This window comes from Ancalomicrobiaceae bacterium S20 (assembly GCA_040269895.1).
Lineage (GTDB): Bacteria > Pseudomonadota > Alphaproteobacteria > Rhizobiales > Ancalomicrobiaceae > Methyloraptor > Methyloraptor flagellatus.
In genome coordinates, this window is sequence record CP158568.1 from 3433993 (window position 1) to 3547249 (window position 113257).

Genomic DNA, 113257 nt, shown 5'->3' on the forward strand with positions numbered 1-113257 from the left:
TGCTGGTCGCGGCCGAGCGCGGCCGCGCCGTCACCGCGCTGCTGTCGATCGACCGGTTTGGCGTCGGACTCGCGGTCGCACAGTTCATCTGCGCGGCGGCGACCATCGCCTCGCTCTACTACACGACCGTCGCCGACAACGCCGTGCTCTATGCGACCGCGCCGTTCTGGACGGCGGCGCTCGCCCTCGTGGTGCTCGGCGAGCGCGTGAAGGTCCGCACGATGGTCGCCGGCGTCGTCTCGCTCGTCGGCATCACGATCATCGTCAATGCCTCGCTCGGGCAGGGCCGCCTGTTCGGCGACCTGCTCGGCGTGGTCATGGTCGTCGCCTTCGCGGTGTCGATCGTGATGATGCGCATGCGGCCGACGGTGGCGATCCTGCCGCCGTCGATCCTGAACGCGGGGCTGAACTGCCTGTTCGCCCTGCCCTTCGCCTCGCTCGGCAGCGTGTCGGGGCGCGACCTCGCGCTGCTGGCCTGCTTCGGCTTCACCAACTACGGGCTCGCCTTCGTGATGTTCATGGCCGGGTCGCGGCTGATCCCGGCGGCGCAGGCGGCGCTGATCGCGACGCTCGACCTCGCCATCGCGCCGCTGATCGTCTGGGCCACCCATGGCGAGGATCCGGGGCTCTCCGGCATCGTCGGCGGGTCGATCGTGTTCGTCGCCGTCGTCGGCCATATCGTCGCCGGTCAGGTGGCGGCCCGGCGCGGCTGACGGCCACCTTCCAGGAAGCATCCGCCGAGAATCAGAAGGGGCGCCTCGCGGCGCCCCTTGTTTCGATCGGCAAGCGGCGCAGAGCGCTCACTTCTTGCCGCAGGCGTCCTTCTTCACGTCCTTCTCGTCGATCGTGAAGATATCGCCTTCGACCACCTTCACGCCCTTGACGATGCAGGAGCGGCCGCGCACGTCGGTGAACTTGGCGTCGTAGGTGCCGGTCTTCACGTTCTTGATCTTGAGCCGCTCGTCGTGGTCGACGGTCTTGTCATTGTCGTTGAGCGCCTGGTTCTCGCCCCAGTTGGTCGTGCCGGCCGGCGCGAGCCAGAAGCCGTCGACCGTGTTCGAGGTCAGGTTCCAGAACTTGGTCTGCGCCGCGGCATGGGCACTGCCGACAGCGGCAGCACCGACGAGCAGGGTCGCGGCGAACATGACAGAAAGCTTGCGCATCAAAGGGCCCTCCCAAGGCTTGCACATTCCCTTGTCGCTGTTCTCCCGCGGCGAGGAATGCGTTCGGCAAGATTGGTAACGACCCGGATCGCGCCGCGCAAGAGCTTTCGCCGCACGAATACGCAACGTGCGACATCCGGACCAGCGATCTACTTTTTCAAGGAAACAGTAATAAGCCAAATCTAAGAACGAAGACATTACCGGAGTCGAGAGCAGCGTCTCTCATTCTTCGTGGAATTTCGCTTCGACCAGATAGGCGATCGCGGCCATGGCCTCGGCGGCCTGCCGGCCGCGCACCGCGACGCGGATGGTGGTGCCGGGGCTCGCGGCGAGCATCATCAGCCCCATGATCGAGGTGCCGCCGACCGTCTGGTTGTCCTTGGTCACTTCGACCTCCGCGTCGAAGGTCTCCACCGTCTGGACGAACTTGGCCGAGGCGCGCGCGTGAAGGCCACGCTTGTTGGTGATCAGGAGATCGCGAACCAGCCCGTCGACCGTGGCACTCTCATTCATCCGAACCGTCTCCCCTTCTCCCCAGAGCGAACGCATTCCTGCGGGAACGACGCGCCGACCGGACATTCGCAAGAATGTCCCCGGACTTGTGTCAAAAAAGCGTTTCAGACGCTGCGAAACCGCGAGGGCGGGGCATTAAATGGTCAAAGGGATCGGACTGTCGACAAAAAACCACGTCCGAGCGCGGCATGGCACGGTTGGCGTTGAGCGCTCCACCGCGCCGCAACGCGCATGACGCGGCGACGGCAGGCGATGGTACGAGGCATGGACGCGCGACGGCGGCACGAGGCGTGAGCCCCATCGGAGCCCGGACCGGGCGGCGGCCCTCGGCCGCCGCAACGCCGCTCACTGCCCCTGCAGCACCTGGCTCGCGACGTTGATGTATTTGCGGCCGGCCTCCTTGGCCTCGACCACCGCGGTCAGGATCGGCCGTTCGGCACGCACCTTGGCGAGCTTGACCAGGAGCGGCAGGTTGACACCGGCCACGACCTCGATGCTGCCGCCGTTCATCACCGAAATGGCGAGATTGGACGGCGTGCCGCCGAACATGTCGGTCAGAATGACCACGCCGGCCCCGTCATCGACGCGCGCAACCGCATCCAGGATATCCTGGCGCCGCCGCTCCATGTCGTCCTCGGGGCCGATGCAGATCGTTTCGATCTGCCGCTGCGGCCCGACGACGTGTTCGAGCGCCTTGACGAATTCCTTGGCGAGATCCCCGTGCGTGACGAGGACGAGACCGATCATCGGCTCAGCTCCTTGGGCCGCGCGGCCCGCGACCGTTTCCGGTCCGGGCCCGAGACTCTTCGTCCCGCCCCTCTGCGCAGCGCCGAAACATGGTCGGGTCCGGATCGAAGTTCAAGAGCCAAGCGCCGCCCCAGCCGCGAATTGTCCACGATCACGTGATGCTCGAATTTCGATTCGCGAGCAAGTGCATAACGATATCCGCGTTGCCCGGGTCGCGTTCCGGAAGCGTCAGTTTCGGAACCGAAACACCGCACAGCGCCGCCGTCAAGTCGGATGGCGCCGGCATGCGCTCGACGTCGCCGGCAACGAGGTCGATGACCAGCCGGATGACTGCCGCCGCCTCGTGCGGCAGCCGCAGGATACCATAGCCGCGCCGCTCGACGAGCCCCGCGATCGTCTCCGGCACCTCCGCGACCAGCCGGTCGCCGCTCGCCCTGAGCCGGACGCGATCATCGGCGACCAGCGTAGCGAAAAGGCCGGCCTGCGTCGCCCGGCCGATCAGGTCGAGCGCCAGTCGCGACTTGCCGGCCCCCGAGGCGCCGCGGATCAGCACACCGTCGGCGCCGACGAGCACCACGCTGGCATGGACGGCCGCCGGTGCGGGTCCAGACCCTGTGTCCGATCCGGGCGGGGCGGCGCTCATTCGGCCGGCAGGCGCACGACGAAGCGGGCGCCGAGAATCGCGGGTTCCGGCCCGTCGCTCATACGGTTCATCGCCTCGATCGAGCCGCGATGCGCCTCGACGATCTGGCGCGTGATCGCCAGACCGAGGCCGGAGTTGTTGCCGAAGCTCTCGCCGTCGGGGCGGTCGGTGTAGAAGCGCTCGAAGATGCGCTCGATCTTCTCGGCGCGGATGCCCGGACCGTCGTCGTCGACCACGATCTCGACCTCGGGGCCGTCGCGCTGCATCAGCACACGCACCTCGCCGCCGTCGGCCGAGAACGAGCGGGCGTTGTCGACCAGGTTGGTCAGCACCTGGCCGAGACGGCTGTCGTGGCCGTTGACCCGGTAGGCGGCACGGCCGGCCGGGTCCGGCGCGATGGTGGTCACCACGCGCTGATCGCGCTTGGAGGCGAGATCGTTCTGCATGGCGCCGACCGCCTCGACCAGCCGCACCAGATCGACCGGCTCGGCATCGAGGCGCGCCAGTTCGGCATCGAGGCGCGAGGCGTCGGAGATGTCGGAGATCAGCCGATCGAGCCGGCGAACGTCGTGCTGGATGATCTCGAGCAGGCGGCCGCGCGAATTGTCGGATTTGGCGAGCGGCAGCGTCTCGACCGCGCTGCGGAGCGAGGTCAGCGGGTTCTTCAGCTCGTGGGCGACGTCGGCCGCGAAGTTCTCGATCGCCTCCATGCGCATGTAGAGCGCCTTGGTCATGTCGCGCAGCGCGCGCGACAAGTGGCCGATCTCGTCCTCGCGGGCGGAGAAGTCCGGGATCTCCTCGCGCGCCTTGGCCGAGCGGCGGACCCGGTCGGCGGCGGCTGCGAGCCGGCGCAGCGGCGCGGCGATCGTGCCGGCGAGCAGCACCGAGAGCAGGATCGTCACCATGGCGGCGACCAGGAACACCCGGATCATCGCCATGCGTTCGGCGCGCACGATCGCGTCGATGTCGCCGCCCTGGGTGGAGAGCAGCAGCGCGCCCTGGACGTTGCGGCTCTTCAGGACCGGCACCGAGACCGAAACGATCAGTTCGCCCTTCTGCGTCACGCGCACGATCGAAGCCGGCGCGCCGCCGAGCGCCTGGGCGACTTCGGGGTAGTCCTTGCCGCTGGCGATGCCGAGTTCCTTGTAGACCGGCCAGTCGGTGCCGCGCAGCAGCCGCGAGGCATATTCGATGGCCCGATCGATCAGCGTCGGCGTGTGGACGGTCTCCTCGGGCGGATCCGTCGGCGGCGAGAAGTCGCCGCGGCGGTAGAGCGCGCGGCTGTCGATGACCAGGAAGCCGTCGCGATCGTAGATGCGAGCGCGCGTGCGGGTCGGCGAGATCAGCTTGCGCAGCACCGGCACGACCCGTTCGGGATTGATCGGGAACTCGAGCGACTGCAGCCCCTCGTCGATCGCCGGCTCCTTGCCGGAGCGCTCGCGCGTCATCTCGTCCCGGAGCAGCTGGTCCGGATCGAGCGTCATCGTGTTGTCGGTCTCGACCGTGGCGGAGGCGGCGACCGCGGCGGCGATGATCTCGCCCTGGGTCATCAGGCTCTCGACGCGGGCATCGATCAGGCCGGCGCGGAACTGGTTCAGGTAGAGAATGCCCGACAGGAGCACGATCAGCCCGAACAGGTTAAGGAACACGATCCGGCGCGTCAGGCTCGAGAACACCGCCGTGCCGAGGCCGCGGCCGGTGCGGGCGGCGGCGAGGCGCAGCGAGCGGATGCGCCAGGGCACGCTCCGCCGACCGCCCGTTCGCGAGGAGACGGGGCGCGTCACCGCGGGACGGGCACCGGCCTCGTCGGCCGGCCCGTCCGTCGCATCCGAGCGGAATGCCATGTCTCGGCCCTCGGGCCTCCCTCAGATCCCAAGCCGGCCCTCAGGCCTCCTTGAAGCGATAGCCGACGCCGTAGAGAGTCTCGATCATCTCGAAGTCGTCGTCGACCACCTTGAACTTCTTCCTGAGCCGCTTGATGTGGCTGTCGATGGTGCGATCGTCGACATAGACCTGATCGTCGTAGGCCGCATCCATCAGCGCGTTGCGGCTCTTCACCACGCCCGGGCGCTGCGCGAGCGCGTAGAGGATCAGGAACTCGGTGACGGTCAGCGTCACCGGCTCGCCCTTCCAGGTGCAGGTATGGCGCTCCTGGTCCATGACCAGGAGACCGCGCTCCAGAATGCGCGCCTGATCGGTCGGCTTGGCGCCGGCCTCGCCGCGCGGCGAGGCCCGGCGCAGCACCGCCTTGACGCGCTCGACCAGCAGGCGCTGCGAGAACGGCTTCCGGATGAAGTCGTCGGCGCCCATCTTGAGGCCGAACAGCTCGTCGATCTCGTCGTCCTTGGAGGTCAGGAAGATGACCGGCAGCTCGGACTTCTGGCGCAGGCGGCGCAACAGCTCCATGCCGTCCATGCGCGGCATCTTGATGTCGAAGATCGCCAGATCCGGCGGGTTCGCCTTGAGGCCGTCGAGGGCCGACGCGCCGTCCGTGTAGGTCTGGACGCGATAGCCTTCGGATTCGAGCGCGATCGAAACGGAGGTCAGAATGTTGCGATCGTCATCGACAAGGGCGATTGTCGGCATTCGGTGATCATTCCCCGTTGAAGCGCATCCGAGGTCCGCCCCGGGTGCGCGTTGACAAGCGTCGTCCTGGCTGTCCCGTCGCCGCGGCGCCCCGTTCGACACGGGAGGCGCCGGCGCCGGTCTTGCGAAATCTCGCCGCCCGCGACGGCGGCGGCGCTCACGAACGCCACGAATGCGCACGAACTATGGCGTTCCAAGGATAGACGACCCGAGCCGCTTCGCCAAACAGGACCGTTTTCGCGGCAGCGGGACCGATGCCGGATCGGTGCCGAGACGGGTTGTTCCGCGCCGTGGACGGGGCCAGAGTCGCGGGCAGCCGCCGAATGCGCCCTCATCTCATACGGATCGGGCGCGCGCCCCACGCGGCTCAAGAGGACCGAATGACCGCAGAGCCCCCCTTTCGCCCCTCGCCGCCGCGCGCCGGCTGATTCGCCAGGCCCGCACCGCCGCGCTCGCCACGCTGACGCCCGGAACCGGCGCGCCCTTCGTCTCGTTGGTCACGGTGGCGACGGAGCCGGACGGACACACGCTGATGCTGCTCTCGGAACTCGCGGTGCACACGCGCAACCTCAAGGCCGATCCGCGCGCTTCGCTCCTGTTCGAGGAACGCGACGCCGGCGACCCGCTCGCCGGGGCGCGCGTCACGGTCACCGGCACGATCGGAAAGATCGAGGCCTCGGAGACCGTCCGGCGCCGTTTCCTCGCCCGCCAGCCCGAGGCGGAGGTCTATGCCGGGTTCCGCGACTTCGCCTTCTACCGGCTCGAGCCCGGCGTTTCGCATCTCGTCGCCGGCTTCGGCCGCATCGTCGACGTCGCGGCGTCCGACCTGCTGCTCGATCTCGCGCCCGCTCGCGAGATCGTCGCGGCCGAGGCGGAGATCGTCGCGCATATGAATGCCGAACACACCGACGCCGTGGCGCTCTATGCGAGCCGGCTCATCGGGGCACCCGAGGCGTCCTGGCGGGTCATCGGCGCGGATCCGGAAGGCCTCGACCTCGCCGCGGAGATCGGGGGGACGATGACAGTCCGGCGACTGGTATATCCGGCGGAAGTACGGCAACCGGGGCAACTCCGTGCAACCTTGAAAGCACTTGCAGACAAAGCCCGTGGACCATGAATTCCTAAACCGATTTAGCGTAAAAACTTGCTCACATTGACTTTGGTCGGCCTTGTTCAACTTCATTCGGTCGACTAGCGTCCGCGGATTGCTGGGAGCAGACGGACGAGTGCTCGTCTCGCAGCCGCGAAAACGACTTTCAAGGCGGCGCGGGCGACTACGATCAAATCCGGATGCTTCGTGAAAACACGGCGAGCAGAGTGAGCAAGGGAGTAACCCCGTGACCGAGACCGGCACCCGCAATACCGCGCATGGCCTGGATACCGTCGGACTGAAGAACTTCGCTTCGGCGAAGTGGAACCTCTCGGAGCCCGAGCTCTATGAAGAGGCGATCCGCCGTGGCGAAGCGCGGGTCGCCGCCGGCGGTGCGCTGGTCGTCGAGACAGGACAGCACACCGGCCGCTCGCCGCAGGACAAGTTCGTCGTCAAGGACGCGCTGACCACCGGCACGGTCTGGTGGGACAACAACAAGCCGATGAGCCCGGTGCATTTCGAGACGCTCTACGCCGACTTCCAGAAGCACGTCGAGGGCAAGGAGCTCTACGTGCAGGATCTCGTCGGCGGCGCCGACGACACCTACAAGCTGCCCACCCGCGTCGTCACCGAGCTCGCCTGGCAGTCGCTGTTCATCCGCAACCTGCTGATCCGCCCGGCGCGCGAGGCCCTCGGCCATTTCGTGCCCGAGTTCACGATCATCGACCTGCCGTCGTTCAAGGCGGACAAGGAGCGCCACGGCGCCCGCACCGAGACGATCATCGCCTGCGACTTCTCGCGGCGCATCGTCCTGATCGGCGGCACCTCCTATGCCGGCGAGATCAAGAAATCGGTCTTCACGCTCCTGAACTTCCTGCTGCCGGCGCAGAACGTCATGCCGATGCACTGCTCGGCCAACGTCGGCCCGGCCGGCGACGTCGCGGTGTTCTTCGGCCTGTCCGGCACCGGCAAGACCACGCTGTCGGCGGATGCCTCGCGCACGCTGATCGGCGACGACGAGCACGGCTGGGGCAAGGACGGCGTCTTCAACTTCGAAGGCGGCTGCTACGCCAAGACCATCCGTCTGTCGCGCGAAGCCGAGCCGGAGATCTTCGCGACCACCGAGCGGTTCGGCACGGTGCTCGAGAACGTCGTGCTCGACCCGTCGACCCGGGTGCCGAACTTCGACGACGACTCGAAGACCGAGAACACCCGCGCCGCCTACCCGCTGCACTACATCCCGAACGCCTCGGCGACGGGCAAGGCCGGCCAGCCGAAAAACATCATCATGCTGACGGCGGATGCCTTCGGCGTGATGCCGCCGATCGCCAAGCTCACGCCCGAGCAGGCCATGTACCACTTCCTGTCCGGCTACACCGCCAAGGTCGCCGGCACCGAGAAGGGCGTGACCGAGCCGCAGGCAACGTTCTCGACCTGCTTCGGCGCGCCGTTCATGCCGCGGCATCCGTCGGAGTACGGCGAGCTGCTGAAGCGCCTGATCGCCGAGCACGGCGTCGACTGCTGGCTGGTCAACACCGGCTGGACCGGCGGCGCCTACGGCACCGGCCGTCGCATGCCGATCAAGATCACCCGCCGGCTGCTCGCCGCGGTGCTCGACGGCTCGCTGAAGAACGCCAAGTTCTACACGGACCGTCATTTCGGCTTCCAGGTGCCGACCGACGTCGAAGGCGTCGAGCCGCACGTGCTGCATCCGCGCAAGACCTGGGCCGACAAGCTCGGCTTCGACGCGCAGGCGGCCAAGCTGGTCGGCATGTTCCAGAAGAACTTCGAGAAGTTCGAGGCGGCTGTCGACGGCGCCGTCCGCGACGCCGCCCCGCAGATCCGCGCCGCCGCGGAGTGAGCCTCCGGCCGGCAACGCTCCGGCCCATCGGTTCGAGGAAACGAAGTCCCCAAGGAAAAGAACGCCCGGTCGCAAGACCGGGCGTTCTCATTTGTGAGAAAGCGCGCCGCCGCGCCGACCGTTCAGGCCCTGACCTCGCGCTGAAAGATCTCCAGCGCCTTGGCCTTGGCGGCGACGAAGCGCGGGTCGGCCATCGATTCCGGCGTGCGCGGCCGGGGCATGTCGAAGGTCATGTATTCGGCGATGCGGGTCGGCCGGCGCGTCAGGAGCAGGATGCGGTCGGAGAGATAGACCGCGTCCTCGAGGTCGTGGCTGACGATGACCATGGTCACGCCGGTCTTCAGGTAGACGTCCTGCAGCTTCTCGCGGATGAACAGCGTCATCTCGTAGTCGAGCGCCGAGAACGGCTCGTCGAGGAACAGCACCTCGGGCTTCGGCGCCAGCGCGCGCATGATGCAGACGGTCTGCTGCTGGCCGCCGGAAAGCTCATAGGGGTAGCGATTGAGGTCGAAGCGGATCTCGAATTCCGAGACGAGTTCCTCGACCCGTGCCTTGACCTGCGCCTTGCCGAGGCCGGCGCGGCGCAGCGGATAGGCGATGTTGTCGATCGCCCGCATCCACGGGAACAGCGCTTCCCGATACTGCTGGAACACGTAGCCGATCACGGTCTGCTTCAGCGTCTTGCCGTCGAACAGGATCTTGCCCGCATCGACCGGGATCAGGCCGGCGATCATGTTCATGAGGGTCGACTTGCCGCAGCCGTTCGGGCCGAAGATCGAGACGATCCGGCCTTCGGGCAGGTCGAGATCGAAGTTCTGATAGAGGGCTGAGCCCTGGAACGCCTTCGACAGGCCGCGAACCGTGATGTGGGTGCGCTCGCGCTGGAGCTGGACCGGCAGCGCCGGCGAAGACACGGGGGCCGTCATTTGCCGCTCCAATGGATGAAGCGCTTCTCGATCAGGAGGAACGCGAGGTTGAGCAGATAGCCGAGCGCGCCGGTCACCAGGATCGAGGCGTACATGTCCTTGACGTTGAGGACCTGCTGGGCGTCGATGATGCGGTGGCCGAGGCCGGTCTCCGAGCCGATGAACATCTCCGCGACGATGACGATGACAAGCGCCATGGAGACGCCGGTCCGGAGCCCCACGAAGGTTTGCGAGAGGCTGTCCCAGATCAGCACGTCCTTGAAGATCTGGAAGGCGTTGGCGCCCATGACGCGCGCGGCGAGGATGCGGGTCTTGCGGGCGTTCATGACGCCGTAGGCCGAATTGAACAGGATCACCAGCACGGCGGCGAAGGCCGCGATGGCGATCTTGTTGGCGTCGGTGATGCCGAAGATCAGCAGGAACAGCGGGATCAGCGCGCTCGACGGCGTCGAGCGAAAGAAGTCGATGAGGAATTCGACGCTGCGATAGACCGGCTCGGCGGCGCCGAGCGCGATGCCGAGCGGCACGCCGATCGCGGCGGCGATCACGAAGGCGAGCCCGGTGCGGAACAGCGTCGCGCCGAGATCGACCAGGATGGCGCCGTTGCCGATCGACTGGCCCAGATGCGCGAGCGTCTCGAACGGCGACGGGAACAGCACCTTGTTGACGAGGCCGAAGGCGACCGCACCCCACCAGACGGCGAAGAACAGAAGCGGGCCGATCAGCGGCAGCAGGCGTTTGGTGTCGATCCTCTCCATGGCCGTCATGCCTTGTAGAGCATGGCCGACACGTCGACCTTGCGGCTGAAGATGCCACGCGCGGCGAAGACGTCGAAGAAGTCCTGGAACGCCTTGACGTCGGTCGGCGAGAAATCGCTGGCGAGCTTGAAGCCGGGCAACGGCACCTCGCCGACGAGGTCCTCCTCGATGCTGGTGTAACCCTTCAGGTACTTGCGGACCTCGGCCGGCTTCGTCGACACCATGGCGACCGCCTCCGAATAGGCGGCGACGAAGCTGGTGGCGAGCGCCGGCTGGGCGGCGAGGAAGGCGCTGGTCAGCGAGGCGCTGCCGCCGAACCAGGGCAGGTTCTCGTCGCCGAGCACATATTTCGAGATCACGCCGTATTCGAGCACGCGCGCGGCCTTCTTCATCCGGCCGATCGTGCCGGTGGGCTCGAGCGTGTAGACGGCGTCGACCTGGCCGGCCGCGAGCGCCGGCACATGCTGGCCGATCGGCAGTTCGATCACCTTGGGATCCTTGATGCCGTTCTTCTCCAGGATCACCTTGGCGAGCGTGACGTTCTGGATGCCCGGGCCGGAGGCGACGCGCTTGCCGGCGAGCTCGGCGATCGACTGGATCGGGCTGCCCTCGGCGACGATCATCTCGTCGAGCCAGTAGGTCTTGTTGCTCGGGTTGGAGCAGAAGATCTTGGCGAGACCCGGCGACGTGATCTCGCCGAGGCCGATCGCGGCCGAGGCGGTGCCGTTGGCCGAGCCCTCGATGCGGCCGGCGATCATCGCCTCGACCACCTGGGTGGCGCTGGCGAATTTCACCGCCTCGACATCGAGGCCCGCCTTCTTGAAGAGGCCGGTCTCGACGCCGGTATAGAGCGGCAGGCCGCCGGCGATCGGCCAGAAGCCGATCCGGATCTTCGGCGTCTCGGCGCGCAGTATGGCCGGGCGCGCCAGGGTCGCCGCCGCCGCGACACCGGCGGCGAGAACGTGACGGCGAGTCGGAAGGATCGAACGGCGATCTGCCATGACGCGGGGCTCCTGCTGTCGCGTGGATCTGCCAAGCTTCAGCAAGCCATGTGCCAGCGGCGAGAGAAGAGGCGACGCACGGTCGCGGGCGACTGGCCGCCGAGATCCTCTCCCACTTTTCAATGGGTTATCGTTCTGCCCCGCTTGTCGGCCCCGGCTCGCGCCGGGACGGACGATCGGCCATTTTGCATGCAACTGGCTTTTTGCTTATTTTTTGCCCATTAATCCTCTATTGCATACAAATTCATGCGCCACTCGGAGTTCTCGGTCGGCGCACGCCGCGACCGAGCCATGCGATCGGTCGCGGCCCTGTTTCGCGGATCGGTGCGGGCCTATATTCTTCCCGACAGTTCACGGGAGGCCGCCATGGATACTGGGACCGATATCTCGACCAAGGACGTGCTCGGCACCGCCGAGGCTTGGCGGCGCGAGGGCCGCGCCGTGGCGCTTGCGACCGTGGTCGAGACCTGGGGATCGGCGCCGCGGCCGGTCGGTAGCCATCTGGTCATCGACGCGGACGGCAATTTCGAAGGCTCGGTCTCCGGCGGCTGCGTCGAGGGCGCGGTCGTCGCGGAGGCGACCGAGGTGATCGAGGACGGGGCGCCGCGCATGCTCGAGTTCGGCGTCGCCGACGAGACCGCCTGGCGCGTCGGCCTGTCCTGTGGCGGCCGCATCGCCGTCTGGGTCGAGCGCGTCAACTAAGGCTCAGATCGGCCGGGTTGCCCGGCCGGTTCCAACCCGCTTCCCCTCCTCCGATCGGACCTCCCATGGATCTCGCGCTTCTCGCCGCCCTCAACGAAGAACGCCGCGCGCGGCGCGCGGCCATCGTCGTCACGGATCTCGGGACCGGCGCGGCGCGGCTCGTTCGCGAGGCCGAGTTCGCCGGTGCCGATCCGCTCGCCGGCGAGCTGGCGGCCCGGTTCCGCACGGCGAAATCGGGCACGATCGAAACGCCCGACGGGCGGTTCTTCCTGACCGTGCAGGTGCCGCCGCCGCGGCTCGTGATCATCGGCGCGGTGCACATCTCGCAGGCGCTCGGCCCGATGGCGCGCATGGCCGGCTTCGACGTCACTGTGATCGATCCGCGCACTGCCTTCGCGACGCCGGAGCGCTTCGAAGGCACCAATCTCCTTGCCGAATGGCCGCAGGACGTGATCCCGTCTCGTCTCGCCTTCGACGGCTACACGGCCCTCGCCGCCGTCACCCATGACCCGAAGATCGATGACTTCCCGCTCGCCGAGGCGCTGAAGGCAGGCTCGTTCTACGTCGGCGCGCTCGGCAGCCGGAAGACCCACGCCAAACGGGTCGAGCGGCTGACGGCACTTGGGCTCGATCCGGCCACGATCGGGCGCATCGCCGCGCCGATCGGGCTCGACATCGGCGCGCAGTCGCCGGCCGAGATCGCCGTCGCGGTGCTGGCGCAAGTGATCGAGGCGCTCCGCAAGCGGCCCGAGGCGGCCGCGACCCGGACACGGGACGTCGCGGCATGAAATTCGGCCCCGTCGCGGTCGAGGCGGCACTCGGCGCGCTCGTCGCCCATGCGGTGAAGCTGCCCGACCGGACCTTGCGCAAGGGCCATGTCGTCGACCGCGCCGACATCGCCGATCTCGCCGCGGCCGGCATCGCGACCATCGTCGCGGCGCGGGTCGAGCCGGACGATCTGACCGAGGACGAGGCCGCCGGACTGATCGCGGCCGCGCTCGCCGGACCGGGCGTCGCGATCGAGGCGCCGGCGACCGGGCGCTCGAACCTGCATGCCGAGGCGGCCGGTGTGCTGGTCGTCGATCGCGCCGGCATCGACGCGCTCAACGGCGCCGATCCGGGCATCACCTTCGCGACCCTGCCGGCCTTTGCGGTCGCCGAGCCCGGCCGCATGGTCGCGACGGTGAAGATCATCCCCTTCGCCCTGCCGCGCGCGACCGTCGAGACCGCCGTCGCCGCGATCCGGGCGCGCGGGCCGCTGGTGCGGATCGCACCGTTCCGGCCGCGCAAGGTCGGCGTGGTCTCGTCGCTGCTGCCGAGCCTGAAGCCGTCGGTGATCGACAAGACCTTGACCATTCTCGCCGATCGGCTGGCACCCTCGGGCTCGGCGATCGTCGGCGACCGGCGGGTCGCCCATGACGAGGCGGCGGTCGCCGACGCGATCCGCGCAACGATTGAGGAAGATGGTGCGGATCTCGTCGTGGTGTTCGGCGCGTCCGCCGTGGTCGACCGCCACGACGTGATCCCGGCCGCGGTCGACCGCGCCGGTGGCGTCGTGCACCATTTCGGCATGCCGGTCGATCCGGGCAATCTGCTCATGCTCGGCGATGTCGATGGCGTCGCCGTGCTCGGCGCGCCCGGCTGCGCGCGCAGCCCGAAGGAGAACGGCTTCGACTGGGTGCTGTCGCGCCTGATCGCCGACCTGCCGGTCAGGCCGGCCGAGATCACCTCACTCGGTGTCGGCGGTCTCCTGATGGATATCGTCTCGCGCCCGGCGCCGCGCGGCGGCACGGTCGAGGCACATGAACCGTCCAAGCGCCGGATCGCCGCGATCGTGCTGGCGGCCGGCCGGTCGTCGCGCATGGGCGGGCCGAACAAGCTCCTCGCCGAGATCGACGGCAAACCGCTGGTCCGCCGCGCCGCCGAAGCGGCCCTCGGCAGCCGCGCCGCCTCGGTGACGGTCGTCACCGGTCACATGGAACCGACGGTGCGCGCCGCGCTGGCCGATCTGCCGATCGCCTTCGTCTCGAATCCGGCCTTCGCGCAGGGGCTGTCGACCTCGATGAAGGCGGGGCTCGGCGCCGTGCCGGAGGACGCCGAGGCCGCCATCGTCTGTCTCGGCGACATGCCGGCGATCGAGAGCGCAACGATCGACAAGCTCATCGAGGCCTATGCGCCCGAGCGGGGGCAGCTGATCGTGGTGCCGACCCACGGCGGCAAGCGCGGCAATCCGGTCGTGATCGCGCGGCGCTTCTTCGACGATCTCGCACGCGTCGAGGGCGACATCGGCGCGCGGCAGGTGATCCAGGGCTATCCGGAGGCGGTCGTCGAGGTCGAAATCGGCGCGGCGGTGGCGCTCGATCTCGATACGCCCGAAGCGCTGGCGGCCGCCGGCGGGGTCGTCCGGACCTGACCGTCCCACAAAAGCCGGTGCAGCGTGTCGCATGGTGCCCGGCGCCCCATCAGGACACGCGCACCGTCCTCAAATGAAAACGCGACGGATCATGCCGATCCGTCGCGTTCTCTCGTCCTCGCCCCTGCGATCAGGCGGCCGCGACGGCGCGGCGGGCCATGACCACGATCAGGTTGGCGCGATAGGCCGACGAGCCGTGAATGTCGCTCAGGATGCCGTCCGGCGACACCGCGGCATTGGCGAGCGCATCGGCCGAGAAGTTGGCCGACAGCGCGTTCTCCAGCTCCGCATAGCGGGTCACGCCGCCTTCGCTGACGCCGGTCGCCGCGACCCGCACCGAGCCGTCCTTGCCCTTCGCCACGAACACGCCCGCGAGCGCATAGCGCGAGGCCGGGTTCGGGAACTTGGCATAGGCCGCGCGCGCCGGAATCGGGAACGACACCGCCTTGATGATCTCGCCGTCTTCCAGGGCGGTGGTGAACATGCCCTGGAAATAGTCCTCGGCCGGGATCGAGCGGCGATCGGTGATCACGGTCGCGCCGAGGCCGAGCACGGCGGCCGGGTAGTCGGCGGCCGGGTCGTTGTTGGCGATCGAGCCGCCGATCGTGCCCATGTAGCGCACCTGCGGATCGCCGATGCCCGAGGCGAGCTTGGCGAGCGCGGGGATGGCGTTCTTCACCGCGGCCGAATTGGCGACGTCGAAGTGCTTGGTCGCGGCCCCGATGACGACGGCGTCGGCGGTGACGGTGATGCCGGCGAGATCCGGGATCTTCGTCACGTCGATGACGTCGGTCGGCGCGGCGAGCCGCTGCTTCATGGTCGGGATCAGGGTCTGGCCGCCGGCGAGATACTTGCCGTCGGACGCGCCCGTCAGCAGGCTCGCCGCCTCCGAGAGGCTCGACGGACGGTGGTAGGTCGTGGAGTACATCTCTTCCTCCGGTTCGATGTCCGGGTGACGCTCGTCCGGCTCACCCGATGAGAACGAAGAGCAGGACGGCGCGCGATCCGCGCCGTCCTGCGCTGGATCACTCGGCCGCCTGGCGCATGTTGATGGCGGCCCAGACCTTCTCCGGCGTCGCCGGCATGGCGATGTCGCGAATGCCGAGCGCATCGGTGATCGCGTTGATCACCGCCGGCGGCGAACCGATCGCGCCGGCCTCGCCGCAGCCCTTCATGCCGAGCGGGTTGCCCGGGCAAAGGGTCGTGGTGTGCTCGAGCTTGTAGGACGGCAGGTCGTCCGCGCGCGGCATGCAGTAGTCCATGTAGGACGCGGTCACCAGCTGGCCGTTCTCGTCATAGACGGTGCCTTCGAGCAGCGCCTGACCGATGCCCTGCGCCAGACCGCCATGGACCTGACCCTCGACGATCATCGGATTGATCATCCGGCCGAAGTCGTCGGCGGCGACGAAGTTCACCACCTCGGTCTTGCCGGTATCCGGATCGATCTCGACCTCGCAGACATAGGTGCCCGACGGGAAGGTGAAGTTGGTCGGATCGTAGAAGGCGCCTTCCTTGAGGCCCGGCTCCATGCCGTCCGGCAGATTGTGGCCGGTGTAGGCGTTGAGCGCGACCATGGCGAAGGCGATCTTCTTGTCGGTGCCGGCGACCTTCAGCTCGCCGTTCTCGATCACGATGTCGCCTTCGGCGGCCTCGAGCAGATGCGCGGCGATCTTCTTGGCCTTGGCCTCGACCTTGTCGAGCGCCTTGGAGATCGCCGACATGCCGACCGCGCCCGAGCGCGAGCCGTAGGTGCCCATGCCGAACTGCACCTTGTCGGTGTCGCCGTGCACGATCGACACCTGATCGACCGGGATGCCGAGCCGCTCGGAGACGAGCTGGGCGAAGGTGGTCTCGTGGCCCTGACCATGGCTGTGCGAGCCGGTCAGGATCTCGACCGTGCCGACCGGGTTCACGCGCACCTCGGCCGATTCCCACAGGCCGACACCGGCGCCGAGCGAGCCGACCGCCTTCGACGGCGCGATGCCGCAGGCCTCGATGTAGCAGGAGAAGCCGATGCCGCGCAGCTTGCCCCGCGCCTTGGCCTCGGCCTTGCGCGCCGGGAAGCCGGCATAGTCGATCGCCTTCAACGCCGCGTCGAGACAGGCGTTATAGTCGCCGGCGTCGTAGGTCATGATGACCGGCGTCTGGTACGGGAACGAGGTGATGAAGTTCTTCCGGCGCAGCGCGGTCGGATCCTCGCCGAGCTCGCGCGCGGCGGTCTCCATCATGCGCTCGACCAGATAGGTCGCCTCCGGGCGGCCGGCGCCGCGGTAGGCGTCGACCGGCACGGTGTTGGTGTAGACACCGTCGACCTCGGCATAGATCGCCGGGATCACGTACTGGCCGGACAGCAGCGTCGCATAGAGGTAGGTCGGCACCGACGACGAGAACAGCGACATGTAGGCGCCGAAGTTCGCGTAGGTGTGGACGCGCAGGCCGAGGATCTTGTGATCCGCCGTGAAGGCCATTTCGGCCTTGGTCACGTGATCGCGGCCATGGGCGTCGGTCAGGAACGCCTCGGTGCGATCCGACGTCCACTTGATCGGCCGGCCGACCTTCTTGGAGGCCCAGAGCGCGACGATCTCTTCCGGATAGATGTAGATCTTCGAGCCGAAGCCGCCGCCGACGTCGGGGGCGATCACCCGCAGCTTGTTCTCCGGCGCGACATTGTAGAAGGCCGAGAGCACGAGACGGGCGACGTGCGGGTTCTGCGAGGTCGTCCAGAGCGTGAAGTGGTCCTCGGCCTCGTCATAGTTGGCCACCGCCGAGCGCGGCTCCATCGGGTTCGGCACGAGGCGGTTGTTGGTGATGTCCATCGACACGACCTTGGCGGCCTTGGCGAAGGCATCGTCGGTCGCGGCCTTGTCGCCGATCGACCAGTCGTACACGCGGTTGCCCGGCGCTTCGGGGTGAAGCTGCGGGGCGCCCGGCGCGATCGCGTCCTGGACCTGCACGACGGCCGGCAGTTCCTCGTAGTCGACAACCACGGCCTCGGCGGCGTCGCGGGCCTGGTTCTTGGTCTCGGCGATCACCACCGCGACGGCCTGGCCGACCCAGCGCACGGTCTCCGGCGCCATCGCCGGCCACGCGCCCATGCGCATCGGGCTACCGTCCTTGGAGTGGATCATCCAGCCGCAGATGATGTTGCCGATCTTGTCGCCGACGAGCTGCGTTCCGGTCAGCACGCCGATCACACCCGGCATGGCTTCCGCCGCCGAGGTGTCGATCGACTTGACCCGCGCATGAGCATGCGGGCTGCGCACGAAATGCGCATGCGTCATGCCCTGCAGCTTGATGTCGTCGGTGTACTTGCCCTTGCCGGTGATGAAGCGCTTGTCCTCCTTGCGGAGCACGCGCTGTCCGATCCCTTCAGTACCCATCGTCTTCCTCCCGAGAAGATCGAGTGTCGCGTTCCGGCGATTGGTTCGCCGGTGTTTGCCGGGGTTCGCGCGTCCTTGCGCCGCCCCCCTTGTCGTCCGTCCTGGCCTCGTACCTCGTTTGCCCCCTTGGGAGCTGACGTCCGTTGCGCGCGGGGCCTCTCGGTCCCGTGTCGCCCGATCGATGCGCGATGCACCCACCGGACGCCGATACCCGAGACGCCATCGGCCTCACGCCTCTCGATGCTCGCCGCCCTCCCCGGCGGGCATCCGCGGGCCGACCACGTGCGCCTGTCGTCCTATGCGCTCGTCGTCACGCGACCGCCGTCACTCGGCGGCGGTGGCGACCTGCATCTTCGAGGCGGCGTCGAGCACGGCCTTGACGATGTTGTGATAGCCGGTGCAACGGCAGATGTTGCCCTCGAGCTCGTGGCGCACCGTCGCCTCGTCGAGGCTCGCGCCGTGACGATTGATGATGTCGACCGAGGTCATGATCATGCCGGGCGTGCAGAAGCCGCACTGCAGGCCATGGTTCTCCTTGAAGGCGACCTGCACCGGATGCAGTTCGTCGCCCTTCGAGAGACCTTCGATCGTGACGACCGAAGCGCCCGAGACCTGCGCCGCGAGCACCGTGCAGGACTTGACCGCCCGGCCGTCGATGTGGACGACGCAGGCGCCGCACTGCGAGGTGTCGCAGCCGACGTGGGTGCCGGTGAGCCCGAGATGATCGCGCAGCAGATGGACGAGCAGCGTCCGGTCCTCGACTTCGGCCGAGACCGGCTTGCCGTTCACCGTGAGTTTTACGAGTGCCATACCTTCCTCCCTTGGAAGTGCCTTCCGCGTCTGTCGGTCGGAGCGCGGGTGAGGTTCGCGAGTGGGTTTCGCGCCGCCCGGATCGAATGCCGGCGGCAAAACGGCGGCGCGGCGCCTCCAACACAAGGTCGAGGCGTCGCGGCCGAAAGGTTCGGATCAGAACAGGGCCTTGGCCAGAATCAGCGCGACCACGACGGCGCCGGCGATCCAGACCCATTGCGGCAGGCCCGAGCCGCCGGAGCCCGCGGTCTGCGGGGCGGACGACTGGGCGGCGGACGACCGGGACGCGGCCGGTGCGATCACCGGCGTCGACGTCGACGCGGGGATCGCCGCGGCGGCGGGCGCGCCCGCGTCCGACACCGGCAGCACCGGCTCGGCCGAGGCTTCGCCCGCCGGAGCAGACGCCGCCGCTTCGGCCGCGGCCGCCTGACCGACCATCGCCGAGAAATTGCCGAAGAACTGATCGGCCATCATCTTGGCGGTGGAATCGATCAGCCGCGCGCCGAGCTGGGCGAGCTTGCCGCCGATCTGGGCCTTGGCGTGATAGGCGAGGATCGTGCCGTCGCCGTCCGGGGTCAGCTTGACGTCCGCGCCGCCCTTGGCGAAGCCGGCGACACCGCCCTGGCCTTCGCCCGAGATCGTGTAGCCCTCGGGCGGATTCATGTTCTCGAGCTTGACCTTGCCGGCGAAGGTCGCCTTCACCGGACCGATCTTGGCGACCACCTTGGCCGCCATGTCGGTCGGGGTCTCCATCGTCAGTTCCTGGCATCCGGGGATGCAGGCCTTCAGGATCTCCGGATCGTTGAGGGCCGCCCACACCCGCTCGCGCGGGGCCGGGATCCGGTACTCGCCCGACATCTCCATATTCGAACTTCCTCCCTCGAAGTCGTTGCCGCCGATCGTCTGCCGGCCGAAACATCCTCGGCGTCCGTCGCGCGGACATGACGGCTCGTGCGGCGCTCTCCCTTCGCCACCGGCCGTCTGCACAGTTCCCCTGTAGCGGCGGACAGTTGATCGCCCGCGGCGGCGCTTGGCAACCCCCGGGCAGCGCATGTCGCCATATAAATTAGAACAAGTCGAAGCCGAGCGGCCACGCTCACGCGTTGTTGTCGAACCATTGACCCAGCGCCGGGGATCGGCCAACTGTCGCGCATGAAGACCCGCCGTCCCCCGTCCGGGCGCAAGCCCGCTGACCCCGCCTCCGCCAAATCCGCCTCGACGGGCCCGCGCAAGCCGACCGGACCCGATGCGCGCCGGCCGGCGGCGCCGGATGCTACGCAAAAATCCGGAAGGACTTTTGCCACACCGGAAAAGCCGCCTCGGCCCTTGCCTGGTCGCGACACTCCGGTCGCGGAGATCCTCGCGCCGATCCTGCGGCCCGCCGCGCCGGCCGGTCCGATCCTGCCCGCGATCCTGGAAACCGCCGGCTGGGACGACTATGCGCTCATCGACAGCGGCCACGGCCGCAAGCTCGAAGCGCTATGGCGGCATGCGCGTCGTGCGGCCGGAGGAACAGGCGCTGTGGTCGCCGCGCCTGCCCATGCGCGAGTGGGACGCCGCCGACGCCGTCTTCACCGGCGATGTCGAAGAGGAGGGCCCCGGCCGCTGGCGCTTCGCCCGCGCGCTGCCCGAGAGCTGGACCATGCGGTTCGGCCCGGCGCGGTTCTCCTGCCGGTTCACGTCGTTCCGCCATGTCGGCGTGTTTCCGGAACAGGCCGCGCATTGGAGCGCCATGCGCGCCGACATCGCCGCCCGCGTCGCCGCGCTCCCTTCCGCCGAGGGACGCCGGCCGCGACTGCTCAACCTGTTCGGCTACACCGGCCTCGCCTCGATCCTGGCGGCCGAGGCCGGCGCCGAGGTCACCCATGTCGACGCCTCAAAGAAGGCGATCCAGTGGGCGCGCGAGAATCAGGCGCTGTCCGGGCTCGACCATCTGCCGATCCGTTGGATCTGCGAGGACGCCGGCCGGTTCGTCGCCCGCGAGGTCCGCCGCGGCGGCCGCTACGACGCGATCATCCTCGATCCGCCCAAGTACGGGCGCGGGCCGAACGGCGAGGTCTGGCAGCTGTTCGAGCACCTGCCCGGCATGCTCGACGCGGTCAAGGCGCTGGTCTCGGACGACCCGCTGTTCGTGATCCTGACCGTCTATGCGATGCGGGCGAGCTTCGTGTCGTTCCATGAGCTGATGCACGAGATCTTCGCCCCGCTCGGCGGCCGCTGCCGGTCGGGCGAGCTCTTGCTCGTCGAGGAAGGCGAAGGCCGTCGGCTGGCGACTTCGCTGTTCACGCGCTGGGAGCCGGAGGGCGGACGATGAGCAAGGCACCGACGGGGCTCTATCGTCGCTCCAAGGGCGGCGGCGGACCGCGGCCCGGCCCGAATGCCGGCGCAAAGCCCGGCGCGGGGGCGCCGCATGACGGGCGCGGAGCCGACGCTCCGGCGCGCTCCGCTCGGCCGGACGCCGGTCCTGCGCCGGCCAAGGAGGTCACCAGCCTCTCCAATCCGCTGGTCAAGGACCTGCGCGGGCTGCACTCCAAGAAGGAACGCGCCGAGACCGGGCTGTTCCTCGCCGAGGGACTGAAACTGGTCGCCGACGCGATCGAGCAGAACTGGCCGATCCGCACGCTGGTGCATGCGGTCAAGGTGCGCGAGCAACCGATGGTCCGGCGCATCGCGGACGCCGCGCGTGCCTGCGGCGCGCTGGTCGTGGAAGTCTCGGACGACGTGCTGGTGAAGATCTCCCGGCGCGACAATCCGCAGATGGTCGTCGCAGCGTTCGAACAGCGGCTCCTGTCTCTCGATGACATCGATCCCAGCGGCACCACGGTCTGGGTCGCGCTCGAGGGCATCAAGGACCCGGGCAACCTCGGCACCATCCTGCGCACCGTCGACAGCGTCGGCGCGACCGGCGCGATCCTGATCGGCGACACGACCGATCCGTTCGCGCTCGAAGCCGTCCGCGCCACGATGGGCTCGATCTTCCATGTCCCGCTGGCCGCCGGCACCATGGCCGAGTTCGCCGCCTGGAAGGCCAAGCATCGGGTGCCGGTGGTCGGCACCCACCTGAAGGGCGCGGTCGACTACCGGTCGATCGCCTATCCCGAGCCGGTGGTGCTGCTGATGGGCAACGAGCAGTCGGGGCTGCCGGACGCCTATGTCGAGCTCTGCGACCATGTCGTGAAGATCCCGATGGCGGGCCGGGCCGACAGCCTCAATCTCGCGATCGCGACCGCCGTCATGCTCTACGAGATCCGCCGGCCGCGGCTGGGACTCTGATCCGGCCGCAAGAAGGACGCCTCCGCGTCGGTCCAAACCGGACGCCTCCGCGTCAGTCCGTGCCGCGCAGGTCGGCCATCGACGGCAGGCGCGTCGCCGCCGCGAGCGCGTTGCGGTCGATCGCCCACATCCGGAGCCGACCGGTCGAGGGCAGTTCGCGCGCCCAGGCAGGGGCCTGCCCGGCCATGAGCATCGACAGGAACGCGTCGGGGCGGTCCCGGCGGAGCAGCACCGCGGGCGAGTCCGTCTTGCAGATGAAGATGTAATCGATGCCGCGGCGCGCGATCACGCGGGCGGCGTCGGCGTCCTGACCCTTCATCGCGTGATCGACGTCGAGAATGCCGGCCGCATCGCGATGATAGGGGCCGGCGACCGTCGCGTGGCGCGTGTAGGCGAGGACCGAAGGCCCGAGATTCGACAAGGTCAGCGCGATTCCCGGTGGCAAGGTGGTCGCCGGCGCCATCGTGCCGGAGGCGAGGCAGGCGAGCATTTCGGACCGGGCGACCGTGGCATCCGAGAGGTCCGGTTCGCCCGACGCACCCGCATCGGGGCGGCCGCTCCCCGTCGCCGCCGCGCCGGCCGGGCTCGGCTTCGGCTCGTTCAGGAACGCCAGTGTCGCCGGATCGAGCGCGCGGGCGTGGAAGGCCTGGTTCGGCACCAGATAGGCGGCGACGAGACCGAGCAGGGTCGGGATGGGCTTCAGCCCTTCGAGCCGCTGACGCACATGCACGACGATCGCGGCGCAGACCGGCGCGGCGAGCAGCGCGGCGAAGGTCGAGCCGCGCAGCTGCTGGGCCGCGACCAGGATCGCGCCGCCGAGCAGCACCGCGATCATCGTCCAGGCGAAGCGCCGCTCTGGCGCGACCTGTTTGCGCACGATCACCGCGATGCCGAAGGCGAGCGCCGGGGTCAGGAACGAGACGAAGGCCTGGCGCGGCTCGTCCATCACCAGTCGGGCGAGGCTCTGCGCCTCTTCGACATGGTCGAGCCAGATCGGCACGATGCGTGGATCGACCTCGGCATAGGGACCGGCGAGACAACGCGGCGCCACCAGCGCCACAGCGCCGGCTGCAGCCACCGCGAGGCCGCCGAGCCCGGCGAAGCGCTGCCAGCGCCGCTGCGGGTCACTGGCCGCAAGCGCCGCGAGGCCGAAACCGCCGATCGCGGCGATCGCCAGATAGGGCGCGGAGGCGACGTCGCAGGCGGTCGACAGCCACAGCGACGGTGCCGTCGTCACCATGCGGATCGCGCCGAGCGCGAGCGGCAGCGTGAGCCCAAAGCGGATCGCCGCCAGCCGGAAGCGCCCCGGGTCGTCGATCCAGGCGACCGCGAGCGTCGCCGAGGCGAGCGCGACCATCGGCAACCCCTCGAGCCCGACGCTCAACATGGCCGCGGCGAACAGGCCGGCGAGCGCGGCGCGCGCCGGCGCCGTCTCGCTGTCGATCAGCGTCACCACCATCCAGGCGGTCAGCACCAGCTGGGCATTGTGGTGATCGATGTCGCCGGGCGTGAAGGTCGCGAAGACCGGCACGGCGAAGATCGCGAAGGCCAGGCCCGGCAGCGCCGCATGCGGGCCGGCGAGCCGGCGGGCGAGATCGGAGACAGCGAAGAGATAGGGGCCGAGCAGGAGCAGGGGCCAGGCGATCATGGCGAGCGTCTCGGCCGTCGCCCGCGACGCGAAGCCGGAGAAGACCAGGATGAGCCCGGCGATCGGCAGATCGATCAGGCGCGACCAGTGCATGGGCAGCCCGTCGGGGGCGTTCATCCGCCATTGCGTCATGTCGAACCAGCTCTGGCCGGCGAGCAGGTCGCGGACCTCGGCGAGGCGCATCATCGCGTCGGTGTCCTGCGGACCGTCGGCGATCAGGCCGGGGGCGACCGACAGCGCGAGCACCAACGCCACGATCGCCCAAGTGATCGCGACGAGGCCGCGGTCCGAGAGGACCGGGCGCGCCGTCGCCTTGTCGAGGAGGTCGAGACTGGACATCCGAGCCGATACGCGCTCCAGCGGCCACGCCCGACCACGACGGATTGCCGGGTCGATTGGGCCGCACAAACAATGGGCCAGCGGTGCGGACAGACGAGGACGGACGCTGGCGCATCCACCGCGATCGGGCCACGCGCGGGGCGGCCGATACTCGGGCCGCGGAACCGCCACACTGATGAACCAAGGAAACCCGAACAGGGTGAATGCTCGGTAAATCCGAGCCGCCCGTCGTGAAATCCCGCGCGTTCGTGACCGGCGTGCCGCAGTCGCCGAGTTGGCCCGTGTCGGAGGGCCTGCTAAGGAGGGCCGCCCACGCCGAGGCTCCGCCATCCAGCGCGGTTCTTCACGGCGCCCTTGCGCGTTTCCTCCTGCCAGCCGGCCTCCCCGATGACCCCTACGACCGCCGCCCCCGCCAACGACTGGACCGCGCGCCTCAAGCGATACGCGAGCTTCGCGATCAGCGGCGGGGTCGGTTTCACCGTCGATGTCGGCATGCTGAACGTGCTCGCGGTCGGCTTCGGGATGAACGCCTATTTCGCCCGTGTCATCGCGATCGGCTGCGCGATGATGGCGACCTGGCAGATCAACCGGCGCGTCACGTTCCGCGACCGGGTCAAGCGCGGCTCCGCCCGCGACCTCGCCAGCGAAGGTGGCCGGTATATCGCCGTCGCGCTCGTCTCGGCGGTGGTCAACTGGGGCGTCTATGCCGCGACCATCCGTGCGGTCCCGGTCGCCGCGCCCTGGCTCGGCAACGCGCTCGGCGAATTGCTGCCGACTTTCGGCGCCGTGGTCGGCTCGGGCGTGGCGATGCTCGTTTCTTATTACGGATACTCGCGTTTCGCCTTCCGCCCGCACTGATCCGGCACGCCGGCGTCGCCGCAATCCACAGCGTCGAGGATCAGAAAGCCCCGCAAAAGCCGAGGTCGCGCTAACGGGCGAGAAACAAATCCTCCTTAAGCTCCCTGCAGAGATCAACGGCCAGCGGAGAGCGGAAGACATGTTCGGGAAGCGCTTGCCCGCAAGTCCCAATGTCGCGGTGCGGCTCGATCCGCTCACGCAGATGCGGGCGGAGCTGACCGCGTGGGGCCGCGCCGAGCATTGCGTCTTCATCGGAACGCGAACCTCCGGCGCGCTCGAAATCATCTGCGTGACCGCGCCGACCAAGATGCGCCGCGCCGTGCAGGAAGCCCGCGCGGCGGCGAGCCGCAACGGCATTGCCGCAACCGTTCTGGAACGCGGCGATATGCCGGCCGAACTTCTCACCCACCTCGGCAAGAACGGCTGGGTCGCCGGCGACCGCCGCGGCCGTCGCCGCTGACCGCGGGCCGATCCCCGAGGACCGATCCCCGCGAGGGACCGCCGCGTCATCATGCAGCCCATTCAAAAGCAAGAAGCCCGCTCCGGTCGGAGCGGGCTTCTTGCGTCATGCCGCCGGCGCAAGCGGCCGCGGTCCTGACCGACGCGTGTGCCGTCAGTCCTCGACCTTCAGCACCTGGATGAAGGCCTCCTGCGGGATCTCGACCTTTCCGAACTGCCGCATGCGCTTCTTGCCTTCCTTCTGCTTTTCCAGAAGCTTGCGCTTGCGGGTGGCGTCGCCGCCGTAGCACTTGGCCGTCACGTCCTTGCGCAGCGCGCGGATGGTCTCGCGCGCGATGATCCGGCCGCCGATCGCGGCCTGGACCGGGATCTGGAACATGTGCGGCGGGATCACGTCCTTGAGCTTCTCGCAGATGGCACGGCCGCGGCTCTCGGCGCGGGTCCGGTGCACCAGCATCGACAGCGCGTCGACCGGCTCGCCGTTGACCAGGATCTGCATCTTCACGAGATCGGAGACCTTATAGTCGGTCATCTCGTAGTCGAACGAAGCATAGCCCTTCGAGACCGACTTCAGCCGGTCGTAGAAGTCGAACACCACTTCGTTCAGCGGCAGGTCGTAGACGACCATCGCGCGCGAGCCGGCATAGGACAGGTCGGCCTGGACGCCGCGCTTGTCCTGGCAGAGCTTCAGGACCGAGCCGAGATATTCGTCGGGCGTCATGATCGTCGCCCGGATCCACGGCTCCTTGATCTCCTCGATCTTGGTCACTTCCGGCATGTCGACCGGATTGTGCATCTCGATGTCGGAGCCGTCGGTCAGGTGCATCTGATAGACGACCGACGGCGCGGTCGCGATCAGATCGAGGTTGAACTCGCGTTCGAGCCGCTCCTGGATGATCTCCAGATGCAGCAGGCCGAGGAAGCCGCAGCGGAAGCCGAAGCCGAGCGCCGCGGAGGTCTCCATCTCGTAGGTGAAGCTCGCGTCGTTGAGACGCAGCTTGCCGACGGCGGCGCGCAGGTCTTCGAAGTCCGCCGCATCGACCGGGAACAGGCCGCAGAACACCACCGGCTGCGCCGGCTTGAAGCCCGGCAGCATCTCCTCGGTCGGGCGGCGATCGTCGGTGATCGTATCGCCGACGCGGGTGTCGGCGACTTCCTTGATCGAGGCGGTGATCGCGCCGACCTCGCCGGGGCCGAGCTCGCCGACATCCTTGAGCTTCGGCGTGAACACGCCGACCCGCTCCACCTCGTAGGTGGCGCCGGTGCCCATCATGCGGATCTTCTGGCCCTTCTTCAGGATGCCGTCGACCACGCGCACGAGCACGACGACGCCGAGGTAGGTGTCGTACCAGCTGTCGACCAGCATGGCCTTGAGCGGCTTGGTCTCGTCGCCCTTGGGCGGCGGCAGGCGCGTCACGATCGCCTCGAGCACGTCCGGGATGCCGAGGCCGGTCTTGGCCGAGATCGGCACCGCATCCGACGCGTCGATGCCGATCACCTCCTCGATCTGCGCCTTGACGCGGTCGACGTCGGCGGCCGGCAGATCGACCTTGTTCAGGATCGGCACGATCTCGTGATTGGCTTCCATCGCCTTGTAGACGTTGGCGAGCGTCTGCGCCTCGACGCCCTGCGAGGCGTCGACCACCAGCAGCGAGCCCTCGCAGGCGGCGAGCGACCGCGACACCTCGTAGGCGAAGTCGACGTGGCCGGGCGTGTCCATCAGATTGAGGACATAGGTCTTGCCGTCGTTGGCGGTGTAGTTCAGCCGGACGGTCTGCGCCTTGATGGTGATGCCGCGCTCGCGCTCGATGTCCATGTTGTCGAGCACCTGCTCCACCATCTCGCGGCTCTGCAGACCGCCGGTGTGCTGGATCAGGCGATCGGCGAGCGTCGACTTGCCGTGGTCGATGTGGGCCACGATGGAGAAGTTGCGAATGGTGTCGAGCGGCGTGGTCATATCGGTCCGATCACGGGAAATGTCGCGCGCTCATAACACCACGCGCGCCGCCGCGAAAGCTCGCGAAGCACGGGCGTGGTGCCGATGAGGCGTTGGGAGAGATCAAAAACAGCCGGAACGGCCCGTCCGGCCGGCGGCCGCACGACGAGAGTATCGGATCGGCACGGCTTGATTCGCGCACCACCTGCCGAAGCGAGGCGCGCCGACACTGCACACGAAAACCACCGCACCCGGGAAACCGCCTCGCCGACGATCACGTCGCCGGGATGCAGCCGCCGGCTTGCGCCTCACTGGCGCTTGCGGCGCACCCGGACCAGCACGTCGACGCGCACGATCTCCATCCCCTCGGGCGGGGTCGGCAGCAGATCGATGGCGACGGCGTCGGCGGGGATGTCCATCATCGCGTTCTCGCCTTCGACGAAGAAGTGATGATGGTCGGACACGTTGGTGTCGAAATAGGACTTGGCGCCGTCGACCGCGAGCTCGCGCAGGAGGCCGGCTTCGGTGAACTGGTGCAGCGTGTTGTAGATGGTCGCCAGCGACACCGGCACCTTGGCGAGCACCGCCTCCTCGAACAGCGCCTCGGCCGAAACGTGGCGATGGCCGCGATTGTAGAGCAGCGCGGCGAGCGCGATGCGCTGACGGGTCGGGCGCAAACCGGCACGCCGCAACAGGCTCGTCACGCACGGCCCCTTGGTCGCCACACGCGCCTCTTCCGCCGTTTTCCGCATCTCCGCCATGGTCCGTGCGCTTCCTTGTCCATCGTTCGGGGCTCCGGTCGCCGGACGCCCTCGGTTCGAACCCGGGCGTACCGTCACGTCCGTGCCCGGTCAGAAGACCTGATAATAGGAAGCAACAGCGCATCTCGCAACTGCGGCCAATGGCGGACGAGCCCTGCGTCGCGCGGCGTCACCGTTCCGCGCCGGCGTGAACCGCCGCGACTGCGGACCGAATTGGAGGAAGACAGGCAAGCACGTGGCCGCTATAACTCGCCGCGACGATCCGATCAGTCTGCCCCGCGCTGCCGCAAGGTCCGCCGGACCGGCGGCGGGCGGATGAAAAACCGAATGATGCCGTCACTTTATATTGTCTATAAACCTCGCCATCGGTCCGACATCGTTGCCGCCCAGGATGTCGGCCGACGGACTGCTTCCCCACCCGGTTCGAGCGCTTCCCGCTCGCGCGATTTCATGACACCCTGACCGCGGGCGTTCCGAGGAGACTTTCGATGACCGAGCCCAAAGTCCTGATGGTCTTTCCGCGCTTCGTCCAGAATTCGTTCTGGAGCATGCAGGCGACGGTCGACCTGTGGGGTGCGAAATGCACCGCGCCGCCGCTCGGGATGATCACGCTGGCGGCGCTGCTGCCGCGCGAATGGAACATCCGGCTCGTCAATCGCAATGCCGAGACGTTGACCGAGGCGGACCTCGCCTGGGCCGACGTGATCATGACCGGCGGCATGCTGCCGCAGCGCGCCGATACGCTGACGATCATCGATATCGCCAAGCGCGCCGGCAAGCCGGTCGTGGTCGGCGGACCCGATCCGATGTCGTGCCCGGAGGTCTATGAGGCGGCCGATTTCCGCGTGCTCGGCGAGGCGGAAGGTCTGATCGACCAGTTCATCGACGCCTGGCGGCGCGGCGACCGGTCCGGCACCTACACGATCGCGAAATTCTCCGCCGACGTGACCAAGAGCCCGGTGCCGCGCTTCGACCTCCTGAAGCTCGAGCACTATCTCTATGTCGGCGTGCAGTTCTCGCGCGGCTGCCCGTTCAACTGCGAATTCTGCGACATCATCGAGCTCTACGGCCGCGTGCCGCGCTCGAAGACCAACGAGCAGATGCTGGCCGAGCTGCAGGCGATCTACGATCTCGGCTATCGCGGCCATGTCGACTTCGTCGACGACAACCTGATCGGCAACAAGAAGGCGCTGCGCCGGTTCCTGCCGGCGCTCGAGGAATGGCAGCGCGAGCGCGGCTATCCCTTCGCCTTCTCGACCGAGGCGTCGCTGAACCTCGCCGACGACGGCGCGCTGCTCGACATGCTGAAGGCCTGCAATTTCTTCGCGGTCTTCGTCGGCATCGAGAGCCCGGACGAAGCGACGCTGGTCTCGACCCAGAAGAAGCAGAACACGCGCCGCAGCCTTGCGGAGAGCGTGCACCGCATCTATCAGGCCGGCATCTTCGTGATCGCGGGCTTCATCGTCGGTTTCGACACCGAACGCGAAGGCTCGGCCGACGAGATGATCGAGTGCATCCGCGCGACCTCGATTCCGGTCGCGATGGTCGGTCTCCTGACCGCGCTGCCGAACACGCAACTGCGCCGGCGGCTCGAGGCCGAGGGCCGCATGCTGCCGGATCCGGAGGAGATCCCGGCCGACCAGTGCACCGGCGGCCTCAACTTCCTGCCGCTCCGGCCGCGCCGCGAGATTCTGATCGACTACCAGAAGATCCTGCAGGCCGCCTACGAGCCGGAGGCATTCTTCGAGCGCGTGCGCGTCGTCGGCCGCAACCTCGGCCGGCCGACCTACCACATCAAGATCTACCCGCGCCTGCTCCTGCGCGACCTCCGGCTGTTCTGCAAGCTGATCTGGAAGTTCACCGTGACCATGCCGCATCTGCGCAAGCCGTTCTGGCGCGCGCTGATGGACACCGCGCGGCACAACCCGCGCGCGGTCGAGTTCACGGTCATGATCATGGCGATGTACCTCCACCTCGGCCCCTTCGCGCAGACCGTACTCGGCACGCTCGACGAGATGATCGCCGAGATCGACCGCCGGCCCGAGCCGGAGCCGATCCCGCAGCTCGACCCGGATCGGCCGAAGCTCAAGGTGGCGGTGCACTGACCCGCACCGGCCGGTGCCGGAATCGCGGCCGGTGCGGGATTCGCGGGCGGCGCAACGAAGCGGCGGGGTCGCATCCGTCTTTTCCCCGGGCCGAAGATCGTCTTTCGGTACGGCGATCCCTATGTTAGGAAGACGCCGATTTTCGGGGTGGCTTCCGCCCCGTCGTCTTGAGGGTGTCTTCGCCGCCGCGATCGATCGCGGGGCGCCGGGGGATAGCGACAGGAAATGGCAGACCGCCGCTCGAGTTTCGAATACGAAGATCTTCTGGCCTGTGGGCGCGGGGAGCTGTTCGGAATGGGCAATGCCCAGTTGCCGCTGCCCCCGATGCTGATGTTCGACCGCATTTCCGAGATTTCGGAGACGGGCGGAGAGCACGGCAAGGGCTGTGTGCGCGCCGAACTCGCGATCCGGCCGGATCTCTGGTTCTTCCCCTGCCACTTCCAGGGCGACCCCGTGATGCCGGGCTGCCTCGGCCTCGATGCGCTGTGGCAGATGGTCGGTTTCTTCCTCGGCTGGCTCGGCTCGCCGGGCCGCGGCCGGGCGCTGGCAGTCGGCGAGGTGAAGTTCACCGGTCAGGTGCTGCCCACGGTCAAGACGGTCGAATACGGCGTCGACTTCAAGCGCGTCATGCGCTCGAAGCTGGTGCTCGGCATCGCCGACGGCTGGGTGAAGGCCGACGGCGTGGAGATCTATCGCGCGAGCGACCTGAAGGTCGGTCTGTTCCAGACCTGACGCCCCGCGCCCCGCGGCCTGCGGGGTGTGGCACTCGGCGCGGCGCGCGACGGGCGCGATCCGCGTTAAATGATCAGAGGCCGTGGTGGCAGGATCGGGCCGCGGCCGGTCGTCGAAGGGAAGACGCAATGAGACGCGTGGTCGTGACGGGCATGGGGATCGTCTCCTCGATCGGGAACGATACCCAGGAAGTCGTCGCATCGCTCCGGGAAGCGCGGTCGGGCATCGTCCGCGCCGACAAGTACGCCGAGCTCGGTTTCCGCTGTCAGGTGCACGGCGCGCCGACGCTGAATGCCGAGGAGGTCGTCGACCGCCGCGCGATGCGTTTCCACGGCGGCGGCACCGCCTGGAACCACGTCGCGATGGAGCAGGCGATCCGCGATTCGGGCCTCGAGGCGAACGAAATCTCCAACGAGCGCACCGGTATCATCATGGGCTCCGGCGGCCCGTCGACCCGCGCGATCGTCGAGGCGGCCGACATCACCCGCGAGAAGGGCAGCCCGAAGCGCGTGGGTCCCTTCGCGGTGCCGAAGGCCATGTCCTCGACCGCCTCGGCGACGCTCGCGACCTGGTTCAAGATCAAGGGCGTCAACTACTCGATCTCGTCGGCCTGCTCGACCTCGGCGCATTGCATCGGCAATGCGGCCGAGCAGATCATCCTCGGCAAGCAGGATGTCGTGTTCGCCGGCGGCTGCGAGGATCTCGACTGGACGCTGTCGTCGCTGTTCGATGCCATGGGCGCCATGTCGTCGAAGTACAACGACACGCCGGCGACCGCCTCGCGCGCCTATGACAAGAACCGCGACGGCTTCGTCATCGCCGGCGGCGCGGGCGTCCTCGTCATGGAGGAGCTCGAGCACGCCAAGGCGCGCGGCGCGCGCATCTACGGCGAGCTGGTCGGCTACGGCGCGACCTCGGACGGCCACGACATGGTGGCGCCGTCGGGCGAAGGCGCGATGCGCTGCATGCGCCAGGCGCTCGCCACCGTGAAGACGCCGATCGACTATATCAATCCGCATGCCACCGCGACGCCGATCGGCGATCTCAAGGAGATCGAGGCGATCCGTGCCGTATTCGGCGACAAGATTCCGCCGATCTCGGCCACCAAGTCGCTGACCGGCCATTCGCTCGGCGCAGCCGGCGTGCAGGAGGCGATCTATTCGCTGCTGATGCTCGGCAACGACTTCATCTGCGAATCGGCGCACATCCAGGAGCTCGATCCGGACTTCGCCGATATTCCGATCGTGCGGAATCTGGTCGACGGCGCCAAGCTCGAAACGGTTCTGTCGAACTCGTTCGGCTTCGGCGGCACCAATGCGACGCTGGTCTTCCAGCGCTACGCAGCGTAATTCCGCCGAATTTCGTCGATATCGCAGCCTTCGTACGGCCTTCGCACACCAGCGGGACTTGACCCGCCGGTGTTGCGAGGGCCAATGGTATGTCGCCTTGGTGTGAAGGACTGTCACAGGGCGTACAAACGAACGTGAGAGACAGGCGGGATCGTCAACCGACAGCCTCCTCGTCATCCCATGTGGACCGAACGCTACGCCTTTCCCCATCTCAGGCTCGTCGGCGCTGGACAGGAGCGGCCGACAACATCGAGGAGTGACCGCATGTCCGGACTGATGAATGGCAAACGCGGCCTCGTCATGGGTGTCGCCAACGACCATTCGATCGCCTGGGGCATTGCCAAGACACTGTTCGACAACGGCGCCGAACTGGCCTTCACCTACCAGGGCGATGCCTTCGGCAAGCGCGTGAAGCCGCTCGCGGCCTCGGTCGGCTCGAAGCTCCTGCTGCCCTGCGACGTCGAGGATGTCGCTTCGGTCGATGCGGTATTCGAGACGCTGGCGAAGGAGTGGGGCAAGATCGACTTCCTCGTTCACGCCGTCGCCTTCTCGGACAAGAACGAGCTCAAGGGCCGCTACGCCGATACGACCCGCGAAAACTTCGTCCGCACCATGGTGATCTCCTGCTTCTCGTTCACCGAGATCGCCAAGCGCGCCGCCGCGATCATGAACCCGGGCGGCGCCATGGTCACGCTGACCTATGGCGGCGCGACCCGCGTCATGCCGAATTACAATGTGATGGGCGTTGCCAAGGCCGCGCTGGAGTCCTCGGTTCGCTATCTCGCCATGGACTTCGGCCTCGACGACATCCGCGTCAACGCGATCTCGGCCGGACCGGTGCGCACGCTGGCGGGTGCCGGCGTCTCCGACGCGCGGCTGATGTTCAACTATCAGAAGCGCAACTCGCCGCTCGGCCGCACCGTCGGCATCGAGGAGGTCGGCGGCACCGCGCTTTATCTGCTGTCGAACCTGTCCTCGGGCGTGACCGGCGAGATCCACTTCGTCGATTCCGGCTACAACATCGTCTCGATGCCGCGCCTCGAGGAGCTGAAGGTGCAGGAGCGCCGCGAGAGCGAAGAGGCCGCGACCGTGCAGAGCGCCGCCGAGTGAGGCTTGTCGCCTGAAGCGCCGCCGGCCGGCGGCGCGATCGGCCTAATGGCAAACGGCTCCCTCGAGGGGGCCGTTTTCGTTGGTGGATCACGCTCAGGCAGAGGCGGGTATCTCCGTGCCCGCGGGTACGCGCGCCCTGCCCCGCCACAGGCACCAGCCGAACAGCACCGCGACACCGATCGGGCCGGCGACGAAGCTCGGCGCCTCGAAGGAGAGCGTCGCGACCACGGGCGTCGTCGCGATCAGGCCGAGAAGCCAGGGTTCGCCCGGAGCGAACCCGTCGCGCAGGCCCGCGCGCGTCAGGAACGCGATCGCCGGGATCAGCACGAGCAGGTCGTAGACAAGGCAGAACGGCGTCATCATGAGCGTCGCCGCGATCGCCGCCGCGGCCTTCACCTCGTAAGCCGCCTCGGAGCGCCACAGCCGCGCGACCAGCGCCGCCACGACCAGCGCGACGCCGGCCTGCAGCGCATAGGCGCCGCCGACGCCGCTGCCGAAATAGCGCGCGACCGCGAAGACGCTCTGCATCTTGCCGAAGCCGACGACGCTGTTCTCGAGCAGTTGCGCCCTGCTCAGCTCCGAATAGGCGACCCAGGCCCTCCAGGTCTCCGGCCCGAACAGGACGAGCGTCAGGCCGATCGAGATCGCGACGCCGAGCACCGCGCCGGAGAAGGCGCGGGCGCGGCCGGTCGCAAGGAAAATGACCGGGAAGACCAGCCCGAGCTGCGGCTTGATGCAGAGCGCGCCGATGAGGAGCCCGGCGACGAGCGGCGCGCGCGGCAGGACGGCGAGCGCGAGGCCGATGAACCCCGCGGTCAGGAAGGCGTTCTGGCCGAACACGAAGGCACACATGGCCCCCGGATAGGCGAAGGCGAACAGCACCGCCTTCCACGAGCGCAGGATCGTCCAGACCGCGAGGCCGAACACCAAGGCTGTAGCGGCGAGAAAGACATGCAGCGCCACGACATAGGGAAGCGCCGCGAAGGGCGTCACCACGGTCAGGTAGGTCGGCGGATAGCCGAACCAGACGTAGCCGCCCTGCTTCGGCGGCGCGCCGTCGGGCGCAGCGCCCTTCACCTCCAGCGAGACCTGCCGCTGCATCGCCTCGTGGCTCGACCGATCGTAGGTTCGCCAGGGCTCGGACGTCAGGCCGAGGCGGCCGGCTGTGTAGAAGCTCAGGTAGTCCTGGCCGACGATGACCTTGTTGTCCGGTGAGGTCGCTTGCGGCGTCCAGGCGACATAGGCCTGCAGAAAGATGCCGATCAGCACGATCGCGAGCGCGACCGGGCCGACCTCGATCAGCCGGGCCAGACGGGGACCGCGCGGCGCCCGGATCGCATGCGTCATGTCGTGCCGCCTCCGGCCGCGATGAATCTCCGGACTATGGCCGATCGGTCTTTGAAACGGCGTAAACACGGTCTTCATGGGCTCGGCGGGCGCCGATCGCGCGCGCGGCGGGCCCCGGGGCATCGCTGCAATGCAGCGACGATTTTTAGGTCAGCATCATTGACCTTCCGGGCAATGCGCGCATGATCGGCGCCCTGTTCGAGGACGAGTTTCCCATGGTCTCCCAATCCGCCGCCCCCCAGTCCACCTCCGCCCTGGCCGCCGCGCCGTTCGACTGGACCCATGTACTCGCCAGCCGGGCGAGTCGGATGAAGGCGTCCGAGATCCGCGAGCTCCTGAAGCTGCTCGACCAGCCGGACATCATCTCCTTCGCCGGAGGCATCCCGGACCCGAGCCTGTTCCCGGTCGAGGCCGCCAAGGCCGCGACCAATGCCGCGCTCAGCGATCCGGCCAAGGCGGCGCAGGCGCTGCAATATTCGATCAGCGAGGGCTATGTGCCACTCCGGCGCTGGATCGCCGCGCACATGGGCCGGCTCGGGGTGGCCTGCACCATCGACAACATCCTGATCACCAACGGCTCCCAGCAGGCGCTCGACTTCCTCGCCAAGGTGATGATCTCGCCGGGCGACACCGCGCTCGTCACGGCGCCGACCTATCTCGGCGCGCTGCAGGCCTTCAACGGCTACGAGCCGCGCTACGACACGCTGAAGATCGACGGCGGCAACGCGACGCCGGCCTCCTATGCCGAGGCGGCGAAAGCCGCCGGCGGCCGGGTGAAGTTCGCCTATGTCGTGCCGGATTTTGCCAATCCGAGCGGCGAGACGATGGATGTCGCCGCGCGCGACAAGCTGATCGACCTCGCCGAGGATCTCGACGCCGCGATCATCGAGGACACCGCCTATGAGGCGTTGCGCTTCGAGGGCGAGGCGCTGCCGACGATCCTGTCGCTCGACATCGCCCGCCACGGCCATATCGACGCGACCCGCACGATCTATTGCGGCACGTTCTCGAAGACGCTGGCGCCGGGGTACCGGGTCGGCTGGGTCTGCGCCGCGGCGCCGATCATCCAGAAGCTGGTGCTGGTCAAGCAGGCGAGCGACCTGCATTCCTCGACCATCAACCAGATGATCATGCACGGCATCGCCGAGGCCGCCTATGACACGCAGGTCGAGGCCGCCAAGGCGCTCTACAAAGGCCGCCGCGACGCGCTGCTCGCCGCGCTCGCCCGCGAAATGCCGGCCGGCGTCGAGTGGACCAAGCCCGAGGGCGGGTTGTTCGTCTGGGTGACGCTGCCGGAGCATATCGACGGCGCGGAGCTGCTGGCCCGCGCCATCGCCGAGGAACGCGTCGCCTTCGTGCCGGGCGCTGCCTTCTACGCGACGGAGACGCGCAAGAACACGCTGCGCCTCAACTTCTCCTCGCCGACCATCCCGCAGATCGAGACCGGCATCGCGCGGCTGGCGGCGCTGATCCGGCGCATGTGAAGCGCCGGGCACGCCGCATCAGCCGCCCTCGTCCCCGTCAGCCGTCCGCGCCGATCGTGACGACGATCTTGCCGAACGGACCGCGGTCGAGATGCGCGAGCGCGTCCCGCAGCGCCGCCATCGGATAGGTGGCGTCGATCACAGGCGTCAGCGCGGTCTGATCGACGGCGCTGACGAACTCCTCCAGCGCGCGGCGATGCCCGACCGCAATGCCGCGCACGACCGTGTTCTTCATCAGCAGATCGCCGGCCGTGGCCGACACGCCGAAGCCGTCGAGCACGCCGATCAGCGAGACCCGTCCGCCCGGCGCGGCGACGCGGAGCGAACCGGCGAGGTTCGATCCGCCGACCGTCTCGACGATGTGATCGACGCCGCGCCCGCCGGTGACCCGCAGCACCGCAGCGCCCCAGTCCTCGCCCGACCGGTCGATGCCGTGATCGGCGAGGCCGAGGGCGCGGAGCCGGTCGAGCTTTTCGGCCGATCCGGAGACCGCGATCACGATCGCGCCGGCGCGCTTGGCAATCGCCGCGGCGAACAGCGAGACGCCGCCGGTGCCGTGAACGAGCACCGTCTCGCCGGGGCGGAGGCGGTCCTGGTCGGCCAGTGCCGACCAGGCGGTCAGGCCGGCGCAGGGCAAGGTCGACGCCGCCACATCGTCCAGCGTCGCGGGCGCCCGCACGAACCATGCTTCCGGTAGCGCAACGTATTGCGCCAATACGCCCGGATAGGTGCCGCCCAGTGCCCGCGTCCCCGGCGTCGCCGCCGTACCGGGGATCGGTCCGTCGCGCCAGTCGGGAAAGAACGCCGAGATCACACGATCGCCCGACCGCCAGAGCCCCGTGCCAGGACCGGTCGCGACGACGGTGCCGGCGAGATCGGAGCCCGGCGTGAACGGGAACGCGAGCCGCATGCCCATGCCGTTCGCGATGACCATCTTGTCGCGATAGTTGAGCGAGACCGCGCCGACCCGGACCAGCACCTCGCCGGGGCCCGGCTCGGGGAGCGCCACCGCGTCCAGCCTCAGAGCATCGGCGCCGTGCTCGTCCATTCGCCATTGCATCATCGTCGTCATGTCGCATCTCCTCGAAGACAGGAGCGCATGCTATCGTCGCAGTATCGGCGCCAGTGGCGACATTTTTTCCGATCAATGGATCTTAACAGGCACCAATGAGCGTGATCGAGGATCTGACCGATGTGCCCGCCTTCGTCGCGGCGGCCGAGGCGAACGGCTTCGCCGCTGCGGCACGGCGGCTGAACCTGTCGCGCTCGGCTGTCGGCAAGGCGGTGGCGCGGCTGGAAGCGCGGCTCGGCGTTCGGCTGTTTCACCGGACCACCCGCAGCCAGAACCTCACCGAGGAGGGGCAAGCCTTCTACGAAGCTTGCCGGCAGGCCCTCGACGCGCTGCGCCAGGGGCGATTGCAGATCGATGCCGGACGCCGGCATGTCGCGGGGCGCCTGCGCGTCACCATGCCCGCGCTGTTCGGGCGCGTCTGCGTCGCGCCGATCCTGACCGCGCTCGCCGCGCAGCACCCGGATCTCGAACTCGACCTGCAATTCGGGGATCGCGTCGTCGACGTGATCGAGGACCGCTTCGATCTCGCGATCCGCATCGGCACGCTCGACGACGCGAGCGGCCTGAAGGTGCGGCTGCTCGGGCGCCAGCCGATGGCGGTCTGTGCCGCGCCGTCCTACATCGCGGTCCACGGACGGCCGGAGACGCCCGACGACCTGCAAGCTCACCGGACCGTCGTCTACGGCACGCCGAAGCGGGCCTGGCGCGGCTGGGTGTTTCCGCGCCCGGGCGGCGGCCCGCCGCTCGACATCGAACCGCCGAGCCGGCTGCGCTTCGACGACCTCGGCGCCATTGCCGATGCGGCGATCGCCGGGCTCGGCGTGGCATGGCTACCGTGGTGGCTGATCCGGGATCGTGTGCGGGACGGGTCGCTCGTCCATCTGATGGCGGACCGGCCCATGCTCGCCGCCGACTGCTATGCACTCTGGCCCGACACGCCGCGCCCGCCGCTGCGCGTTCGCGCCGCGATCGACGCGCTCGTCCGCGACCTGCCGCTCCGCGCGGGCGGCGAGGCGGCATGATCCCGGCCTCGCCGGTGCCCGGTCGCCTCCACCTTCAGAACTTGGTGCGCGCCCGCATGGCGGCGGACAGCGTGCCGTCGTCCAGATAGTCGAGTTCGCCGCCGACCGGCACGCCGTGGGCAAGGCGCGTCACGGTGATGACCCTGCCCTCGTCGGCGAGATGGCCGAGCTGGTCGGTCACGTAGTGGGCCGTGGTCTGGCCCTCGACGGTCGCGTTGACGGCAAGGATCACCTCGCGGATGTCCTCGGTCCGGCAGCGCTCGACCAGGCTCGCGATATTGAGATCCGACGGCCCGACGCCGTCGAGCGGTGACAGCACGCCGCCGAGCACATGGTATTTGGCCGAGATCGCCGAGGCGCGCTCCAGCGCCCAGAGGTCCGACACGTCCTCGACCACGACCAGCACATGGGGGTCGCGGCGTTCGTCGCGGCAGACCGTGCAAGGGTCGACGGTGTCGACATTGCCGCAGACCGAGCAGACGCCGACCTTCTCGACCGCCTCGTCCATGGCGCGGGCGAGCGGTACGAGCAGCGCCTCCTTCTTCTTGACCAGATGCAGCGCCGCGCGACGGGCCGACCGCGGCCCGAGACCCGGCAGCTTGGCGAGCAGCTGGATCAGGCGTTCGATCTCCGGTCCGGCGATGCGTTTGGCCATGGTGCCCCCGACGGCCCGGCCGTCAGCTCCCCGTCATTCTTTAGAACAATTCCAAAATTTTACGTCGTATTCACGGATCGGGATCCATGCTGACATCGAGGCAGATCGAAGGAGAGCCCCGGTGAGCATCAGCAGCGTTTCGAGCAACGCCCCGGCCTATGCCGCGAAGGCCGCGGAGGCCAAGGAAGCCGGTCCCGACAATGACGGCGACAGCGACGATGCGGGCGCGAAGGCCGCGCCGGTCCAGTCGGCCCCGCCGCCCGGCCTCGGCCAAATCGTCGACAAGACGGCCTGAGTTCGCGGCCGCCTGCGACCGCAGAAGACCGCGCCATCGAAAGCCGCCGCCGACCACCGGCGGCGGCTTTCGTTTGTTGGCTCAGAACGGCAGCTTGAAGCCGGACGGCAGGCCGAGGCCGCCGGTCACTTCGGCCATCTTCTCCGCGATCGCTGCCTCCGCCTTGGCGTGCGCGTCGCGATGGGCGGCGACGATCAGATCCTCGAGGATCTCGCCCTCCTCCGGCTTCAGGAGCGAGGGGTCGATGCGGACGCCTTTCATCTCGCCCTTGCCGGTGATCGTTACCGTAACCAGCCCGGCACCGGCCGCGCCGCTCACCTCGATCTTGGCGAGGTCGTCCTGCAGGCCGGCCATGCGGCTCTGCATGTCCTTCGCCTGTTTCATCATCTTCATGAAGTCCATGGGGGCTCTCGTCCTTCCCTGACAGGTATCGGGTCCGCCGCAAACGGCGAGAGTTTTGTTCCGCCCGATCGCGATGGACCGGGTGCGACAGCGCTCAATCGTCGGGGTTCCAACCCGGATCGTCCGGCTCCTCGGGCGGCATGCCCTCGACGGGGAGACCCGCCTCGGCCGCGCGTTCGGCCGCAATCTCGGCCTCGTCGCGATTGACTCGGATGTCGACGATCGAGGCGCCGGGGAACCGCCGCAGCACGGCGGCGACCAGCGGATCGGAACGCGCATCCGAATAGAGCTGCTCGCGCGCCGCCTGCCGTTCCTCGAAGATGGTGGCGCCGCCTTCCTCGCGCGACACCGCGATCAGCCAACGCTCGCCGGTCCAGTCCTGCAGCTTGCGGCCGAGATCCTGGGTCAGATCCTTCGCCGCGTCGGGCGTGACCTGCACTTCGATACGGCCGGGCTCCAGACGGACCAGCCGCATCTGGCGTTCGATCGCGATCTTGAGCTTGATGTCGCGCTTCTCGGCCGCGAGCGCGGCGACGTCGGCGAGCGACCGGAAGCGCGCGCGCGCCGGCTGCGCTGCCGGTTGGGCCGCCGGTCGCGTCTCGGTCGCCGGCGCCGGCATGGTGCTGGCGACGAGCCGCGGGCCGGCCTGTGCGACCGGATCGGCGCCCCCGCGCGGCAGCGCCATGCGCGCGCCCTCGCCGATCGGCCCGGCCGCGACAGAAGCCGCGCCAACCGCCGCCCGGAGCGCGCCGCTCGCACCGCCGGGGCCGGCCCCATACGACCCGGATCCACCCTGCCCTGCAGCGCCCGATCCGCCACCACTCGCCGCGCCACCGGAGGCGCCGCCCGCACCCGCGCCGTCGCGGAGCAGGCGGATCGCCTCGTCCGGCGTCGGCAGATCGGCGGCGTAGCAGAGCCGGATCAGCAGCATCTCGGCCGCGGCCAGGGGCTTCGCGGCCGTCTTCACCTCGTCGAGCCCCTTGAGCAGGATCTGCCAGGCGCGCCCGAGAATCCGGATCGACAGCGCGGCCGCAAAGGCGCCGCCGCGCGTGACCTCGGCCTCGGTCGCCGCGCTGTCGGACGCCGCCTCGGGCACCACCTTCAGACGCGTGACGAAATGGACGAATTCGGCGAGATCCGCGACCACCACCGCCGGATCGGCGCCGACATCATATTGCGCGCGCAATTCTGCGAGTGCCGCGGCCGCATCGCCCTTCATGACGTGCTCGAACAGATCGATCACGCGGGCGCGGTCGGCGAGGCCGAGCATCTGGCGGACCTGATCGGCCGTGATCGCGCCCTGCCCATGCGCGATCGCCTGATCGAGCAGGGACAGGCTGTCGCGCACCGAGCCCTCGGCCGCGCGCGCGACGAGCTTCAGCGCCTCTTCCTCGATCGTGACGCCTTCGGCCTCGGCGATCCGGCCGAGGTGCTTCAGCAGCACGTCGGCCTCGATGCGGCGCAGGTCGAAGCGCTGGCAGCGCGACAGGATCGTGATCGGAACCTTGCGGATCTCGGTCGTCGCGAAGATGAATTTCACATGCTCGGGCGGCTCCTCGAGCGTCTTCAGCAGGCCGTTGAAGGCCGCCGTCGACAGCATGTGCACCTCGTCGATGATGTAGACCTTGGTGCGCGCCGAGACCGGCTTGTAGCGCACCGCCTCGATGATCTCGCGGATGTCGCCGATGCCCGTGTGCGAGGCGGCGTCCATCTCGATCACGTCGACATGGCGGCCTTCCATGATCGCGCGGCAGTGGCTGCCGAGCCGGTCCATATGGATCGTCGGCCGGTCGATCTCGCCGGGGATCTCGTAGTTGAGCGCGCGCGCCAGGATGCGGGCGGTGGTCGTCTTGCCGACGCCGCGCACGCCGGTCAGCATGTAGCCCTGCGCGATACGGCCGGTGTCGAAGGCGTTCGACAGCGTGCGGACCATCGGCTCCTGGCCGATCAGGTCGTCAAAACTCTGCGGGCGATATTTGCGGGCGAGAACCCGATAGACGCCGGGCTTGGCCTCCGGCGCGCCGGCACCCTCGGGGCCGTCCTTGGGAAAGAGACCGTCCATGCGGCGCTTGCCCTCTCGCCCTGAAGTCGTCTCGCGCAAACCGGCCGGACAACAATCATCGGGCCGGAGAGATCACCGCGCCGGAACGATCATCGGCGGGTGCGGGTGGGAGGCTGGCACACGACCCGTGCCGAATTCGTTGTGGCTGCTTCCTTCCGGATCTGACCAGATTGGCGAGCGGCGACGTCCGCGACCAACCTCCCGGCCCCTCATATCATGGATTGACCGCCGAATGGCAAGGGTGTCCATTCACTGCCCCGCCCTGCATGCGCCCGCGCGATGCATTTTTCCCCTTCCGATTTCGGACCGAGCCTTCCCGTGACCGCCGCGCCCACCTTCGCCCTCGACCCGCGTCTCGCCGCCGATACGCGGGTCGTGACCGACCTGCCGCTCTGCCGCGTGCTCTTGATGCGCGACCGGACCTATCCCTGGACGATCGTGGTGCCGCGCCAAAGCGGGCTCGCCGAGATCCTCGATCTCTCCGCCCATGACCGCGCCTGGCTGTTCGACGAAGTGTCGCAAGTCGCCGAGGCACTCCGGGCCGAGACCGCGCCGACCAAGCTCAACATCGCCGCGCTCGGCAATCAGGTCCGCCAGCTTCATGTGCATGTCATCGCGCGGTTCGATAGCGATCCGGCCTGGCCGGGGCCGGTCTGGGGCAAGGCGCCGCCGGTCGACTATGCCGACGATGCGGCCGAGGCCTTTATTGCCAAGCTGAAGGCGCGGCTCGCCTGACGCTCGCCACGAACGGAGCGTCAATGACGCGAGACCCGCTGCGGTGACGCGGCGGCCGCGGGCCACGACGCGAGGAACGACGGATGCGCTTGATCCTGCCGGAAGACGAACCCTCCACCCGCATCGGCTACACCGGCAACAGGCTCGACCGGCGCGGCGAGACGCGCGGCGACGCGGCCTGGGCCGCGAACCAGCGCGCACGGGCGGATGCGCGCTTCCTGTTGTTCTCGGGCGACAAGGCGATCGTCTCGATGCGCGGCTGCGGCCGGGTCACGGCGGCCTTGTCGCCGACGGCGGCCGCCGCGTTCGGCATCGTCGGCGAGCCGGTGCTGCTCGGCTTCGAGCCTGAAGGCGCGGTACGCCAAGTGCCGTCCGGCCCGGCGCCGTGGTTCGGCGCGGCGGTCGCAGCCGCGCCGGAAGCGATCGAGGCGAGCGGCATCCACAAGCTGTTCGACATGCGCACGGTCGTGCTCTCCGGCGCAATCGACCGCGAGGAGGCCGGCGCGCTGGCGCAGGCGCGCTCGCTGCTGCTCTGGCACGAGAATCACGGCTTCTGCGCCAAGTGCGGCGCGCCGACCGTGATGAGTTCCGCCGGCTACCGGCGCGACTGCCCGGCCTGCGGCGCGCAGCATTTCCCGCGCACCGATCCCGTCGTCATCATGCTGATCACGCGTGGCGACCGCTGCCTGCTCGGCCGGCAGGCGCGGTTCGCGCCCGGCATGTATTCCTGCCTCGCCGGCTTTCTCGAGCCCGGCGAGACGATCGAGGACGCGGTCCGGCGCGAGACCTTCGAGGAAGCCCATATCCGGGTCGGCCGCGTCGGCTATTTCGCCAGCCAGCCATGGCCGTTCCCCTCGACGCTGATGATCGGCATGATCGGCGAGGCGCTCGACGAGGCGATCGTCTGCGACGAGGCCGAGCTCGAGGACTGCCGCTGGTTTTCGCGCGAGGAAGTGCGGCAGATGCACGCCGAGCGCCACCCGGACGGCCTGACCGTGCCGAAGCCGATCGCGATCGCCCACCACCTGACCAAGGCCTTCATCGAAGCCGAGTGAGGCGGCGCATCGGCCACCGCGCGACGTGGCGCGACGGGGTGTGGTTCGACACGGCTTGGTTTGACGTGGCGTGGCTCGACGTGATGCGGCGAAGCACAGCGCGGTTCAGATCCGCCGGGAGAGACCGCGCAAGGCGATTGCCCCGGCGGATGCGATCGGCTATGACACCCCTCGTGGTTCGAAGCCCTGCTTCGACGAGCACCCGTAGCTCAGCTGGATAGAGTGTTGCCCTCCGAAGGCAAAGGTCACAGGTTCGAATCCTGTCGGGTGCGCCAAATTCCGCCAATCGCCTTCCAGCATGTGCCGCCGCTGCACGAACCTGCCCGATACGAGGGGCGGGAACCGGTATCATTGTCGAACGCGAAGAGCGATAGCGACCGCGACACGCCACCGTGCATGGCGCGGACCACCCTTGATCGGCCCTCGCCGTGCCGGACGCGACTTCGATATTTCGCCGTGCCAATAGGCGCTATCGGCGCCGACCCGGTTCACCTTTGGCCTTCGCAAATCGATGCTCTGGCGCCAGAGCAACGATCCGAACGGCCGCCGCTTCATGCTGATGCACCGCCTTCTCGAGACCAGCGCCATGCGCGTGCCCGATCGCATCGCGTTTCGATGGGTCGATCGCGGGCGCACGCTGACCTATGCCGACGCAGTCGCCGCGATGGAGGCCATGGCGGGCGCGCTCGCGAGCCTCGGCGTCGGTCCGGGCGATCGGGTGCTCGTGTTCGCCCACAATGGGCTCGACTATCTCGTGACCATGCTGGGCTCTTGGCGGATCGGCGCGATCTCGGCGCTGGTCAATGTCAAATACGCCGAGGACCTCGCCTATTATGTCGAGGATCACCGGCCGAAGGTGATCGTCTACACGCATGACATGGCCGAGCCAGTCCGGGCCGCGGCGCGCGCGGTCGGCGGGGTCGCGCATCTGATCTGCATGGACGGGCCGCAGGACGGGGCGTTGTCGCTGCCGGAGCTGATGGCGGCGAAGCTCGCCGCGCCCGCGGATCCGGCCCGGGCGGATGCGATCGCACACCTCTCCTACACGTCGGGCACCACCGGCAGGCCCAAGGGGGCCTGCCTCGCGCATGAGCCGACCGTGACCGCGTGCCGTTGCATCGGCGAGCGTCTGCGCATCCGTCAGGACGACCGCTCGTTCGGGCCGACCGCGCTGTCGAGCTCCTATCAGCTCGTCGCCAACCTGTTGCCGCAACTGGCGAGCGGGGCAACGATCAATGTCATGGGCCAGTGGACGCGCGAAACCGGCTGGGATGCGCTCGCCGCCGCCGACGCGACACTGTTCGTCGGCAATCCGGTCGTGCTCACCGAACTCCTCGAAGAATCCGAGCGGCGCGGCCGGCTGCCGTCGCCCTTGCGGTTCGGACTGTCCGGCGGCGGGCCGGTGCCGCCGGCGCTGAAGCAGGCGTTCCGGGATCGGCTCGGGCTGCCGCTCGTGGAGAGTTACGGCCAGAGCGAACTCGGCGGCTTCTTCGCGCTCGGCTTCCCCGAACTCGAGCCGGACGACGCCAAGCTCATGCGGGTCGGCCCCGCGCTGCCGGACAAGGAGGTGGCGATCCTCACCTCCGCCGACACGGTCGCGGCGCTCGGACGCGTCGGCGAGATCTCGCTCAGGGGCGGCTTCATGGCCGGCTACTGGGGCCGGCCGGAACAGACCGCGGCCGCGACGCGAGACGGCTGGCTTCGCTCCGGCGACCTCGGATCGATGGACGCCGACGGCTTCGTCACCATGCGCGGACGGCGCTCCGAGCTGGTGACGGTCGACGGCGTCGACTGGTTCCCGCGCGACATCGAGGAGGCGCTGGCAGCCGAGCCGGGCGTATCTCTTGCCGCGCTGATCGGCATTCCGGGTCCGGAAGGCACCGTTCCGATCGCCTTCGTCACCGCCAAGCCGGGCGAGGCACCGGACCCCACCGCGCTCAAGGCGGCGATAGCAGGCCGCGTGCCCTACGATCTCACCCGCCTCGAAATCCGCATCGCGAAGGAGCTGCCGATGACCCCGACAGGCAAGATCGCCAAGGCGACCCTCGCCGCAAACGCTGCGGTGGCACCATGACCGGCCGGTTCTCCTGGTGGGACCTGACCACCGCCGCCTTCGCGGCGCGTGATCTCTCGAACGCCGTCGTCGTGCTGCCGGTCGGCGCGGTCGAGCAGCATGGACCGCATCTCCCGGTCCGGGTCGACGCCGCGATCAACGCCGGGATCGTTGCCGCCGCCCTGGAACGCCTGCCGCGCGGCTCGGACTTGCTCGTGCTGCCGATGATGCCATTCGGCAAGTCGGACGAGCACCTCGCCTTTCCCGGCACGCTGACGCTCTCGGCCGAGACGCTCGCGGCGGTCTGGTTCGAGCTGGCGGCGAGCGTGGCGCGGGCGGGCGCCCGCAAGATCCTGTTCTTCAACTCGCATGGCGGACAGATGGCGTTGATGGACATCGTCTGCCGGCGGATCCGGATCGAGCTCGGCATGCTCGCGGTCGCCTGCTCCTGGTTCCGCGTCACGCCCGTCGATGATCTCTTCCCGGCGGACGAGCTCGAACACGGCATCCACGGCGGCGATCTCGAAACCAGCGTCATGCTCGCGCTGCACGGCGATCTCGTCGCGATGGACCGGGCGGAGAATTTCGTGCCGCTCACCGTGGAGATCGCCGCTTCGGGGAGCCTGCTCACGGCCGAGGGGCGGGTCGGCTTCGGCTGGCAGGCGCAGGACCTGCATCCGGCGGGCGTGTGCGGCGACGCGTCCGCCGCGACCGTGGTCAAGGGCGATGCGGTGATTGCGCGCGCCGCCGAAACCCTGGTGCGGCTGATCGGCGACGTCGCCGCCTTCGACTGCGCGAGACTGACCGCGGAGACACGCTTTTCGCCCTGAACGGAGCCTTCATGCGATATCCCGTCGCCGATCCGGTCACGATCGAGACCACCATGCGCGACGGCGCCCGGCTCGTGGCCGACGTCTACCGGCCGGTCGGCGCCGGCGCCTGCCCCGTGCTGCTGATGCGCCAGCCCTACGGGCGGCGGATCGCCTCGACGGTCGTGCTCGCGCATCCCGCCTGGTACGCCTCGCACGGTTATGTCGTGATGGTGCAGGACGTGCGTGGCCGCGGCGACAGCGAGGGGCGCTTCGACATTCTCGCGGGCGACGTCGCCGACGGAGCCGAGACCCTGGACGCGGCCGCCGGCCTCGCGGGCGGCGACGGCCGGGTCGCGACCTATGGCTTCAGCTATCAGGGCATGACCCAGTTCATGGCACTCGCCGGCGCGCTGCGGTCCGGCGGCGCGCGGCCCTCGGCCATGGCGATCGCGATGGCGCCCTGGAATGTACGCGATCACTGGGCCTTCGAGGGCGGCGCCTTCCGGCTCGAGGGCAATCAGTACTGGGCCGTGCAGATGGCCGCGGAGCAGGCACGCGTCGCGGGCGACGCGGCGGCCTATCATGCGATCCGTTCGGCCCTGGGGCGGCTCTGCTCGGGCCCGGTCCCGGCGCGCCTCGACGTGCTCGACACCCACCGGCACCTCACCCATTACCACGACTGGCTCGCGGACGACCCCGGCTACTGGGCGGCGCGGTCGCCGCATGCCGTGCTCGCCGGACACGCCTGCGATGTGCCGAGCCTGCACCTCGGCGGATGGCTCGACATCATGATCGACGGCACCTTCGCCGCGCACGAAGCCTTCGCGGCCGGAGGCGCCCGCGCGGAGCTCATGGTCGGGCCATGGCCGCATATCCCGTGGAGCCGGCATGTCGGCGCGCTCGATTGCGGCCCGGAGGCGGCCACCGGCGGCGACGCGGCGATCCTCGGCTTCTTCGACCATGTGCTCAAGGACGCTCCGCCCGTCGCGGAGGCGATCCGGCTGTTCGACCTGGGGCGGCGGACCTATGTGACGCCGGCGGATCTCGGCCCGATCCGTCCGCAGGTTCTCCACCTCGGCTCGACGGGCCGGGCCTGTCCGACCGTCACGGACGGCGTGCTGGCGCCGGAACCGCAGGCGCCGGAGGTCGATCGCCTGGTGCACGACCCCTGGCGCCCGGCACCGGCCCATGGTCTCGCGCTCGGCTCCCCCGGGGGCTATCAGGATCGCTCCGACGTGGACGGACGTGGCGATGTCGCGGTCTATACGAGCGCACCGCTCGCCGAACCGCTGACGCTCGCGGGCAGGGTCGGCGCCGAGGTCCATATCGACTGCGACCGGCCGAGCTTCGACGTGGCGGCGACGCTCTCGATCGTGTCGGAGGATGGTCGCGCCCTCGCCATCGCGGGCGGCTTCCGACGTGTCGCGCAGGCGGCCGGCGGCGCCCTGGTCGGGGTGGGCATGCACCGCGTCGTGATGACCGTGCCGGCGGGTGCGCGGCTGCGTCTGTCGCTCCAGGCCGCGGCCTGGCCGGCCTTCATGGTCAATCCGGGAACCGGACGTCGCCCGGAGGAGGCCAGCCTCGCCTCATGCCTGGTCACGACCCTGGCGATCCGGCACGGAGCCGGATCGCCGTCGCGGCTGATCCTCGAGGTCGCCGGCTGAGCCTCACACCAGCTTCAGCGCCAGACCGTAGCGCGCGGTCAGCTTGCAGGTGTGGTGGTCGACCACATTGGTATCGGCGAGTTCGAGGTTGAAGAAGCTGCGCTCGCCGCCGTCGAACAGCGGCCCGGCGTGCCAGGTGCCCTTGTACAGCATGACGGCCGTATCGCCCGGGATCCGGAACGCGCGGATGTCCTCGATCGCCGGCTCGGCATCGGGAACGTCGAGGTTCTTGGGCGGCGCGACCGCGAGCCACCAGTCGTGGCCGCCGGAGGAGGCCAGCGTCTGCGTCACGCTGCGATGCCGCGTGATCTGCTTGACCAGCAGGCCCCTGCCGGGGATGCGCATGCAATAGAAGCGCGGCGTGCCCTGGGTCAGGTCGAGCTGCGCATCGTGCGGCCCGAATTCGACGCCGTCCTCCATCGGTGGCACGACCGTGCCGAACGGGGCGAAGGCGTCGGAGGTCAGTTCGTTGATCGCGAGGTCCTGCAGGGCGAAGTCGGATGTCGTTGCGATCGTGGCGGCCATGGGCGCGTCCTCCTCTCGTCAGTCGGCGGTGCGGTCTTCGAAGTCGTCCGGGATCGGCAGATCGTCGGACCAGTAGGCGGCGAGATCCGGCAGAACGTCCCGCTCATGGTCGACGAGCAGCCGCCGGGTGACGCCGCGCACGACGCGGGGCAAGGCGTGACGGTGGCCGCTGATCGAGGTCGAGTGCGGCCCGTGGCTGACGACGCTCAGGCCGTTGAAGGCGAAGACACGGCCGACCCAGTCCTCGTCGGTCGCCTTCGGCACGAAACCGTAGCCCTCGTCGAGATATGGCAGCGCCGCGAGCCGCGCGTCTTCCTCGTCCGGTCCGGGTGCGTAGCGGTCCGACCACAGCGCGACCCGGCTCGCCAGGGTCTTCAATTCCGGACGGGCGTCGAGATCGATCACGGCGCCGGTCGCGAGGATCAGGTGGTCGTAGGTCAGCGGACCGTGGGGCGTCTCGACGCGGATCGCCTCGCCCTCGAGCGCGACCGACGTCCAGGGCGTCGCCGGGCGCAGCCTGAATCCGGGCAGCGCGAGCGCCTTGTTGAAGGCGGTCATAGGCGGCGGCTGGTCCTTCTCGCGAAAGAACCGCGCGATGCGCCAGCGGGTCGCGTCGGCCAGGGCGGGAAAGTGGCTCATGAGCCCCGCCGTCTCGATGGCGCGATGCGGATTGACCCGCGGCAGTCTGGCGCGCCGGAACGAGACCTCCGCGCTCGCCGCCCCTGCCCGCAACGCGGTAATCGCATTGTCGAAGGCCGAGGCGCCATGGCCGAGAATGCCGACGCGCTTGCCCTGGAGCCGCGCGAAATCGATCGGGCCGTTGGAGTGGTCGTAGGCGCGGCGCGGCAGGGCGGCGCGGATGAAGTCCGGCGCCCGCCAGGCGCCCGCCCCGTCGAATCCCGTGGCGATGACGACCGTGCGGGCGAAGCGCGCATGCGGCTTGTTGCCGACCAGCGTGTCGACGCGCACGAGATCGCCGGCCTGGGCGATGTCGGTCACCAGCGTCCGGTTCTCGATCCGGACGCCGGTGACGTCCGCATACCAGTCGAGATAGTCCTTCCAGTCGGTGCGCGGAATGCGATCGAGCGCGGCCCAGGCTGCGGCGCCGTAGCGGGTTTCGTACCAGCGCCGGACCGACAGATTGACGATGCCGAATTCGTTGCCGACCGTGGTCTTCGGCGTCCTGAGCTCGCTCATGCGCGCGAAGGTGCGCCATGGCCCCTCCTCGCCCGGTTCGCAGCGATCGAGGACGGCGACGCGTTCGAGCCCTTCGCGCTTCAGATGCGCGGCGATGATGACGCCCGACTGGCCGCCGCCCACGATCAGCACGTCGTCGACCGGTCGGCCGTCCGGACCGTTGCGCGGGCGCAGCCAGGACCGGTCGGGATAGGACAGGGCGTCGAGATCGTCGCGCGCGGCGGCGGCGAGAACCTCCAGGCGCGAGAGGACGCGAGCAGGGGCCATGGTCATGCGTCCACCTCGGCGGTCGGATGGTCGGAGGGCGGCGCCGCGACCGGATCGCCGGCGCGCGCCTCGGCGTCGATGAAACGGGTCATGACGCGGCTCCGACGGGTGCGGTTTCAGGAGCGGTGGCGGCGACGACAGGGCGGCGCCGGATGCGGCGCCGGCGGTAGAGCTCACTGGCGGCGACGATCACCGCGGTCAGCGCGAGCACCGAGACCTGCATCGCATTGAGGTCCGGGCGAAGTTCGCGGCGGAACTCGGAGGCGACGATCAGCGACAGCGGCTGGGTCCGGCCGGCGAGAAACATCGCGATGGTGAGATCGGCGAGCGACAGGATCACGCCGACCGAGAAGGCGCCCGCCAGCGCGCCCTTGATCTGCGGCAGCAGCACGAGCCGGAAGCTCTGCCAGGGCGTCGCACCGAGATCACGCGCCGCTTCGTCGAGCCGCGGATCGATCCGGACCAGCACGGCGGAGAGCATCACGGTCGTGAACGGGATCGCCACGAGCGACTGCGCGAGGATCAGCGCGACGGCACCGCGCTCGAGCCCGACGCGGCTCATGATCATGGCCTGTGCGATCGAGAGCACCGACTTCGGCACCAGGAACGGCAGCAGGATCAAGGCGCCGAACCCGATCCGCCATCGGAGGCCGGGGGCGGTCAGCGCCAGCGCCGCACCGAGCCCGACCAGCATCGCGATCAGCCCGACCGGCTGGGCGATCAGAAAGCTCGTCACGAAGCCCCTGTGGAAGGCCGCATTGCCGGCGAGCTCGGCGTACCACTTGAGGGTGAAGCCCGAGAGCGGGAAGGCCATGAGGTCGCTGTCGTTGAACGAGAAGATCGCGAGCACGACGATCGGCAGATAGAGGAACGCCGTCGCAAGCCCGAGCACCGTGGCCGTGAAGCGGCTCATGCCACGCCTCCGCGCGACAGGACCGCGCGCGCCGGTCCGAGCCGCATCAGGCCGAAGGCGAGCGCCAGCGCGGCGACGAACAGGCTCGCCAGCAGGCCGAGCGCGAAGGCCGACGCCATGGGCCAGTCGAAGGCGGTGCCGAACAGGTTGTCGATCATGGCCATGGCCGTGCCGCCGGACGTGCCGCCGAGCAGGCTCGGGGTCAGCATCTCGCCGGCCGCCAGCGCGAAGACGGCGAAGACGCCGGCGGCGAGACCGGGGATGGTCAGCGGCAGCGTGACCTTGAAGAAGGCGTCGATCGGGCGGGCGCCGAGATCGCGCGCCGCCTCGATGAGCCGGCGATCGATCATCTCGGCCGAAACCCAGATCGCCAGCACCATGAAGGGCAGGTTGTTGTAGGTCAGCACGAGCCCGGTCGTGAACGGCGTGAACAGGAACCATTTCACCGGCGCGGCGACGAGCCCGAGCGCCTTCAGCACCGCATTGAGCAGCCCCTCGGCACCGAGCACGATGCGCCAGGCGTAGATGCGGACGATCTCGCCCGTGTAGAGCGGCGTCAGCAGCACGACGACGCCGACGCTCTTCCAGGCGGTCGGCAGGCCCGCGAGCGCGACCGCGATCGGGTAGCCGAGGATGGCCGTGGACAGCGCGGCGAAGGCGCCCGAGAGGATCGCCTTGCCGATCAGGATCCAGAAGATCGCGGTCGAGAACAGCTCGATCCAGGCCCGCGCCGAGAGGGCCGGCACGAGCACGAAGTCCTCGACCTCGAAAACCGAGAAGACGAACAGCACCAGGAGCGGCGCCACGCAGCCGAGGGTCAGAAGGATCGCGACGGGGATCGCGAGATGGGGGCGGCCGAGCGCGGACAACCAGCTCATGCCGCGACCCTCGTGACGAAACAACGCTCGGATCGCAGGGCGAGGCCGACCGCCGTCCCCGGCGCCGGCGCGTCGTGGCCGGCGTAGCTCAGCCGGACGCCGGCGGCCACGACCTCGACCAGGGTCCGGTCACCCTGGAACACGACATGGGTGACCTCGCCGACGAGGGCGCCGCCCGCTCCGGCCTCGATGCCCTCCGGCCGGACCACCAGCATGGCGCGATCGCCGGGCGCGAGGCCTTCGACCGCGGCGGCACGGACCACCCCGAGCGGCGTGTCGATCGAGGCCTCGCCCGCCGCGGCCTCGAGGATGCGGCCCTCGACCAGCGCGGCGCCGCCGATGAAATCGGCGACGAAACTGTCGGCCGGCCGCGCATAGACGGTGCGCGGATCGGCCTTCTGCACGATCCGGCCCTTGTTCATGACCACGACGACGTCGGACAGCGCGAAGGCCTCCTCCTGGTCGTGGGTCACATAGACGAAGGCGATGCCGAGCCGGCGCTGCAGGTCCTTGAGCTCGATCTGCAGGTGCCCGCGCATCTTGCGATCGAGCGCGGACAGCGGCTCGTCGAGCAGGAGCAGCCGCGGCTCCGCCACGATGGCGCGGGCGACCGCCACGCGCTGCTGCTGGCCACCCGAGAGCTGATGCGGCAGGCGTGCGCCAAATTCAGCCATGTGCACGGCCTCGAGCGCGCGCATCACGCGGTTCTCGAGGTTCGGCATGATCCCCTTGAGACGCAGCGAGAAGGCGACGTTCTCGAACACGGTCAGATGCGGGAACAGCGCATAGGACTGGAACACCGTGTTGACCGGCCGCCGCTCCGGCGGCACCGCCACGATCGACTGGCCATCGAGTTCGAGGCTGCCGGCATCCGGCCGCTCGAAACCCGCGATCATCCGCAGGATCGTGGTCTTGCCGCAACCAGACGGGCCGAGCAGCGTCGTGAAGGCGCGTTCGGGAATGTCGAGATCGACGCCGGCAACGGCCGGCGCCTGCCCGTAGCGCTTGACGAGGCCGCGCGCCGACAGGAGCAGCGGCGTTGCGGCAGGGTCTCGGGGCTGGAAGGCGGTCGAAGCCGGCATCAATCCCTCACGGGTGGCTCTCACGGGTGGTGACGGCGTCGCCCCGAAGCACGGGGCGGGACGCCCCGGCGCGGGCAGCGGCGCCGGGGCCATTCGGGCACGTCGGCCCGGACGGGGACGGACCGGCTCAGGCCGCCTTGACCTCGTTCCAGAGCTTCAGCCACTCGGAGTAGTTCGGCGGCGCGACCGGCCACATGAAGGTCTTCATCACGTCGAGATTGTCGATGAAGATCGCTTCCTGCTTCTCCTTGGAGAGCTTGTCGCGCACCACGCTCGACGACGTCGCATAGTTGCCGATTTCGGCGATGGCGGCGGCGTATTCCGCGCCGAGCAGGTAGTCGCCGAACTTGTAGGCGAGCTCGAGCTTGTCGTCGGCGAGCGAGGCGGGAATGCCGAAACAGTCGCACCAGCCCATGATGCCGGCCTTCGGCTTGGCCATGGCGACTTTCATCTTGTCCTTGAGCGCATCGTAGGGCACGCGCCAGGAGAAGGCCGCGGTCACTTCGCCGGTGGCGAAGAGGTTGGTCAGGTCGCCGATCGTCTGCCAATAGGTGCGCAGCAGCGGCTTCTGCGCGACCAGCACCTTCTTGCATTCGGCGAGCTCGGCGGTCGAGAGCGTGAAGGCCTTCTCGCGCGGAATGCCGAGATGCAGCGCGGCGATCGCGATCGACTCGAGCGCATAGTCGCGCATCGCGAGCTGGCCCTTGTATTTCGGGTCGAACAGCGTCGAATAGGTCGGCTCCGCATCGTACTTGTCGGCGCGGTAGACGATCGGGTTCAGCCCCCACAGATAGGGGATCGCGTAGGTCGTCCCCTTCTCGTCCTTGACCTTGTCGGTGGCCTTGAAGATGTCGTACATCGCCGCCGTGCCCGGCAGCTTCGACAGGTCGAGCGGCTTCAGCACGCCGCCCTTGATGTAACGCCAGGCACCGTTGAGCGACGGATTGACGATATCCCAATCCGAGGCCGAGCCGGTCTTCAACGCCGCGAACTGCGCGTCCTCGCTCGACAGGTAGGAGAGCTTGACCTTCGCCCCGGTCTTCGCCTCGAAGGGCGCCACATATTCGGGATGGCCGTTGGAGTCCCAGGTCGCCCAGACCAGTTCCTTGCCCGCCGCGAGGGCCGGACGGTTGGCGGAGCCGAGCAGCGTCAGCCCGGCGCCTGCGGCGAGGCCGCCCAGCAGCTGGCGACGGTTCATGAAGCCGATGGTCATGCGCGTTACCCCTCAATTCGAAACCTGATGGCTGGATCATCCGCGCAAGGAAGCGGCATGCCTATAAAGCGAGCGTAATAACCCCTATTCGGTCCGCCGAATGGAATCCAAGCCCTTGATCCCGCGATTGTTTTCCAACAAGGCGGCGGCGACTGCCGCCTTGACCTCGCAATCCGCACGGCCGATCCTGAGGCTCCTCGACCATGGAGAGCGCCTTTGGCACCGCCCGATCTCGACCACGCGCATTTTCTCCGCCGCGCCTTCACCGTCGCCGAGGAGACCGCGGCCGAGGGCAGCCATCCCTTCGGCTGCATCCTGGTCGATGGAGCGGGACGGGTCGTGATGGAACAGGGCAACGCCTACCTGCCGCATCGCGACATGACAGGACACGCCGAACGCGTTCTCGCGACCCGGGCGAGCCAGGCCTTCCGGCCGCCGGAACTCATGGACGCGACGCTCTACACCTCGGCCGAACCCTGCGCGATGTGCGCGGGGGCGGCCTATTGGGCGGGCATCGGCCGCATCGTCTACGGTCTTTCCGAGCACCGGCTGAAGCAGATCACCGGCGATCATCCCGAAAATCCCACCCTCGACCTGCCCTGCCGGACGGTGCTGGCGAGCGGCCAGCGCGTGGTCGAGGTGATCGGCCCGATGCTCGAAGACGAGGCGGCCGTCATCCATGAGCGGTTCTGGGCGCAGCGATAGCGGCCCCGCGGCTCACTCGGCCGCGGCGAGGCCGGTCAGTCCGGCGTTCTCCAGCGCCCGGTCTCGCATCTTGAGATCCGCCGCGATGCTCTTGAGCAGCTGCCGCAGCCAGATATGGGCCGCCGAATGGTGCTTGCAGTCGTGCCAGAGCAGATAGAACTCCATGCGCCCGAGTTCAGGCGGCGCATCGAGCAGGCGGAACGGCATGCCGCGCGCGATCTGCTCCGCGAAGGGGGCGCCGGTGGTGAACAGGAGGTCGGAGCCCGCCAGCACGTGCGGCACGATCGCGTATTCGGGCACCGCCGCGGCGATCCGCCGCCGCAGCCCCAGTTCGAGCAGACGTCCGTCGATCGGACTCATCGACAGGCTCTCGTCCGATGTCGGCGAGAGGTGGCTCTCCTCGAGATAGCGCCGCATCGTCAGCGGTTCGTCGAGATCGGCCAAGGGATGACCTTCGGCGACGACGCACTGGATCGCGGTCGACAGGAGCGGCGCGATCCGCAATTGCTCCGGCGGATTCGGCCAGTTGCCGATCACCAGATCGATATTGCCGTCCGCGAGATGCGCCATGAGATCGGCATGGGCCGGCATCGGCACGACGTCCACGCGCGCCCGCGGCGCCTGCCGGGCGATTGCTCGAAAAATGAGCGGCAGGAAGACGGCGCCGAGGCAGTTCGCCGCGACGAGCCGAAAACGGCGATCGGTCTTGGCGGGATCGAAACTCGGCACTGGCGACAGATGGCTGTCCATCTCCGCGAGCAGGCGCTTGACGGTCTCGCGCAGCTCGAGCCCCCGTTCGGTCGGCACCAGGGAGCCGCCCGACCGCACCAGGATCGGATCGCCGAGCAGTTCGCGCAGCCGCTTCAACGCGAGGCTGACGGTCGGTTGGGTCTGGCCAAGGATCTCGGCCGTTCGGGAGACGCTGCACTCGTTGACGAGCAGCAGCAGCGTCCGCAGCAATCTGACGTCGAGAGCACCGTTTACGGCTTGCATGCCCGGACCTCCGGAGGCGCTGAAAATCCCGTCGCCGGCCTCGGTATGAAGCAGGTTCCATGCCATCATTCCGTCGGGGAGCGTCGAAGGCACGGGCGCTCGCGGGGGTGGGACGGCGATCCAGCATTGCGCCCGGCGACGGTGCCGACGGAGGCCACCGCGCGGCAGACCTGCTATCGTTCGGAACGTCACATCCCGTTTCGATCGGACCCGGCACACCCATGGAACTGTCATCCGTCGCCATCTTCGCCGGTGCGCTGCTGCTGAACGCAGGCACGCCGGGCCCGAGCGTCGCGGCCCTGGTGTCGCGCGTGATCACCAATGGCTGGCGCGACATCGTCCCGTTTCTCGCCGCCATGTGGATCGGCGAGGTGATCTGGCTCACCATGGCGATGACGGGCCTGACAGCGCTCGCGCAGACGTTCCAGTTCGGCTTTCAGCTGCTGAAGTGGCTCGGCGTCGGCTATCTGTTCTGGCTGGCGTTCAAGATGTGGCGCAGCCCGGCGGCCGTGAAGACCGAAGACCTGCCCCGGCGGCCGTCGCCCCTTTCGATGTTCGCGGCCGGCATGGCGCTGACCCTCGGCAATCCGAAGATCATGGTGTTCTACCTCGCTCTGCTGCCGTCGCTGATCGATCTGCATGCGGCGGGTCTGCGGGAATGGGCGATCCTGGCCGGCGTGACGCTCGTCAGCCTGGCCGCGATCGACCTCAGCTGGACCTTCATGGCGCACACCGCCCGACGCCTGTTGCAGACCCCGCGCGCCATGCGCATGGCCAACCGGGTGAGTGCAGTGACGCTGGCCGGCGCCGGCGTCGCGATCGCGGCGAAGAGCTGATCGCGCCCGATCCAGGTCGACCGAGGGTTCGCGCCGGTCTCATGGAGGTCACTCGCGTTCTCAGGGGCCGCCGAACAGCGGCGCGCCGACGAACCCGCCGGCGAAGACGGACCCGAGCGGGACCGAATGTGCCCAGGCGGGAGCCTGGCCGAGCATCGCGGGGATGCTGGTCGCGAAGACGATGTTGAGCGCCAGCTCACCGATATCGGCGAAGAGGCCGAGCGACGCGAGGAACGCGGCCACGCATTGCGTGCGGCCGATCCTGAGCGCAGCCGGCTCCGCTTTCGTCCCGTCTCGATGCGATGGATCAGGCACCCGCCACCCCATAGAGAAGGGCCGCGACCATCTGGCGATAGCGCCCTTCGAGGTCGCCGCTCTCGATCGGCGGCAGGGATTGATTCGTGCCACGCGCGCCATCGGCGATCAACTGTGCCAAGGTGGCCGGGGCGACGCCCGGCTGGAGCTTCAATCGTCCGGCGCCCTGCAACTCGACGATGAAGCTCGCCATCTGGGCCTGAAATGACGTCGCCGAATAGACCATGATATCTCGGCAACGGCGGAACGCCTGATCGTTGATCTCCACGGCATGCGGCGATGTCATCAGTCGACGTCGATGTTCGCCATAGCGCACATTGATGATCGTCGTGAAGATTTCGATCGCATCCGCGCCTTCGGAAAACTTGGCCCGGCCAGCCTCGATGCCCAGGCGAACGGCCTTCGCGTTTCCGTGTTCGACCACGTAACGGAACGCCTCCTCCTTGTTGGTAAAGTAATTATAGAGCGATCGACGCGTCATCTCGACGGCCTTGGCCAGCCCCACCATGTTCAGCTGGTCATAGCCATGGTCCAGAAACGCCTTGAGCAGGCGTTCCTGGAGTTCGGGACGTGGGATCAGGCGATGCGACATGGATCTTGGAACCTGGCGTGGCGCGGCCGGAATCGATTTCGATCCTGAGCAGACGTTCAAGACCGAAGATCATTCGACGACGCAAGCGGTATATCCTGCAATCAGGACATGCCCGCAGCGAAATGCGCCACGCTCGCCTGTGTCAGGTTCGCCGTCCGAGTGCCTGCCGATACTCGGCCACCGGCAGACCGCCGATGCCCCAATCTTCCATGGCGACCTCGTCGATGACGACGAAGGTGGTCGCCGGGTTCTTGTCGAGCACGCGCACGAGCAGGTCGGTGACGCCGCTGATCAACTCGGCCTTCTGGGCGGGTGTGGCGCCTTCGCGCGTGATCTTGATGTTCACATAGGGCATCGGATTCTCTCCTCCTGGGCGACCGGTATCAGCCGCTCTGCCGCTCGATGATCTGGAAGACCTTGGCGATGATCCGCCACTCGCCGTCGATGCGGACGAGCGACAGGAAGTCGACGAAGTCGCGGGCGCCGATCGAGCAGCGGACGCGGGCGAGCGCGGTGTTGTCGCCGGCGCGTTCGATGGCATCGACATGGTCGCGCCTCGCCTCGCCGCGCGAAGCCGGCGACTGGCGCGCGGCGACGACCGGCACATAGTCGGCCATGGTGCGGTAGAGGAACGGCGTCTCGTCGGCGGTCGCGTAGATCGCCTGCGGGTGGAACACGCGCTGGAGCCGTTCGACATCGCAGAAGTAGAGCGCGTCGAAGTAGGTCCGCAGCAGCGCATGAATCTCCTGATCAGCGGCGGTCATTGCGCGGCCTCGCTCGCCAGGAGCCCCTCGGCCGCCATCGCCCGCCGCACCGCGGGCCGGGCCGCGACGCGGGCGACATAATCGGCGACCCTCGGCCAGCGCGTGAGATCGACGCCGATGAAACCGGTCCAGTTCAGGACGACGAACAGGTAGGCGTCGGCGACGGTGAAGCGCTCGCCGAGGACGAAGGCGCGGCCATCGGCAAGACCGCGCTCGACGTCGCCGATCCGCCGCGCAAGCGTCGCCTCGGCGCGCGCCTTGTCCTCGCCGCCGAGCACCCGGCCGGAAAACCAGGGGCCGAAGGCCTTGTGCAGTTCCGAAGACGTGAAATTGAGCCATTCCTGCAGACGGACGCGGTCGATCGTGCCCGGCGCGGGGGCGAGCCCGGCCGCGGGCGCGCGGTCCGCGAGATATTGCAGGATCGCAGGATTCTCGGTGATCACCGTGCCCGGTTCGATCTCGAGCGCCGGGACGTAGCCCTTCGGGTTGATCGCGCGATAGTCGGCGCCGGTCGCCGTGGTGCCGGCCTCGGTGTCGACCTGGATCGCCTCGAAGGGCAGGTCGAGTTCGATCAGGGTGATGCGGGACGACAGCGAGCAGGCGCCGGGCTTGAAATAAAGACGCATGGCGGAACCTCGATGGACTGGATCGGCCGGGATGGCGCGATCGACGCCGCGACCGTAGAAACGCACATTACCGTTGCCAACTTGATTTCCATTGGTTACTTCGTTTTCAAGTTTCTCGCCGGTAACCGGCGACCACACCGCGGGAGGGTGCGATGGGCCTCAAGATCCGCAAGAACCGCAGCGCCGCGCCGCCGGAGACCTGCGCGCTGACCGAGTGCATGGCGATCATCGCCGGCGCCTGGGCGCCCAATGTGATCTGGCATCTCCGCGCCGGGCCGCGCCGGTTCAGCGAGCTGCGGCTCGACATCCCGCCGGTGTCGGCGAAGGTCCTGTCGCAACGGTTGAAGGAGCTGGAGGCACGCGGCGTCCTGACCCGCACCATCCAGCCGACCACGCCGCCCTCGGTCGAATACGCCCTGACCACGCTCGGCGAGGAGCTGCTCCCGGCGCTGACGGCGATCGTCGAGATCGGTCATAAGCTGAAGAGCGGCGTGCGTTCGGCCGCGCCGTCGTCCGAGGCCGCCGGTATCACGCTGTCGCAGAACGAAGCCGGCTAAGGGCGTCCGACGGCGCCATGAACGACGAAGGCGGCCCCGTCCCGCGACGGGACCGCCCTCCTCCGTGCGTCGGGGTGTCGTCCTTATGGGATGTCGGGCGAAACCTTCCAGTCGCGGAGCTTGTAGACCGTGCCCGGGCGCGGACGCGGCGCGTCGGCGCCTTCGCGCATGCGGCGCTTGAACGAATGGATCGGCGTCGCGAGGTCGTCGATGCGGACCTCGACCACCGACGGGCCGTCGTAGGCGAAGGCCGCGTCGAGCGCCGGGCCGAGCTGGTCGGGGGTCTCGACGGAGAAGCCCTTGAGCCCGAGCGCCTCGCCGGCGGCGGCGAAGTTCGGGTGACAGCTCTGGCTCTCGAGCAGCGCCGACTGCACGTTCTTGAAGAAGATCTCCTGCCAGAGCTGGATCCAGCCGAGCCGGCCGTTGTTCAGCACGACGTTGACCACCTTCTGGTGCCGCTGCGACTGGGTCGCCAGTTCGCCGATCGTGTAGGAGAAGGCGCCATCGCCGGCGACCGTGACGATGCGGGTGCCGGGCAGGGTCTCGGCCGCGCCGATCGCCGCCGGCGTCGAGTAGCCGAGACCGCCCTGGCCACGGGCATAGAGGAAGCCGCGACCGGCCTTGCGCGCGGGGATGTAGTTGGCGATCCAGCCGGCCGAGAAGCTCGCGTCGGATATGACGAGGTCGTCCTCGCCGAGCCGGGCGGCGACTTCCGCCATGACGCGGGCCGGATGCATCGGCAGCCGCTCGCTCTCGATCTCCTCGCGCTTCTGCCGCTCGCCCTCGGCCTTCACCTCGGCGATGCGCGCCTGCCATTCCGGGTGCGACTGCGGCTCCAGCGCCGCCTCGAGCAGGTCGAGCGCCTCGCGCACGTCGCCGAACAGTGAAACGGTCGGGCGGAAGGTGCGGCCGTGCTCGTTCGGATCGCAGTCGATGGTGATGGTCGCCTGCTCGGGCAGCGGCAGCGTCCAGTTCATCGCGGTGTTCTGGCTCGCCTTCGAGCCGCACCAGATGACCAGATCCGCCTCCTTGGCCAGCTCGATCGCGGCCCAGGAGCCGAGCGGATTGAGCGTGCCGGCCGCGTAGGCCGCCGTCTCGGGCACCGAACCGCGGCCGGTCAGGCTGGTGACGGCCAGGCCACCGAGGCGCTCGGCGAAGCGGGTCGCGACCGCGGTCGCATCGGCGCCGTGAACGCCGCCGCCGAACACGATCGCCGGGCGCTTCGCCTTGCGGATCAGTGCGACCGCCGCAGCAACATCTCGGCCGACCGGCGCGGACCGGACGAAGGGCGCGCGGATCGCACGCTCGTCGATGCCGATCTTGACCTTCTCCTCGTCCCACTCGGCATCGAAGATGTCGTGCGGGATGATCAGCGCGACCGGGCCGGGGCGCGGCGAGGTCGCGACGCGGAAGGCGGTGCGGATCATCTCCGGCAGCGCGATCACCGAGGGCACGAGCCAGCTGTCCTTGGTAATGGTCTTGAAGAAGGAGAGCTGGTCGAAGCCCTGGCTGGCGATGCCCTTCTCCTTCAGGGTCAGCCAGTCGAGCGGCAGCTCGCCGACGATGCCGACCATCGGCACCGAGGCGTTCAGCGCCTCGATGAATCCGGCCGGCAGCAGGTTCGCGCCCGGCCCGACGGTGACGTCGCAGACACCGGGCTTGCCGGTCAGCCGGGCATAGGCATCGGCGGCGTAGGCGGCGTTGCGCTCGTCGCGCATCAGCACGTGGCGGATCCGGTCGGTCCGGCGCGAAATGCCATCGTGCAGCGCCGTGGTCTGGCCGCCCGGCATGCCGAACACCAGTTCGACGCCGTAGCGCGCCAGCATCTCGGCGACGAGATCACCCATATGGGCCATGGTCGGTTTCCTTCCCTCGCGTGGTTTCGTTGCGTGGTTTCATCGACGACCCGCAGGGCTCGCCGGAGCCTTGCGGGCGGAATGCGGACGCGCGGAACCGTTCGCCGACCCGAGGGGGCGGACGGCCTCTCGACCGGAACCGGTCCGGTCGGCGCAGGGGGTGAACATGAGGACGAGGGGGGCGACCGGCGGCCGAGCCGCCGGTTGCCCGACCCTGCGTCAGCTCACGATGAAATGCAGGCGGGTGCGATCCGTCCGATAGACGGCGGTGTAGTATTCAATCGTTTCGTCCGTCTGCATGTAAGTGATGGATTCGATCGCGATCACAGGCGAGCCCTTGGGGATGTCGAGGAGCTTCGCCTGTTCCGCGGTGGCGGTCGCCGCCTCGAGCCAGCGCTCGGCGCGGCGCATGGTGATGCCGTAGCGCCGGGCCAGCGTGTCGTAGAGCGAGCGGTTGTGCATCGGCACCTGCTCGAAGCCCGGCGCGAGCCGCGACACGATGTAGGTGTAGACGAGGATGCGCGGCACGCCGTCGACCGAGAGCACGCGGTCGAGCGCCACGACCTGTTCGTCTGGCGCGGTGATCTTCAACATCTCGCGCGCCCGCTCCGGCGGGCTCACCAGTTCCTGGCGCAGGATGGTGCGGCTGACGGCGTGGTGCGTGTTGTGCAGTTCGCCCGAGAAGCCGATGTTGGAGCCGAGGAAGCCCTGTTCGTCGCGCTTGCCGGAGACGAAGGCGCCCTTGCCGTGCAGCTTGTAGATGACGCGCTCGTGGACGAGCTGGTTCAGCGCCTCGCGGACCACCGTGCGCGACACGCCGAACAGCTCGCAGAGCTCCGCTTCGGACGGCAGACGCGCGTTCTCCGACAGGCCCTCGGTGACGATCATGGTCTGCACGGCGTTCTTCACCTGCGACCAGAGCGGCAGGGGCGAGTCGGTCTCGCGCACGGCCAGCGCCTTGAGGCTGGCAAGAAGGTCGGGGCCGGAATGGGGCGCCCGGCGGCGGTCATCGCTCATTGTTGTTTTCCTGGACAGGCGTGACGACTGGCGAGCAGCCCGAGGGTCGCCTGCGCCTCGGCGGCGCGGCGTTCCGCCGACCATCCGAGTGCCTCGCCGACGACATCGGCGAGTTCGGCGACGGCGGCCTCGGTTGCCCGACCGTACAACGCGACCAGAGTACGGCGCAGTACGATGTCGGCAAGGTGCACGACGCGCTCGTTTCGCGCCAGGAATGCGATCTCCTGCCTGGAGTGATCGGGAACGGCGGCGAGCGGCTGTTCCGTCGCCCCGGCAAAGCCCTCCAGCATCGCCGTCACCGCCGTGCCGTAGCGGTCGAACAGCGTCGCCGCGCGCGTCTCGGCGAGGCCGAAGCGACGGGCGAGCGCCGCGACATGGGCGGCGATGTCGACCGGCCAGTTCGCGCCGCCGCCGATGGCGACGCCGGAGGTCCACTGCCGGCGGTGCTGGCCGAGGAGCGCCAGCACCTCGTCGGCGATCTCCTCCGCACAGGCGCGGAACGTCGTCCATTTGCCGCCGACCAGGGACAGGACCGGGAACGGCCGGTCGTCGCTCGGCGCAAAGGTGCGGATCGAGTGATCGCGGCTGATCGCGCCGGCGACGCCGTCGCTCGCCGGCAGCGGCCGGATGCCGGCATAGGTGAACACGATCCGCGAGCGGTCGAGATCGAGATCCGGCATCACCATGCGCATGACGTCGAACAGGTACTCGACCTCCGCGTCCGAGCAGACGACATCGTCGGGATCGTCGGTGCGCAGATCGGTGGTGCCGAGCAGCACATGTTCGTCGTCGAGCGGATAGGCGAGACAGATCCGGTGATCGGGCGTCTCGAAATAGAGCATCGAATCGTCGAGCGCGGCGACGAAGGCGCGGTCGCGCAGCACCAGATGCGAGCCCTTGGTGCCGCCGATCAGCCGATCCTCGATGCCGATGCGCTGGTCCACCTCGTCGATGCGCGCACCGGCGCAATTCACCACCACCTTCGGCCGCACGCGGAAGCGCTCGCCGGTCACGGTGTCGGCCAGGATGACGGCATCACCCTCGCGCCCGACCACCGCGACATAGGTCGCCGCGACGGCTCCTGGACAGGCGGCTTCGCCCTGCGCCAGCAGCTCGAGGCCGAGCCGCTCCGGTGCAACCAGCCGCGCATCGTAATATTCGCCCATGTAGCGCACGAAGGGCGCCAGCCGCGCCATGGTGCGCCGGAATTCGTTCCGCGGCACCATGCGGTGCGCCGGCATGGTGCGGTTACGGCCGCCGAACAGGTCGTAGACCCTGAGGCCGAGCGCGACGACGAAGGCGCCTTTCGGCCCCGGCGACCGCAACAGGCCGAGGAAGCGGGCGACGGAAGCCGCCGCGCCGCCGAACAGGCCGCGGATCGGCACGCGGACGCGGATCGGGCGGACCAGATGCGGCGCGTCGAGGAGCAGCCGGTTGCGTTCCTCGACCGACTCGCGAACCAGCGCGAATTCGCCGATCTCCAGATAGCGCAGCCCGCCATGGATCAGCCGCGACGAGGCCGCGCTCGTCGCCGAGCAGACGTCGCCCATGTCGACCAGCAGCGACGGGACGCCCTGAAGGGCGAGATCGCGAAACGTGCCGATGCCGTTGATCCCGGCGCCGATGATCAGGACTTCGGGGGCGGCCCCCTTTCGCAGACCGTCGAGGATGGTATCGCGGGACAGCATCAATGGCTCCAGGACTGGGTGCGGCGATCGACCGCGATCCGGCGAGACCGCGCTCGCACCATGACGGGGCGGTCACAATCTCATCATTACAAGTTAAAACCTGCACAAGAATGAACCGGTGTCAACAGGGCCGAAAACTCGGAGTTATTGTTGCGATGCAGCAGGAAAATTTCCAAAAATTCGGCATTGACGGGTCGAAAGTCGCCGATATGATCAAACATGTAATTACGTGTTGAGCCCCAAAAAGGGGCCGCGCCGGCAACGTCCGGCAGGAGGGAACGCCATGAGGGAGCGCCTGATCGGCATCGATGCCGGCGGGACGATGACCAAGGCTGCGCTGTTCGACCTCGACGGTCGCGAGCTCGCCTGTGAGAGACGTCCGAACCAGATGTTGTTTCCCGCGCCGGGCCATACCGAGCGCGATCCCGAGCGCATGTGGCGGGCGGCCTGCGAGTCCGTCGCCTCGGTGCTCGAGGCGACCGGCACCTCGCCCGACGACGTCGTGGCAGTGTCCTGTTCGGGCTACGGCAGCGGCATCTACCTGACCGATCGCAACGGCGATCCGGTGCGGCCGGGTGTCGTGTCGACCGACAGCCGCGCCGCCGGTCTCGTCGCCGAATGGGAGGCGAACGGCCGCGCCGGCGTGATCGCCCGCCGCATCCAGCAGCGCATCTGGCCGGGCCAGGCGATCGCGCTGATGGCCTGGTTCTCGGCGCATGAGCCCGAAACCGTCGCGCGCACCGAGCGCGTGTTGTTCTGCAAGGATTTCCTGCGCGGCCGGCTCTGCGGCGACTTCTCGACCGATCCGACCGATGCCGGCATCGCCGGGGCGATCGACGTCGAGAGCGGCACCTATGCCCGTGAGGTCTTCCGCGATCTCGGCATACCCGACTGGCTCGACCGCATGCCCGAGATCGGGCCCTCGGCGGAGGTCGTCGGCCGGGTCACGGCCGCGGCGGCGCTGCAGACCGGGCTCAAGGAAGGCACGCCGGTCGTGCGCGGCGTCGTCGATGTCGCCGCCGCCGCGCTCGCCTCCGGCGTGGTCGGGCCGAACCGGCTGTCGATGATCGCCGGCACCTTCTCGATCAATTCCACGGTGCATGCCGCGCCGCGCCTGTCGGTGATGCCGTTCCTGCAGATGCCCTATCCGGTCGGCAACCAGGTGCTGGCGACCGAGGGGGCAGCGACCTCCGCCTCGAACTTCGAATGGTTCTGCCGCGAAGTGCTCGACGGCGAGGCCTCGCGCGCCGCGATGGCCGGGCTCTCGGTCTATGACGTCTGCAACGACTATGTCCGCGACGCGCTCGACCGCGACAACGACATCGTCTTCTTCCCCTATCTGTTCGGCGGTCCGGGCGGCGCGCCGGCGGGTCTTCTCGGGCTGAAACGCTCCGACGGGCTCGGCGACGTGCTGCGCGCGATCTTCGAGGGTATCGCCTACGCGCGCCGGGTCGACATCGAACGGCTGCTGTCCGGTTACGACGCCGCCAAGCCCGAGGCGATCCGCCTCGCCGGCGGCGCCTCGCGGTCGGAGATCTGGGCGCAGATGTTCGCCGACGTGCTCGGCCTGCCGATCGAGATCACCGACGGCACCGAGCTCGGCGCCCGCGGCGTCGCGATCGCCTCGGCGGTCGCGATCGGCGCCCATCCCGATTTCGAGACGGCCATCGGCAAGATGGTCCGCGTCCGCCGCCGGTGCGAGCCGTCGGCGGCGCGGCATGCCGCCCACGCCAAGAAGTTCGCCCGGTTCCAGGCGCTGTCGAAGGCACTCGCCCGCGACTGGGGCGCCTGCTGATCACCCCCATCCGGGGAAGCCGTTCCCGCCCCGACCGCTGACGCGGCCCGCCGCGTCACGGACCGGGATCCCATGCGCCGCGCGGGTGAAGGACCTGCCGCGGCAACGCTTCCCCATGCCCCGATGCCAAGCAGATCGAGGTTCGCATGTCGTTGTCGCTCCAAGGCATTTCACTCGAGTATGGCGGCGAGCACCACCTCCGCTCGATCGACCTTTCGCTCGAGCGCGGCACGGTCAACGTGCTGCTCGGACCGACGCGCGCCGGCAAGACCTCGCTGATGCGCGTGATGGCCGGGCTCGATCGCCCGACCGCCGGCCGCATCCTCGCCGACGGGCGCGACGTCACCGGCGTGCCGGTCGGCCGCCGCTCGGTGGCGATGGTCTACCAGCAGTTCATCAACTACCCGAGCCTCAGCGTCTACGAGAACATCGCCTCGCCGATGCGCGTGCAGAAGGTCGACCCGCGCGAGATCGACCGGCGTGTCCGTGAGGCCGCCGCCATGTTGCGGCTCGAGGCACATCTCGAAAAGACGCCACTGCAGCTCTCCGGCGGCCAGCAGCAGCGCTGCGCCATCGCGCGCGCCGTGGTGCGCGGCGCCGATCTGGTGCTGCTCGACGAACCGCTCGCCAACCTCGACTACAAGCTGCGCGAGGAACTCCGCGAGGAACTGCCACGCATCTTCGCCGAGACCGGCGCGATCTTCGTCTATGCGACCACCGAGCCGGCGGAGGCGCTGTTCCTTGGCGGCAACACCGCCTGTCTCGGCGAAGGGCGGCTCATCCAGTTCGGCCCCACCGCGCAGGTCTATCGCCGGCCGGCGAGCCTCGCCTCGGCACAGACCTTCTCCGATCCGCCGCTCAACGTCATGACCATCACCAAGCGCGGCGATGCGATCCGGCTGCCGAGCGGCGCATCTGCTTCGGCGCTCGGGGCGCTGGCGAGCCTCGCCGACGGCGACTACGCGATCGGCCTGCGCGCCCACGACCTGCTGCTCGCCCCCTCGCCTAAGACCGAGACGATCGAGCTCGTCGGCACGGTCGACGTGACCGAGATCACCGGCTCGGAGAGCTACGTGCACGTCCACGCCGGGCGGCTCCGCTGGGTCGCGCTGACCGCCGGCGTGCACGAGATCGCGCCGGGGGCGCCGATCGCCGTCCACATCGACCCGGCCCGCCTGTTCGTCTTCGCGACCGACGGCCGCGTGATCGTCACGCCCGACGCCACCCGGTTCTCCTGAGAGGTCGTCCCATGGCCCGCATCGAACTCACCGATCTCGCCCACAGCTACAGCGCCGCGCTCGCGGCCGCGAACATCTACGCGCTGAAGCCGATGACCATGACCTGGCGCCAGGGCGGCGCCTATGCCCTGCTCGGCCCGTCCGGCTGCGGCAAGACCACGCTGCTCAACATCATCTCCGGCCTCGTCGTGCCGACCCGCGGCAAGGTGCTGTTCGACGGGCGCGACGTGACCGAGCTCTCGACCGAGCGCCGCAACATCGCGCAGGTGTTCCAGTTCCCGGTCGTCTACGACACGATGACCGTCTACGAGAACCTCGCCTTCCCGCTGCGCAATCGCGGCCTCAAGGGCAAGGCGGTCGACGCGCGGGTGCGGGAGATCGCCGACCTGCTCGATCTCGGCGGCGCGCTGACCAAGCGCGCGCGCGGCCTCGGCGCCGACGCCAAGCAGAAGATCTCGCTCGGCCGTGGCCTCGTCCGCGCCGATGTCGCGGCCGTGCTGTTCGACGAGCCGCTGACGGTGATCGATCCGGCGCTGAAGTGGGAGCTGCGCTCCAAGCTCAAGGCGCTGCACCGCCAGCTCGACATTACGATGATCTACGTGACGCACGACCAGACCGAGGCGCTGACCTTCGCCGACACGGTCGTGGTCATGCACGACGGCGCCATCGTGCAGACCGGCCGGCCGGACGAGCTCTACGAGCGCCCCGAGCACACGTTTGTCGGCCACTTCATCGGCTCGCCCGGCATGAACATCCTGCCCGCGCGGGTCGACGGCGGGGTCGCGCGCGTCGGCGACCGTGTGATCCCGCTCGGTCGCCCGCTCGCCGGTCCGCCGTCGGGCGAGCGCATCGAACTCGGCATCCGGCCCGAATACCTGCGCCTGACCCGCGGCGACGGCCATCCGGTCACGATCGAGCGCATCGACGACCTCGGCCGCGTCCGCTACGCGCGCGTCCGCTTCGAAGGCCATCGCCTCGCCGCGCTCGTGCCCGGCGACGTCCCGGCCGGCCCCGAGGCCCGCATCGCCTTCGATCCCGCACAGATCCACGTCTACGCCGACAGCCGGCGGGTGGGGTGAGACATGATCAAGACATTCGACAACCGCGCCTGGTTCTTCGTGCTGCCGGTGTTCGTGCTGGTCGCCTTCAATGCGGTGCTGCCGCTGATGACGGTGGTCAACTATTCGTTCCAGGACACGTTCGGCAACAACCAGTTCTTCTGGAACGGCATCGGCTGGTACGCCGAGCTGCTCGACCCGTCGAGCGAACTCGGGGGCCGGTTCTGGGAGGCGCTGGCGCGCTCGACCGGCTTCTCGCTGGTGATCCTCGCGATCGAGGTGCCGCTCGGTATCCTGATCGCGCTGACCATGCCGCGCCACGGCACCGCGCTCGCCGTCGGCCTCGTCCTGATGGCGCTGCCGCTGCTCGTGCCGTGGAACGTGGTCGGCATGATCTGGCTGCTCTATACGCGCGCCGACATCGGCCTGTTCGGCTGGCTCCTCAACGCGATCGGGCTCGACTTCAACCCGACCACCCACGTCGCCGACGCCTGGTTCGTGCTGGTCGTCATGGACGTCTGGCACTGGACGAGCCTCGTGGCGCTGCTGTGCTTCGCCGGGCTGAAGTCGATCCCGGACGCCTACTATCAGGCCGCCCGGATCGACGGCGCCTCGCGGCTCGACATCTTCCGCCGGATCGAACTGCCCAAGCTCAACCGCGTGCTGCTGATCGGCGTGCTGCTGCGCTTCATGGACAGCTTCATGATCTACACCGAGCCCTTCGTGGTCACCGGCGGCGGCCCGGGCAACTCGACCACCGTGCTCTCCATCGACCTCGTGAAGATCGCGCTCGGCCAGTTCGACCTCGGCAAGGCCGCGGCCATGTCGATCGTCTACACGCTGATCGTGCTGACGGTGAGCTGGGTCTTCTACACCGCCATCGTCTCCAACGATGCCAAGGAGGCCTGAGCCATGACCCTCCGCAGGATCATCTACTATTCGTACATCGTCTGCCTGATGATGCCGATCTACTGGCTAATCAATCTGTCGTTCAAGGGCAACGTCGAGGTCTCGACCTCGATGACGCTGTGGCCGACGCAGCCGACGCTCAAGAACTACGGCGTGATCTTCTCGTCGCCGGAATGGTTCGACGGCTTCGTGTTCTCGCTGAGCTACGTCGCGATCAACACGATCCTGTCGATCGCGGTGGCGCTGCCGGCGGCCTACGCCTTCTCGCGCTGGCGCTTCGTCGGCGACAAGCACCTGTTCTTCTGGCTGCTGACCAACCGGATGGCGCCGCCGGCGGTGTTCGCTCTGCCCTACTTCAATCTCTATTCCTCGGTCGGGCTGTTCGACAGCGTCTGGGCCGTCGCGCTGGCGCACTGCATCTTCAACGTGCCGCTGGCGGTGTGGATCCTGGAAGGCTTCGTCTCGGGCGTGCCGCGCGAGATCGACGAGACCGCGCGCATCGACGGTTACTCGTTCCCGCGGTTCTTCGTGAAGATCTTCGTGCCGCTGATCGCCAACGGCATCGGGGTCGCGGCGTTCTTCTGCTTCATGTTCTCGTGGGTCGAGCTGCTGCTCGCCCGCACGCTGACCAACAGCCGCGCCATCTCCTCGATCATGACCCGCTCGGTCTCCGCTTCCGGCATCGACTGGGGGTTGCTCGCCGCCGCCGGCGTGCTGACGCTGATCCCCGGCGCGCTCGTGATCTGGTTCGTCCGCAATCATATCGCCAAGGGCTTCGCCCTCGGCCGCGTGTGAGGAGTTCGCCATGGACATCGCATGGATGGCCTGGACCTGGCAGACCGGCCTGTTCTTCGCCGCGATCGCCGCCGCACTCGCCGTGCTGACCGTGCTCGCGGTGCGGCATCCCGAGATCGAGCGGGTCGGCGCCCTCGGCATCCCGACCACGCGCGGCGACCGCCTGTTCGTCACCCTGCTCGGGGCGGCGTTCCTTCACCTCGCCTGGATCGCGCTGACCAGCGTCGACCTCCTCTGGGCGAGCGCTCTCTCCCTCGTCTGGGCCGTCGCGGTGTTCCGCAAGGTCTGACGTCGGAACACGAGCGACCGGCACGAGAAGCGCCCGGCCGGCCGCCCTCGACACCAAAGGCGCACCACACGAGGAAACCACCATGAAGCGTGCAATCGGAATATCGCTGGCCACGCTGGCGATCGCGCTCGCCGCCGGTTCGGCGCGGGCCGACGAGGCGGCGGCCAAGAAGTGGGTCGACACCGAGTTCCAGCCTTCGACGCTCTCCAAGGACGAGCAGATGAAGGAGCTGGCCTGGTTCGCCGAGGCGGCCAAGCCGTTCAAGGGCATGGAGATCTCGATCGTCTCGGAGTCGCTGACCACCCACGACTACGAGTCCAAGGTGCTGACCAAGGCCTTCGAGGAGATCACCGGCATCAAGGTCAAGCACGACATCATCCAGGAAGGCGACCTGGTCGAGAAGCTGCAGACCACGTTGCAGTCCGGCAAGTCGGTCTACGACGGCTGGATCAACGACTCGGACTTCATCGGCACGCATCCGCGCTACAACCAGACGGTCAACCTGTCGGAGTGGATGGCGGGCGACGGCAAGGCCGTCACCGATCCGATGCTCGACCTCAACGACTTCATCGGCAAGTCGTTCACGTCCTGGATCGACGGCAAGCTCTACCAGCTGCCGGACCAGCAGTTCGCCAACCTCTACTGGTTCCGCTACGACTGGTTCACCCGCCCGGACATCAAGGAGAAGTTCAAGGCCAAGTACGGCTACGAGCTCGGCGTGCCGCTGAACTGGTCGGCCTATGAGGACATCGCGGAGTTCTTCACCAACGACATCAAGGAGATCGACGGCCAGAAGGTCTATGGCCACATGGACTACGGCAAGAAGGACCCGTCGCTCGGCTGGCGCTTCACCGACGCCTGGCTGTCGATGGCCGGCAACGGCGACAAGGGCCTGCCGAACGGCCGGCCGGTCGACGAATGGGGCATCCGCATGGAGGGCTGCAACCCGACCGGATCGTCGGTCGAGCGCGGCGGCGACACCAACGGCCCGGCCGCGGTCTATGCCGTGACCAAGTATCTCGAGTGGCTGAAGAAGTATGCGCCGCCCCAGGCCGCCGGCATGACCTTCTACGACTCGGCGCTGATCCCGGCGCAGGGCAACGTCGCCCAGCAGATCTTCTGGTACACTGCCTTCACCGCCGACATGGTGAAGCCCGGCACGCCGGTCGTGAACGCCGACGGCACGCCGAAGTGGCGCATGGCGCCGAGCCCGCACGGCGCCTACTGGAAGGAGGGCATGAAGCTCGGCTACCAGGACGTCGGCTCGCTGACCCTGCTCAAGTCGACCCCGCTCGAGCGGCGCAAGGCGGCCTGGCTCTATCAGCAGTTCATCGTGTCGAAGACGGTGTCGCTGAAGAAGAGCCACGTCGGCCTGACCTTCATCCGTGAATCCGACATCTGGGACAAGTCGTTCACCGAGCGCGCGCCGAAGCTCGGCGGCCTGATCGAGTTCTACCGCTCGCCGGCGCGCGTGCAGTGGACGCCGACCGGCGTCAACGTGCCGGACTACGCCAAGCTCTCGCAGCTCTGGTGGCAGAACATCGGCGACGCCTCCTCGGGCGCCAAGACCCCGCAGCAGGCGATGGACGCGCTCGCGACCGCGCAGGACGCCGTGCTCGAGCGTCTCGAAAAGTCCGGCGTCCAGGGCGCCTGCGGTCCGAAGCTGAACAAGAAGCAGACGGCCGAGTACTGGTTCTCGAAGTCCGAGAAGGACGGCAACATCGCGCCGCAGCGTAAGCTCGCCAACGAGCGCCCGAAGCCCGAGACCATCGACTACGACACGCTGATCAAGTCCTGGCCGGCGACCCCGCCCAAGAAGGGCTGATCGGTTCGACCGGGAAGATCGCCCTCGGGTTCCGCGCTGCCCTCTCCCGCGCGGCGCCCGGGGGCGATCGCTTTTTCGGCCCCCGGCCGTCCGGCCAGCGGCCCGTCCACGGCTTGGCGGCCGTCAGCCAAACGTCAGCATTTCCGAGGTTTTTCGCGCTTTCCGGGCACCGAGGTCGGGCGTACTGACGCGAGATTCGTGCCTTCCTCTAGGGAATAATCGAAGGTCCTACTGGCTACGCGCTACCACTCAATGTCGATATTTTAGTAGACCACAGCACTAACGATTTCGAGTCAGATCTTTGATTGCAACTAGCCGTTGTTAGTTGTGTTTTCATAAATGAATTGTTTAGAGGCTCACGTTAATCTCCAGCTTGCGATGCCCTAACGACGCACCGCGTGAAGCGAGATATTGCACTGCGATGGCGCACGACTCTGACGTCGAAACGTTCGACTCACTGCCGCAACGCCAATGCCGTGCACGTTCGCGACAACGACTCATGCGCGAACGATTTCGTTCGGGAAATGCGGAGATCGACAGACGATGACCCTGGGCCTTCTCGAGGACCGCGCCGTCCGGGCGACCGACAAGCGCGGCGCGCTGTTTGCCGACGTGTCGGCCAGGCTCGAGAAGGCGCGGCTCGAGATCGAGCAGCGCTTTCTGGCCGGCGGCGCCGCGCTGATGGCGGTCCGGGAACTGGTTGGAGAGCTGCTTACAGCACTCGACGGCATCGTCTCTTCGCTCAGTGACACCAACGCGCAATTCGCCACCGAACGGCTGCGGCATGCCGTCGGCGAACTGCGCGGCCGCATCGACGCCGAACGGCGTCGCCAGGGCGAGCTCGAAAGCATCGTCTCGACCGGCGCGACGCTCGAGCCGGTGATCCGGGAGATGAAGGACATCCTGCGCCATCTCGGCATCTGCGCGATCGAGACCAAGATCGCCGGCGCCGACAGCGGCGAATTCCTGAGCTTCGCGGACGACATCAGCAACTTCGTCCGCCTGTCGGATGAGGAAGTCACCCGGTTCGTGTCGCTGCTGCGCCAGATCGGCGACCAGCTGAACGGTCTCGGCAGCGAGAGCGGCCGCGCGGTCGCGCAGATCGGCGAGGCGTTCCCGACCGTTTCGGCGACCCTGGTCGGCGCGGTCGACACCATCGACCAGCGCCGCCGCCAGCTCGAGAAGACCGCCGAGCACGCGAGCGGGTTGATGCGCAACGTGCAGACCAAGGTCGGCACCATCCTGTCGGCCCTGCAGGTCGGCGACGCGACGCGCCAGCGCATCGAGCACATCCAGAACGGCATCCGCCTCGTCTCGGAAATGTCGGAGGGCGGCGAGGATGCGGACGCGCTGTCGACCGCCGCGCATCGGCTGTTCACCGTCCTGCTCGAGGCTCTGCATGCCGACTTCAACGTGCAGACGCGCCAGATCGTCGTGACGCTGCAGTCGCTCGCCAGCGACGCGCAATCGATCCTCGCGCTCCACGGCACGCTGGCGCGCGACGACGGCGACCGCAGCCCCATGCAGGCGGTCGAAAGCGGCGTCGCCACCGTGCGCCAGCTCGTCGCCGGCATCGAGCAGGCGCACCGGCGCACGAGCCTCGCCCGCGAGGAAACGGCCCGGCTGGCCGGACAGTTGCTCGACGATGCCGGCAGCATCGGCAATCTGCGCAATGTGCGCGACGACATCCGCTGCCTGGCGATCAACGCCAGCCTGCGCTGCGCGCGTCTCGGCGCCAAGGGGCGCGCGGTCGGCGCCATCGCGGGCGAGATCAACGCAGTCGGTGATCGCCTCGGGCAGGCGGCCGAGCGTGTGCTCGGCAGTCTCGAACAGATCCGCGACCAGGTCGCCCACATCTTCGACGAAGCCGGCGGCGCCGACATTTCGGGGGAGCTCGACTCCGTCGCCGAGACGCTGCGCAACGTCAATGCCGGGACCGACCGTCATGTCGCGGTGATCCAGCGCCAGGGCGGCAGCGTGGTCAGCCGGATCGCGGACATCGCCCGCGACCTCGACTTCGGCAGTTCGCTCGGCGAAACCCTCGGCGACTGCACCCGTGTGCTGCGCGCCGACTTCCCCAATACAAAGGTCGACTACGTAAACCCCCTTATCCGCCGTTTTGCCGAGCATCAAATTGGATGTTACACCATGGCAAGCGAGCGCGATCTGCATCGCAATGTCTTTCAGGGAGTCTTTTCAAGCACTTCCGCCGGATCCGAAATCACCATTACCCACACGACTGCGACTAACTCAACGGAAGATTTCGACGATTGCTTTCTATAATTTCAATTGCATTGCATCATAATTTTAGTATGCTTATAAAATAACAGTTCTTTTTAATATTTCATTTAGGTAACAGGGCGAGAATCGTAGAGCCAGACAGAAGGCTCTGCCATGAACGAAATTACAGAACGCCCCGACGCATCGGCGGATCAGGTCGCCATGACCATCCGCGGTATCCAGTCCACACGCGGCCTGCTCATCCAGGCGCTAGCCGGCACTGACAAGCTCACGCTCCAGTTTCCCGACGATGCCCCGGTCGATCTCAGCTTCGTCCAGTTGGTCGAAGCCGCCAGGTCGACTGCGCAACGCGATGGAAAGAGCCTGAGCCTGGCGAAGCCGGCCGGCGCGAACATTCGCCGTGTCCTCGAGCGCGGCGGCTTTCTCACCGGCGCACCAGACGCCGCTCGTTTCTGGTTGCACCAGGAGGGTTGACCCATGAGCGCACACATTCTGACAGTTGATGACTCGGCTTCCGTCCGAATGACGACCCGCATCGCCCTGACTTCGGCCGGCTTCAACGTCACCGAGGCGGTCGATGGTCTCGACGGTCTGGCAAAGGCCAAGTCAAAGCGTTTTGACGCGATCGTCACCGATCTCAACATGCCCAACATGGACGGGCTCAAGATGATCGAGGAGATGCGCCGTCTGCCCAACCAGATCGGCGTTCCGATCGTCTTCCTCACCACCGAATCCGATGCGGATCTGAAGAGCCGCGCGAAGGCGGCCGGCGCGACCGCCTGGCTCACCAAGCCGTTCGATTCCGGTCAGTTGGTCAAGCTGGTGACGAAGGTGCTCGGACGATGACAACGATCGACCCCGTCGAAATCTTTCGCGCCGAGGCCGCCGAACTGCTCGAGCAGATCGAGCAGGGCCTGCTCGACATGGCGCACCGGCTCGACGATCAGTCTCTGATCGACGCCGTCTTCCGCGGCCTGCACACCCTCAAGGGGTCCGGCGCGATGTTCGGGTTCGAGGCGCTCGCCGCCTTCACCCACCACTGCGAGACCGCGTTCGACCGCGTCCGCAAGGGCCAGGCGCCCGCGACCGCCGAACTGGTCTTCGCCGTTCTCGCCGCCCGCGACCACATGCGCTCGCTGGTCGAGGATCCGGCCGACGATCGCGCGGCCGAAGGCGCCTTCTTGCTGCAGCAGCTCCAGGCGGCGGTCGACGGCAGCGGCGCCGTCCATGCTCCGGCGGCCGCATCGGAACCGGTCGCCGCCGCGATCGAGGAAGCCGCCGCAAGCTCCGACGAACATCGCTGGCGCATCCGTTTCGCGCTGCCGGAGGACACGCTCGTCAACGGCACCAACCCGCTGACCTTCCTCGACGAACTGCGCGAGATGGGCACCTGCGAGGTGACGGTCGACACGAGCAAGGTGCCGGCGCTCGAAGACCTCGACCCGACCCGTCTTCATCTCGCCTGGACCGTCGATCTCGTCACCGACCGCTCGCGCGGCGACATCGAGGACGTGTTCCTGTTCGTCATGGACGAGATGATGCTCGAGATCGAGGATCGTGGTCCTGCCGCGGCCCCGCGGCTGCCGACCGCGATGGTGGCCGATGCCGCTCCCGTCGCCGAGGCCAAGCCGGCCGAGACGGCGGCCGGGACCGAAGTCGCCGCGCGGCCGAGCGCGGCCCAGCCCGCCGGCCGCAGCGATCCGAACGATCCGAAGAGCCGCCGCAAGGCCGAGAGCGTGCGCGTGCCGGCGGAACGGCTCGACGAGCTGATGGACCGCGTCGGCGAACTGGTGATCGCGCAGTCGCGCCTCACCCAGATCGCCGGCACCAGCACCGACGTGCAGCTGCGCACGGTCAGCGAGGAAATGGAACGGCTGTGCAGCGAGCTGCGCACCACCATGATGGTGCTGCGCATGGTGCCGGTCGGCACGCTGTTCGAGCGCTTCCGCCGCCTCGTGCACGACCTGCAGCGCGACACCGGCAAGACCATCGAGCTCGTCACCGAGGGTGAAGCGACCGAGATGGACAAGACCGTGATCGAGCGTCTCGCCGATCCGCTGGTGCATCTGGTCCGCAACGCCGCCGACCACGGCCTCGAAACCCCGACCGAACGCGTGGCCGCGGGCAAGCCGGCGGCCGGCCGCATCACGCTCTCGGCCCGTCAGGCCGGCGGCGAGGTGATCGTGACCATCGCCGACGACGGCCGCGGCATCGACCATGACCGGGTCCGCGCCAAGGCGGAGTCGGTCGGCCTGATCGCGCCCGGCGCCGTGCTGTCCGAGCAGGAGCTGCTGCAGATGATCCTGCAGCCGGGCTTCTCGACCGCGGCGACCGTCACCAACCTCTCCGGCCGCGGCGTCGGCATGGACGTGGTCAAGAAGACGGTCGACTCGCTGCGCGGCACCATCGAGATCAGCACCCGCGCGGGTGCCGGCTCGGCGATGACGCTGGCGATCCCGCTGACGCTGGCGATCATCGACGGCCTGCTCGTGCGCATCGGCAAGGGCCGCTACGTGATCCCGCTGCCGGCGGTCGAGGAATGTCTCGAACTGTCGCTCGAGGAGGACCTGCGCTCGCGGGGCCGCAGCTTCCTGTCGCTGCGCGGCGCGCTCGTGCCGTTCATCCGCCTGCGCGAGGTGTTCGCGACCGATACCCGGCCGGATCCCTACCAGAAGGTGGTGGTGGTTTCGACCGGTCAGGAGCGGGTCGGGCTCGTCGTCGATCAGATCATCGGCGACCACCAGACCGTCATCAAGTCCATGTCCAAGCTGCACGACGACGTCGATACGTTCTCCGGGGCGACGATCCTCGGCGACGGCAGCGTGGCGCTGATCCTCGACGTCGCCAATCTGGTGGCTGCGGGTCAGAAGCAGGAGGCGCAGCTGCGCGCGACCGCATGACCACGAACCTTGCTCTCGCAAACACTGCCCTCGCCTGGGGCGACGAAGGCGAAATGGAGGCTCTGACCTTCGACATCGCCGGGGAAACCTTCGCCCTCGAGGCCACCATCGTGCGGGAGATCCTCGATCTCCTGCCCGAGACCGCGGTGCCCGGCGCCCGCCCCTTCGTGGGCGCGGTGATCAACTTCCGCGGCAAGGTGATCCCGCTCGCGGACATCCGCCTCGCCTTCGGCATGGAGCCGAAGCCGCCGACGATCGACAGCCGCATCGTCGTGGTCGAGATCGACCTCGACGGGACGCCGACGCTGGTCGGGCTCCGGACCGACAAGGTCAACGAGGTCTCGACGCTGCGCCAGGCCAACAACGAGGCGCCGCCGCGCGTCGGCATGCGCTGGCCCGAGAACCTGATCCACTGCCTGAACAAGCACGGCGACGCCGTGGTCATCTTCCCGGACCTGCAGGCCATCTTCAGGGCCGGCCACCGGAAGCCCGCCACGGAAGCCGAAATCATCCGACACCCCGCTGCCTGATCCGACGACGGACAGAAGCTCCGTCACGACCCTTCCAGGAAGGAATCCGCCATGCGCTTCACGATCAAATTGAAGCTGTCCCTCGCCTTCGGCCTCATCGTGCTCATGCTCGCCGGCATCGCGGTGATGGGCATCATGAACCTGTCCAAGATCAACTCGATGCTGGACAACATCGTCACGGGTCCGGCCAAGCGCCTCGAATATGCACTGTCGGCCTCCGCCGCCATGTCCGAGTCGATCCGCGGCCAGAAGAACGCCCTGCTCGCCAAGGATCCGCAGGAGGCCAAGAAGTACTTCAAGGTTTCGGAGGACCAGATCGCGGTCGTCTTCGATCTCGCCAACAAGGGCTTCGAGACCGCCAGCGCCGAGGGCAAGCCCTATTGGGAGGGGTTGAGGAAGTCGGCTGAGACCTTCGCCGTGGCGGCGCGCAAACTGCCGGACATGGTCGCCAGCGGCAACGCCGAGGGGGCGATCAACGCGTCGAACGGCGAGGTCCGCACGGCCGCGACCGAAATGAGCACCGCCATTGCCAAGCTGGTCGAGCTGCAGAAGAGGATCATGCGGGTCGCCGGCGAGAACGCGCAGGCGAGCTACGAAGAGACCAAGATGCAGCTCACGGCCATCGCCGGCATCGCCGCCCTGCTGGCCGTCGGCGCCGCGCTGTGGATGGCGCTCGGCATCGCCCGCGGTCTGCGTCGGGCCGGCGAGCTCGCCGAGGCGGTCGCGATCGGCGATCTCGGCAAGCAGGTCGAGCACAAGGCCAATGACGAGATCAAGGATCTCATCAAGGCGATGGAGCGCATGACCTCCAACCTCAGCGACACGGCCGCCATGGCGACCGAGATCGCCGCAGGCAACCTGATGGTCCAGCCGAAGCCGCTGTCGGACAAGGACACGCTCGGCCAGGCGCTCGAGCAGATGGTCGATCGCCTGCGCGCGGTCGTGAAGGATGCGCTGTCGGCCTCCGACAACGTGTCGTCGGGCAGCCAGCAGCTGTCGGCCGCGTCCGAGCAGATCGCCCAGGGCGCCAGCGAGCAGGCCTCGGCCGCCGAGGAGGCCTCGTCCTCGATGGAGGAGATGGCCGCCAACATCAAGCAGAACGCCGACAATGCCGCGCAGACCGAGAAGATCGCGCGTCAGTCGGCCAAGGACGCGGAAGTGTCCGGCGAAGCGGTCACCCGCGCGGTCAAGGCGATGAGCGTCATCGCCGAGAAGATCTCGATCGTGCAGGAAATCGCCCGTCAGACCGACCTGCTCGCCCTCAACGCCGCCGTCGAGGCCGCCCGTGCCGGCGAACACGGCAAGGGTTTTGCGGTCGTCGCCTCGGAAGTCCGCAAGCTCGCGGAACGCTCGCAGGCCGCCGCCGCCGAGATCTCGCAGATGTCGGGCGACACCGTTCAGTCGGCCCAGGAAGCCGGCGAGATGCTGAACCGGCTGGTGCCGGATATCCGCAAGACCGCCGAACTGGTCTCCGAGATCTCCGCCGCCTGCCGCGAGCAGGACATCGGGGCCTCGCAGATCAACCAGGCGATCCAGCAGCTCGACAAGGTCACCCAGCAGAACGCCGGTGCCTCGGAAGAGATGTCGGCGACTTCGGAAGAGCTCGCCGCTCAGGCCGAGGAGTTGCAGAGCTCGATCGCCTTCTTCCGGGTCGACAACGCCGATGGCCGGTCGAAGCCGGTCGTGCGCAAGCCGGCCGCCAAGACGACCGTCGCCCACATGCCGGCCGCCCCGGCCAAGAAGCCGGCCGCTCCGGCTGCGAAGAAGCCGACGGTCGCCGCCCAGCAGGCGCGCGCCCGCGGCTTCGCGCTCGACATGGCGATGGGCGGTCCGGATGCGGAAGACGCCCAGTTCAAGGAAATCGCCTGACCTGAAGACGGAGCGGCCGGAGGGGGGGCTCCCGGCCGCTTCCTTCCTCCCTCTCTCCACCATCACGGCACCGCAGTCGTCGCGCCGCGGCCGCCTAATCGACGAGACCCGTCGCGCCTATCCGCCGGCCGATCCCGCCGGACCGCTGCTCCAGGGGGCATACCCATGTCGATGTTCGACAACATCTCGATCCCGAAGAAGTTGATGATCGCCCTCGGGCTGATCCTGGTGGCGTCGCTGGTCGTCAGCGGCGCGATCTACTGGAAGTCGCGCGAGGTCAAGGACACCACGGCGTGGAACGACCACACGCTGCAGGTGATCGACGCGGTCAACGACTCGGTGGCAGGCATGGTCAACCAGGAAACCGGCTATCGCGGCTTCCTGCTGGCGGGCAACGAGAACTTCCTCGAGCCCTACAAGTCGGGCTGGGACCAGTTCCACCGGGCCTGGGAGCGCGGCAAGCAGCTGACCTCAGACAACCCGGCGCAGCAGGCGCGGTTCGACGAGATGCGCAAGCTCGCCGACACCTGGCACAACACGATCGCCGAGCGCGCGATCAAGCTGATGCAGAACCCGCAGTCGCATGAGGAAGCGCGCCAGATCGAGATCGGCGGCGCCGGCAAGGCCTCGATGGACGGCCTGCGCAAGGTCGCCGGCGAGATCATCGGCGCGGAGAAGGTGCTGCTCGGCGTGCGCCAGCAGGCGCAGGCCGCCGCCTTCGAGACGATCACCGAGGTGATCATCGGCGGCATGCTCGTCAACGTGCTGATCGCCTTCGGCATCGGCTGGCTGATGACGCAGACCGTCGCCAAGCCGATCGGCCGCGTCAGCGAGGCGCTGGCCAAGCTCGCCGACCCGCTCGACACCGGCCGCCGCGACGAAGTCGGCAAGATGCAGGGCAGCGCCCAGGCCGTCGAAGGCGCCTTCCGCGACATCTCGCAGCTGCTCGGCGCGGTCGCCATCGGCGACCTGTCGCAGAAGCCGCAGCGCAGCTACGGCGGCCTCAGCAACGAGGTGGTCGGCAATCTCGGCGCCATGGTCGGCAACCTCAGCATCACCGCCGGCATCGCCTCCGAGATCGCCAATGGCGACCTGATGGTCCAGCCGAAGCCGCTGTCGGACAAGGATACGCTCGGCCGGGCGCTGGAGCAGATGGTCGATCGCCTGCGTGCGGTCGTGAAGGATGCGCTCGCGGCTTCCGACAACGTTTCGTCGGGTAGCCAGCAGCTCTCCTCGGCCTCCGAGCAGATCGCCCAGGGCGCGAGCGAGCAGGCTTCGGCCGCCGAAGAGGCCTCGTCCTCGATGGAGGAGATGGCCGCCAACATCAAGCAGAACGCCGACAACGCCGCCCAGACCGAGAAGATCGCGCGTCAGTCGGCCAAGGACGCGGAAGTGTCCGGCGAAGCGGTCACCCGCGCGGTCAAGGCGATGAGCGTCATCGCCGAGAAGATCTCGATCGTCCAGGAGATCGCCCGTCAGACCGACCTGCTTGCCCTCAACGCCGCGGTCGAGGCCGCCCGCGCCGGCGAACACGGCAAGGGCTTTGCGGTCGTCGCCTCGGAAGTCCGCAAGCTCGCCGAGCGCTCGCAGGCGGCTGCGGCGGAAATCTCTCAGATGTCGGGCGACACCGTGCAGTCGGCCCAGGAAGCCGGCGAGATGCTGAACCGGCTGGTGCCGGACATCCGCAAGACCGCCGAACTGGTCTCGGAGATCTCCGCCGCCTGCCGCGAGCAGGACATCGGCGCCGCGCAGATCAACCAGGCGATCCAGCAGCTCGACAAGGTGACCCAGCAGAACGCCGGGGCCTCGGAAGAGATGTCGGCGACCTCGGAAGAGCTCGCCGCGCAGGCCGAGGAGCTGCAGAGCTCGATCGCCTTCTTCCGGGTCGACGACGCCCCCGCCGCCAAGCCGGCCGCGCGCAAGCCGGCCGCGCGGACGACCGTCGCCCACGTGCCCGCCGCCGCCCCGGCCCGCAAGCCGGCGACGCCTGCGCCGAAGAAGCCGACGGTCGCCGCCCAGCAGGCGCGTGCCCGCGGCTTCGCCCTCGACATGGCCATGGGCGGTCCGGATGCGGACGACGCCCAGTTCAAAGAAATCGCGTGATCGCGCGGCACCGTCGGCATCATTGCGATGCCGGCGGTGGTCATCTGCGGGATCGGAAGGATCGACCCATGAAATTGTCTCTGAAGGTGAAGCTGGCCCTCGGCTTCGGCGTCCTCATCGTTCTCATGGCGGCGCTCGGCACGTTCTCGCTCGTCCAGATCGGGGCGGTGAACGGCAAGGCGCACGAAATCGCGACGAACTGGATGCCGAGCCTCGACGCCTCGCATCGGCTGAACACCATCACTTCGGATCTCCGGACCGCCGAGCTGCAGCAGGTCATCGCGCATGACGAAGCCGGCAAGAAGAAGTGGCTCGGCGAGATGAACCGGTTGGCCGAGAACGTCGCCAAGGAAGAGGCGGCGTATGAGAAGCTGATCGCTGCGCCGGAAGAAAAGGCGCTCTACGATGGCTTTGTCCAGAAATGGAAGGACTACCTGAAGCTCCACGCCAAGGCGGTCGAGTTCGCGACGCGCAACGAGACCGACAAGGCCATGGAGATCTACGACGGCGAGGCCAGCAAGGTCTATGAGGAGATGTCGCACGCGCTGGACAAGCTCGTCGAGTTCAACAGCAAGGGCGGCAATGCCGCCGCCGACGACGGCTCCGCGATCTACGCGGCCGCCAAGCTGTTCGTCATGAGCGGCCTCGGCGTCTGCGTCGTGCTCGGCTTCGGCATCGCCTTCATGATCACCCGCGACATCTTGAAGACCCTCGGCGGCGAGCCGGACTACACCCGCCATGTGGTCCGCGAGATCGCCGACGGCAATCTGACCGTCGAGGTCAAGGTGCGCCCCGGCGACACGACCAGCCTGATCGCCGCCGTCCAGGAGATGGTCGCCCGCCTCTCGGGCGTGGTCGGCGATGCGCTCTCGGCCTCCGACAACGTGTCGGCCGGCAGCCAGCAGCTCTCCTCGGCTTCCGAGCAGATCGCCCAGGGCGCGAGCGAACAGGCCGCCGCAGCGGAAGAGGCCTCGGCCTCGATGGAAGAGATGGCCTCCAACATCAAGCAGAACGCCGACAACGCCGCCCAGACCGAGAAGATCGCCCGCCAGTCGGCCAAGGACGCCGAGGTTTCCGGCGACGCGGTCAATCGCGCGGTCAAGGCGATGAGCGTCATCGCCGAGAAGATCTCGATCGTGCAGGAAATCGCCCGTCAGACCGACCTGCTCGCCCTCAACGCCGCGGTCGAGGCCGCGCGCGCCGGCGAACACGGCAAGGGCTTTGCGGTCGTCGCCTCGGAAGTCCGCAAGCTCGCGGAACGCTCGCAGGCGGCTGCGGCCGAGATTTCGCAGATGTCCGGCGATACCGTGAAGTCCGCGCAGGAAGCCGGCGAGATGCTGAGCCGGCTGGTGCCGGACATCCGCAAGACCGCCGAACTGGTCTCCGAGATCTCGGCCGCCTGCCGCGAGCAGGATATCGGCGCCGCGCAGATCAACCAGGCGATCCAGCAGCTCGACAAGGTGACCCAGCAGAACGCCGGTGCCTCGGAAGAGATGTCGGCGACTTCGGAAGAGCTCGCCGCCCAGGCCGAGGAGCTGCAGAGCTCGATCGCCTTCTTCCGGGTCGACGGCATCGAGACGTCCGCCAAGAAGTCCGCCCCGGCGCGCAAGCCGGCGGCGAAATCGGGCCTGTCCCATCCGGTCGCGCACATGGCTGCGTCTCCGGCCAGGAAGCCGGCCGCGCCGATGAAGAAGCCGACCGTCGCCGCCCAGCAGGAGCGCGCCCGCGGGTTCGCCCTCGACATGGCGATGGGCGGTCCGGATGCCGACGACGCCAAGTTCAGGGAGATCGCATGATGAAGACCGGTGGCAGCGAAACCCAATTCGTCACCTTCGCGCTTGGTTCTGAAGTCTTCGCGGTGCCGGTCTCGGTCGTCCGCGAGATCCTCGACCATGAGGAGGTGTTCCGGATCCCGAGCGGGCCGGCCTATCTGCTGGGCTTGAGGAACGTGCGCGGCCAGGGCGTGCCCGTGATCGACCTGCGCCTGCGCCTCGGCCTCTCCAAGACCGAGCCGACGCCGCACACGCGCGTGCTGGTGGTCGACGTTCCGGTCGCCGGCCGCGTGCTGACGCTCGGCCTCGTCGCCGATCGCGTGTTCGAGGTGGCCGCCTTCACGTCCGACCAGATCGAGACCGCGCCGGACATCGGCGTGGCCTGGAACTCGGACTACATCGAAGGCGTGGTCCGCCGCGACGCGAGCTTCGCGGTGATCATCAGCCTCGCCCGCCTGCTCACCGAGACCGAGGTCGTCGCGCTCGCCGCGACCCAGGGCAAGGCGCAGGCGGCCTGATCGGCCCGTCCGTCCCAGCAAATCCCTGCCAGCACCCCCCTTGCCGGCAGACACCTGAACGGGAGGTCGGCGACGATTCCGTCGCCGACGGCTCCTCGACCAGACGCGCGCGAGCGATCGCGGCGAACCCGCGGTGGCGTCCCTGCGCCGGGAGAGTACATCAGTGAGCGAAGCAGCCAGCCGACATCATGAGGGCCATGCCACCGAGCGGCTCTCCTCGCGCGACTTCCGGCGTCTCGCGGAGTTCATCAACGACTACAGCGGCATCAAGATGCCGGACGCCAAGCAGACCATGCTGGAGGGCCGCCTGCGCCGGCGTCTGCGCGCCACCGGCCACGATACGCTGGCCGCCTACTGCCGATACCTGTTCGACGAGGACGGGCTGGCGCGGGAAGCGATCCATCTGATCGACGCGGTCACGACCAACAAGACCGACTTCTTCCGCGAACCGACCCATTTCGAGTTCCTGACCCGCACCGCCCTGCCCGCGCTTCGGCGCAACGGGGTGAACAGCATCCGCGCCTGGAGCTCGGCCTGCTCGATCGGCGCGGAGCCCTACACGCTCGCCATGGTGCTGGCCGACTTCGCCGAAGAGCATCGGCCGATGTCCTACTTCATCCTCGCCACCGACCTCTCGACCGAGGTGCTGTCGACGGCCCGTCACGGCGTCTACCCGTATGAGATGATGGCGCCGGTGCCGAAGGACATGAAACGGCGCTATGTCCGCGTCGCCTCGGGGCCGCGTGCGCAGGCGCGCATCGCGCCGGAGCTGCGCTCGTCGGTCGGCTTCGCCCGCATGAACCTGATGGACGACAGCTATCAGGTCGGAGAGCCGATGCACCTGATCTTCTGCCGGAACGTGATGATCTATTTCGACAAGCCGACCCAGGCCAAGGTGCTCAGCCGCCTGTGCGACTGCCTCAAGCCCGGCGGCTATCTGTTCATCGGCCATTCGGAGAGCGTGACCGGCTTCAACCTGCCGATCCGCACGGTCTCCAACACCGTTTTTGAACGAATCTGACATAACAGGTCGAGACAAGGCCTCGCCCGACCGGGAGCGATATCCGATGACCAAGCCCGTCCGAGTTCTGATCGTCGACGATTCCGCCAGCGTTCGTCAGACGCTCGTCAACGTCCTGTCCCAGGATCCCGGGATCGAAGTGATGGGCGTCGCCTCCGACCCCTATGTCGCCGCGCGCCGCATCCGCGAGGAGATCCCCGACGTCATCACGCTCGACGTCGAGATGCCGCACATGGACGGCATCACCTTCCTGCGCAAGCTGATGTCGCAACATCCGTTGCCGGTGGTGATGTGTTCGTCGCTGACGGTGGAAGGTTCCGCGACGCTGATGCAGGCACTCGAGGCCGGCGCGGTCGACGTGATCGTCAAGCCGAAGATCGCCGCGGCCGATCATCTGGCCGAGAGCGCGATGATGATCTGCGAGACCGTCAAGGGCGCTGCCAAGGCGCGCGTCGGCCGGCCGCGCGCCACCGTGGCGCGTGGCGCCGCCGCCGTGCAGCAGGAGGAAGCGAAGGGCTATGGAGCGCCGGCACCGAAGCTGACCGCCGACGCCATGCTGCCGCCCGCGGCACGCGGCGCGATGGCCAAGACCACGGAAGTGGTCGTCTGCGTCGGCGCCTCGACCGGCGGCACCGAGGCGCTGCGCGACTTCCTGGTCGCGCTGCCGGCCAATGCGCCGGGCATCGTCATCGTCCAGCACATGCCGGAAAAATTCACCGCCGCCTTCTCGCAGCGCCTCGACGGGCTCTGTGAGGTGTCCGTCAAGGAGGCCGAGGACGGCGATCCGGTGCTGCGCGGCCATGTGCTGATCGCGCCCGGCGGCCGGCACATGCTGCTCGAACGGCGCGGCGCGCGCTATCACGTAGCGGTCAAGGACGGCCCGCTGGTGTCGCGGCACCGGCCCTCGGTCGACGTGCTGTTCCGCTCGGCGGCGCGCGCGGCCGGTCCGAACGCGATCGGCGTGATCATGACCGGCATGGGCGACGACGGCGCACGCGGCATGCTCGAGATGAAGCAGGCCGGCGCCTTCAACATTGCGCAGGACGAGGAGAGCTGCGTCGTGTTCGGCATGCCGAAGGAGGCGATCGCGCTCGGCGGCGTCGACCGGATCGTCGGGCTCGACGCGATCGCGCGCGAGGTGCTCTGGGCGCATCAGCGCGGCTGAGCCTCGAACCGTGCAGAGGCGCCGACGTCAGCGGATGCCGGCGCGCAGGAAGGATTGCACGAACTGGCGCTGGAAGATCAGGAAGGCGGCGAGCAGCGGCGCGGAGGTCAGCAGCGTCGCCGCGGTGATCACCGACCAGTCGATGCCCTGATCGACCGAGGAGAACACCGACAGGCCGACAGTCAGCGGTCGGGTCTCGACCGAATTGGTGATGATCAGCGGCCACAGGAAGTTGTTCCAATGGTAGCTGACCTGGACGAGACCGTAGGCGAGATAGATCGGCCGCGCGGCCGGTACGTAGACGCGCCAGAGCACACCGAAGGTGCCGCATCCCTCGATGCGGGCCGCTTCCTCCAGTTCCTTCGGCACGGTCTTGAAGGTCTGCCGGAGCAGGAAGATGCCGAAGGCCGAGGTCAGGTAGGGCAGCGCGATGCCCCAGAGCGTATCGACCGCGCCGAGCGCCTTCATGGTGCGATAGTTGGCGACCGCCAGGATCTCGGGCGCGATCATCAATTGCAGCAGGATCGCCGCGAACAGCAGGTCGCGGCCGCGAAATTCGAGCCGTGCCAGAGCGAAGGCCGCCATGGTGCCGAGCACGATCTGCGCGACGACGATCACCGCGACCAGCGCGACCGTATTGAGAAAGTAGCGCGCGAAGGGCGCCGCCGCCCAGGCGCGCTCGAAATTCTCGAGCGTCAGCGGCGCGAAGAGCTCGAAGCGTGTCGCATAGGCCGGCGGGTGGAACGCGGTCCAGACCGCGTAGACGAGCGGCAGCAGCCAAAGGATGCCGAGCGCCCAAGCGGCGGCGGTGTCCAGCACATGGCCGAGGGAGAGGCGTTTCGAGGCCGCGCTCACCGATAATGCACTCCCCGGCCGGCGATCAGGAACTGCACCAGCGCGAGCAGCGCAAGCAAGCCGACCAGCACCATGGTCAGCGCGGTCGCCTGGCCCTGGTCCCAGAACTTGAAGCCCGTCTCGTAGAGGTGGAAGAGCAGCACGTTGGTGGCGTTGTCCGGACCGCCGCCGGTCATCAGGAAGATGTGGTCGATGGTGCGGAACGCATTGATCACCGCGTTGACCAGCACGAACAGCGTCACCGGCATCAACAGCGGCCAGGTCACGCGCCGGAAGAAGGTGAAGCGCGAGGCGCCCTCGATGGTCGCGGCCTCGCGCAGCTCCGGCGGGATCTGCTGGAGCGCGGCGAGGTAGAAGATCATGAAGAAGCCGGCTTCCTTCCAGATTGCCACGATCATCACCGCCGGCAGCGCCGTCGACGGGGTGCCGAGCCAGTTGCCGGCCGCGAAGCCGAACAGCCGGCCGATCTGATCGATCAGGCCATAGTCGGGTGTGTAGAAGAACAGCCAGATGTTGCCGACGGCGATCATCGGCAGCACGGTCGGGGTGAAATAGGCCATGCGCAGGAGCGCGCGGCCGGGGGCGCGGCCGTTGACCCAGAGCGCCATGGCGAGGGCCAGGCCGACCGCCGCGGGGATCGTGCCGGCGGCGTAGACCGCGTTGTTGGCGAGCGACTTCCAGAAGATCGGGTCCGCGACCAGCGCCTCGTAATTGTCGAGGCCGACGAAGCGCGCCGGCCGGGCGCCCTTCGGCGTCGAGAAGAAGCTGTCGATCAGCGTTCGGACGGTCGGGATGTGGGTGAAGGCCGCGAAGATCACGACCGAGGGCAGGAGCAGCAGCCACGCCTCGGTCGATTGCAGCCACGCGCGCCGGCGCGCCGCCGGGCGGCGGGTGGGCGAGACGGCGGCGTCTGCTGTTGCGTCGGTCACGGGTGGCGAACGTCCAGGCAGGAGGCGGACCCGCCGGCACGGAGCCGGCGGGCCGATCTCGATCAGGGATAGGGCTTCAGGATGCGGTCGGCCTCGGCCTGCGCATCCTTCATCGCCTGCGCCGGCGTCTTGGCGAGCGTCAGCGCGGCCTGGAGATTGTCGTTGAGCGCCTTGGCGACCCGCTGGTTCTCATGGGTCGAGAGCTCGGCGACCGCGTGGGCGAGCTGGTCGCGGGCGACGGCGGCGGCCGGGAACTCGGCGATATAGGCCTTCATCGCCGGGGTCTCGAAGGCGGCCGGCGAGACCGCGACATAGCCGGTGGCGATCGACCACTGCGCCGCGCGCTCCGGGGTCGTCATCCACTTGACGAACTCGACCACGGCCTTCTGCTGATCCGGATTGGAACCCTTGAACATGTAGAAGTTGCCGCCGCCGGTCGGGCTGCCGCGGCGCTTGTTCGCCGGCAGCATCGCGACGCCGAACGGGAATTTGGCGTTGGTGCGCACGTTGGTCAGGTTGCCGGTGGTCTGCCACATCATCGCGGTCTTCCCTTCCAGGAAGTCCTTCGGCGTGGTGCCCCACTCGACGATGCCGGTCGGGTGAACCTTGTCCTTGACCGACAGGTCGACCCAGTACTGCAGCGCCTCGACGACCTCGGGTTTGTCGAAGGCGACCTTGTTGCCGGCCGCATTCATCAGCTCGACGCCGTTCGGCGTGGTCAGGCCCTGGAACAGCCAATAGGGGAAGCCCGAGGACGGGATCTCGACGCCCCAGCGGGTGACGTTGCCGTTCGCGTCGCGCTTGGTCAGCTTGGCCGCCATCTCGCGCATCTCGGTCCAGGTCGCCGGCGCCTTCTCCGGATCGAGGCCGGCCTCCTTGAAGGCCTCCTTGTTCCAGTAGAGCACGATGGTCGAGCGCTGGAACGGGATGCCCCAGGTCTTGCCGCCGGTCTGGCTGTTGGCCATGAAGCCCGGATAGAAGCTCGCGAACCACGCCTTGGCGTCGGCACCGGCGGCCTCGTCGAACGGCAGGACGGCGTCCTCGTCGATCAGCGTGTACATGTCGGTCGACAGCGCGACCGCAACGTTCGGGGCGCTGCCGCCCTTCACCGCGGTCAGGATCTTGGCGATCGTGTCCTGATACGAGCCGGAATAGACCGCCTCGACCTTGACGTCCGGATGAGCCTTCTCGAACTCGGCGACCATGCCGTCGACGATCTTCGTCACCGGGCCGCCGACCGCGACCGGGTAATAGAAGGTGATCTTGGTCGCGGCCGCGGCGGCGGTCGAGACGAGGCCGGCGGCGAGCGCGGCGGCGGCGAGAAGGTGCGGCGGCTCAGGATCATGGCGTGACGGTCTCTCTTGCGAGGGGAGCGGGACGGACGGGGGGTGAGGAAAGGAGCGCGGGCGCGTCGATCCGGCGGCCGGTCGCGACGTCGAACCGGTGTTCGTCGGCCGCGTCCCAGGCGAGGCCGACGGTCTCGCCTGGACGCGCGGAGGCGCGGCCGGGGAGACGCGCCGCGACAGTCGTGCCGTCGGCGAGCGCGACCATCACGACCGTGTCGGCGCCGAGATACTCGACGCTCGCGACCCGGCCGGTCCGATGCCCCTCCGACGGGGCGGTGAGACGGACGTGCTCGGCGCGGACGCCGAGACGATGAGCGTCGCCCTCGGCCGCGAGAATGTTCATCGCCGGCGCGCCGATGAAGCGGGCGACGAACAGGCTCGCCGGCCGCTCGTAGAGCTCGACCGGCGAACCGTTCTGCTCGATGCGGCCGCCGTTCATCAGGATCACCCGGTCGGCCATGGTCATGGCCTCGGTCTGATCATGGGTGACGTAGATCATCGTCATGCCGAGCCGCTGCTGCAGCGCGCGGATTTCGAGCCGCATCTCGCCGCGCAGCTGCGCGTCGAGGTTCGACAGCGGCTCGTCCATCAGGCAGATCGGCTGTTCGGCCGCGATCGCGCGGGCAAGCGCAACGCGCTGGCGCTGGCCGCCGGAAAGTTGAGCCGGCTTACGGTCGAGATAGTCGCCGAGGCCGACGAGGCCCGCGACCTGCGCCAGGCGCTGCCGGCGCACCGCCTTCGGCACGCCCCGGACGCGCAGGCCGAAGATGATGTTCTCGGCGACATCGAGGTGCGGGAACAGCGCGTAGGACTGGAACACCATCGCGATGCGCCGGTCCTTCGGCGCCAGCGGCGCGACGTCGGTGCCCTCGATCAGGATCCGCCCGGCGCTCGGATCCTCGAGGCCGGCGATCAGGCGCAGCATGGTGGACTTGCCGCAGCCGGACGGGCCGAGCAGCACGCAGAACTCGCCCGCCTCGACCGCGAAGGAAATGTCGTCGACGACCGTCTTCGCGTCGAAGGCCTTGCTCAGATGCTCGACGCGGATCTCGCTCACCGACGGCCCCAGGATGCGGAAGAAGGCTCCCGCGCGTGGTCACGGCGGGCAAAGGCGAGCCTTGTCCTAGAAGCGGCGGATCACAGATTTGTGTCAGTCGCGACCCGTGGCGAGGGGACTCATCACAGGCTGTAACGACCTGAAAACACCTCGGCTTCTGCGGCATCGCATGCGATGCATTGCCGGCTTGAGCGTCGTTTGCCCACGTTTTGAGCGCGGCTGCGACGGCGGCTCGGACGCCGAAAGGCCGTGCGCGCCGGGAATCCGCCGATGCGCCATTTGGCATGCCCATTGCTGGAGAAGCGTGCAGCGCAGAGCGGTTAGCTCTTATCGGGTTGGCGTGCCCATCGTCGGGATCCCGCAAGCGGTTCCGGCCATGGCACCGCTCATGGCTGGTATCGCGACGGCTCAACGGTGAGGTTCGAGTCGGGCGCGGGGTCCCATGCGGTTCCAACAGGACCGGAGGGGACCATGTGCGATCGTGATGGGACTTTTTATCGGAACTTCTCTCGTCGCAGCTTCCTGAAGACCACCGCGGCCGCCTCGGCGACCGTGGCGCTGCCCGCCCATCTCGCCGGGCTCCTGATGCCGACGCCGGCCTTCGCCGCGACCACCGTCAAGGCGACGCACGGCTCGGGCTTCTGCAACATGGGCATCTTCCTGGCCAAGGAGCGCGCGCTCGCGAAGGCCGACGGCGTCGACCTCGAATTCGTCGTCACCCCGTCGAACACCGAGATCACCACCATGTTCGGCGCCGGTCTCGTCGACATCTCGATGATCCCGTATTCGAACTTCATGACGCTCTACGACGCCGGCGCGCCGGTGAAGATCGTCGCCGGCGGCGGCGTGCAGGGCTGCATCATCGTGGCCAAGGAAGGCATCAAGTCGGCCGCCGACCTGAAGGGCAAGACCTTCGGCACCTTCCAGGCCGACACGCTCGAGGTGCTGCCCTACGACTACCTCAAGAAGGCCGGCCTGTCGTTCAAGGACGTCGACATCAAGTATCTCGACACCTCGCCGGAACTGGCCCAGGCCTTCCTCGCCGGCGCGATCGACGCGATCTGCCACATCGAGCCCTACGCGACGCAGTGCGTCACCGGCCGCAAGGGCGCAACCATCCTCTCCGACGGCACCGATCTCTACGGCCCGGGCTACTCGGATTGCGTGCTCGCGGTCCGCACCCCGCTGATCGAGAAGAACCCGGCCGCCGTGAAGGCGATCATCAAGGCGCTGTTCGTCGCGCAGTCCCAGGCCGAGAAGGACAAGGACGCCGCGCTCAAGGACACGGTCGGCAAGTACTACAAGACCTCGATGGACGCGGCGATCAACGCCTCGAACAAGCAGCCGCTCTGCGTCGACCAGCGCAACCAGACCCAGTTCATCATCGACCGCGGCACGTCGATGCAGGAGCTCGGCTACGTCAAGAAGGCGCCGGACAAGGGCGCGTTCGAGTGGTCGCTGCTGGAGTCCGTGATCGCCGAGAACAAGGCGCTCTACGACGGCCTCAAGTGGAAGTCCGCGGCCTGAGCGACGGATCGGCTCCGGCGTCGGGCGCGGCGTCTCTCCTCTCCCCGCCCGCCCGACCCGGCCTTTCCCGTCGATCGGTCGCTCCAGATCCCTTTGAAAACGCAAGCCCTTTCCGATCAGTGCGTTTCACGCTGATCGGGCCTTGCTCTGATCGAGACCGCCGGCACGGCCCCGTGCCGACGCATCCGAAACCGGGGGCTTTCCGAGGACGTCATGACCATGACTGCAGACATCGCGCCGCCCGGCGGCGCTGCGGCCGGGCCGCTCGACCGATCCGGCGGTGGATCGGTCGGCGGCCCCGCACCGGCGCGGCCCCGCCTCTCCAAGACCGTGAAGCGGCGGCTCGCCGGCCTCTTTTGGGGCATGGCCTCGATCGGCCTGTTCGCCGGGATCTGGGAGCTGCTCTGGTATCTCGATCTCGCCAATCCGCTGCTCTTGCCGCCGCCGCACCTGTTCCTGCAGGACATTCCGGGCACGCTGAAGTTCTTCGACCGGTCGAACAAGGTCGGTTCGGTCGCGACCGGCGGCGGGCTCGGCGCGCTGCTGATCACCATGGGCTGGACGACGTTCCGCGTGATGGTCGGCCTCGGCCTCGGCTTCGTGCTCGGCACGGCGGTCGGCGCGCTGATCCATTATGTGAAGATCGCGCGCAACCTGCTGCTGCCGACCATCCTGCTCCTGGCGCCGGTGTCGCCGGTCGCCTGGCTGCCGGTGGCGATCTTCGTGTTCGGCATCGGCGACGTGCCGGCGATCTTCCTCGTCTTCATCACGGTGTTCTTCGCCATCGTGCTGTCGACCGGGTCGCAGATCGCCAGCGTGCCGAAGAATTATCTGCACGTCGCGCGCATCATGGGCGCGACCGAGCGGCAGACCTTCTGGCGCGTGATCCTGCCGGCGATCCTGCCGAGCCTGTTCATGACGATCCGGCTGAACCTGTTCGGCGCCTGGATGGTGGTGCTGATCGCCGAGGCGGTCGGCGTCGGAACGGGCCTCGGCCAGATCACCTCGATGGCGCGCGCCACCTTCAACGCCAAGCTCGTGTTCTTCACCATGGCGATCATCGGCGTCCTCGGCTTCCTGTCCGACTGGGCGCTGCGCACCGTGCAGCGGAAGATGCTGTGGTGGGTCGCTCCCGACGGAGGTTCCCGATGAACGCCCGCACCAGCCGCCCCGCCGTCTCGATCCGCAACGTCGACAAGGTCTGGACGCCCGAAGGCCGCACGCCGGTCCGCGCGCTCGCCGGCCTCGATTTCGACGTCGCGCCCGGCGAGTTCGTCGTCCTACTCGGACCCTCGGGCTGCGGGAAGTCGACGCTGCTCTACATGATCGCCGGCCTGGAGGAGACCTCCTCCGGCCTGATCGAATGCGACGGCCTGAAAGTGACCGAGCCGTCGGCCGAACGCGGCCTGATCTTCCAGGAGGCCTCGCTGTTTCCCTGGCTGACCATCGCCGACAACGTCGCCTTCGGCCTCTCGGTCCAGGGTGTCTCGCCGGTGCGCCGGCGCGAGATCGCGATCGAGATGCTGAAGCGCGTTGGGCTCGGCGACATGCTCGACAAGAAGCCCGACGAGCTCTCCGGCGGCATGCGTCAGCGCGCGGCTTGCGCGCGGGCGCTGGCCATGAAGCCGAAGGTGCTGATGATGGACGAGCCCTTCGCGGCGCTCGACGTCCAGACCCGGTCGCGCATGCAGGACTTCCTCTTGCAGATCTGGAAGGACAGCGGCGCCTCGATCCTGCTCGTGACCCATTCGATCGACGAGGCGATCTCGCTCGCCGACCGGGTGGTCGTGTTCACCGCCCGGCCGGGCCGCGTGAAGACGATCGTGCCGATCGACCTGCCGCGGCCGCGGCAGTCGCGCGACCCGCGCTATCACGAGTACCGCGACCTGTTCACCGAACTGCTCGCCGACGAGGTCGATCGGGCCTTCGCCGAACAGGAGGCGGCGTGACCGGCCGGCGCCGGTCGCGCGGCTGAAAGGTCACCCCATGTCCGACACGATCAGGATCGGCGCGGTCGCCATCGGCCCCGCCGGGCGGGACGACGCGCCCCTCCTCGACGAGGCCGAGGCGGGCATCCGGTCCGCCGCGGCGGCCGGCGCGCGGCTCGTGGCGCTGCCGGAGCTGTTCGCCGCGCCGTATGTGGCCGGCGAGGCGCCGACGGCGTGGGCGCATCTCGCCGAGCCGCTCGACGGCCCGACCGCGACGCACATCGCCGCGATCGCGACCGCGACCGGAACGGCGGTCCTGTTCGGCATGGCCGTGCCGGACGGAGCTTCGCGGCCGACCAACGCCGCGGTGCTCGCCGCGCCGGGCGCTGCGCCGCGGATCGTCGCCCGCAAGATGAACCTGCCGCCGAAAGCGCCGGGTGATCGCTTCGGCGAGGCCGACCATTTCACAGCCGGTCCGGCCCACATCGAGAGTTTCGACGTCGGCGCGATCCGGGTCGCGACACTGGTCTGCTTCGACCGGCGGCTGGCCTCGTCGTGGGAGCTTGCGCGCGAAGCCGGGGCGGACGTCGTGGCCGTGCTGGTCGCCGGTCCGGCGCCCGGCGATCCGGCCGGCTTCTATGCGGAGGAACTGGCGCGGCACGCCCGCGAGCACGGTCTGCCGACGATCGCAGCGGCGCGCTATGGCGTCGAGACGATCACCGGCCGGCCGGTCCGGCACGACGGGACGACGCTCGCGATCGCGGCCGACGGTCGGGTCATCGCCGCCGTTCCCGATGCCGGGCCGGGCCTTGTCACGCTCGACGTGCCTGCCTTGCCCAGGAACGCCCCGCCCTCGAGCGCAAACGCCTCGAACGCAAACGCCTCGATCACCCTGGCCGCGCCGATCCGTGCCGCGGCGGCCAGCTGATCCTTCAACCCGTGATCATCGAACCAACGACCTGAGAACAAGGAGACACTCATGGGAGATCTGATCGTCCAGGCCCGCCAGCTCGTCACCGGCGTCGCCGACCGTCACACCCCGATCGTGATCGACGACGGCGCGGTTCTGTCCCGCGACGGCGTGGTCGTCGCGACCGGCACGCTCGACGAGATGCTGAAGCTGTCGCCGGCGGCGACCGTGAAGAAGTACCCGAGGCACGCCATGCTGCCGGGCTTCGTCAACGCCCATCACCATGTCGGCATCACGCCGCTGCAGCACGGCTCGCCGGATCATCCGCTCGAGCTCTGGTTCGCCAGCCGCATCCCGGCGCGCCGGATCGATCTCTATCTCGACACGCTCTATTCCGCCTTCGAGATGATCGCCTCCGGCATCACCACCGTGCAGCACATCCACGGCTGGATGCCCGGTGGCTATGCCGCGATCCACGGCGCGGCGACCAAGGTGCTGACCGGCTATCGCTCGATCGGCATGCGCGCCTCCTATTGCTACGCCGTGCGCGAGCAGAACCGGCTCGTCTACGAGGCCGACGAGGATTTTTGCGCCCGGCTGCCGTCGGAACTCGGCGCCAAGCTCGGCGCCTATCTGAAGTCGCAGGCGATGCCGTTCTCGGAGTTCATGACGCTGTTCGATCAGCTCGTCGCGGAGAACGACGGCCAGAAGCTGACCAAGATCCAGCTCGCGCCGGCGAACCTGCACTGGGTCTCCGACGACGGCCTGCTCGCCATGCAGGAGAAGTCGGCGGCGGCCAAGGTGCCGATGCACATGCATCTGCTCGAGACGGCGTTCCAGAAGGAATACGCCTACCGCCGCACCGGCAAGACCGCCGTCCGCCACCTCTACGACCTCGGCCTGCTCGGGCCGCACATGACGCTCGGCCATGGCGTCTGGCTCAATGCCGAGGACATCGACATCGCCGCCGATACCGGCACCTGCATCTGCCACAACTGCTCGTCCAACTTCCGCCTGCGCTCAGGGCTGGCGCCGCTCAACGTCTGGGAGAAGAAGGGCATCAATGTCGGCATGGGCCTCGACGAGGCCGGCATCAACGAAGACCGCGACATGCTGCAGGAGCTGAAGCTCGCGCTGCGCGTCCACCGCACGCCCGGTCTCGACGACGACGTGCCGACGCCGACGCAGATCTTCCGCATGGCCTCGGAGGGAGGCGCCAAGACCACCGCATTCGGGTCGTCGATCGGCCGGCTCGATCCGGGCCGCTTCTTCGACGCCGTGCTGATCGACATCGACAAGGCGTTCTACCCCTATCAGGATCCGGACATCCCGATGCTCGACGCGCTCGTGCAGCGCGCCCATGCCCGGCATGTCGACGCGGTCTATGTCGACGGCGAGGTGGTCTATGCCGACGGCAAGTTTACCAAGATCGACCGCGACGCGGTGCTCGCCGAAATCCACGACCTGCTCGCCAAGCCGCGCACGCCCGAGGAGATCGAACGGCGGGAGCTCGGCCACGCCGTGTTCCCGCATGTGAAGGCGTTCTACGAGGGCTATATCCGCGACGAGCCGCGCAAGCCCTTCTACGAGGCGTCGTCGTCGGTCTGACCGACAGGCTGATCGAGGTTCATCGGAACGACCGTCCGCCCTCCTTCGGGAGGGCGGCGATCTGCAGGACGACTGTCCGCCCTCCTTCGGGAGGGCGGACCGGCATCGGCGCGAGCCGCCGCACGATGCCGGTCCTGACCCGGTCCAACGCGCGGGGCCCATGCCGAGCCAACGCGCCGGACGTGAAGCGGGGAACCCGACTCCCGCTTCAGCTCTTGAGCCGGTGCACCGCCCTTGTCGGCGCGCCGGCGAATTTCTTTCGCGCCGCGTTCAGGGCGCGACGGCGTCCGGGCTCGGCCGGCCGGCTGATCCGTAGGCCGCGCGCAGACGCTCGAAGCGGTCGAGCTGCGCGGCGTCCAGCGTTCGCGCCGCATCGCGGGCGACGAAGACCTTGAACATCGAGTGCCCCTCGGCATCGAAGAATTGCACCGAGCAGGACCGCCGGCCGAAGAACGGCCGGTCGACGAACCAGATCGCGGCGCAGCGATCCGCCTTCAGGTGACCGCCGAGCGGCGTGTCGCCGTGGATGTTGAAGAAGCCGCGGCCGTGGCTGCCCGGCGGCAGCGCGGTCTTGATCTCGAACACGCCGTTGCGGTCGTGGATCAGGAACAGCACCTGGCCCCAGCCGGTCAGGTCGGTCCAGATCGCCTCGAAAGCCTCGCCCGGAATGGCCGAGGCCTGTTCGGACGGGAGCAGGCCGAGCACGGCGGCGAGCGGCAGGCCGTGGCGCTCGGCGACCGCTTCCAGCACGCCGTCCGGCGCGGCGGCGAGATCTGCGGCCGCCGCCTCGAAGCGCCGTCGCGGGGGCGATCTTCTCGATCGCGACCGCGCTCATGCCGCCTCGCCTTCGGCCGGCGCCGAGCTCGGCGCGAAGATGCTCATCGCGACGTCGAAGCCTTCGAATTCGGCCGGACCCGCCATGAAGCCGGCCGAGCGGTGCGCGTTGCGGTGGGCGGCAGCGAACTCCTCGGAATGGGTCCATTCCTCGAAGCGGGTGCGGCTCGCCCAGGTCGTATGGGACGAATAGAGCGTGTGATCGCCGCGGTTCGGGCCGCGCAGCAGATGGAAGGCGACGAAGCCGGGCCGCTTGTGCAGGTGGCTCTCGCGGCTCAGCCACATCTCCTCGAATTCCTTCTCGCGGCCGGCGATGACCTTGAAGCGGTTCATGGCGATGAACATCGGGGGGCTCCTGTCGGGTTCGGGATGGTAGTCAGGCGAAGCATCAAAGGATGGAGCCGGCTCCCGCGCCGGAGACCGGGGCGAAGCAGCCTCCGGCGCGGGGACGGCCGTCGGCGTGCCGACGGGAGACGATCGGCTGGCGGCCACGGGCCCGGGGGGACAGTCCCGCGTCGCCGACCTCGCGACGTTCCGTCGGCCGCACCGGCATGGTCAGAACCTCAGCGTGGCGCTGACCGCGAAACTGCGGCCGGGGGCGCGGTAGGTCTCGAGCAGCGTGTTCGAGGCGAGCTGTCCGGAGACGTCCTGGGCGCTGAAGTACTTCTTGTCCAAGATGTTGAAGACGCCGGTCGACAGCGTGAACTGCGGCTTCATCTCGTAGGTGGCGAAGGCGTCGAACGTCGTCCAGCCGGCCGGCTGGTAGATGGTCGGGTCGGAGACGCGGGTTTTGCCGCCCGCCGCGCGCATGCGGCCCTCGAGCGTCCAGGCCTCGTCCGGGCGCCAGGCGACGCCGAGCACGCCCGTCACCGGATCGACGCTGTCGAGCGCCTTCTTGGTATCGAGGTTCTCGCCGATCGCATAGGCGATGCTGCCGTTCACCGACCAGGCCGGGTTGATCTTCCACTCGCCGCGCGCCTCCGCGCCCCAGATCGCGGCATTGGCGACGTTGACATACTGGTACTGAATGAGGCCGCTCGACGATCGGCCGACGATCGCGGTGTCGATGAAGTCGCGATAGCGATTGTAGAAGCCGGTCAGCCGCGCGCTCGAGCCGTCCGCGAAGCCGGCGCGCAGGCCGGCCTCGAAACCGTCGCTGGTCTCGGGCTTCAGGTTGCCGTTGGGCAGGATCTGGTAGCCGAAGGCGGCGTTCGTGTAGGCGAAGTTGGCGCTGTCATAGGGCGGCGCCCGGAACCCGTGCGAATATTGCGCGACCGCCCGGAACGTCTCGTTGAGGTCGTAGGTCGCGCCGAACTTCGGGGACAGCGCCACCTTGGTCTGCTCATAGACCGTGGCGCTCGAACTGGCGCGCAGGGCGGTGTCCGCCTTCGGGCTCAGGTTCCAGTAGTCGAGCCTGAGCGCCGGGATCAGGCGCAGCGCGCCGAAGCCGATCGTGTCCTGGGCGAAGACGGCCGCCTGGGTCGTATCGGTGTCCGGGAACAGCTTGTTCGGATAGGTGTCGCCGCTGAAGGTGCGCGTGATCGCGCGGGTCGCCGCGTTGATTTCCCAGCGGTCGCGCAGACGGCTCGTCTCGGTGAGGCTCGCCGAGACGCCGTAGACGATCGCGTGCGAGGCGCCCAAGAAGTCGCGATTGAGCGAGAACTGCACATCGCCGCCGAACAGGTCCTGCTTGTAGTCGGCGGTGGTGGTCCGGTAGCGGATTACGCCGGTCTGCAGCCGGGTCTGCGGATTCGTCTCCGCGCGATCGAGACCGGACCAGTAGACCTTGGCCTCGACCAGATCGGCGAAGCTCGTGTCGAGCGGCCGCGTCCAGTCGAGGCTGACACGTGACCGGCGGGTGGTGTCGTCGGCGGTCGAGGCGAGCACGCTCGGGCCGAGATCGGTCTTGAGGTTGGTCCAGTCGCGGCGGTCGAAGCGTTCGAAGGTGAGCCGGAACCGGCCGGCTTCCGGCGCGTCCCAGACGATCTTGCCGAAGATATCGTTGCGCTGGTGAATCTGGTCGTTGTAGACGGCCGAGGTGTTCGGGCGCAGTTCCTCGCCGTCGCGGCGGCCGTAGGTGACGAAGGCCGACCAGGCCCCGGAGCGCCCGGCGACGGTCGCCGTCTCCGACAGCGTGCGGTCGGAACTGTCGTATGCCGCTTTCAGGCCGAGATACCAGTCCTTGCCCATCAGCTTGAGGAAGTCTTCCGGGTCCTTCGTCACGAAGGACACGACGCCGCCGATCGCTTCCGAGCCGCGCAGCGCCGAGGCCGGGCCGCGCACGATCTCGACCTGCTTCAGATTGTCGAAGTCGACGAAATCGCGGGTGTAGAGGCCGGGCCCCTTCTGGCTCTCCGGATAGTCCTGCACGCGGATGCCGTCTTCCTCGACCAGCACGCGATTGTCGCCGATGCCGCGGATCGTGTAGCTGCCGGCGCCGGCGCGGGTCGGCGCGTTGCCGACCGAGACGCCCGGCTCGTCGGCGACCAGATCGGCCGGCCGCGTCACCAGCTTGCGCTGCAACTCGTCCGCCGTCTTCACCGAGACCGTCGCCGACACGTCCTTGACCGTGGTCGGCCGGCGCTCCGCCGTCACGGTGATCTCGTCGAGATCGGTCACGGCGCCGGCCGCCGCCTCCCGTCCCGCCCCGGCACTCTGGGCCCGGGCCTCACCGGCAGCGAGCACCAGCGCCAGAAGCGACGCTCCCGTCAGCAACGACCTCGTCAGCCACGGCCTCATCAGCAAGGGCCTCGTCAGCAACGACTCGATCGACGCGCGACCACGCAATTCCCGCCCCATTTCCAGCAACCCCATCGAAGGCATCGGTATTGGCTGGCTGGGACGCGAATGTTCCTGGCTGGCTCCGTCGCGATCGTTCGCGAACTTGACGGACCCTATGAGCGAGACTAATGCATGTCAACAGAATAGATCAGTATTTATGTCGATTAGAATTTCTAAAATCCAATACATCACTCCAATTTCTCCGACGTTTTCTTGTTTTTAAGTTTTATAATTTGATGAATTCAACATCTCGACTAAAGGTGAAAACGGAAGCCCGGATGGATATGGACGCTCGCACTTCGACTTCGGCCCCCGCCGGCAGCCTCGCGCAGCGGCTGTCCACCTCCGGCGACCAGGCGACCCGGGTCGCCAGCGGCATCGCGACGCTCGGGCGGCTCGAGGCCGAGCGTCGTCGGCGGCTGCGCCTGGTGTTCGCCACGCTCGGCGCGCTCGTCCTCGCCGCCGGCGTGCTGTCGATCGCGGTCGGCGCGCACACGATCCCGGTCGGGCGCGTCGTCGAGATCCTGCTCTCACCGGGCGCCGCGCCGCTCGAGCGCGATGCGGCGATCGTCCAGGCGATCCGGCTGCCGCGCACGGTCGCGACGCTCCTGGTCGGGGCGACGCTGGCGGTCGCGGGCGTGCTGATGCAGGGGCTGTTTCGCAATCCGCTCGCCGATCCGGGCCTGCTCGGCGTCTCCTCGGGCGCGGCGCTCGCCGCGGCGGTCGTCATCGTCCTCGGCGACCGGCTGTTCGCGACCGCGCTGCCGGCGGAAGTGCTGCCGCTCGCCGCCTTCGCCGGCGCGGGGGCGGCGACGCTGCTGCTCGCCGGCGCCGGACGGCGCGGCGGACGCACCGACATCGCGGTCATCCTGCTCGCCGGCCTCGCCTTCGCCGCGCTCGCCAATGCCGCGCTCGGACTGCTGATCTTCGTCGCCGATGATGGGCAGCTCCGCGACATCACGTTCTGGACGCTGGGCTCGTTCGGCGGCATCGGCTGGCGCCGCATCCTCGCCGCCGCGCCGTTTCTGGTCGCGCCGATCCTGCTTGCGCCCTGGTTCGCGCGCGGCTTCGATGCGCTGGCCTTCGGCGAGGCCGAGGCCCGGCACATGGGCGTGCCCGTCGAACGGCTGAAGCGCGGCGCGATCGCCGCCATCGCGGTCGGCGTCGGCGCGGCGGTCGCGCTCTGCGGCGTCGTCGGCTTCGTCGGCGTCGTGGTCCCGCACGCGATGCGGCTCGTGATCGGGCCGTCGCATCGGGCGCTGCTCATCGCCTCCGCGCTCGCCGGCGCGGGGCTCACCACCGCCGCGGATCTCGCCGCCCGTACGCTCGTCGCGCCGGCCGAACTGCCGATCGGCATCCTGACCGCCATCGTCGGGGCGCCGGTGTTCCTCCATCTCGTCCTGCGCCGCCGCAGCGGCACCGGAGCCTGAACCATGACTGAAACCCCTGTCCTGGCGCTCGAACATGTGCATCACGAGGTCGCGGGGCGCACCATCGTCGCGGATCTCTCGCTCACAGTCCGGTCCGGCGAATGCGTCGCCGTCACCGGGCCGAACGGCGCGGGCAAGACGAGCCTCCTCAGGATCGCGGCCGGCGAGGTGCATCCGAGCCGCGGCCGCGTGCTCTGGAACGGCACCGAGGCCTGGCGGCTGCCGGACTGGCGGCTCGCAGCCATGCGTGCGGTCATGAGCCAGTCGACCGCCATCGGCTTCTCGTTTCCCGTCGCGGATGTGGTCGGCCTCGGCTTCGACGGCGTCGGGCGGCGTGCTTCCCCGGACCTGCGCCGGCGGGCGATCGCGCGGGCGCTCGAGGCCGCAGACGTGTTCCATCTCGCCGCGCGCGACGTCTCGACCCTGTCGGGCGGCGAGCGCCAGCGCGTGCTGTTCGCCAAGGCGCTGGCGCAGCTCGAGGCCGGCAGCGCCGAGGAGCAACGCCGCGCGCTGCTGCTCGACGAGCCGATCGCGAGCCTCGACCTGTCGCATCAGATCACCTTGATGCAGGCGGTGCGGCGCGTCGCCGACGACGGCGTCGCGGTCGTCGCCGTGCTGCACGACCTCAATCTCGCCGCGGCCTTCGCCGACCGGATCGTCGTCGTCCACGACGGCCGCATCGCCGCCGACGGGCCGCCCGAGGCGACCGTGACCGAGGCGATGCTCGCTCGCGTGTTCGGCATCGTGCGCCGGACCGCGACGGTCGGCGCACGCGCCGTGCCGGTGGTCGCGCCGCAGTTCTGGGAAGTGCCGGCGCTTCGATCTTGAACCCGACCCGTCCTCCTAACCCAAAGTCATCTCCCCCACCCGGACCTCGCAGAGGCGGCCGGCTGCCCCTCCCCGAAAGGCCCCCCCATGAGCCCCATCCTCCAGCGCGCCCGCGCGCTTCTCGTCGCGCTCGCTCTCGTCCCTCCAATCGATGCCATCGCCGCCGAGGCGCCCGGTGCAAAGCCCGCCGAAGCCGGGCGGATCGTGGCGGCCGGCGCGGCCGCGACCGAGATCCTGTGGGATCTCGGCATGGCCGATGCGATCGTCGGCGTCGATACGACCAGCAGCTTTCCGCCCGAAGCGCTGAAGACCAAGCCGAACGTCGGCTATTTCCGAAAGCTGTCGGCCGAGGGACTGCTGTCGCTCAAGCCCACCATGATCGTCGCTGTCGCCGGCGCCGGTCCGCGCGAGGTGCTGGATCTGGTCGGGCAGACCGGCGTCCGCATCGTGGCGGTCGAGGAATCGTACACGCCCGAGGGCGTCGCCACGCGCATCGAGGCGATCGGGGCGGCCGTCGGTCGGAAAGATCAGGCAGCGGCGCTGGCCGCGCGCACGCGCCAGGGCTTCGACGCGCTCGCGACCACGCGCGCCGCGCTGCCGCGCCATCCGCGCGTGTTGTTCCTGATCGGGCTCGTCAACGGCCGGCCGATGGCGGCCGGGCGCGGCACGGCCGCCGACGCGATGATCGGGCTCGCCGGCGGCGTCAACGCAACCACCTCGTTCGACGGCTACAAGCCACTCACCGACGAGGCCGTCATCGAAGCGGCGCCGGATGTGGTGGTCACCATGGCGAACGGGGCCGAGCCGCTCGATGCCGATCGCGTGTTCGGCCTCGCCGCCTTCGCCGCGACGCCGGCCGCGCGCGACAAGCGGCTCGTCAGCATGGACGGCGGCGACCTGCTCGCCTTCGGCCCGCGCACGCCGGAGATCGCCACCCGGCTGATGCAGCGGCTCGCGCCGCGCTGAGGCGCTCTGCGCCGGAATTTGGTGCCGCCTTGCGCAGTCGGCCCGAATTCCGGCGCACTTGTCGGTCCTTTTACCGAGATCCAGGCATCATCGTCGGCCAGCGCACCGCGTGCAGCGGTGCAACGCGATTGATGCCGCTGCCCGCGCTGGACGCGCCGGCCCGATCTCAGTAGAAAGACCTATGCAACAAGCAAAGCCGCTCTTCTCGTATCGCAAGCACTGGGCCCATCGGTTCGGCACCGCGCCGTTCCTGCCGATGTCGCGCGCCGAGATGGATCTGCTCGGCTGGGACTCGTGCGACGTCATCCTGGTGACCGGCGACGCCTATGTCGACCATCCGAGCTTCGGCATGGCGATCATCGGCCGCCTGCTCGAGGCGCAGGGCTTTCGCGTCGGCATCATCGCGCAGCCGGACTGGCAGAGCGCCGATCCGTTCAAGGCGCTCGGCAAGCCGAACCTCTATTTCGGCGTGACCGCCGGCAACATGGATTCGATGGTCAACCGCTACACGTCGGACCGTCGCATTCGCCACAACGACAGCTACACGCCCGGCGGCGAGGGCGGCAAGCGGCCGGACCGCGCCGTCATCGTCTATTCGCAGCGCTGCCGCGAGGCCTATCGCGACGTGCCGATCGTGATCGGCGGCATCGAGGCCTCGCTCCGGCGCATCGCGCATTACGACTACTGGTCGGACAAGGTGCGCCGCTCGATCCTGATCGACGCCAAGGCCGACATCCTGCTCTACGGCAACGCCGAGCGCGCGCTCGTCGAGGTCACGCATCGCATCGCCAAGGGCACCGCGGCGGCCGATTGCGACGACGTGCGCGGCGTCGCGCTGCTGAAGCCCGCCGTGCCGGAGGGCTGGACCGAGGCGCCGGCCGACGATCTCGACGACGCCAACGAGGGTCTGCGCGTCAAGGGCGAGAAGGTGGTCGTGCGCCTGCCGAGCTTCGCGCAGGTCGAGAACGATCCACAGGCCTATGCCCGCGCCTCGCGCGTGCTGCACCGCGAGGCCAATCCGGGCAATGCGCGCGCGCTCGTGCAGCGGCACGGCGACAAGGAGGTCTGGCTGACCCCGCCGCCGATCCCGCTCGAGACGCCGGAGATGGATGCGGTCTACGACCTGCCTTACGCCCGCGCACCGCATCCGATCTACGACGGCCAGAAGATCCCGGCCTGGGAGATGATCCGCTTCTCGGTGACGATCATGCGCGGCTGCTTCGGCGGCTGCTCGTTCTGCTCGATCACCGAGCACGAAGGCCGTGTGATGCAGAGCCGGTCGCAGGACTCGATCATCAAGGAGATCGGCCACATCCGCGACAAGACGGAAGGCTTCACCGGCATCATCTCGGACATCGGCGGCCCGACCGCCAACATGTACCGCATGCGCTGCACGGACCCGCGCGCGGAAGAACTGTGCCGGCGGCCGAGCTGCGTCTACCCCGACATCTGCAAGTGCCTCGACACGAGCCACGATCCGCTGATCGAGCTCTATCGCAAGGCGCGCGCGGTGCCGGGCGTCAAGAAGGTCATGGTCGCCTCGGGCGTGCGCTACGATCTGGCGATCAAGAGCCCGGCCTATGTGAAGGAACTCGTCGCCCACCATGTCGGCGGCTATCTGAAGATCGCGCCCGAGCATACCGAAGAAGGGCCGCTCTCGAAGATGATGAAGCCCGGCATGGGCGCCTACGACCGGTTCAAGGACCTGTTCGATCGGGCGGCGCAGGCGGCGGGCAAGAAGTATTTTCTCATTCCCTACTTCATCGCCGCCCATCCGGGCACGACCGACGAGGACATGCTGAACCTCGCGATCTGGCTGAAGACCAACGGTTTTCGCGCCGATCAGGTGCAGACCTTCCTGCCCTCGCCGATGGCGTCGGCGACGGCGATGTACCACACCGGCCTCAATCCGCTGCGCCCGGTCCGGCGCGGCGCCTCCGAGGCGGTCGAGACGGTCAAGGGCCTGCGCCAGCGCCGGCTTCACAAGGCGTTCCTGCGCTATCACGATCCGGAAAACTGGCCGCTGCTGCGCGAGGCGCTGAAGGCCATGGGCCGCGCCGACCTGATCGGGCCGGGCAAGCATCATCTGATTCCGTCCTGGCAACCGGCCGGCACGGGCCAGAACGGCGAGGGCCGGCGCGTCGGCGCCAAGGGCAAGCCCGCGCGCGCCGGCACGGGCGGCAGGCCGTTCCTGACCAAGGGCATTCCGGAGCCGAAGCGGCGCTGAGGCGCCGCTTGCGCGAGGCCCCGCGATCGATTAGCCGGATAACTACTGCATGAGGCTCGCGTTCTCCGGAATGCGGGCCTTTTCGTTTTCGGCCTGATCAGGCCAGTCTCCGCGCCGTCTCGACGAAGGCGCGAACCGCAGGCGCGGTGTCGCCGCGGCGGTGGGCGATCCAGGTCGACAGCGTCGGGGCGGGCTCGGCCAGCCGGCGCGTCACGACGTTGGGCAGATCGATCGCGCGGAACGAGGTGGCGAGCAGGGTCAGGCCGAGGCCGGCGGCGACGAGGCTGATCAGCGTCGCCGCTTCGCGGGCCTCCTGCGCGATCACCGGCTCGAAGCCCGCCGCACGACAGAGTTCATAGAGCTGCGCATAGGTCGTCGCGCCGGATTCGCGTGCGAAATGCACGAAAGTCTCGCCGGCGAGCTCGCGCATGTCGATCCGCCGATCGGCTGGCGTCTGTGCCAGCGGATGGCCCTTGGCCATGAACAGCAGCACCTCCTCGCGGCCGAGCTCGATGGTCTCGATCGACGTGTCGCCGGCAACGAAGTCGCCGGGTCCGCGCAGGAAGGCGACGTCCATCGTGCCTTCCCGCAAGGCCGCGAGCTGGTGCTGGCTCAGCATCTCCTGCAGGGTCAGATGCACGTCGGGCCGCGCGTGGCGGAACGCGCGGATCAGGCCCGGCATCGCGTCGGAGAGCGGCGCCGACGAGGTAAAGCTGATGCGGATCTCGCCGAGCTCGCCCTTGGCCGCGCGTCGGCCGGCGGCGACCGCACGATCGAAGCGGTCGATGGCGGCGCGCGCCTCCGCGAGGAAGATGCGGCCGACGTCGGTCAGATCGACCCGGCGGCTGGTGCGCGCGAACAGCGCCGCGCCGAGATCGGCCTCGAGTGCCTGGATCTGCTGGCTCAGCGGCGGCTGCGACAGGCCGAGCCGATCGGCGGCGCGGCCGAAATGCAGCTCCTCCGCCAGCACGACGAAAGAGCGGAGATGCCGGATATCCATACGGCCAGCCTATCGATCGGGTCCGAATTGATATTGGACAATATCGATCGTGAAATCCATATCTGGAGCAACGGCGCGGCCCTTCGCCGGCCTTTTCCAGCTCCCCGAGATCGTCGTCCCATGTCCTCCACCGCCTCCCCGGCCGCTGCCGAGGCCGCTTTCGCACGCGCTGACACCGCCCCGTCTGTCACGGCCGACCGTCTCGACGACGGCCCGATCCGGCGCGGCACGCGGCGGTTCCGCGACACCAATCTCGCGATGTTCGCGGCCGGCTACGCGACCTTCTCGGTGATCTACTGCGTGCAGCCGTTGATGCCGTCGTTCTCGGCGCATTTCGGCGTCACGCCGGCGACGAGCAGCCTCGTCTTGTCGGCGACCACCGGCGTGCTCGCCTTCGCCATGCTCATCGCCAGCGCCGTTTCCGAGATCGCCGGCCGCAAGCCGATGATGGTCGGCTCAATCGTGCTGTCGTCCCTGCTCGCCATCGCCACGATGTTCGCGCGCGACTGGCACGATCTGGTGCTGCTCCGCGCACTGATCGGGCTTGCGATCAGCGGGCTGCCGGCGGTCGCCATGGCCTACCTGAGCGAGGAGATGGATCGCGGCGCGGTCGGGCTGGCGATGGGGCTCTATATCGGCGGCAGCGCGGTCGGCGGGCTCGGTGGCCGCGCGGTCGCGGGGCTCGTCACCGAACTGGTGTCCTGGCAGGCCGGCCTGTTCGCCGTCGGCGCGATCGGGCTCGCCTGCGGGCTGCTGCTGGCGAAGATCCTGCCGGCCTCGCGCCATTTCCGTCGCTCGCAGCCGTCGCTCGCCGCGCTCGCCGGCAGCTTCCGGCTCCATCTCGCCGATGCGCGCCAGCGCGGCCTGTTCCTGATCGGCTTCCTGCTGCTCGGCTCGTTCGTCTGCGTCTACAATTATGCCGGCTATCGACTGATCGAGCCGCCCTATTCGCTCGGCCAGGGCTCGGTCAGCCTGATCTATGCCGTCTATCTGATCGGCATTTTTTCCTCGGCCTGGATGGGCAGTCTCACCTCCCGCTACGGGCGCGGGCCGCTGCTGTCGGTCGGGCTGCTGCTCATGCTCGGCGGTCTCCTGCTCACGCTCGTGCCGTCGCTGCTCGCGATCATCGCCGGCATGGCGGTGCTGACCTTCGGCTTCTTCGGCGCCCATTCGATCGCCAGCAGCTGGGTCGGCGCCAATGCCACGACCGCCAAGGCGCAGGCCTCGTCGCTCTATCTGTTCTCGTATTACCTCGGATCCGGCGCGCTCGGCACGCTCGGCGGCGTGTTCTGGTCGCTCGACGGCTGGGCGGGAGTCGCGACGCTGATCGGCGTGCTGCTGTTCGCCGGCCTCATCGTCGCGATGCGGCTGGCGCGCGGCGATCGGGCGCGGGTGGTCGCGGGCTGACGGACGGCCACGGGCACGACGGCCGCCTTAGAGGCGGGCGTCATGGGCGGCGAGCGCGAGCATGGCGAAAAACCGCCCACCTCTCGGCGTCATCCCCGGCCGAGCGAAGCGAGGGAAAGGGGACCAAATCCACCTCTCGACGCGCTCCGACCCCCAGGGGGAAGACGGCGCCGCTACACCTCGCCCTCAGGTATCCATCCCATCCGCCACGCCACCGGCACGGTGGATTGGGTCCCCTTTCCGGCCCTACGGGCCGCCGGGGATGACGCCGAGAGGGTGAGAGGCCGCGGCTCGCGCACATCCTGGGGACGATCCCGCATCGTGCCGACCAGTTTAGACCTCTCGCCGCTCAATGCGCGCCGCCGAGATAGGCGGCCTTCACGGCCGGGTCGTTGCGCAGCACTGCCGCGGGGCCGGAGGTCGCGAGCTTGCCGTTCTCGAGCACATAGCCGTAGTCGGCGACTTCCAGCGCGGCGGCCGCGAACTGCTCGACGAGGAGCATCGTGATCGAGGCCTGCTTCAGCCGGGCGACGGTGTGAAACACCTCCTCGACCAGCTTCGGCGCGAGGCCCATCGACGGCTCGTCGAGCAGCAGCACCTCGGGCCGGAGCATCAGCGCGCGCGCCATGGCGAGCATCTGCTGCTCGCCGCCGGAGAGCGTGCCGGCGAGCTGGTTGCGGCGTTCGGACAGGCGCGGGAACAGGTCGTACATGCGGTCGTAGTCGGCCTGCATGTCACCCTTCGGCCGCTTGCCGGTCAGGCGCGGATAGGCGCCGAGCAGCAGGTTGTCGGCGACCGACAGGGTCGGGAACACGCGCCGGCCCTCGGGCGAATGCGCGAGGCCGCGCGTGGTGATGCGGTGGCTCGGCAGGCCGGCGATGTTCTCGCCGCCGAGCGAGATCCGGCCGCTCTCGGGCTGGATCATGCCGGAGATGGCGCGCAGCGTCGTGGTCTTGCCGGCGCCGTTGGAGCCGATCAGCGCCACGCAGGTGCCCTTCTCGACCTTCAAGGACAGGCCGTGCAGCACGCGGACCTTGCCATAGGCGGCGACGAGGTTTTCGACTTCGAGCATGGTGCCCTCCCCGTCACGCGGCCGCTGCGCCGCCGAGATAAGCCTCGACGACACGCGGGTTGGACTGCACGGCCGCCGGCTTGCCCTCGGCGATCTTCTGACCGAAGTCGAGCACGGTGACCGTGTCGCAGATGCTCATGACGACGTCCATGTGATGCTCGATCAGGATCACGGTGATGCCGTGGTCGCGGATCTTGCGGATGATCTGCACCAGTTCGACGATGTCCGGCGCGGTCAGGCCCGCGGCCGGCTCGTCGAGCAGCAGGAGCTTCGGTTCGAGCGCCAGCGCGCGGGCGATCTCGAGCAGGCGCTGCTTGCCGTAGGGCAGGTTGCGCGCCTCCTCGTCGGCGAGATCGGCGAGGCCGACGAAAGCGAGCAGGCCGAGCGCGCGCTCGCGCCGCCTTCTCCTCGCGACGGGCGAGCGGCATGCCGCCGGCGACGCCGAAGAAGCCGCTGCGATAGGTGTGGTGCAGGCCGACCAGCACGTTCTCGATCAGCGTCAGCTCGCCGAACAGCTGGACGTTCTGGAACGTGCGCGCGACGCCGCCGAGCGCGATCTCGGGTGACTTCAGGCCGACGATCGAGCGGCCTTCGAAGGCGATGCCGCCATCGGTCGGCACGTAGATGCCGGTCAGCACGTTCATCATCGTCGATTTGCCCGAGCCGTTCGGCCCGATCAGGCCGTGGATCGTACCGGGCATGACCGCGAGGTCGACGCCGTCGAGCGCCTTCAGGCCGCCGAAGCGCATCACGACGCGATCGACCTTCAGAAGCGCCTCGCCGGCCGCAACCTTGGGCGCTTCCGCGGCCCAGGCGGCCTTCTCGTCGGCACGCGCGCCGGCCGCCAGATTGCGCCGGCCGGCGCGGACGAAAGGCAGCGCGGCGAGCGAGCGCTTGAGGAAGCCGACGATGCCTTCGGGCAGGTAGTAGACCACGAAGAGGATCATCAGGCCGTAGACGGTCAACTTGTAGTCGGTGACGTTCTGCAGCAGGCGGGCAAAGACGAAGAAGCCGAGGCAGAGGCCGACCGCGATCGCGGTCCGCAGCCGGGTCTCCGGATGCCGCCACATCGAGACGCCGCCGACGACGACCGCGATCACGGCGATACCGGCCGCGACCAGCCGGAACAGCTCGATGTCGGCGAGCAGGTTCGGCAGATAGACGATGATCGCCGCGCCCAGGATCGGCCCGAGCCGCGATTTTCTTCCGCCCATCGTCACCGCGAGCAGAAACTGCACCGAGAGATCGAAGGAGAAGTTGTTCGGCGCGATATACTGCTCCGAATAGGCGAACAGGCTGCCGGCCAGACCGGCGAGGCCGGCGGAGAGCACGAAGGCGATGACCTTGTGCTTGTAGACGCTGACGCCCATGCAGTCCGAGGCGATCGGGCTGTCGCGCAGGGCCTCGAAGGCGCGGCCGTAATGCGAGGCGAGCACGCGGTTGATGACCAGGATGGTCAGGAGCAGCGCCGAGCCGGCGATCCAGAAATATTCGACCTCCTTCAGCCGCTTCAGCGACATATCGAAGATCGGGAACGTGTCGGACCACGCGCGCAGGTCGACGAAGAGCGGCGTGCTCAGCTTGATGCCCAGGGGGCCGTTGGTGACGTCGACCATCTCGTTGATCAGGATCTGCACGATGGTGCCGAAGGCGAGCGTCACCATGGCGAGATAGGGGCCGGTGACGCGCAGCGCCGGCAGCGCCAGCAGCGCGCCGAAGGCCGCCGTCACGACGATCGCCAGCGGCAGCGCCGGCCAGAAGCCGATGCCGAAATGCATCGACAGCGTGCCGGCGACATAGGCGCCGACGCCGAGCAGCGAGGCGTGGCCGATCGAGACCTCGCCGGTGTAGCCGAACACCACGTCGAGGCCGAGCGTCAGGATCGAGAAGATCGCGATCGTGACCAGCAAGTGCAGGTAATAGGGGCTGGAGACCTGGAGCGGCAGGATCGCGACGACGGCGATGCCGAGAAGCCAGAGGAGAGACCGCATCGGCATCAGACCTTCTTGATCGTGGCCTTGCCGAACAGGCCGGACGGCTTCACGGAAAGGACGAGGAGGAGCAGGACGAGGCCGGGCACGTCCTTGTAGCCGGTCGAGATGTAGAAGCCGGTCAGCGTCTCGGTGATGCCGAGGATCAGGCCGCCGACGACCACGCCGAGGCCCGAGGACAGGCCGCCGATGATCGCGACCGCGAAGGCTTTCAATCCGAGCACGGCGCCCATGGTGGCGCCGGTCAGCGTCACGGGCGCGACCAGCACGCCGGCGAGGCCGGCGGTCATCGAGGACAGCGCATAGGAGAAGGTGATCACCCGGCTCGTGTCGATGCCCATCAGGCCGGCGGCGTCGCGGTCGGCGGCGGTCGCGACCACGGCCTTGCCGTAGACGGTCTTGCGGTTGAAGAACTCGACCGCCAGCATCATCGCGATCGCGCCGACGACGATGGCGATCTCCATCGGCTGGATGCGGATGCCGCCGATGTTCAGCGACGCCTCGGGCAGCGGCGAGGGGAAGCGCAGCGCGTCGCGGCCCCAGATGTTCTCGGCGAGGTTCTTGAAGATGATGCCGAGCGCGATGGTCGCCATGATCCAGCCGGCTTCGGACTTGGTCTTGATCGCCTGGCGCACGCCGAGCCATTCGACCACCGTGCCCTGCAGGGCGCCGAAGGCGAGCAGGATCGGGATCATCAGCACATAGGCGCCGAAATTGCCGAGGCCGGCGCCGATCAGGAAATTGACCGTGGTCAGACCGACCAGTGCGCCGAGCATCAGGGCTTCACCCTGGCCGAAGTTCAGCGTCTTCGATGTCGCGAAGGTGATCTGGTAGCCGAAGGCGATGACGCCGTAGATCATGCCGACGGCGATGCCGCTGACGATGAGCTGCAGAAGAATGGACATTGGTCAGCTTTCCAGGGGGCCAGCTTCCAAGGGGCGGCGGGCAGACAAGCGCGGCGGGACAAGTGCCGGCCGCAGGCGATCGTCGTGAAGGGCGCGCCGGTGCCGACACGCGGCTCCGCCGTGACGCTCCGGGCCGGCAATGGCCGGCCCGGGCATTCATGCCTTGGCGAGAGGTGGATCAGGCCTTCGGCTTGATGCGGACGGCCTTGTCGCCCTCGATGTCTTCCGGGTGGGCCGGCACGACGCGGCCGCCCTTGACCAGACCGAAGACCGGGATGTTCGAGGAGATCGCCTCGTGATCGGTCGCCGAGAACGGCTTGTCGTAGATCGTGACGACGCCCTCGACCTTCTCGTTCAGGTTCTCGAGCGCGTCCTTGATCTTGCGGCCGTCGGTCGAGCCGGCCTGCTTGATCGCGGCGGCGAGCAGATAGACCGAGTCGTAGCCCTGCGCGGCGGAGACCGGCGAGGGGATGCGATCGACGCCATAGGCCTTCTGGTAGCCTTCGATGAAGGCCTTGCGCTTGGCGGTGGTCGGCAGCTGGATGAAGGTCTGCGGCATCATCGCGCCGTCGCCGTTGGCGCCGGCGGTATCGATGAAGCTCGCCATCGACAGCGTCCAGGAGCCGATCATCGGCACCTTCCAGCCGAGCTTGGCCATGCCGTTGGCGATCTGCGCCAGTTCCGGACCGATCGCATAGGTCAGGATCACGTCGGCGCCGGCCTCCTTGGCGCGCAGGAGCTGCGCGGTCATGTCGGTGTCGCCGATGTTGAACTTCTCGGTGGCGACTGGCGTGATGCTCATCTTGGCGAGAGCATTGGTGAGGTCGGTCTTGCCGAGCTGGCCGTAGTTGGTCGAGTCCGCCAGGATCGCCGGCTTCTTGAAGCCCTGACGCTTCACCGCCTCTTCCGCGATCATCGACGACTGGATGGTGTCGTTGGCGGCGTTGCGGAAGATGAAGTTCGCCTTGTGCTCCGGCGGCAGGAACTGCTTGGCCACGACCGAGCCGGTCGCGACGTTGTTCATGACCGGGATCTCGGCTTCCTGGTAGAAGCGCTGGGCGGCCAGCGCCACGCCGGTGTTGATGAAGCCGACGGTGGCGACGACGCCTTCCTTGTTGATCAGCTCCTGGGCGATCTGGACGCCGAGCTCGTTCTTGGCCTCGTCGTCGCGCTCGACGAGCTGGATCTGCCGGCCGAGCACGCCGCCCGCCTTGTTGATCTCGCCGACCGCCAGCTTGACGCCGTCGCGCATGCTGACGCCCATCGACGAGGAGCCGCCGGTGAACGGCCCGCTGAGGCCGATTTTAATCGGTTCAGCCGCGAGAGCCGAACCGGCGTAGAGCATGGCCGCCATGGCCATGGAAAGCCCGAGTTTCATGTGCGCTCCTACCCGTTTAGACCGCCGCCTTTCCGGCGGCTTGTTCTATGTTCCGGAAATTACACGCGTCCCGGCCGAGCGCAACGGGGCGGAAGGTAGGGGGATGACGGTTCCGTCAGCAAAATTACATAAACAGGGCAGATATCCGTCAAACGCATATCAGGTCATGCATAAAGTATGGGCAGACGGCGCGTCGTCTCGAAATTTCTTGCGCCGGCGCAAGCTGTGCCATCGATCGGCAGGACGCCACGCGACGTCCCGATCGGTCGGCCCATCCCCGCTCCTTATCCCTTCACGCGCGGGTAACGCGCCCGGGCCTCCAGATCGTCGAGGTCCATGTGATTGCGGATATAAGAGCGGCTCGCATCGGTGTGCGGCTGGAAATCCCAGGGCGCCGGCGTGCCG

The 113257-nt window shown here is 68.4% G+C and carries 100 protein-coding genes, 1 tRNA gene, 1 other RNA gene and 3 pseudogenes (2 of these 105 running past the window's edge); 54 read left to right on the top strand and 51 right to left on the bottom strand.

Translation table 11 applies throughout. The features are described 5' to 3' along the window. Window positions 1–713 carry the 3' portion of a DMT family transporter gene (locus ABS361_15580; protein XBY43498.1) on the top strand. The gene continues 223 nt to the left of window position 1, outside the view, so 713 of the gene's 936 nt are visible here — the last part of the coding sequence; the start codon falls outside the window, past its left edge; the stop codon is at window positions 711–713. A gap of 87 nt (window positions 714–800) precedes the next feature. Here the strand turns inward: ABS361_15580 and ABS361_15585 are convergent, their stop codons facing one another. From ABS361_15585 to ABS361_15610, 6 genes are all read right to left on the bottom strand, one after another. Next, window positions 801–1163, bottom strand: coding sequence for a hypothetical protein (locus ABS361_15585; GenBank protein ID XBY43499.1), 363 nt, complete (start codon window positions 1161–1163; stop codon window positions 801–803). A 222-nt stretch (window positions 1164–1385) separates the two neighbouring features. Beyond that, window positions 1386–1676 carry an HPr family phosphocarrier protein gene (locus ABS361_15590; protein ID XBY43500.1) on the bottom strand — a complete coding sequence of 97 codons (291 nt, stop codon included), beginning with the start codon at window positions 1674–1676 and terminating at the stop codon, window positions 1386–1388. Window positions 1677–2021: 345 nt separating this feature from the next. Beyond that, complete coding sequence (locus tag ABS361_15595) at window positions 2022–2423, bottom strand: PTS sugar transporter subunit IIA (protein ID XBY43501.1); 402 nt, start codon at window positions 2421–2423, stop codon at window positions 2022–2024. Between the two features lie 151 nt (window positions 2424–2574). After that, entirely contained in the window at window positions 2575–3066 is a 492-nt protein-coding gene (locus ABS361_15600) for an HPr kinase/phosphatase C-terminal domain-containing protein (protein ID XBY43502.1), read from the bottom strand. Next, window positions 3063–4910: a sensor histidine kinase gene (locus ABS361_15605; protein XBY43503.1), complete on the bottom strand. Its 1848-nt coding sequence runs from the start codon at window positions 4908–4910 to the stop codon at window positions 3063–3065. Before ABS361_15605 ends, ABS361_15600 begins: the two co-directional genes overlap by 4 nt. A 40-nt stretch (window positions 4911–4950) precedes the next feature. Beyond that, entirely contained in the window at window positions 4951–5652 is a 702-nt protein-coding gene (locus tag ABS361_15610; protein XBY43504.1) for a response regulator transcription factor, read from the bottom strand. A 172-nt stretch (window positions 5653–5824) separates the two neighbouring features. Between ABS361_15610 and ABS361_15615 the strand changes: the two genes are divergently transcribed. Then, window positions 5825–6769 (top strand): DUF2470 domain-containing protein, encoded by a 945-nt coding sequence (locus tag ABS361_15615; protein ID XBY43505.1) that lies wholly within the window; start codon window positions 5825–5827, stop codon window positions 6767–6769. A 220-nt stretch (window positions 6770–6989) separates the two neighbouring features. Continuing rightward, window positions 6990–8603: a phosphoenolpyruvate carboxykinase gene (locus ABS361_15620; GenBank protein XBY43506.1), complete on the top strand. Its 1614-nt coding sequence runs from the start codon at window positions 6990–6992 to the stop codon at window positions 8601–8603. Window positions 8604–8725: 122 nt separating this feature from the next. Here the strand turns inward: ABS361_15620 and ABS361_15625 are convergent, their stop codons facing one another. From ABS361_15625 to ABS361_15635, 3 genes are read right to left on the bottom strand one after another with little or no spacing between them, the layout of a single operon-like run. After that, a complete protein-coding gene (locus ABS361_15625; protein XBY43507.1) occupies window positions 8726–9529 on the bottom strand; it encodes an ABC transporter ATP-binding protein in 804 nt (267 codons plus the stop codon). Then, window positions 9526–10287 carry an ABC transporter permease gene (locus ABS361_15630; protein ID XBY43508.1) on the bottom strand — a complete coding sequence of 254 codons (762 nt, stop codon included), beginning with the start codon at window positions 10285–10287 and terminating at the stop codon, window positions 9526–9528. Before ABS361_15630 ends, ABS361_15625 begins: the two co-directional genes overlap by 4 nt. 5 nt (window positions 10288–10292) lie before the next feature. Next, window positions 10293–11288 carry an ABC transporter substrate-binding protein gene (locus ABS361_15635; GenBank protein XBY43509.1) on the bottom strand — a complete coding sequence of 332 codons (996 nt, stop codon included), beginning with the start codon at window positions 11286–11288 and terminating at the stop codon, window positions 10293–10295. Window positions 11289–11654: 366 nt separating this feature from the next. Between ABS361_15635 and ABS361_15640 the strand changes: the two genes are divergently transcribed. From ABS361_15640 to ABS361_15650, 3 genes are all read left to right on the top strand, one after another. After that, on the top strand, window positions 11655–11990 hold the full coding sequence (locus ABS361_15640) for an XdhC family protein (protein XBY43510.1): 336 nt from the start codon (window positions 11655–11657) through the stop codon (window positions 11988–11990). Between the two features lie 65 nt (window positions 11991–12055). Beyond that, window positions 12056–12778: an XdhC family protein gene (locus ABS361_15645; GenBank protein XBY43511.1), complete on the top strand. Its 723-nt coding sequence runs from the start codon at window positions 12056–12058 to the stop codon at window positions 12776–12778. Further along, window positions 12775–14403: a molybdopterin-binding/glycosyltransferase family 2 protein gene (locus tag ABS361_15650; GenBank protein XBY43512.1), complete on the top strand. Its 1629-nt coding sequence runs from the start codon at window positions 12775–12777 to the stop codon at window positions 14401–14403. Before ABS361_15645 ends, ABS361_15650 begins: the two co-directional genes overlap by 4 nt. 130 nt (window positions 14404–14533) lie before the next feature. Here ABS361_15650 and ABS361_15655 read toward each other — a convergent pair whose 3' ends face one another. The 4 genes from ABS361_15655 to ABS361_15670 all read right to left on the bottom strand — a co-directional run bounded on the left by ABS361_15655 (window position 14534) and on the right by ABS361_15670 (window position 19457). Beyond that, the gene (locus ABS361_15655; protein XBY43513.1) at window positions 14534–15331 is read right to left on the bottom strand and encodes a xanthine dehydrogenase family protein subunit M; all 798 of its coding nucleotides are present in this window, start codon (window positions 15329–15331) and stop codon (window positions 14534–14536) included. A gap of 97 nt (window positions 15332–15428) precedes the next feature. Next, window positions 15429–17783, bottom strand: coding sequence for a xanthine dehydrogenase family protein molybdopterin-binding subunit (locus ABS361_15660; protein XBY43514.1), 2355 nt, complete (start codon window positions 17781–17783; stop codon window positions 15429–15431). A gap of 324 nt (window positions 17784–18107) precedes the next feature. Next, a complete protein-coding gene (locus tag ABS361_15665; protein XBY43515.1) occupies window positions 18108–18593 on the bottom strand; it encodes a (2Fe-2S)-binding protein in 486 nt (161 codons plus the stop codon). Window positions 18594–18749: 156 nt separating this feature from the next. Continuing rightward, window positions 18750–19457, bottom strand: coding sequence for a carbon monoxide dehydrogenase subunit G (locus ABS361_15670; protein XBY43516.1), 708 nt, complete (start codon window positions 19455–19457; stop codon window positions 18750–18752). Window positions 19458–19745: 288 nt separating this feature from the next. On the opposite strand from ABS361_15670, the pseudogene ABS361_15675 reads away from it, so the two are divergent. Together ABS361_15675 and ABS361_15680 are read left to right on the top strand one after the other, a co-directional pair. Continuing rightward, window positions 19746–20907 (top strand): annotated as a pseudogene (locus tag ABS361_15675) (class I SAM-dependent methyltransferase). Beyond that, window positions 20904–21866 (top strand): RNA methyltransferase, encoded by a 963-nt coding sequence (locus ABS361_15680; GenBank protein ID XBY43517.1) that lies wholly within the window; start codon window positions 20904–20906, stop codon window positions 21864–21866. The pseudogene ABS361_15675 and the gene ABS361_15680 overlap by 4 nt, the downstream one beginning before the upstream one ends. A gap of 52 nt (window positions 21867–21918) precedes the next feature. Here the strand turns inward: ABS361_15680 and ABS361_15685 are convergent, their stop codons facing one another. Then, window positions 21919–23853, bottom strand: a complete 1935-nt coding sequence (locus ABS361_15685; protein ID XBY43518.1) for a hypothetical protein — start codon at window positions 23851–23853, stop codon at window positions 21919–21921. Window positions 23854–24240: 387 nt separating this feature from the next. Here ABS361_15685 and ABS361_15690 point away from each other — a divergent pair, with 387 nt between their 5' ends. Together ABS361_15690 and ABS361_15695 are read left to right on the top strand one after the other, a co-directional pair. Next, window positions 24241–24711: a GtrA family protein gene (locus ABS361_15690; protein XBY43519.1), complete on the top strand. Its 471-nt coding sequence runs from the start codon at window positions 24241–24243 to the stop codon at window positions 24709–24711. Window positions 24712–24850: 139 nt separating this feature from the next. Further along, entirely contained in the window at window positions 24851–25171 is a 321-nt protein-coding gene (locus tag ABS361_15695) for a hypothetical protein (GenBank protein ID XBY43520.1), read from the top strand. 153 nt (window positions 25172–25324) lie between these two features. Here the strand turns inward: ABS361_15695 and lepA are convergent, their stop codons facing one another. Both lepA and irrA read right to left on the bottom strand, forming a co-directional pair. Then, entirely contained in the window at window positions 25325–27127 is a 1803-nt protein-coding gene (gene lepA, locus ABS361_15700; protein ID XBY43521.1) for a translation elongation factor 4, read from the bottom strand. A gap of 287 nt (window positions 27128–27414) precedes the next feature. Further along, window positions 27415–27858 carry an iron response transcriptional regulator IrrA gene (gene irrA, locus ABS361_15705; protein ID XBY46909.1) on the bottom strand — a complete coding sequence of 148 codons (444 nt, stop codon included), beginning with the start codon at window positions 27856–27858 and terminating at the stop codon, window positions 27415–27417. Between the two features lie 497 nt (window positions 27859–28355). On the opposite strand from irrA, the gene ABS361_15710 reads away from it, so the two are divergent. From ABS361_15710 to fabI, 4 genes are all read left to right on the top strand, one after another. After that, window positions 28356–29972: a radical SAM protein gene (locus ABS361_15710; protein XBY43522.1), complete on the top strand. Its 1617-nt coding sequence runs from the start codon at window positions 28356–28358 to the stop codon at window positions 29970–29972. 225 nt (window positions 29973–30197) lie between these two features. Next, on the top strand, window positions 30198–30704 hold the full coding sequence (fabA, locus tag ABS361_15715) for a 3-hydroxyacyl-[acyl-carrier-protein] dehydratase FabA (protein XBY43523.1): 507 nt from the start codon (window positions 30198–30200) through the stop codon (window positions 30702–30704). Window positions 30705–30832: 128 nt separating this feature from the next. Beyond that, window positions 30833–32053, top strand: coding sequence for a beta-ketoacyl-ACP synthase I (gene fabB, locus ABS361_15720; GenBank protein ID XBY43524.1), 1221 nt, complete (start codon window positions 30833–30835; stop codon window positions 32051–32053). Between the two features lie 264 nt (window positions 32054–32317). Continuing rightward, complete coding sequence (gene fabI, locus ABS361_15725; protein XBY43525.1) at window positions 32318–33163, top strand: enoyl-ACP reductase FabI; 846 nt, start codon at window positions 32318–32320, stop codon at window positions 33161–33163. Window positions 33164–33256: 93 nt separating this feature from the next. On the opposite strand, the gene ABS361_15730 is transcribed toward fabI, so the two are convergent. Beyond that, entirely contained in the window at window positions 33257–34510 is a 1254-nt protein-coding gene (locus tag ABS361_15730) for a glycosyltransferase family 87 protein (protein ID XBY43526.1), read from the bottom strand. Window positions 34511–34818: 308 nt separating this feature from the next. On the opposite strand from ABS361_15730, the gene ABS361_15735 reads away from it, so the two are divergent. Then, a complete protein-coding gene (locus tag ABS361_15735; protein XBY46910.1) occupies window positions 34819–35994 on the top strand; it encodes a PLP-dependent aminotransferase family protein in 1176 nt (391 codons plus the stop codon). A 37-nt stretch (window positions 35995–36031) separates the two neighbouring features. Here the strand turns inward: ABS361_15735 and ABS361_15740 are convergent, their stop codons facing one another. Further along, a complete protein-coding gene (locus ABS361_15740; GenBank protein XBY43527.1) occupies window positions 36032–37066 on the bottom strand; it encodes an NAD(P)-dependent alcohol dehydrogenase in 1035 nt (344 codons plus the stop codon). Window positions 37067–37161: 95 nt separating this feature from the next. Here ABS361_15740 and ABS361_15745 point away from each other — a divergent pair, with 95 nt between their 5' ends. Beyond that, window positions 37162–38088 carry a LysR family transcriptional regulator gene (locus tag ABS361_15745; protein XBY43528.1) on the top strand — a complete coding sequence of 309 codons (927 nt, stop codon included), beginning with the start codon at window positions 37162–37164 and terminating at the stop codon, window positions 38086–38088. Window positions 38089–38122: 34 nt separating this feature from the next. On the opposite strand, the gene recR is transcribed toward ABS361_15745, so the two are convergent. Continuing rightward, complete coding sequence (gene recR / locus ABS361_15750) at window positions 38123–38743, bottom strand: recombination mediator RecR (protein XBY43529.1); 621 nt, start codon at window positions 38741–38743, stop codon at window positions 38123–38125. A gap of 121 nt (window positions 38744–38864) precedes the next feature. Here recR and ABS361_15755 point away from each other — a divergent pair, with 121 nt between their 5' ends. Beyond that, a complete protein-coding gene (locus tag ABS361_15755) occupies window positions 38865–39038 on the top strand; it encodes a hypothetical protein (protein XBY43530.1) in 174 nt (57 codons plus the stop codon). Between the two features lie 81 nt (window positions 39039–39119). On the opposite strand, the gene ABS361_15760 is transcribed toward ABS361_15755, so the two are convergent. The 3 genes from ABS361_15760 to ffs all read right to left on the bottom strand — a co-directional run bounded on the left by ABS361_15760 (window position 39120) and on the right by ffs (window position 41705). Next, window positions 39120–39440 (bottom strand): YbaB/EbfC family nucleoid-associated protein, encoded by a 321-nt coding sequence (locus tag ABS361_15760; GenBank protein ID XBY43531.1) that lies wholly within the window; start codon window positions 39438–39440, stop codon window positions 39120–39122. A 94-nt stretch (window positions 39441–39534) separates the two neighbouring features. Continuing rightward, on the bottom strand, window positions 39535–41502 hold the full coding sequence (locus ABS361_15765) for a DNA polymerase III subunit gamma/tau (GenBank protein XBY43532.1): 1968 nt from the start codon (window positions 41500–41502) through the stop codon (window positions 39535–39537). Between the two features lie 104 nt (window positions 41503–41606). Continuing rightward, window positions 41607–41705: signal recognition particle sRNA small type (gene ffs, locus ABS361_15770), an RNA gene on the bottom strand. Between the two features lie 115 nt (window positions 41706–41820). On the opposite strand from ffs, the gene ABS361_15775 reads away from it, so the two are divergent. The 6 genes from ABS361_15775 to ABS361_15800 all read left to right on the top strand — a co-directional run bounded on the left by ABS361_15775 (window position 41821) and on the right by ABS361_15800 (window position 47821). Further along, window positions 41821–42237, top strand: a complete 417-nt coding sequence (locus tag ABS361_15775; protein XBY43533.1) for an HIT family protein — start codon at window positions 41821–41823, stop codon at window positions 42235–42237. Between the two features lie 83 nt (window positions 42238–42320). Then, a complete protein-coding gene (nudC, locus tag ABS361_15780; GenBank protein XBY43534.1) occupies window positions 42321–43292 on the top strand; it encodes an NAD(+) diphosphatase in 972 nt (323 codons plus the stop codon). Between the two features lie 198 nt (window positions 43293–43490). Further along, window positions 43491–43567, top strand: a tRNA-Arg gene (locus tag ABS361_15785). A gap of 236 nt (window positions 43568–43803) precedes the next feature. After that, window positions 43804–45366 carry a class I adenylate-forming enzyme family protein gene (locus ABS361_15790; GenBank protein ID XBY43535.1) on the top strand — a complete coding sequence of 521 codons (1563 nt, stop codon included), beginning with the start codon at window positions 43804–43806 and terminating at the stop codon, window positions 45364–45366. Then, entirely contained in the window at window positions 45363–46175 is an 813-nt protein-coding gene (locus tag ABS361_15795) for a creatininase family protein (protein XBY43536.1), read from the top strand. Before ABS361_15790 ends, ABS361_15795 begins: the two co-directional genes overlap by 4 nt. A gap of 11 nt (window positions 46176–46186) precedes the next feature. After that, window positions 46187–47821, top strand: a complete 1635-nt coding sequence (locus ABS361_15800) for a CocE/NonD family hydrolase (protein XBY43537.1) — start codon at window positions 46187–46189, stop codon at window positions 47819–47821. Window positions 47822–47824: 3 nt separating this feature from the next. Here the strand turns inward: ABS361_15800 and ABS361_15805 are convergent, their stop codons facing one another. The 6 genes from ABS361_15805 to ABS361_15830 all read right to left on the bottom strand — a co-directional run bounded on the left by ABS361_15805 (window position 47825) and on the right by ABS361_15830 (window position 53896). After that, window positions 47825–48346 carry an ureidoglycolate lyase gene (locus ABS361_15805; GenBank protein XBY43538.1) on the bottom strand — a complete coding sequence of 174 codons (522 nt, stop codon included), beginning with the start codon at window positions 48344–48346 and terminating at the stop codon, window positions 47825–47827. An 18-nt stretch (window positions 48347–48364) separates the two neighbouring features. Then, entirely contained in the window at window positions 48365–49816 is a 1452-nt protein-coding gene (locus ABS361_15810) for an NAD(P)/FAD-dependent oxidoreductase (GenBank protein XBY43539.1), read from the bottom strand. An 82-nt stretch (window positions 49817–49898) separates the two neighbouring features. Continuing rightward, window positions 49899–50723, bottom strand: coding sequence for an ABC transporter permease (locus ABS361_15815; protein XBY43540.1), 825 nt, complete (start codon window positions 50721–50723; stop codon window positions 49899–49901). After that, a complete protein-coding gene (locus ABS361_15820) occupies window positions 50720–51601 on the bottom strand; it encodes an ABC transporter permease (protein XBY43541.1) in 882 nt (293 codons plus the stop codon). The genes ABS361_15815 and ABS361_15820 overlap by 4 nt, the downstream gene beginning before the upstream one ends. Further along, on the bottom strand, window positions 51598–52683 hold the full coding sequence (locus ABS361_15825; protein XBY43542.1) for an ABC transporter ATP-binding protein: 1086 nt from the start codon (window positions 52681–52683) through the stop codon (window positions 51598–51600). Before ABS361_15825 ends, ABS361_15820 begins: the two co-directional genes overlap by 4 nt. A gap of 127 nt (window positions 52684–52810) precedes the next feature. Continuing rightward, window positions 52811–53896, bottom strand: coding sequence for an extracellular solute-binding protein (locus ABS361_15830; protein ID XBY43543.1), 1086 nt, complete (start codon window positions 53894–53896; stop codon window positions 52811–52813). Between the two features lie 216 nt (window positions 53897–54112). Here ABS361_15830 and ABS361_15835 point away from each other — a divergent pair, with 216 nt between their 5' ends. Further along, window positions 54113–54601, top strand: a complete 489-nt coding sequence (locus ABS361_15835; GenBank protein XBY43544.1) for a nucleoside deaminase — start codon at window positions 54113–54115, stop codon at window positions 54599–54601. A gap of 12 nt (window positions 54602–54613) precedes the next feature. Here the strand turns inward: ABS361_15835 and ABS361_15840 are convergent, their stop codons facing one another. Then, a complete protein-coding gene (locus ABS361_15840; GenBank protein XBY43545.1) occupies window positions 54614–55594 on the bottom strand; it encodes a LysR family transcriptional regulator in 981 nt (326 codons plus the stop codon). A 221-nt stretch (window positions 55595–55815) separates the two neighbouring features. Between ABS361_15840 and ABS361_15845 the strand changes: the two genes are divergently transcribed. Then, a complete protein-coding gene (locus ABS361_15845) occupies window positions 55816–56430 on the top strand; it encodes a LysE family translocator (protein ID XBY43546.1) in 615 nt (204 codons plus the stop codon). Between the two features lie 60 nt (window positions 56431–56490). Here ABS361_15845 and ABS361_15850 read toward each other — a convergent pair whose 3' ends face one another. The 5 genes from ABS361_15850 to ABS361_15870 form a co-directional block, all read right to left on the bottom strand. Next, entirely contained in the window at window positions 56491–56673 is a 183-nt protein-coding gene (locus ABS361_15850; GenBank protein ID XBY43547.1) for a hypothetical protein, read from the bottom strand. Window positions 56674–56737: 64 nt separating this feature from the next. Further along, window positions 56738–57337 (bottom strand): TetR/AcrR family transcriptional regulator, encoded by a 600-nt coding sequence (locus ABS361_15855; protein XBY43548.1) that lies wholly within the window; start codon window positions 57335–57337, stop codon window positions 56738–56740. A 142-nt stretch (window positions 57338–57479) separates the two neighbouring features. Then, on the bottom strand, window positions 57480–57692 hold the full coding sequence (locus tag ABS361_15860) for a 4-oxalocrotonate tautomerase family protein (protein XBY43549.1): 213 nt from the start codon (window positions 57690–57692) through the stop codon (window positions 57480–57482). A gap of 28 nt (window positions 57693–57720) precedes the next feature. Then, window positions 57721–58101 carry a nuclear transport factor 2 family protein gene (locus ABS361_15865; GenBank protein ID XBY43550.1) on the bottom strand — a complete coding sequence of 127 codons (381 nt, stop codon included), beginning with the start codon at window positions 58099–58101 and terminating at the stop codon, window positions 57721–57723. After that, window positions 58098–58727, bottom strand: a complete 630-nt coding sequence (locus ABS361_15870; GenBank protein XBY43551.1) for a glutathione S-transferase C-terminal domain-containing protein — start codon at window positions 58725–58727, stop codon at window positions 58098–58100. The genes ABS361_15865 and ABS361_15870 overlap by 4 nt, the downstream gene beginning before the upstream one ends. A 152-nt stretch (window positions 58728–58879) precedes the next feature. Between ABS361_15870 and ABS361_15875 the strand changes: the two genes are divergently transcribed. Continuing rightward, entirely contained in the window at window positions 58880–59284 is a 405-nt protein-coding gene (locus ABS361_15875; protein XBY43552.1) for a helix-turn-helix domain-containing protein, read from the top strand. Window positions 59285–59367: 83 nt separating this feature from the next. Here ABS361_15875 and ABS361_15880 read toward each other — a convergent pair whose 3' ends face one another. From ABS361_15880 to ABS361_15890, 3 genes are all read right to left on the bottom strand, one after another. Next, the gene (locus tag ABS361_15880; protein ID XBY43553.1) at window positions 59368–61140 is read right to left on the bottom strand and encodes a thiamine pyrophosphate-binding protein; all 1773 of its coding nucleotides are present in this window, start codon (window positions 61138–61140) and stop codon (window positions 59368–59370) included. Between the two features lie 219 nt (window positions 61141–61359). Beyond that, the gene (locus tag ABS361_15885; protein ID XBY43554.1) at window positions 61360–62157 is read right to left on the bottom strand and encodes a GntR family transcriptional regulator; all 798 of its coding nucleotides are present in this window, start codon (window positions 62155–62157) and stop codon (window positions 61360–61362) included. Next, window positions 62154–63845, bottom strand: a complete 1692-nt coding sequence (locus ABS361_15890; GenBank protein XBY43555.1) for a glycerol-3-phosphate dehydrogenase/oxidase — start codon at window positions 63843–63845, stop codon at window positions 62154–62156. Before ABS361_15890 ends, ABS361_15885 begins: the two co-directional genes overlap by 4 nt. Before the next feature lie 283 nt (window positions 63846–64128). Between ABS361_15890 and ABS361_15895 the strand changes: the two genes are divergently transcribed. The 18 genes from ABS361_15895 (at window position 64129) to ABS361_15980 (ending at window position 85873) form a co-directional block, all read left to right on the top strand. After that, window positions 64129–65640, top strand: coding sequence for an FGGY-family carbohydrate kinase (locus ABS361_15895; protein ID XBY43556.1), 1512 nt, complete (start codon window positions 64129–64131; stop codon window positions 65638–65640). Between the two features lie 146 nt (window positions 65641–65786). Continuing rightward, window positions 65787–66878 carry an ABC transporter ATP-binding protein gene (locus ABS361_15900; protein XBY43557.1) on the top strand — a complete coding sequence of 364 codons (1092 nt, stop codon included), beginning with the start codon at window positions 65787–65789 and terminating at the stop codon, window positions 66876–66878. Window positions 66879–66889: 11 nt separating this feature from the next. Continuing rightward, a complete protein-coding gene (locus tag ABS361_15905) occupies window positions 66890–67957 on the top strand; it encodes an ABC transporter ATP-binding protein (protein XBY43558.1) in 1068 nt (355 codons plus the stop codon). A 3-nt stretch (window positions 67958–67960) separates the two neighbouring features. After that, window positions 67961–68845 carry a sugar ABC transporter permease gene (locus tag ABS361_15910; GenBank protein XBY43559.1) on the top strand — a complete coding sequence of 295 codons (885 nt, stop codon included), beginning with the start codon at window positions 67961–67963 and terminating at the stop codon, window positions 68843–68845. A 3-nt stretch (window positions 68846–68848) separates the two neighbouring features. Next, window positions 68849–69640 carry a carbohydrate ABC transporter permease gene (locus tag ABS361_15915; protein ID XBY43560.1) on the top strand — a complete coding sequence of 264 codons (792 nt, stop codon included), beginning with the start codon at window positions 68849–68851 and terminating at the stop codon, window positions 69638–69640. 10 nt (window positions 69641–69650) lie between these two features. Further along, window positions 69651–69929: a DUF2160 family membrane protein gene (locus tag ABS361_15920; protein ID XBY43561.1), complete on the top strand. Its 279-nt coding sequence runs from the start codon at window positions 69651–69653 to the stop codon at window positions 69927–69929. 82 nt (window positions 69930–70011) lie between these two features. After that, entirely contained in the window at window positions 70012–71754 is a 1743-nt protein-coding gene (locus tag ABS361_15925) for an ABC transporter substrate-binding protein (GenBank protein XBY43562.1), read from the top strand. Between the two features lie 543 nt (window positions 71755–72297). Next, a complete protein-coding gene (locus ABS361_15930; GenBank protein ID XBY43563.1) occupies window positions 72298–74037 on the top strand; it encodes a hypothetical protein in 1740 nt (579 codons plus the stop codon). Between the two features lie 111 nt (window positions 74038–74148). After that, complete coding sequence (locus ABS361_15935; GenBank protein ID XBY43564.1) at window positions 74149–74469, top strand: hypothetical protein; 321 nt, start codon at window positions 74149–74151, stop codon at window positions 74467–74469. Window positions 74470–74472: 3 nt separating this feature from the next. Beyond that, window positions 74473–74841 carry a response regulator gene (locus tag ABS361_15940; protein ID XBY43565.1) on the top strand — a complete coding sequence of 123 codons (369 nt, stop codon included), beginning with the start codon at window positions 74473–74475 and terminating at the stop codon, window positions 74839–74841. Next, window positions 74838–76895, top strand: coding sequence for a chemotaxis protein CheA (locus ABS361_15945; protein XBY43566.1), 2058 nt, complete (start codon window positions 74838–74840; stop codon window positions 76893–76895). The genes ABS361_15940 and ABS361_15945 overlap by 4 nt, the downstream gene beginning before the upstream one ends. Continuing rightward, window positions 76892–77425, top strand: a complete 534-nt coding sequence (locus ABS361_15950; GenBank protein XBY43567.1) for a chemotaxis protein CheW — start codon at window positions 76892–76894, stop codon at window positions 77423–77425. Before ABS361_15945 ends, ABS361_15950 begins: the two co-directional genes overlap by 4 nt. Window positions 77426–77476: 51 nt before the next feature. Next, window positions 77477–79294, top strand: a complete 1818-nt coding sequence (locus ABS361_15955; protein XBY43568.1) for a methyl-accepting chemotaxis protein — start codon at window positions 77477–77479, stop codon at window positions 79292–79294. Between the two features lie 171 nt (window positions 79295–79465). Beyond that, window positions 79466–81397, top strand: coding sequence for a CHASE3 domain-containing protein (locus ABS361_15960; protein ID XBY46911.1), 1932 nt, complete (start codon window positions 79466–79468; stop codon window positions 81395–81397). 68 nt (window positions 81398–81465) lie between these two features. Beyond that, window positions 81466–83193: a methyl-accepting chemotaxis protein gene (locus ABS361_15965; protein XBY43569.1), complete on the top strand. Its 1728-nt coding sequence runs from the start codon at window positions 81466–81468 to the stop codon at window positions 83191–83193. Then, window positions 83193–83687, top strand: coding sequence for a chemotaxis protein CheW (locus ABS361_15970; protein XBY46912.1), 495 nt, complete (start codon window positions 83193–83195; stop codon window positions 83685–83687). The genes ABS361_15965 and ABS361_15970 overlap by 1 nt, the downstream gene beginning before the upstream one ends. A gap of 163 nt (window positions 83688–83850) precedes the next feature. Then, entirely contained in the window at window positions 83851–84708 is an 858-nt protein-coding gene (locus ABS361_15975; protein ID XBY43570.1) for a protein-glutamate O-methyltransferase CheR, read from the top strand. Between the two features lie 46 nt (window positions 84709–84754). Further along, a complete protein-coding gene (locus ABS361_15980) occupies window positions 84755–85873 on the top strand; it encodes a chemotaxis response regulator protein-glutamate methylesterase (protein ID XBY43571.1) in 1119 nt (372 codons plus the stop codon). A 27-nt stretch (window positions 85874–85900) separates the two neighbouring features. Here the strand turns inward: ABS361_15980 and ABS361_15985 are convergent, their stop codons facing one another. The 4 genes from ABS361_15985 to ABS361_16000 form a co-directional block, all read right to left on the bottom strand. Further along, entirely contained in the window at window positions 85901–86728 is an 828-nt protein-coding gene (locus ABS361_15985; GenBank protein XBY43572.1) for a carbohydrate ABC transporter permease, read from the bottom strand. Beyond that, window positions 86725–87657 (bottom strand): sugar ABC transporter permease, encoded by a 933-nt coding sequence (locus ABS361_15990; protein ID XBY43573.1) that lies wholly within the window; start codon window positions 87655–87657, stop codon window positions 86725–86727. The genes ABS361_15985 and ABS361_15990 overlap by 4 nt, the downstream gene beginning before the upstream one ends. A 62-nt stretch (window positions 87658–87719) precedes the next feature. Then, window positions 87720–88919: an ABC transporter substrate-binding protein gene (locus ABS361_15995; protein XBY46913.1), complete on the bottom strand. Its 1200-nt coding sequence runs from the start codon at window positions 88917–88919 to the stop codon at window positions 87720–87722. A gap of 79 nt (window positions 88920–88998) precedes the next feature. Further along, entirely contained in the window at window positions 88999–90060 is a 1062-nt protein-coding gene (locus ABS361_16000) for an ABC transporter ATP-binding protein (GenBank protein ID XBY43574.1), read from the bottom strand. A gap of 471 nt (window positions 90061–90531) precedes the next feature. Here ABS361_16000 and ABS361_16005 point away from each other — a divergent pair, with 471 nt between their 5' ends. The 5 genes from ABS361_16005 to ABS361_16025 all read left to right on the top strand — a co-directional run bounded on the left by ABS361_16005 (window position 90532) and on the right by ABS361_16025 (window position 96033). Further along, the gene (locus ABS361_16005; GenBank protein ID XBY43575.1) at window positions 90532–91587 is read left to right on the top strand and encodes an ABC transporter substrate-binding protein; all 1056 of its coding nucleotides are present in this window, start codon (window positions 90532–90534) and stop codon (window positions 91585–91587) included. 213 nt (window positions 91588–91800) lie between these two features. Then, the gene (locus ABS361_16010; GenBank protein ID XBY43576.1) at window positions 91801–92739 is read left to right on the top strand and encodes an ABC transporter permease subunit; all 939 of its coding nucleotides are present in this window, start codon (window positions 91801–91803) and stop codon (window positions 92737–92739) included. Then, the gene (locus ABS361_16015) at window positions 92736–93536 is read left to right on the top strand and encodes an ABC transporter ATP-binding protein (GenBank protein XBY43577.1); all 801 of its coding nucleotides are present in this window, start codon (window positions 92736–92738) and stop codon (window positions 93534–93536) included. Before ABS361_16010 ends, ABS361_16015 begins: the two co-directional genes overlap by 4 nt. Before the next feature lie 37 nt (window positions 93537–93573). Next, window positions 93574–94443 (top strand): nitrilase-related carbon-nitrogen hydrolase, encoded by an 870-nt coding sequence (locus ABS361_16020; protein ID XBY43578.1) that lies wholly within the window; start codon window positions 93574–93576, stop codon window positions 94441–94443. Between the two features lie 51 nt (window positions 94444–94494). Continuing rightward, on the top strand, window positions 94495–96033 hold the full coding sequence (locus ABS361_16025; protein XBY43579.1) for an amidohydrolase family protein: 1539 nt from the start codon (window positions 94495–94497) through the stop codon (window positions 96031–96033). A 270-nt stretch (window positions 96034–96303) separates the two neighbouring features. Here the strand turns inward: ABS361_16025 and hutX are convergent. The 3 genes and pseudogenes from hutX to ABS361_16040 all read right to left on the bottom strand — a co-directional run bounded on the left by hutX (window position 96304) and on the right by ABS361_16040 (window position 99486). Beyond that, window positions 96304–96798: pseudogene (gene hutX / locus ABS361_16030) on the bottom strand (heme utilization cystosolic carrier protein HutX). 66 nt (window positions 96799–96864) lie between these two features. Next, window positions 96865–97212 (bottom strand): antibiotic biosynthesis monooxygenase, encoded by a 348-nt coding sequence (locus ABS361_16035; GenBank protein XBY43580.1) that lies wholly within the window; start codon window positions 97210–97212, stop codon window positions 96865–96867. A gap of 210 nt (window positions 97213–97422) precedes the next feature. Then, entirely contained in the window at window positions 97423–99486 is a 2064-nt protein-coding gene (locus ABS361_16040) for a TonB-dependent hemoglobin/transferrin/lactoferrin family receptor (protein XBY43581.1), read from the bottom strand. A gap of 440 nt (window positions 99487–99926) precedes the next feature. Here ABS361_16040 and ABS361_16045 point away from each other — a divergent pair, with 440 nt between their 5' ends. The 4 genes from ABS361_16045 (at window position 99927) to ABS361_16060 (ending at window position 105099) form a co-directional block, all read left to right on the top strand. Then, window positions 99927–101078 (top strand): iron ABC transporter permease, encoded by a 1152-nt coding sequence (locus ABS361_16045; protein ID XBY43582.1) that lies wholly within the window; start codon window positions 99927–99929, stop codon window positions 101076–101078. Window positions 101079–101081: 3 nt separating this feature from the next. After that, window positions 101082–101906 (top strand): heme ABC transporter ATP-binding protein, encoded by an 825-nt coding sequence (locus ABS361_16050; GenBank protein ID XBY43583.1) that lies wholly within the window; start codon window positions 101082–101084, stop codon window positions 101904–101906. Window positions 101907–101993: 87 nt separating this feature from the next. Continuing rightward, on the top strand, window positions 101994–102872 hold the full coding sequence (locus ABS361_16055) for an ABC transporter substrate-binding protein (protein ID XBY43584.1): 879 nt from the start codon (window positions 101994–101996) through the stop codon (window positions 102870–102872). A gap of 181 nt (window positions 102873–103053) precedes the next feature. Then, entirely contained in the window at window positions 103054–105099 is a 2046-nt protein-coding gene (locus ABS361_16060; GenBank protein ID XBY43585.1) for a YgiQ family radical SAM protein, read from the top strand. A 97-nt stretch (window positions 105100–105196) separates the two neighbouring features. Here the strand turns inward: ABS361_16060 and ABS361_16065 are convergent, their stop codons facing one another. Then, the gene (locus ABS361_16065; GenBank protein XBY43586.1) at window positions 105197–106099 is read right to left on the bottom strand and encodes a LysR family transcriptional regulator; all 903 of its coding nucleotides are present in this window, start codon (window positions 106097–106099) and stop codon (window positions 105197–105199) included. Window positions 106100–106219: 120 nt separating this feature from the next. On the opposite strand from ABS361_16065, the gene ABS361_16070 reads away from it, so the two are divergent. Then, window positions 106220–107506 (top strand): MFS transporter, encoded by a 1287-nt coding sequence (locus ABS361_16070; GenBank protein XBY43587.1) that lies wholly within the window; start codon window positions 106220–106222, stop codon window positions 107504–107506. Window positions 107507–107855: 349 nt separating this feature from the next. Here ABS361_16070 and ABS361_16075 read toward each other — a convergent pair whose 3' ends face one another. From ABS361_16075 to betC, 6 genes and pseudogenes are all read right to left on the bottom strand, one after another. Continuing rightward, a complete protein-coding gene (locus ABS361_16075; GenBank protein XBY43588.1) occupies window positions 107856–108578 on the bottom strand; it encodes an ABC transporter ATP-binding protein in 723 nt (240 codons plus the stop codon). A 13-nt stretch (window positions 108579–108591) separates the two neighbouring features. Then, on the bottom strand, window positions 108592–109038 hold the full coding sequence (locus ABS361_16080) for an ATP-binding cassette domain-containing protein (protein XBY46914.1): 447 nt from the start codon (window positions 109036–109038) through the stop codon (window positions 108592–108594). Next, window positions 109034–110575, bottom strand: a pseudogene (locus ABS361_16085) (ATP-binding cassette domain-containing protein). The gene ABS361_16080 and the pseudogene ABS361_16085 overlap by 5 nt, the downstream one beginning before the upstream one ends. Then, window positions 110575–111474: a branched-chain amino acid ABC transporter permease gene (locus ABS361_16090; protein ID XBY43589.1), complete on the bottom strand. Its 900-nt coding sequence runs from the start codon at window positions 111472–111474 to the stop codon at window positions 110575–110577. Before ABS361_16090 ends, ABS361_16085 begins: the two are co-directional and overlap by 1 nt. 178 nt (window positions 111475–111652) lie before the next feature. Beyond that, window positions 111653–112852 (bottom strand): ABC transporter substrate-binding protein, encoded by a 1200-nt coding sequence (locus ABS361_16095; protein ID XBY43590.1) that lies wholly within the window; start codon window positions 112850–112852, stop codon window positions 111653–111655. 284 nt (window positions 112853–113136) lie between these two features. Then, window positions 113137–113257: the final stretch of a choline-sulfatase gene (gene betC, locus ABS361_16100; GenBank protein XBY43591.1), read on the bottom strand. Its footprint extends 1388 nt past the window's final position; only the last 121 of its 1509 coding nucleotides appear in the window; the start codon falls outside the window, past its right edge; it ends in the stop codon at window positions 113137–113139.

What these genes read in the sequence shown, in the direction of transcription:
- ABS361_15945 (XBY43566.1), top strand. Translation starts at nt 74,838, where the DNA reads ATGACAACGATCGACCCCGTCGAAATCTTTCGCGCCGAGGCCGCCGAA.
- ABS361_15615 (XBY43505.1), top strand. Translation starts at nt 5,825, where the DNA reads ATGCGCACGAACTATGGCGTTCCAAGGATAGACGACCCGAGCCGCTTC.
- irrA (XBY46909.1), bottom strand. Translation starts at nt 27,858, where the DNA reads ATGCGGAAAACGGCGGAAGAGGCGCGTGTGGCGACCAAGGGGCCGTGC.
- ABS361_16010 (XBY43576.1), top strand. Translation starts at nt 91,801, where the DNA reads ATGACCATGACTGCAGACATCGCGCCGCCCGGCGGCGCTGCGGCCGGG.
- ABS361_15745 (XBY43528.1), top strand. Translation starts at nt 37,162, where the DNA reads ATGAGCGTGATCGAGGATCTGACCGATGTGCCCGCCTTCGTCGCGGCG.
- fabI (XBY43525.1), top strand. Translation starts at nt 32,318, where the DNA reads ATGTCCGGACTGATGAATGGCAAACGCGGCCTCGTCATGGGTGTCGCC.
- ABS361_15710 (XBY43522.1), top strand. Translation starts at nt 28,356, where the DNA reads ATGACCGAGCCCAAAGTCCTGATGGTCTTTCCGCGCTTCGTCCAGAAT.
- ABS361_15815 (XBY43540.1), bottom strand. Translation starts at nt 50,723, where the DNA reads ATGAGCCGCTTCACGGCCACGGTGCTCGGGCTTGCGACGGCGTTCCTC.
- ABS361_15585 (XBY43499.1), bottom strand. Translation starts at nt 1,163, where the DNA reads ATGCGCAAGCTTTCTGTCATGTTCGCCGCGACCCTGCTCGTCGGTGCT.
- ABS361_15680 (XBY43517.1), top strand. Translation starts at nt 20,904, where the DNA reads ATGAGCAAGGCACCGACGGGGCTCTATCGTCGCTCCAAGGGCGGCGGC.
- ABS361_16090 (XBY43589.1), bottom strand. Translation starts at nt 111,474, where the DNA reads ATGTCCATTCTTCTGCAGCTCATCGTCAGCGGCATCGCCGTCGGCATG.
- ABS361_15925 (XBY43562.1), top strand. Translation starts at nt 70,012, where the DNA reads ATGAAGCGTGCAATCGGAATATCGCTGGCCACGCTGGCGATCGCGCTC.
- recR (XBY43529.1), bottom strand. Translation starts at nt 38,743, where the DNA reads ATGGCCAAACGCATCGCCGGACCGGAGATCGAACGCCTGATCCAGCTG.
- ABS361_15920 (XBY43561.1), top strand. Translation starts at nt 69,651, where the DNA reads ATGGACATCGCATGGATGGCCTGGACCTGGCAGACCGGCCTGTTCTTC.
- ABS361_15965 (XBY43569.1), top strand. Translation starts at nt 81,466, where the DNA reads ATGAAATTGTCTCTGAAGGTGAAGCTGGCCCTCGGCTTCGGCGTCCTC.
- ABS361_15970 (XBY46912.1), top strand. Translation starts at nt 83,193, where the DNA reads ATGAAGACCGGTGGCAGCGAAACCCAATTCGTCACCTTCGCGCTTGGT.
- ABS361_15960 (XBY46911.1), top strand. Translation starts at nt 79,466, where the DNA reads ATGTTCGACAACATCTCGATCCCGAAGAAGTTGATGATCGCCCTCGGG.
- ABS361_16020 (XBY43578.1), top strand. Translation starts at nt 93,574, where the DNA reads ATGTCCGACACGATCAGGATCGGCGCGGTCGCCATCGGCCCCGCCGGG.
- ABS361_15845 (XBY43546.1), top strand. Translation starts at nt 55,816, where the DNA reads ATGGAACTGTCATCCGTCGCCATCTTCGCCGGTGCGCTGCTGCTGAAC.
- ABS361_15910 (XBY43559.1), top strand. Translation starts at nt 67,961, where the DNA reads ATGATCAAGACATTCGACAACCGCGCCTGGTTCTTCGTGCTGCCGGTG.
- ABS361_16065 (XBY43586.1), bottom strand. Translation starts at nt 106,099, where the DNA reads ATGGATATCCGGCATCTCCGCTCTTTCGTCGTGCTGGCGGAGGAGCTG.
- ABS361_15740 (XBY43527.1), bottom strand. Translation starts at nt 37,066, where the DNA reads ATGACGACGATGATGCAATGGCGAATGGACGAGCACGGCGCCGATGCT.
- ABS361_16035 (XBY43580.1), bottom strand. Translation starts at nt 97,212, where the DNA reads ATGTTCATCGCCATGAACCGCTTCAAGGTCATCGCCGGCCGCGAGAAG.
- ABS361_15880 (XBY43553.1), bottom strand. Translation starts at nt 61,140, where the DNA reads ATGGCCCATATGGGTGATCTCGTCGCCGAGATGCTGGCGCGCTACGGC.
- ABS361_15670 (XBY43516.1), bottom strand. Translation starts at nt 19,457, where the DNA reads ATGGAGATGTCGGGCGAGTACCGGATCCCGGCCCCGCGCGAGCGGGTG.
- ABS361_15635 (XBY43509.1), bottom strand. Translation starts at nt 11,288, where the DNA reads ATGGCAGATCGCCGTTCGATCCTTCCGACTCGCCGTCACGTTCTCGCC.
- ABS361_16005 (XBY43575.1), top strand. Translation starts at nt 90,532, where the DNA reads ATGTGCGATCGTGATGGGACTTTTTATCGGAACTTCTCTCGTCGCAGC.
- ABS361_15820 (XBY43541.1), bottom strand. Translation starts at nt 51,601, where the DNA reads ATGAGCTGGTTGTCCGCGCTCGGCCGCCCCCATCTCGCGATCCCCGTC.
- ABS361_16015 (XBY43577.1), top strand. Translation starts at nt 92,736, where the DNA reads ATGAACGCCCGCACCAGCCGCCCCGCCGTCTCGATCCGCAACGTCGAC.
- ABS361_15800 (XBY43537.1), top strand. Translation starts at nt 46,187, where the DNA reads ATGCGATATCCCGTCGCCGATCCGGTCACGATCGAGACCACCATGCGC.
- ABS361_15605 (XBY43503.1), bottom strand. Translation starts at nt 4,910, where the DNA reads ATGGCATTCCGCTCGGATGCGACGGACGGGCCGGCCGACGAGGCCGGT.
- ABS361_15950 (XBY43567.1), top strand. Translation starts at nt 76,892, where the DNA reads ATGACCACGAACCTTGCTCTCGCAAACACTGCCCTCGCCTGGGGCGAC.
- ABS361_16045 (XBY43582.1), top strand. Translation starts at nt 99,927, where the DNA reads ATGGATATGGACGCTCGCACTTCGACTTCGGCCCCCGCCGGCAGCCTC.
- ABS361_16055 (XBY43584.1), top strand. Translation starts at nt 101,994, where the DNA reads ATGAGCCCCATCCTCCAGCGCGCCCGCGCGCTTCTCGTCGCGCTCGCT.
- ABS361_15730 (XBY43526.1), bottom strand. Translation starts at nt 34,510, where the DNA reads ATGACGCATGCGATCCGGGCGCCGCGCGGTCCCCGTCTGGCCCGGCTG.
- ABS361_16095 (XBY43590.1), bottom strand. Translation starts at nt 112,852, where the DNA reads ATGAAACTCGGGCTTTCCATGGCCATGGCGGCCATGCTCTACGCCGGT.
- fabB (XBY43524.1), top strand. Translation starts at nt 30,833, where the DNA reads ATGAGACGCGTGGTCGTGACGGGCATGGGGATCGTCTCCTCGATCGGG.
- ABS361_15760 (XBY43531.1), bottom strand. Translation starts at nt 39,440, where the DNA reads ATGGACTTCATGAAGATGATGAAACAGGCGAAGGACATGCAGAGCCGC.
- ABS361_15860 (XBY43549.1), bottom strand. Translation starts at nt 57,692, where the DNA reads ATGCCCTATGTGAACATCAAGATCACGCGCGAAGGCGCCACACCCGCC.
- ABS361_15875 (XBY43552.1), top strand. Translation starts at nt 58,880, where the DNA reads ATGGGCCTCAAGATCCGCAAGAACCGCAGCGCCGCGCCGCCGGAGACC.
- ABS361_15955 (XBY43568.1), top strand. Translation starts at nt 77,477, where the DNA reads ATGCGCTTCACGATCAAATTGAAGCTGTCCCTCGCCTTCGGCCTCATC.
- ABS361_15590 (XBY43500.1), bottom strand. Translation starts at nt 1,676, where the DNA reads ATGAATGAGAGTGCCACGGTCGACGGGCTGGTTCGCGATCTCCTGATC.
- ABS361_15940 (XBY43565.1), top strand. Translation starts at nt 74,473, where the DNA reads ATGAGCGCACACATTCTGACAGTTGATGACTCGGCTTCCGTCCGAATG.
- ABS361_15905 (XBY43558.1), top strand. Translation starts at nt 66,890, where the DNA reads ATGGCCCGCATCGAACTCACCGATCTCGCCCACAGCTACAGCGCCGCG.
- nudC (XBY43534.1), top strand. Translation starts at nt 42,321, where the DNA reads ATGCGCTTGATCCTGCCGGAAGACGAACCCTCCACCCGCATCGGCTAC.
- ABS361_15895 (XBY43556.1), top strand. Translation starts at nt 64,129, where the DNA reads ATGAGGGAGCGCCTGATCGGCATCGATGCCGGCGGGACGATGACCAAG.
- ABS361_15825 (XBY43542.1), bottom strand. Translation starts at nt 52,683, where the DNA reads ATGCCGGCTTCGACCGCCTTCCAGCCCCGAGACCCTGCCGCAACGCCG.
- ABS361_15795 (XBY43536.1), top strand. Translation starts at nt 45,363, where the DNA reads ATGACCGGCCGGTTCTCCTGGTGGGACCTGACCACCGCCGCCTTCGCG.
- ABS361_15625 (XBY43507.1), bottom strand. Translation starts at nt 9,529, where the DNA reads ATGACGGCCCCCGTGTCTTCGCCGGCGCTGCCGGTCCAGCTCCAGCGC.
- ABS361_15600 (XBY43502.1), bottom strand. Translation starts at nt 3,066, where the DNA reads ATGAGCGCCGCCCCGCCCGGATCGGACACAGGGTCTGGACCCGCACCG.
- ABS361_15640 (XBY43510.1), top strand. Translation starts at nt 11,655, where the DNA reads ATGGATACTGGGACCGATATCTCGACCAAGGACGTGCTCGGCACCGCC.
- ABS361_15870 (XBY43551.1), bottom strand. Translation starts at nt 58,727, where the DNA reads ATGCGTCTTTATTTCAAGCCCGGCGCCTGCTCGCTGTCGTCCCGCATC.
- lepA (XBY43521.1), bottom strand. Translation starts at nt 27,127, where the DNA reads ATGACCACGCCGCTCGACACCATTCGCAACTTCTCCATCGTGGCCCAC.
- ABS361_16050 (XBY43583.1), top strand. Translation starts at nt 101,082, where the DNA reads ATGACTGAAACCCCTGTCCTGGCGCTCGAACATGTGCATCACGAGGTC.
- ABS361_15810 (XBY43539.1), bottom strand. Translation starts at nt 49,816, where the DNA reads ATGACCATGGCCCCTGCTCGCGTCCTCTCGCGCCTGGAGGTTCTCGCC.
- ABS361_15630 (XBY43508.1), bottom strand. Translation starts at nt 10,287, where the DNA reads ATGGAGAGGATCGACACCAAACGCCTGCTGCCGCTGATCGGCCCGCTT.
- ABS361_15935 (XBY43564.1), top strand. Translation starts at nt 74,149, where the DNA reads ATGAACGAAATTACAGAACGCCCCGACGCATCGGCGGATCAGGTCGCC.
- ABS361_15980 (XBY43571.1), top strand. Translation starts at nt 84,755, where the DNA reads ATGACCAAGCCCGTCCGAGTTCTGATCGTCGACGATTCCGCCAGCGTT.
- ABS361_15840 (XBY43545.1), bottom strand. Translation starts at nt 55,594, where the DNA reads ATGCAAGCCGTAAACGGTGCTCTCGACGTCAGATTGCTGCGGACGCTG.
- ABS361_15665 (XBY43515.1), bottom strand. Translation starts at nt 18,593, where the DNA reads ATGGCACTCGTAAAACTCACGGTGAACGGCAAGCCGGTCTCGGCCGAA.
- ABS361_15890 (XBY43555.1), bottom strand. Translation starts at nt 63,845, where the DNA reads ATGCTGTCCCGCGATACCATCCTCGACGGTCTGCGAAAGGGGGCCGCC.
- ABS361_15865 (XBY43550.1), bottom strand. Translation starts at nt 58,101, where the DNA reads ATGACCGCCGCTGATCAGGAGATTCATGCGCTGCTGCGGACCTACTTC.
- ABS361_15660 (XBY43514.1), bottom strand. Translation starts at nt 17,783, where the DNA reads ATGGGTACTGAAGGGATCGGACAGCGCGTGCTCCGCAAGGAGGACAAG.
- ABS361_15685 (XBY43518.1), bottom strand. Translation starts at nt 23,853, where the DNA reads ATGTCCAGTCTCGACCTCCTCGACAAGGCGACGGCGCGCCCGGTCCTC.
- ABS361_15830 (XBY43543.1), bottom strand. Translation starts at nt 53,896, where the DNA reads ATGACCATCGGCTTCATGAACCGTCGCCAGCTGCTGGGCGGCCTCGCC.
- ABS361_15690 (XBY43519.1), top strand. Translation starts at nt 24,241, where the DNA reads ATGACCCCTACGACCGCCGCCCCCGCCAACGACTGGACCGCGCGCCTC.
- ABS361_15645 (XBY43511.1), top strand. Translation starts at nt 12,056, where the DNA reads ATGGATCTCGCGCTTCTCGCCGCCCTCAACGAAGAACGCCGCGCGCGG.
- ABS361_15915 (XBY43560.1), top strand. Translation starts at nt 68,849, where the DNA reads ATGACCCTCCGCAGGATCATCTACTATTCGTACATCGTCTGCCTGATG.
- ABS361_15655 (XBY43513.1), bottom strand. Translation starts at nt 15,331, where the DNA reads ATGTACTCCACGACCTACCACCGTCCGTCGAGCCTCTCGGAGGCGGCG.
- ABS361_15885 (XBY43554.1), bottom strand. Translation starts at nt 62,157, where the DNA reads ATGAGCGATGACCGCCGCCGGGCGCCCCATTCCGGCCCCGACCTTCTT.
- ABS361_16060 (XBY43585.1), top strand. Translation starts at nt 103,054, where the DNA reads ATGCAACAAGCAAAGCCGCTCTTCTCGTATCGCAAGCACTGGGCCCAT.
- ABS361_15735 (XBY46910.1), top strand. Translation starts at nt 34,819, where the DNA reads ATGAAGGCGTCCGAGATCCGCGAGCTCCTGAAGCTGCTCGACCAGCCG.
- ABS361_15805 (XBY43538.1), bottom strand. Translation starts at nt 48,346, where the DNA reads ATGGCCGCCACGATCGCAACGACATCCGACTTCGCCCTGCAGGACCTC.
- ABS361_16025 (XBY43579.1), top strand. Translation starts at nt 94,495, where the DNA reads ATGGGAGATCTGATCGTCCAGGCCCGCCAGCTCGTCACCGGCGTCGCC.
- fabA (XBY43523.1), top strand. Translation starts at nt 30,198, where the DNA reads ATGGCAGACCGCCGCTCGAGTTTCGAATACGAAGATCTTCTGGCCTGT.
- ABS361_15900 (XBY43557.1), top strand. Translation starts at nt 65,787, where the DNA reads ATGTCGTTGTCGCTCCAAGGCATTTCACTCGAGTATGGCGGCGAGCAC.
- ABS361_15930 (XBY43563.1), top strand. Translation starts at nt 72,298, where the DNA reads ATGACCCTGGGCCTTCTCGAGGACCGCGCCGTCCGGGCGACCGACAAG.
- ABS361_16075 (XBY43588.1), bottom strand. Translation starts at nt 108,578, where the DNA reads ATGCTCGAAGTCGAAAACCTCGTCGCCGCCTATGGCAAGGTCCGCGTG.
- ABS361_15695 (XBY43520.1), top strand. Translation starts at nt 24,851, where the DNA reads ATGTTCGGGAAGCGCTTGCCCGCAAGTCCCAATGTCGCGGTGCGGCTC.
- ABS361_15855 (XBY43548.1), bottom strand. Translation starts at nt 57,337, where the DNA reads ATGTCGCATCGCCTGATCCCACGTCCCGAACTCCAGGAACGCCTGCTC.
- ABS361_15765 (XBY43532.1), bottom strand. Translation starts at nt 41,502, where the DNA reads ATGGACGGTCTCTTTCCCAAGGACGGCCCCGAGGGTGCCGGCGCGCCG.
- ABS361_16070 (XBY43587.1), top strand. Translation starts at nt 106,220, where the DNA reads ATGTCCTCCACCGCCTCCCCGGCCGCTGCCGAGGCCGCTTTCGCACGC.
- ABS361_15610 (XBY43504.1), bottom strand. Translation starts at nt 5,652, where the DNA reads ATGCCGACAATCGCCCTTGTCGATGACGATCGCAACATTCTGACCTCC.
- ABS361_15650 (XBY43512.1), top strand. Translation starts at nt 12,775, where the DNA reads ATGAAATTCGGCCCCGTCGCGGTCGAGGCGGCACTCGGCGCGCTCGTC.
- ABS361_15595 (XBY43501.1), bottom strand. Translation starts at nt 2,423, where the DNA reads ATGATCGGTCTCGTCCTCGTCACGCACGGGGATCTCGCCAAGGAATTC.
- ABS361_15790 (XBY43535.1), top strand. Translation starts at nt 43,804, where the DNA reads ATGCTCTGGCGCCAGAGCAACGATCCGAACGGCCGCCGCTTCATGCTG.